This window comes from Natrialba sp. INN-245 (assembly GCF_009807105.1).
GTDB classification, from domain to species: domain Archaea; phylum Halobacteriota; class Halobacteria; order Halobacteriales; family Natrialbaceae; genus Natrarchaeobius; species Natrarchaeobius swarupiae.
Genome location: NZ_WUBV01000063.1, coordinates 466,882 through 575,157 on the forward strand (window position 1 = coordinate 466,882; position 108,276 = coordinate 575,157).

A 108,276-nucleotide genomic window follows, 5' to 3' on the forward strand; every position below is an offset into this window, starting at 1 on the left:
CGTTTCGTTGCAGCACCGTTTCCGACTCGGCGAAGGTATTCGACGACGGTTTTCCACGAACAGCGCTTCTCCGTCGCGTTTTGCATCGCTTTGGCGAGTTCGCCGATTCCACCGCAGAACTCGGGATGGTCGGCGCAGTCGACGAGCGTCTTTTCGATGCTGGCGATGTTCACCTGCGTCGATCCGACCACTGTCGGTTGATAGCCGAAGAATTTCTGCTCAGTGACCGATACCGGCCGATATTCAACACCATGAATCTCGCGTGGTTGCACTCGTTTTGTCGTCACGAAGTACACTGTCCGCGATAGTTGCTCCGTCAGACCGTGATGATTCATCGCACTCCAGTAGCCGATGTACATCGGATCCACGAGTGCTGAAGCGATCACAAACTCGTGTTCTGTGTACACTGGATTCTCTCCAGCAGAGAGCGGCAGGATCATGTACTTCCCTCGAGCGAGACGCTCCAGCCAGCCTTTCTCTTTGAGAGAGTACGCCATATCCTTCGCTGATTTTCGAGGAATGTCCAGCGTATCCTCGATGTCATCGATAGTGATGACCTGTCGACCCTCACTTGCAAGTCGCGAGAGAGCTCGGGATTCGCGCGTCGACAGACTTTTTCTTTGAGTCTCCGACTCATTTGTTGGCTCCATAGCCGCTCAGTATACATAGAGTCTAAATCCATTCAGATATAAAGGTGCTTGTTATGTCCTTGTCGTTAAAATCGACTCCAGAGTCGCTACAAGCATATAAACTCTAAAAGCAGTCAGAAAAATTCTATTCACTAAGGATTTACCGTGTAACCGCGACCCGTCCTGCGATCGCACCGAAACTGACTGACAGCAGACCGTCCGCGTCATCACCGATCCCCGTCGATCACCTCCACCTCGAGCGGGTCGGTATCGATCACGACGCGGTAGCCGGCGTACACGAAGCGAACGGTGACGTCCGCGTTGGATTCGAGGACGGCGGCCAGCGCGCCGGGGTCGACGGCCTCGTACAGCGGCGGCAACGCCGTGCGGTCGCACTCGTCACGGGCCGCGACACGTTCGAGTACCGTGGAAATAGCTGGATGCATCGTGTTCGTCGGGGATCTGGATGATTCTCGCGGCGAACGTCGACTCGCAGTCGGGGCAGGTGACCGGCTCGTCGGTCGTCGTCGCGCGGAGGTCGGTTCCACAATCGCAGTGGATGGTTACTCTCGAGGCCATGTTTCGTTGCTCTCTGGGCCCCGACGCGACGGAACGCAACCCAACGAACGAACCGGACGCAACGCTCCTGGTCCGACGGGACGTCGGCAGGTCTTTATTTCGCCAACGTCAATGGTGGATTGCTCCCGCGACGCGGGGGCAGGTGTTTGAGCCGGAGTGTATGCTTGGTGGCTGACTCCGGCTCAGCGCACTTTCGTGCGCATTCATTGGGTACGTAATCATTCGTAAAGAACGTTAGGATACTGACCGGTTGGGCTGGTTGAGTGTCGTGGTGAGAGAACAGTTTGTACACCAGCGAGACGGATTCCAATTCGGTCAGTAGAGGGAACTCACCGCTCGTTCGAAGTGATCAATTCACCGCCGCGGTGGCGCGTGCTGATCCGCGGCGAACGACCAGTGAGACGCGGCTCGAAGTCACGCGAGGGACGAGCAAGCGAAGCGAGCGAGTCGGCTGGGGAGGGTGTGGAAATCCTCGCCGCCAGTGTACGCAGCGTACACCCCGGCGATCTCACGTCGAAATCGATCATCCATCAATCGTCCACCAATACCCGTTGTCACGAGAACACACCGTTCCTCGCAACTGCACTCCCGCTCGAGTGCGAGTGACAAGTGACGAGCGACGAGTCGATCACACCCACGACGCCGCTTTGCCAGCGACCGCTATCCGTCGGTGTCCCAGACGTCCGCCAGCGGGCTCGAGCGCGAGGACCGACGGGATCGACGCCGCGAGCGCCCGCCGCGACCGTCCGACGATCTGGAATCACCCCTTGCTCCGTTTGCGCTGTCTGCACTCGCGCTCGTTCCGGTACTGCGACCCCGTCCGCCTCGAGTCGACGTCGCCTCGAGCGCCGCTCGCGGTTCGAACTCCGGAAGCGACGGCCGTTCCATCCGATCGACCTGGTCGGCGAACCAGTCGGGCATATCCGTCCGCGCGCGCTCGAAGCAATCGAGCAGGCTCGAGTCCGCGAGGTAGGTCGCCCCGTAGTCGTCGGGGGCACGGATCACGCGGCCGCAGGCCTGGATGACCGTCCGCAGCGCCGACCGGAAGTACCAGGCCCACTGCCCCTCCTCGAGTCGGTGGGCGACGCGGGAGTCGCTGGTATTGAGGAACGGGGCCTTGCAGATGACTTGGAACCGACAGAGGTCACCCTTGAGATCGAGCGCTTCCTCCATTTTCACCGAGAGAAAGACGTCGGGGTCGTCGCTGGCTTTCCACTCCTCTAAGTCGGCGTCGCGGCCGTCGCGGTCGTGGGTTCGGATTCGGTCGCCGACGCCGAAATCCCGGAGATGGTCGGCGAGTTGCTCCTGGATGTCGTAGGAGTGGGCGTGGACGAGGCCCTTCTCGTCGGGGTGGGCCTGCATGACCCGGACGATCGTGCGGGCGATCTTCGGCGTCGTCTCCCCGCGGTGCTCGTAGGTCATCTTCCCCTGCGTGACGTCGTACAGCGGCCGGTTCTCGACGGGGAACGTATGCCCAACGTCGACGAGGGCGACGGCCGACGGCTCGAGGCCGACCTGCCGGCAGAACGCCTCCTTGTTCAAAATCGTCGCCGACAGCAGGGCGAACTTGTTTCCGCGGTCCCAGACGGTGTGGGCGAGATACTTTTCGGGGTTCATCGGCTTGATCGTCAGCGGGCCGCCCGTGTCGTCCTCGCCTTCTCGATCGTCGCCTTCGCTTCCGTCGCCGTCCCGCCCTCGAGCGCTCCCCGCAGGCTCGGACTGGTCGACGAGCCACGTCGTCGGACTCTCCGGGTCGCGGTAGTCCGAGACGAACCACTCGAGTTCGCCGATGAGCTCCTGGAGGCGGTCGCGCTCGCGGACCTCCGCGGGCGAAAGCGCCTCCTGGGCGAGCAGGTCGTCCTTCCGGCGGCCGCAGGTCTGGGCGAGGTTCTCGGCGTAGCGCACCGCCCGCTCGACGCGGTCGACCTCGGGGACCCGAAGCTCGTCCCAGAACGGTACGGTCCGAGGGCCCAACTGGATCGTCGCGTACATCTCGGCCCACTCCGCGAGGCCGTGGGCCTCGTCGACGACGACCACATCGCGTGTGCGAAAGACCTCGCTTCCCGCGGTCTGCATGAAGTACGCGAGCGTCATCGCTGCGATTTCCCGGTTCGACGCGATCGCTCGGTCCGAAAAGTACGGACAGCGGTGTTTGACCGAACAGTCGTAGCCACGTTCGCGGACGCAGGGGGCCTGATTGACCGGCGTGTTTCGCTCCTCCGGGAGGATGCAAGTGTAGTTCGACTTCCCGCGGATGACGTTTAGATCCGAGAGCAGGTCGTCCGACGCCACGTCGTCCAGCTGGGAGACCTGCGGCGTCGTGTAGTACGCCCCCGACGCCTCGCTCGGCTCGGCTTCCTCGACGGTCCGGGCACAGCCGGCGACGGCGCGTGCGAGCAGGGACTTCCCGCTTCCCGTCGGCGCGCGAACTAACACGACGTCGTTTCCGGCCGCGAAGGCGTCTCGGATGTCGTGGAGGGCTCGCTTCTGGTTCCCGCGATAGCTCGGCGCGGGAAACGCCTCGAAGATCCGCTCGGGATTCACCGTTCAAGTCACGGCGCGGTCACACCCTAAAGGCTACGGACCGCCGGCTGGAAGGGACCGGCTACCCGGCGGTAGCTGGCCGATTACAAACACCGAATCGAGCCACTGATCTACTGCGGAAGGGTCGCTCAGCGGGAGAGCACCGCGGTGCCCTCCGGGTCCGCGGCGGCATCACTGCCTCGTGGCGTTCGAATCCCACCCCTTCCGCTCCAGTGTCGTCTCTCGACACGCCATCCACCCCTGTCACCCCATCCTCGCCACCACTCCCCGACCTCGTCACGCCGTCCATCCTCGTCACCCAACTCGTTCCTGTCACCCAGCACCTACGCGAGCGTGACCGTATTCGACGTCGCTGGTGTCGTCCTCGGTCGTCCTCGAGCGAAGAGAGCGGTCACTCCGCGAGCCGAGAGGTTTCCTCGTCGACCTGCTCGAGTCGGTCGACGTCCGCGGCGGTCGGATCGTCCGGGAGTGCCCCAATGCAGGGATAACACAGCAAGTGTGAGGTCCCGTCTTCGAACTCCAGTGTCATCGCGGTGCCGTCGCTGCCGTCGTCCTCGCCGAAGGTCCAGATGTTGGCGATACCGCCGGCGAGCGACACCGACCGGCCACAGCCGTCACAGGAGTCCGTTGCCATAGCCGGACGTCGGTTCCGAACGGTGAAAGTCGTTGTCCCACGAACGAGTCGAGTTCCGGGCGACTCGACGCCGGGCCGTGCCGGTCGGTCCTCCCTCGAAAGCGAGCGAGCGTCGCCGGGTCGATCGAACCGGCCGATAGTATAAATCGACCGACGTGATAGCGACGAGTATGGAGGTGAACTGCGAGGGCTGTGCGGGCTGTTGTCTCGACTGGCGAGGGCTGCTCGAGGACCGAACGTACGATCGTGCCCGCGGATCGATTCGCGACGGGGACGGCAATCGAGATCCGATCGACGACGATCCGAATTTCGTCGCGCTCACCCGCGAGACGGTGCGGACGTACCTCGATCAGGGCGTCGCGGACGCCCTGACGCCACGGTTCTGGGACGCCCGAGACGAGCGCGAAGGCGTCGAGATCGACGGCCGACAGGTGGCCGCGGTCGCCGGTCGTCCGGTCTTCTTCGTCGGCCTCCGAAAACCGCCCAAACCCGTCGCACCGTTCGGCCGCGAGGAGCCGTCGTGGCTGCCAACCTGTGTCTTCCTCGATCCGACGACGCTCCAGTGTCGCGTCCACGGCGGCGCGTTGTTTCCCCAGGAGTGTGGTGCCTACCCGGCACACACCCTCACACTTAAGGCGACGGCCGAGTGTGAACGCGTCGAGGAGACCTTCGGCGGCGACCGCCTGCTCGATGCGAGCGTCAGGGAGGATCTCGATGGGTTGTTACTCGGCGACGCGGCGATCGGCGAGAAACTCTTCTGTCACCCGCGGCCGGCGGCCCTCGAGGGCACCATCGAGCGACTGGCGTCGGGAACGACGACCGCCGAGGACCGCGCGGAGACGATCGCTGTCGCGGCCGCCTCGAGTCCCGGGACGATCGCGATTTCGGATCACCACTACGAACGGGCCAGGGAGCGAGCGCTCGAGACGGTGAACGGTGGATCACCGGGAGAAGACGACCGCGACAGTCGACGCGAGTCGTGGATCGGTCCCGCGATCGACGAGTGGCAGCAGCGTCGGGCGAACGCGGACGAACCCGTACCGTCGCCGAGGGTCGCAGCCGACGTCGAGGTCGGTCGCGGTGCACCGGAGACGCCGGGATGGGATGCACTCGATGACGAGTGAGGTAGTGTCCGACACCTCGAGGAAGACGGCCGTCGATTCGGGAGGAGAAGCCACCGGCTCACGACGAGAGGGAACCGACAGAAATCGGGGCTGCAACCACTACTCCGATTTGATCTCCTCGAACTTGTTCAGCAGCGCTTCCGCGGAGTCGCCGGAGTCGTACTCGACCTGGCCGTGATAGATGGTCCGCTCGTCGTCGAAATCCGCATCTACTCTCGAGGCCTGCTGTTCGCGGCGCTCGTGTTCATCTTCGTCATAGGCACCCATTGACATGGTAGCTACACACACTGTAGGGCGGTAACGCATATCAATGTAACGGTCCATCAGGTTTCAGCGACGGAAGCAGGTAGAAACGGTGGCGCCTCGCTCGTAACACGTATCCCGACCTACGGCGTAGGTCCGATGTGGCTCAGCCGCTTCGCTTTCGCTATTCGCCCACGGACTGGAGCGAGCAACGCGTTCGACGGAAGATTCTACAGCCGTTGCGGTCGAACATCGGCGCGCAGTCGGTGACCCCTGAGTTCGATATCGGGGGTAGATGGGAGACGCACCGATTCGAGATGCAAAACGGGGACCTCGCGTTGTTCGCACGAACGGACGGCGAGGCCTACTGGATGGGCAACACGGAGACCCCGTCTGCGCTGTGGAAGACTGACAAGTTCGGCTGGCGGGAGATTCCGTATCGCGTCTCCCGGTGGACCCAGCGGGAGCTGCTCGCGACGCTCCACGAGGAGGACCCCTGGCTCGCCGACTATCCGTACATCTCGTGGTTTTTCCTGCCGGTGTTTATGTCCAAGGACGGCCGCGAGTCGACCCGGTCGTTCTTTCGCGAACACGCCGCTGGCTTCCCCGACGCGGGTCGTCGGGAAACGACGCGCTTTTTCGAGGACTTCCTCTCGACGGGCGTCCTCGACGAGTACAGACACGTCATGGCCGGAAAGCTGGGTACGAGCGATCACGTCGATCGGGTGCGGATGAGCGCCGCGATGGGCGAGTTCGTCGCCGCGAAGATCCTGACCGATGCCGGCTACGACGTCGTTCCCGAGATCGAGGTCACGACCGGCCACTCACTCGACTTCCGCGCCCGGAACGGTGACACGAACGTCCTCGTCGAAGTGACCCGCCCGCAACCGCCGAAAAACCGTGCGGCGTCGGGCCCCGTCGCCGCAGTCCGCGACACCGCCGAGACGAAAGTCAACGGCCAACTCGCCGAACACGGCGGCGGCGCGGTCCTGTTCGTCGACTGCTCGTCGTTTCGCGACGACACCTGGAACGCCGTCCGCGCCGAACAACCGGACGTCCGTCACCGCCCCGCAGTTGTCTACCGCGCCCGCCCGAACGGTCACGTCGAAGGGTACCGAAAAGGTGCGGTCCCGCTCGAACTCGCCGACGCGCTCGAGTTTCTGAACTGACGATCCGCTCGAGCGGTCGGTCTTCGGCCGACTCGAGAAAGAACAGTTCCGTCCCTAGAACGACACGGCGTCGGGCGTGTACGGACTGCCGACCGGAGTCGGATCACGATCGCTGTAGCCGACGCGGCCAATAGCCTTGTCGCTGACCGCGGAGTAGACGGCGAATCGTGCGTCTTCGGGGGAGTGGAAGGTTTCTGACTCGAGGCGAGCGAGTACGTCTTCGACCGTCTCGGTTCCGTTCGGGAGTTCGAGGACGCGGTCCCCGTGTTCCGCCATCAGTTCCTCGGTCGTTGCGGGATACTCGTAGTCGTCGATGACCTCGCCGGTGCCGTTGAGCAGCATTACATCTCTGTCTTGGGTGAACAATGATTATAAACATTGTGCATGTAGGATTACTAGCGCTGGGGTAGGGATTAGTTTCCTAGTATCTCTCTAGAGACCGGAGCCGGTCGGGAGAGAAACCGCTATACCGCCCCCAGCATACAGGTGAGCTATGGCCTACGCCGATCTGCACGTCCACACGACCCGGTCGGACGGCAGTCTGGAACTCGAGGAGGTCCCCGCGGCGGCCGGACGCGCCGGAGTGGACGTCGTCGCCGTAACCGACCACGATCGGGTACAGCCCTTCGACGAGCCACTGATAGAGCGCAAGGGAGTGACGATCGTCCACGGGATCGAACTCCGCGTCGAGGCCGACGACGGGCAGCGCCTCGACTTGCTCGGATACGGGATCGAGCCGAACGAGGAGGTCACGGCGATAACCGATCGGATTCAAACGAACCGTATCGAGCGCGGACGGGCGATCGTCGACTGCGTCGAGGACCGCCTCGGCGTCGATCTGGGTCTGACCGCGAACGAGGGGTTCGGTCGTCCTCACGTCGCGAGAGCGATCGACGACCATCCCGACACCAACTACGACTATCAGGAAGCGTTCGACCACCTCATCGGCTCGGACTGTCCGTGTTTCGTCGCCCGCGAAATCCCCTCGTTCGAGCGCGGACGCGAGGTGCTCTCGGAGGCGGCCGAACTCGTCTCACTGGCGCATCCGCTTCGGTACGACGACCTCGAGGGAGCACTCGCTCGAGCGACGACGTTAGACGCCGTCGAAGTACACTACCCCTACGACCGTGCGGTAGATCTCGCGCGAGTCGAGCAAACTGTCGACCGACACGATCTGGTCGTAACCGGTGGCTCGGACGCTCACGAAGGTACGCTGGGTCTGGCCGGACTCTCGCGGGACGAGTACGACCGACTCGAACTGTCGCAAAGATACCGTCCATCGTAACCGAGAGCGGAGGGTTCAATGTACCCGAGTTCATACGGGGTGGTATGAACTGCCACTACTGCGACCGCACGGCCGCCTTCGCCGCCGAATCCGACGGCGTCAAGGTCGGTCTCTGCGAGGAACATTTCCGCGAGCGGTTGCAGGAACTCGCCGAGGGCGATGGGCTCGAGACGCTCAAGGAGAAAGTCGACGTCGACCGTGCGGAGTGATACGGCCAGTTATCGTTCGTATAATGCCGTCTTTTCGCGGATTCCGCTGATTAGGCCGTTCGGCCAGCGTCGACGTCGATCGCGTCGACCGGACAGACGTCGACACAGAGCATGCAGTCGATACACTGGGCCTCGTGGGTGGGTTCGGCCTTGCGATCGCTCTCGGGGTGGCCGGGCGTGTCGACCCACTCGAAGACGTCGACCGGACAGTCCTCGAGACAGGCACCGTCAGCGATACAGAGGTCGTAGTCGACCGCGACGTGGGTCCCGCGGATGCCGAGCTCCTCGGGTTCGTCGACGGGACCCCAGACGGCGACACCGTTTTCTTCACCGACCTGCTCGCGGCTCTCGTGGAACTGTGGATCTATGGCCATTGCTAACAGGAACGGACGGGTGGCGCACACTTAAAAGTACGGACGCTTTTTAAACTCGAGCGAACGGCGTCTCGAGCTAGGTCCTCCTAAATTCGTGTGAAACAGGCGTCTCCGTCCGATCCCGAAATCGCACCGAGATCGACAGTTTATATACGAGAACGCTCGGCTCGAGATCCGCGGGCAGAGACTCACCGAGGTGGGCGCGCGACTCGACGTCGGATGGGACGACACGGATCGAGAGCGACGGAGCACCGAGACCGCGGTTACTTACGGCCTCGCAGAGACCTATCCGAGCACGATGGCACGGGTCCGCATCCTCACGACGGGCGGCACGATCGCGAGCACCGCCGACAACGCCGACGAGACCGGGAAAACGCCCACGGTCACGGGCGAGGACCTCGTCGACGCCGTCCCCGAACTCGCCGACCACGCCGCCCTCTCGGTAGAACCGATCTGCCAGCGCTCGGGCTTTCAGATGGACGCCGAGAACGCGACGGGGATCGTCGATGGCGTCGAGGCGGCCGGAGACGTCGACGGGGTCGTCGTCACCCACGGAACCGATACGATGGCCGAGTCGGCCTACTACGTCGACGTCGTCTCCGAGCGCGACCTCCCAGTCGTCTTCACCGGCGCGCAGCGACCGTTCGATCAACTCGGAACCGACGGCCCGTCGAACCTCGAGCTGGCGGTTCGAACCGCCGTCGACGAGCGATTTTGCGACGCTGGCGGCTCGTATCTCGCGTTCAACGACGCGGTCCACGCCGCCCGCTGGGTCGTCAAATCCCACACGAGCAAACTCGAGACGTTCAGTTCGCCCGGTGCGGGACCGGTCGCGCAGCGAACCCCGGCAGGACTACGACTCCTGCGCGAACCGGGCCGGTACTCGAGTCCGATCCCCGGCGCGCGTCTCGACCCCGACGTGCGCGTCGAGATCGTGACGAACGCGCTGGGCGTCGACGGACGACAGGTCGAACGCGCGCTCTCCGCCGACGCAGTCGACGGGTTCGTCGTCGCCGGGACCGGTCTCGGAAATACGACCGGTGAACTCGGGTCCGCCCTCGAGGCGGCGCTCTCCGCCGACGTTCCCGTAGTGCTCACGTCCCGCTGTTACGAGGGTGAGACCGCCGGATTGTACGGCGGCCCCGGCGGCGGGGAAACGCTCCGTGCCGCGGGCGCGATCGGCGGCGGCGACCTCCCGCCCTGGAAAGCACGCGTTCGCACCGTTCTCGCGATTGCCGACGGGGAGTCGGCGTCGGCGATCGAACGCGTCAGAGCGGCCTTCGACGACGTGGATTCGCTCGGCCGATCGACCTAACGGATCGGTTCGGCCGTTACCGGCGACGGCCAGCGGAAGTGGCGATAGTAGTCGACGTCCCAACGCAGACGACCGGAACCTACACGACGGCTCCAGTCGTTCGTCCAATATGACACGAACCGTCGACGAGCTCCGAAACGAGATCCGACTCGCCGTGGGGAGGTACGAGCGCATCGAGTCGACCGCGTTTACGAAAGAATCGCTCGCCGCGATCTGCGAGGCCGTTGACGACGAGATCGAGACGAACCCGCTACCGCCGAAGTCACAGATGCGTGCGGGGATCCGCTCGACGGTCGGCGAACTGAACGACGATCCGGACGACGCCGATCGTCCGTTCCGGAAGGCCGAACTCGAGGTAATCGAATCGGTACTTCGCGAGGATCCGCAGTAGTCGTCCGTCGGTGACGGACCGCTCACTTCTCCTCGAGCGAGCCGGACGCCTCGAAGACGTCGCCGTCGTAGGCGATCGTCCGGCGTTCGTCTTGCTCGTAGTCGAATCGTCGAAGTGCGGTTCCGCGATCGGTCTCGACGACGACCCGATCGATACCGTCCTCGAACAGCGGGAGCGAGTTTCGAAGCGCACGGAAGGGGCGTCGTGGAAGCTGTTCGGCGATGAGCCGCTCGTCGACGGCGGTCTCGTCCGAATCGGCTGGGTCGGGTTCGGACTCGAGGCGGGAGACGATGACCGTCGCCGGCCGTCGGGCGTCCTCGTAGTCCGGCAGTCGGACGACGATTCGATCGCCCTCGTCGTCGATCGCGACGTCGTCTTCGGGTTCGACGACGAGTTTTGGTGCCTCGAGGTCGAAGCGCGCCGCGTACGTCTCCGAGTCCACGCTGTAGCCGACGGCGTACGCGTACTGGCCGCCGCCGAGGTGTCCGACCGTTCGACTGCCCTGCCGGTCGACCGGGACGCCGTCGTAGACGAAGAGTTCCGACTCGTCGACGTCGCCGGGCTGGACTGAACTCAGGGGGAGCGGAAACTCCCAGGGATCGACCGGGAACCACCGGTCGTCGACGAGTTTGTACAGCCGCCAGTAGTAGGGGTTGCCCGACAGCGACTCGCGGCCGTGGTTGACGAGGTCGAACTCGATCTTTGCTGGTGCGGTGACCGATTCTGCACTCGGCTCGAGGAACACCGGCGTCTCCGGGGTCGCATCGTGGAACCACCGGATCTCGTCGTCGGGCTCCGGAAACCCCGGTGGCTCCTCCCCGACGAATCGCGAGTCGCCGGCGGGACCGGGTTCGTCGGTCGGCCAGCAGACGATCTCGAAGGAACCCTCGCGCCAGGTGAACTCGTACCGATTAGCTTCGATCGGTGGCCTGTCGTGATGGTGGTGTCCCAGCAGGTAGTACTCGCCGACGACCTCTTGCTCGGCGTCGAGCGTGAGCCGGTCGGGAAACCAGTCGTCGCTGACGCGCTCGAGTCGCCACCGGCCGTCGTCATCGCGGAAGTAGCTCGGTGCCGTCTCGGCGAGTGGATGGTCCGCCGCGGGCGCGAGATAGACGGAGTCGTTGTCGGCGGTTCGCCCCGTCGTCGGATCGTCGAGAATCAGCAACCGGCGGGGCTGGAACGTCTGTTCGTACGGTCGGTCGTTGCGGACGGTCGAGATGAGCGTCGCCGGGGAGTCCGCGGTCGCCTGCTCGGCAAACTCGAGGCGAGCCGAGAGGCCGTCGTCGGTCGAGACGCGACCGCCGACGACGGTGGCGGTGAGCGGGGCCGTCTCGAAGTCGACGATCGACGGCTCGTCGAACGGAAACGCGCTCTTGCCTGCGTCGGCGTCCGCGTCATCCGACGGCTCGTCGTCCACGTCGTCGACCTGAAACGGGGGGCGTTCGGCTCCGTCGTCGGGATCCTCGAGGGCGGAACAGCCGGCGAGGAGGGCGCTTCCGGCGGCGGTCACGAGGAAGTGACGGCGGTTCATATCGGAAAACACGTCGAGGGATCGGCATAAGCTTGCGGTTAGGTGAACTGTTCATGTTACCAGGAAAACGGCCGCGAACACACCGCTTTTGGACGGGCCGCGAGTAGTGGTCGTATGGATCTCACACACCGCCCCCGACGACTTCGACGGGACGGCGTCCGCGGACTCGTCAGCGAGACGAGCCTCGAGCCGAGCGATCTCATCGCGCCCATCTTCGTCGACGCGACGACCAGCGAGCGGATTCCGATCGAGTCGATGCCCGGCCACGAGCGCGTCCCGATCGACGAGAGCGTCACCCGCGTCGAGGAAGTCCTCGAGACGGGCGTCGAGGCGGTGATGCTGTTCGGGATTCCGAAATCGAAGGACGCCGAAGGTACCAGGGCCTGGGTCGAGGACGGCGTCGTCCAGGAGGCAACCCGGCGGATCACCGACGAGACCGACGCCTACGTCGTCACGGACGTCTGTCTCTGTGAGTACACCGATCACGGCCACTGCGGGCCACTCGAGGAGGAGTTGCGAGGTGAAGGGGACCACGACAATGGTCCCGCCTGTGAGCACGATCCGACGCTGACCGTCGACAACGACGCCACGCTGGAGTCCTTAGAGCGGATCGCGGTTTCCCACGCCGAGGCGGGTGCACACATGGTCGCCCCCAGCGGGATGATGGACGGGATGGTCGCCGCGATCAGGAACGGTCTCGACGACGCGGGCTACCAGGAGGTGCCGATCATGAGCTACGCCGCGAAGTACGAGAGCGCCTTCTACGGCCCGTTCCGGGATGCCGCCGACGGTGCGCCGAGTTTCGGCAACCGACGTCACTACCAGATGGATCCCGCGAACGCCCGCGAGGCGGTGCGGGAGGTCCGCCTCGACGCCGAGCAGGGTGCCGACGTGATGATGGTCAAACCCGCCCTCCCTTACCTCGACATCGTGAGCGCCGTCCGCCGGGAGTTCGACCATCCCGTTGCCGCCTACAACGTCTCCGGCGAGTACGCCATGCTCCACGCCGCCGCCGAGAAGGGCTGGCTCGACCTCGAGGCGGTCGCACACGAGTCACTGCTGTCGATCAAGCGGGCCGGCGCGGATCTCATTCTCACCTACTTCGCCGAGGGCGTCGCCGAACGACTCGGTTGAGCCGGGTCGAGCTCGGTCGTTTTTGACGAGCGTCCATTGGTCGTTCGCTCCGTCGGTTAGGTGGCAACATCTGCCGCGCGCGAGCAGTCACCGCTCGAATGCGCGCAGAGTGAGGGATCGAACGGCAATATTCACCGACCATCGACCGGTTCGTCCGTCTACGAACGTCCAATATATAGCCACAGTATAGAAAGACCGAAAGATGCTCTATCCTTATACACATTATATCAACTCTAGATTTTCACGTTTTCACCTATTACATCCACTTTTTCGACGTTATCCAACGCTAAGCCTTATATATAACAGGTCCATGCCAGTCAAACGTGATTCAGAACACGAACTGCCCCATTATTGGGGAAAGCATGGACGTTTGTCAACCAATACGCGATGATTCGAACGTATCGATGGAGGTGCACCGGTAATGGATCTGTTCGTACTCCAGGCGACCGAAGCTGACCTCGAGTCGCTGGCGACCGGGATGAACCTGATGTGGGCGCTCACTGTGACGTTCCTCATCTTCTTCATGCACGCCGGCTTCGCGATGCTCGAGGCCGGGCAGGTGCGTTCGAAGAACGTGGCGAACCAGTTGACGAAGAACATGCTGACCTGGGCGGTCGGCATCTTCGTCTTCTTCGTGATCGGGATGGGCATCTCGAACAACGTCGGCGCGGCACTCGGCGGCGGCGAGTCGAGCCCCCTGACGATGTTCGGCGAGGGCTCGTTCGACTGGGCGATGTGGCTCTTTAGCGCGGTGTTCGCGATGACCGCCGCCACGATCGTCTCGGGTGCGGTCGCCGGACGCGCGAAACTTCGCGCGTACGTGACGTACACGTTCGTTCTCGCGGCAGTGATCTACCCGGTCGTCGCGGCAATGGTCTGGTACGCCCCCGGCGGGACGCCGATCCTCGCACAGCTCGGCTTCGCCGACTTCGCGGGCGGGATGGTCGTCCACGGCGTCGGCGGGGTTGCCGGCCTCACGGCCGCCTGGATTCTCGGCGCTCGCATGGACAAGTACAACGAGGATGGGAGCGTCAACATCATTCCTGGTCACTCGATGACCTTCGCCGTTCTCGGGACGCTCATCCTCTGTTTCGGCTGGTTCGGCTTCAACGTCGGCACGGCCGCGACGGTGATCGACACGGCGACGTTCGAACTCGCCGACTTCGACTACGTCGGAAGCGTCGCGATGGTCACCGCCCTCGGCATGGGCCTCGGTGCACTCGGTGCCTCGGCGGTCTCGCTTGCGATGAACGGGAAAGTCGACACGCTGTACGTCGCAAACGGCATGCTCGCCGGCCTCGTCGGGGTCACCGGTCCGACCGACCTCATCACTCCGATGGGTGCGATCGCGATCGGATTTATCGCCGGCGCACAGCTCCCGATCGTCTTCAAGCTCGTCGACGAGAAGCTCAAGATCGACGACGTCTGTGCGGTGTTCCCGGTCCACGGGACCGCAGGGATGCTCGGCCTGATCCTCTTCCCGCTGTGGTCGATCGAAGGGACGGCCATCGGCAGCGGTCTGGTCGCCGGCGGTATCCTCTCGATCGAAGCCAGCGCGTTCGCACCGCAGATCATCGGCGTCGTCGTCATCACCATCTGGACGGTGCTCGCGACCGCAGCCGTCTGGGGCGCGTTCAAACTGGTCGGCGAGGCTCGAGTCACGCCCGACCACGAACGTGACGGCCTCGACCTCGCCGAACACGGCGTCGACACCTACCCCGAGTTCGGCGGTCCCGACGTGGCGACCGACGGCGGCCACTCTTCGGACGACGTCATCCGTACGGACGGCGGTGAGCGACTCGATGAGTCGCGGTCCTCGTCGGAGCTTCGATCCGACGGCGGCGAGCCGAACGACGGTGAGATCAAGATGATCACCGCGATCGTTCGTCCCGACCGTCTCGGCGCGATCAAAAAGTCACTCGCGAAAGTCGGTGCGCCGTCGCTGACGGTCACCAACGTCTCCGGACGTGGCTCCCAGCCCGCCAAGAAAGGACAGTGGCGCGGCGAGGAGTACACGGTCGACCTCCACCAGAAGGTCAAAATCGAGTGCGTCGTCGCCGACGTGCCAGCCGAGGAGGTCGTCGACGCGATCGCCGACGCCGCCAACACCGGTGAACCCGGCGACGGCAAGGTCTTCGTCCTCCCGATCGAGGACGCCTACCAGGTCCGAACCGGAAAGACCGGCCAGGACGCAGTTTAAGACGGCACGGTCGGTAACGACTCGAGCGAGGTCTCGAACTCGGCGGGCTGTCCGACGCCGTCCATCGTCCCCCATCCGGTCGACCGAGCTGGTTCGTCGATCGGACCTCGGTACTACTTTGGCTCCCGAAGCCGAACGCCCTCCACATGAACGACGACAACTCGCGTGCCCTGTACGATCGGGCGCTGTCGGTGATGCCAGGGGGAGTCAACTCCGCCGTTCGCGCAGCCATCGAACCCTACCCGTTTTTCGTCCAGAAAGGCGACGGTGGCCACGTCATCGACGTCGACGGGAACCGCTACGTCGACTGGGTGATGGGGCTTGGACCGCTCTTGCTCGGCCACGACCTCCCCGACCCCGTTCAGGCGAGCATTCAGCAGAAAGCGAGCGAGGGACCGATGTACGGAACCCCGACGGAAATCGAGGTCGACCTCGCGGAGTTCGTCGTTCGCCACGTCCCCAGCGTCGAGAAAATTCGGTTCGTCAACTCGGGAACCGAAGCCACGGTGTCGGCTATCCGACTCGCCCGTGGGTACACGGGTCGAAACAAGATCGTCATCAACCAGGGTGGCTACCACGGTGCCCAGGAGTCGACGCTGGTCGAAGGCGACGCCGAGAACCCCCGACCATCCTCTGCGGGGATCCCACAGTCGTTCTCCGAGCACACGATTCCAGTGGCGTTCAACGACGAGGACGCCGTCCGCGAAGCGTTCGAGGAACACGGCGACGACATCGCGGCCGTCCTCACGGAGCCGATCCTGGCGAACTACGGCATCGTCCACCCCGAGGATGGCTACCACGAGTTCCTCCGCGAAATCACGGACGAACACGGCTCACTGTTGATCTTCGACGAAGTAATTACGGGCTTTCGCGTCGGCGGTCTCGGCTGTGCCCAGACCGAGTTCGGCGTCACACCCGATCTGACGACGTTCGGCAAGATCATCGGCGGAGGCTTCCCCGTCGGCGCGATCGGCGGCCGGGCTGAGATCCTCGAGCAGTTCGCACCCTCCGGTCCCGTCTTCCAGGCCGGCACCTTCTCCGGCCACCCCGTCACGATGGCCGCCGGCCTCGAGACCCTGCAGTTTGCGGCGGAACACAACGTCTACGATCACGTCGACGAACTCGGCGATCGTCTGCGCGACGGCCTCTCCGAAATCGTCGCCGACCAGGCGCCGGAGTACACGGTCGCCGGCACCGCCAGCATGTACAAAGTGATCTTCACCCGCGATGGCGAGGCACCGAAAAACGGCGCGGACGTGAAAAACGCCGAGACAGATCGCTGGCGACGAGTCTTCTGGGGGCAGATGAAAGAACAGGGGATCTTCCTCTCACAGAACCAGTTCGAGTGTCAGTTCGTCAGCTACGGCCACACCGACGAGGACGTCGACCGCACGCTCGAGGCGTACAAAGAGGCGCTGTGAGGGGATCGGCTCGAACGACGGCGCGAGCGGCGGAACGGTCGGTATCGCCGGCCGAGATTGACCGGACCGCTACCCCGACCGAGACGGGAAAGACCGCGACACCGGCCGACTGATGACTCGAGTCGCGACGATCCTCGGGGAACTCGCGTGGGCACGCCTCGTCGAGCGCCAGTTGTACCTCGTCCCGCCGGTGATCGGCGTCGGTATCGTCGGCGTGCTTCAGGAAGCGGATCCGGGAGTTCCGCTGCTCGAGTCGGGGCTGGTGCTGGTCGGAACGTTTGGCTACAGCCTTCTGAGCGCCGGGATCGCGCTCTCGTTGTTTGCCGACGCGCGTCGAGTCCGCCGGCAAGGCGGGGCGAGCGAGCACTGGCGGCCGAGCCCGTGGGGAAACGCCCTATTCGCGTTGCTGTGGGCGCCGGTCGCCGGCGTTTTCTACCTCTATCGCCGTCACAAACGGTTCGGAACGCGACCCGGCTGGTCCGGCTGGTGGCTCGTCGTCGCGGCGTCGCTCGCGACGACCGTGATCGGCTTCGCCGGCGTGGTGATCGCCATCGTACTCTCGCTTCCGGGACTGTTCCTGACCGCCGTCGGGTTAGCCGGTACGATCGCGTTCGGAACCTTCCCGATCGCGATCCACCGGGACGCCGCCTACGTCAGCACCTACGGCGATTCGTGGCGGCCGAACCCCGGTCTCTATCTGGGGCTGGCGTTCCTGAGTCTCTTCGTCGCACCGCTACAGCCGCTGCTCGCGGGATACTATCTCCTCCGACGGCAGCGTTCGGGGGTCTCGAGGGAGTGAAACCGTACGGTTTACTGTACGTCGTTACCGCCGAAACCGCGACCCGTCTGCGGTTTCGCCGGTAAATTGGTACAGCAATCCGTATCAGTCGGCCGCCGACACGATGGCATCCTCGTAGCTCGCGACCGCCTCGAGGACCGCCTCCCGGTCGTCTTCCGGAACGCCGAACGACTCGAGCGTTGCCGCCAGGTGCGTCGCGATTGCGTCGAACTCCGCCGGGTCGGTCTCGAGGTGGTCGTGGGCCGCCCGCATGTCGCGGCCGTCGTACTCGACCGGGCCGCCGGCGACGGCACTCAGAAACTGGGTCTGGTGGGCACGTTGCTTTCGCATGTCGACGCTATCGAAAAAGTGAGCGACTTGCTCGTCGTCCAGTATCCGATCGTAGAAGTCGTCGACGACGGCCGCAATCGCGTCTTCACCGCCGAGTCGGTCGTACAGTGTCGTCATTCGTCAAATAGATTCGCCAGCTGTATGGATAAATCATGCGACAACCGTGGTGGAGAGATCCCCAATCCGCACTCGAGACCGGTCGGGTTCGTCGGCCAGCAGCGACGCGGGACAAGCGTGCGCTTTTCATACCTCAGGCGACGACTGACGCCTATGAGAACGCGCGGGACGTTACGACTGGCGACGCGGGGATCGACACTGGCCCGGCGACAGGCCGCCCTCGTCAAGGAAGCCCTCGAGGAGCACCGGTACGAGGTCGAACTCGTGACCGTCGAGACGACGGGCGACGACATTCAGGACGAGCTCATCCACCGACTCGGGAAGACGGGCGCGTTCGTCCGCGAACTCGACGAGCGCGTACTCGAGGGGGATCTCGACGGCGCGATCCACTCGATGAAGGATATGCCGACCGAACAGCCCGACGAGCTCGTCACGGCCGCGGTTCCCGAACGCGGATCGCCAGGCGACGTCCTCGTCACGCCCGACGGATCGACGCTCGAGGAGCTTCCCGACGGTGCAACCGTCGGCACCTCGAGTCTGCGCCGGCGCGCTCAACTGCTCGCCGAGCGACCCGACCTGACGGTCGAACCCGTCCGAGGGAACGTCGATACCCGCCTCGAGAAGCTGCTCGCGCCCGCGCTACAGGAAGAACACGAGACGCGAAGCGAGGCTGATAAAGAGCGGAAGGCGAACGTCGGCGACGAGGAGTTCGAACCGGCGTACGATCGGACCGTCGACGAGTGGTTCGACGATCTCTCGGAACTCGAGAAACAGGCGCTCGGTCGCGAGATTGAGACGAACTACGACGCACTCGTGCTCGCCGAGGCCGGCCTCGAGCGAAGTGGGCTTCGCTACGCCGTCGACTATCAGTCGCTTCCCACCCAGTCGTTCGTTCCCGCACCGGGACAGGGCGCACTCGCCGTGACGGCGGTCGACGGCGAGACGGCAGGCGAGATCCAGAACGCGATCGACCACCCGCGCAGTCGCGTCGAGACGACCGTCGAACGGACGCTGCTCGCGGAACTCGGCGGCGGCTGTATCGCGCCGATCGGTATCTACGCGATCCTGCAAGGCGAGTACGTCCACACGCGGGTGAGCGTCTTCGACCGCGACGGCGAGGAGTCGGTGACTGCCACCCGTGATCTGCCCGTCGACCACCACGCCGAGGCGGCCCGCGAGTTCGCCACGGACCTCGCCGACCGCGGTGCGGCGGAACTGATCGAAGAGGCACGCGACGACGCTGGAGCGGGCACGTCCGTCTCCGAAGACGATCAGCCGGAGGGGAAGTAAGCGATGTCGGCGAACGAGACGGGACCAGACGGCAATCCGACCCCCGAAACGAATGCAGTCGTCGAGCCGGGTACCGTCTACCTCGTCGGGAGCGGTCCCGGCGATCCGGAGTTACTGACCGTCAGGGCGACGCAACTGCTCGAGCACGCCGACGTCGTCCTCCACGACAGGCTACCGGGGCGAAAGATCATCGACGCGCTCCCGGAGGGTCGACGCGAGGACGTCGGCAAGCGCGCCGTCGGCGATCGCACGCCCCAGTCGGAGATCAACGAGCGACTGGTGGAACTCGCCCGCGAGGGGAACTCCGTGGTCCGGCTCAAGGGTGGTGACTCGTTCGTCTTCGGTCGTGGCGGCGAAGAGGCGGAGTATCTCGCGGCCCACGGGGTGCCGTTCGAGGTCGTTCCCGCGGTCACCTCGGCGATCGCGGCCCCGGCCGTCGCCGGAATCCCCGTCACACACCGGGACCACGCCTCCTCGGTTTCGTTCGTCACTGGCCACGAAGACCCCACGAAAGAGGAGTCGGCCGTCGACTGGGAGGTTCTGGCGGCGACCGGTGGGACGATCGTCGTCCTCATGGGCGTCAGCCGACTCCCCGACTACACCACCGCCCTGCGGGAAGCCGGACTGAACCCCGAGACGCCGGTCGCGTTGATCGAACGCGGCACGTGGCCCGGACAGCAAGTGGCGACTGGCACCCTCGAGACGATCGTCGACGTCCGCGACGACGTCGGGATCGAACCGCCGGCAGTGACGGTGATCGGCGACGTCGCCGGCACCCGCGAGTCGGTCGTCGACTTTCTGCAAAACGACTACGAGCAGCCAGAAGAGGGTGAGATCCGATGAGCGAATCGACGCCCCCCGCCGTCGCCGTCTTCCGTCCCGACGACGAGCGAATCGACGACGCGGTCGCCGTCCTCTCCGACCTCGGCGCCGACCCCGTCCCGGACCCGATGCTCGCGGTCGAGCCGACGGGTGCGAGCCCGCGTACCGACGCCGACTACGTCGTGCTCACCAGTAAGACCGGTGCGGAACTCGTCTCGGCGGCCGACTGGCGTCCGGGCGAGGCGACCGTCTGCGCGATCGGCCCGGCGACGGCCGACGCCCTCCGCGCGGAAGGTTACCCAGTCGACGTCGTCCCGGAGGAGTACACCTCGAGCGGACTGGTCGAACGGCTCGAATCCGACGTAGACGGGGCGCGCATCGAGGTCGCGAGGAGCGATCACGGCAGCGACGTCCTGCTCGAGGGGTTCGAAGCAGCCGGCGCGTACGTCCACGAGACCGTTCTCTACCGCCTGGTTCGGCCCGAGGTAAGCGGCGACTCCGCGGAACGCGCCGCTGCAGGGGACCTCGACGCCGTCTGCTTCACGTCGTCGCTGACCGTCGACCACTTCCTCGAGGCCGCCGCCGACCGCGGCGTCCGCGAGGAGTCGCTCGACGGGCTGTCCGACGCCGTCGTTGGAGTCATCGGCGAGCCGACCCGGGAGACGGCCGCCGAACACGGCATCGAAGCCGACGTCGTCCCGGAAGAAGCGACGTTCGACGCGCTGGCGACTGCCGTCCTCGATCAGGTCGACGGGCGGTCGTAGCTCGACGCGCTCGGAACGGGAGCCGCTGTCGACTCACTCGAGCGCTCGGAACGCCACCAGCGCCGGCAGGGCGAAGCCGAACGCGTTGACCGCGCCGTGCCACCGGACCATCTCGGGAATCGTGACGAGAACGGTAGTGCCCGGAAGCGAGGAGTACGCGAACGCGAGCGCGAACGCCATCCCGACACACACCGAGAGCGAGGCGGCCACCAAGAGCGCACCCGGAAGGCGGGGAGCGACCGGGACGACGCCGCCGGTTACGACGAACGCGAAACCGGCCACACCTGCGACGAACGGGACGACGGCGACGAACTCGAGGATCGGCGAGACGGTGATGCCGACCGCGACGGCGAGGATGCCGACGACGACGGCGACCGTCGATGCGGCCGCGATGTGCCCCGTGAGCGTCGAGTCGAACGCTCCTCCGTCCGCGATCACGCGGCCAGCCAGGCCGACGACGAGCGGCAAAACGAACCCTGCGTAGTGGAAGTGGACGGCGGTCAGGAGGACGATGATCGGCGCAAAACCGAGGTCGATCCCGGCGACGGAGAAGAGGAGTGCGATCGAGGCGACGGGGACGTACAACAACGCCGCGTCCACGGCGAGCGCCGGTAACGGTCCGATACCGCGAGAGCGGATATTTTGAAACGCGAGAGCGGCCAGAACCGCGGTGACGCCGAGCCACGGGAGTACGAGTGCGACCGCCGCGAGCGATTCTCTCGGTAGCCCGAGCGCGACGACGGCGGCCGCCGCGGCCGGGAACTGGCCGTAGACGGCGACCGCGTAGAGACGCGAAGGGGTCCCAGCCGTGGTACCGGCCGATCCCCGATGCTCGAGCGGAACGAGGCCGGTTCCGAGCGGGACGAGCACGAACGTCGCGAGCGCGACGTACAGTTCGACGGGCGACAGCGGAATCGGGACGAGGCCGAACGTCGTGGCGATGGAGAGCGCAGACCAGACGACCGCGCCGAACGCGGCGGTCAGGTCGGTTACCCGCCATCCGGCGAGACGCGGCGGCGAGGAACTCACCCCAGGGCCGGAAAGGCGTACGCGAGACACGAACTCGAGGTCGGTCACGGGCGTTCACCCGGCAGTCTCACGTCGGCCAGCGGCGGTCGGTCCGCGGGGTCGCCGTCGGCGGATCGAAACTCGCTCTCGAACCCGCCCTCGTAGCCGAAGACGGAGCCGACGAGCGGGTTCTCAATGTCGGCCTCGACCCGGAAACACTCGTCGTCCTCGTCGTACCAGTCGGTGAGGCGGCCTCGAGCCGAGAGCAGAGCCGGGAGCGCGAGCGAGCGCCCACCGACGCGGAGATACTGCGTCCCGATCGAGAGCGCGAGCGCGCCGTCGTCGGCTGCGGCGTGGAGGTCGGCACCGACGAGGCCGCGCGTGCCGAAGAGATCGACGATGCAGCCACGGGCCGGATTCCACCGGAGCGTGTCGACGAACGTCCGCGGCGGCGAGGTGTCGAACCGCCGCTCGAGGCGAAGCGCCTCGTTACCGTTCCCGTCGACGAACGGCTCCGTGACGATCGAGAAGCGAACGTCGGTTCCGCTCTCGGGAAAGAGGAAGTCGTCGAACGTTCCGAGCCACAGCGCCGGCACCGCGAGCGGGCTTCGGGTGAGTTCGTCCATCTGGCCGACGCCGACCGCCTCGCGGCCGTCGGAGGACTCGACTCCGTAGCGCTCCCGAACCTGTGGGTGAAGCGTCGACCACTCCTCGCCAATCGCACGCTCAAATAATCCCGTCACGGATGTACCCCCGACTCTCGGTCGGGCCGTTTGCCGTCCGTATGCGGTTCGTCGCCCCTCTGCGGTTCGGCGCTCGTATACCGTTCGCCGTCCGTACGCCGTTCCCGTCTCACGGGCTCGCTCGAGGCGGCGGAAATCTTCCCTTCGCTCGGCACGTCGGCCGAAAACGGCCGAAGCGAATCGGGATCGACGTCGAACGCCGCCAGCGCGTCGTCGGTCGTCGTGTTCTCGAGTGTCAGAGCGCGATACTGGTCTCTGCCGACCGGAATCCAGGGAAGCGGATCGACGAGCGCCGCGAGGACGGCGGTCAGCGCCATCGGAATCGGGACGACGACGCCGTCGCGGACGCGCGTCACGATCTCCGCCAGGGTGAGCCACTCGGGACCACCAATCTCGTAGGCGTTTCCGACGTGACGGTCCTCGGTGAGACCGTCCGCGATCAGCGGCGTCAAGTCCTCGACCCAGATGGGCTGGAGCGGCGTCTGTCCGCCACCCGGAAGCGGGATTACGAGCGGCGGCGCCAGTCGCTCGAGAAACGGGACGAACGCACAGCCGTCGCCGAAAATTACCGATGGACGGAAGATCACCCACTCGAGAGACGACTCGCGGACGATCCGCTCGGCCCGTCGTTTCGCCTTGAAGTACGCCGTCTCGACGTCCGAGTCGACGCCCAGCCCGCTCAGCTGGACGAACCGATCGACACCCGTTCGTTCGCTCGCGGCCACGAGGTGACGCGTCCCGTCCGCGTGGACCGACTCGTGACTGCGCCCGCGCGCCTGGACGTGCGAGGGGAGTGCAACGAGATTGACGACGGCGTCGTGGCCCGCGACGGCGTCGTCCAGGTCGGGGTCGGTGACGTCCACCGACACCGCCTCGACGTCGGCGGGTAGTTCCGACGGGTCGGGCGTTCTCGAGGCCGCGGTCACGCCGTGGCCACGGTCGACCAGGACTCGGCACAACGATCGGCCGACGAACCCTGAACCGCCCGCGACGAAGACGTTCATACCGGATTGTTCCGGCACAACGACATAACGGTACTGCCAACCCGTGGATCCGGACAGTCAGTAGACCGGAGGTTTATCCCCCATGACGACCCACCATCGACCGATGCACCGATGACCGGGCCGGTTCCCGAACTCGCGGATCGAGCGACCGCGTGCGCCGAACGTCTTCACGAAGCCGAACGGGTCCTCCTCGCCTCGCACATCGACGCCGACGGGCTGACGAGTGCTGCGATCGCCACACAGGCACTCGAGCGCGCGGGGATTCCGTTCGAAGTCGTCTTCGAGAAGCAACTAGACGAGGACGCCGTCGCCGATATCGCGGCGACGGAGTACGAGACCGTCCTCTTTACGGACTTCGGCAGCGGTCAACTGGACGTCGTCGGCGAGTACGAGGACGATGGAGCGTTCACGCCGGTGATCGCAGACCACCACCAGCCGGCTGATCGGGACACCGAGTACCACCTCAACCCCCTGCTGTTCGGGATCAACGGGGCCTCGGAGCTTTCGGGTGCTGGCGCGAGCTACGTCCTCGCGCGAGCGCTGGCGGCGGTTACCGACGGCGAGCCGGCAGATGAACAGACCCGCGATCCTGACCGCGCGGTGACGACCGACGGCGGCTCCGCCACGGAGGGTGGGTCGACCGCCCCCGCGGCTCGAGCCGACAACCGTGATCTCGCCGCGCTCGCCGTCGTCGGCGCCGTCGGCGACATGCAGGCCTCGGGCGGTGAACTCCACGGCGCGAACGGGAAGATCGTCGAGGAGGGCGTCGACGCCGGCGTCCTCGAGACCGGGACGGACCTCGCGCTGTACGGCAAACAGACCCGACCGCTCCCGAAGTTACTCGAGTACGCCACGGACGTCCACATTCCGGGCATCTCGAACGACGAGGGGGGCGCGCTCCGGTTTCTCGACGGTCTCGACCTCGAGTTGAAACGGGACGGGGAGTGGCGACGGTGGGCGGGACTTACGAACGACGAGAAACAGACCGTCGCGAGCGCGCTCGTCAGGCGAGCAGTCGAGTCCGGCGTGCCGGCCGGGAAGATCGATCAACTCGTCGGGACGGCGTACGTCCTGTCGAACGAGCCCGTGGGATCGGAGCTGCGAGACGCAAGCGAGTTCTCGACACTGCTGAACGCGACCGCCCGCTACGAGCGGGCAGACGTCGGCCTCGGCGTCTGCCTCGGTGATCGCGACGACGCACTCGAGCGCGCCCGAACACTCCTTCGTGACCACCGGCGGAACCTCTCGTCGGGGATCGATCTCGTGACCCGCGAGGGCGTCACCCACGAGGACAACATTCAGTGGTTCCACGCCGGTGACCGAATCCGCGAGACCATCGTTGGCATCGTCGCCGGGATGGCGATGGGCAACGACGGCATCAGTCGATCGAAACCGATCATCGCATTCGCCGAGAAGACCGACGGCAGCGACACTGACGAGGTCGAAGTCAAGGTCTCCGCGCGCGGTACGCACAATCTAGTCCGCCGCGGTCTCGACCTGTCGGTCGTCGTGGGCGAGGCGTCTCGAGCCGTCGACGGCGACGGCGGTGGTCACGACGTCGCGGCCGGGGCGACGGTTCCCCGCGGGCGGGAGGAAAAGTTCGTCGAACTCGCCGACGAGATCGTCGGCGAGCAGCTATCCTGAGGAAGTCTGTCGTCCGTCAGTCCCCGTTCGACCGCGACGTTCCGAGATTCACACCGGTACAACACGTCCGTACGAGCGGTCCATCGAGCCAGGGACCGCCGAACGAGCGGCGCAGGAGGTGGGGAGGCACCGATGTTCTGACCGCCGCCGTCGCGTGCTGGACGGAACTCCTGTGGACAGAGGACGCTTGCTGCGGGTCCGGATGAGGTTCTCGAGAAGTGTCTCTCCGAGTCGTGATCATCGATTTCGATTCTCGTCCCTCGATTCCTGGTATCGCGCCCGCCCGTCACAGATGAGACTCTCGATGGCGCGCGAACGCCGCGAACCGCAATTGTGTATAGCAGTATAGAATTTATTTTGCCCCGTCCGGACGACGACGATTCGCCGAGAGGGCGTCGAACACTCTCGACACCGACGGACGAAAACCGAACGGACGTCCCACGCGTGGTTTCCGAAAGTTGACGACACCCGGTCTCACGGAGTCGTCGGAAGAGCCTCCGATACCTCTCCCGCGTCGACCGTGCAGAATCGACGACGATGTTGGAAGAAGCCAGGTCGGTGTCGGTACAGTTCCTCCGAGTGGGGCAGAAGGGCCCCATCAGGATGCTATAAATTCCATTCCGATACACCAAACGGCAACACTCGCTGATTCCCGTGATCGTCTGACCCGTGAGTGCGGCCGATGGCAGTCTCACGAATCGGTTTCTGGGATCGTCGTTTCCGTCGATTCGGGAACGAAACACGAGAGTGAAACACGATCGAGAACACGGTCGACCGCGACCGGATCCTCCACGTCGCTGACGACGTCGTGAACGCATCGCATACACTCGAGGACTCCATCGACCGCCGCCTGGCGGGTCGATACGCGACCGATCGTTTCGGAGACGATTCGGTCCCCGAGTGAGTACTGATAGCAGAGTTCCCAGCACCGACAGATACCGAGTCTAGGATGCGATCCGTCGGCAGCAGTAACGTCGGCAACGAGGACGATCGGCGGGCGGCTGTGACGGTAGGCGAATCGATCGTCACCGAGTTCCGTTAGCCCCCACCCCGGCGGCAGTTCCGTCCTCGGGATGGGATGGCGATCCGTCGGCATGGTTGGGCTACCGCCACTGACCCGGGTGGCAGTTCCGCTTGCGTATGCGCCGTCCGTATGTAGGAGGGGCCTACCGGTTCGGTGGGGTGAACTGTCCGGCGTGGCGACTCGAGGGTGAAACGAGCCGTATCGCGGGCGATCGTCCGACTTTTGTCGGTGCTCAACCACTGCTCGGATATGACCGACTTCGATCCAGAGCAGTTCGAGGACAAGTACGCAAACTACTTTCCGGAACTCCAACAGGCGTACAAGAACGCGTTCAACCGGATGAACGACCGGTACGACTCGGAACTCGTTCACGCGATCGACCAGCAGGTGCTAAACGAGAGCGAACCCTTCTACGAGGGTGACGGCGAGTTCCGAGTCGAACTCCCCGAAAAGCCGTACGAACGGCTCTCGGGGGTACTCGTCGAGGAGGAGCGCTTCGAGGAAGTCCTCGAGCGCCACGTCGACGAGATCGAAACCGAGCTCCAGCGCGTCTTCGGCTTCGCCTGATCACGGCCGAACACCAGGGACGGAAGGTTTAGGGGCTCCGACGCCCAAGGATCGTTCATGAGTACTGAAACCCAAAACGACGGAGACGACCTCGAGGAGCGCGTCACGAACTTCCTCCGTCGGAACTTCCCGCAGATCCAGATGCACGGCGGCAGCGCGGCGATTCAGGACCTCGACCGCGAGACCGGCGAAGTGACCATCGCCCTCGGCGGCGCCTGCAGCGGCTGTGGTATCTCGCCGATGACCATTCAGGCGATCAAGAGCCGAATGGTCAAGGAGATCCCCGAAATCGAACAGGTCAACGCCCACACCGGGATGGACGGCGGTGGCGACATGGGTGATGGCGGCATGAGCCCCTCGTTCCCCGGCGAAACCGTCGACGACGGCGACGCCGACGAAGGGCCGGAAGCACCGTTCTGACGCCGTTGCTCGAGTTCGTTCGACCCCGTTTTGTGGTATTTTACTCGAGGCGAGCCAGCCGTACAGAGCCACTGCGAGAGCACGCTCCCGCGGGTGAACTCGATTTCACCCGTCGGTGCCCGTATCGGACTCCGCCGACGGAACCCGCTCGAGCACTCACGCTCGGTGTCGCGGGCGCTCAACGCCTGGACGGTACCCCACCAGGTCGGGATACCGAACTCCCACGCGGCGTTCGAGGACGGTGAAATCGTCGAGGACGACGTCACAGAGCGTGTCGACACCCTCGGGGAGACCGTCCTCGAGTACGCGGGCGTCGAAGAGTACCCCGAACTCAGATCGGCGGCACCCGCAACGTCGGCCTGCGATTGATCGACGTCTCGTCGGATACTACCGGAGGTTGCCACCCCGTTCCCACGTCCGGATCAGCGACGTGAGCGTCCGGTTCGTCGGTACCTCGAGCCCCAGTTCGTCCGCCCGGTCGACCACGTAGCCGTTGATCGCGTCGATCTCGGTCCGTCGTCCGGCGTGAACGTCCTGGCGCATCGAAGAGGTGTTCGCCGCGGTGTCCGCGGCGACGCGCTCCATCACCGCGAGTGCCTCCCGGTTCGAGAGTGAGACGTCACACGCTCGAGCGACACGCACCGTCTCACGGGTCGCCCTGCGGGCGAGATCGCTTGCGGGCGACTCGAGGACGGCCCCGTTGTCGACGTCCGAAAGCGCCGTCACCGGGTTGATCCCGGCGTTGACGGCCAGTTTCTCCCACAGTCGACGGGGCATATCGTCGGCGACGGTCGTCTCGAGGCCGGCCGCGGCGAACGCCTCGCCGACTCGATCGGCGAGTTCGGACGAACCGCCGTCTCGCGGGCCGAGAACGACGTCTCCGAGCCCGGTACACGCCACGACGCCCGGTTCCCGGAGGATCGCACCGTACGTCGCCGTACCGGCGAGCACCGGTGTCTCGAGCCGATCCGCGAGCGTTTCCTCGTTTCCCATCCCGTTTTGAAGCGAGAGGACGGCGTCGAACGCCCCGGTCGCGAGTGTTTCGGCGGCCGACGTAGTGCCGGCGGCTTTGACGGTGACGACCGCGAGTTTCGCCTCGAGGTCCCGTCCGTCGGTCGTTGCGCTCGGCCACACCGTCGTCTGGAGTTCGCCCGTTACCCGAAGTCCCGATTCACGAACGGTGCGGACGTGATCTTCGCGAGCGACGAGCGTTACGTCGTGGCTGCGAGCGAGTATCCCGCCGATGAGGCTGCCAAGACTGCCAGCGCCGAACACGACAGTCTCCATGGCTCGAGGTGGCACGAGCGCGATAAAAACGGTTCGCCTCCCGGGCGTGAGGCGTCATCCCGGCCGGATTCCGAAACCAGGTCATCGACAGCGGTCGAGGTGAAACAGCCCCCGATAAATTATATAGCGCTATATTGAATGTAGGGTTCCCGAGCACGGAGATCGATATCGAAGTGGCGAACCGTTTCGGGACCGCGTCCGAGTAAATTCGGTTTCGAGTATCGTTCAGATGGTACGCTTCGGGTGAAAGTCAGCAACGAGTATAGCTATGGTATAGGTTAACATACCATGGCGCGTAGAGGGAGACTAATGAGCTTCAACGACCGGTCATCCGGCGAACTTACGAACAAGGAGGAGACCGAGATCCCGATCGGCGAGCCCAGTGAACCCGCACAGCAGGAGTATCGCATGTGGCGGTGTGGCAACTGCGGCGAGATGGGGCGCCTTCAAGAAAGGGACACGCTTCCAGCGGAGTGTCCCGCGTGTGCGAGTCCGAAAGAAGATCTGTACTACTGGGAGGAAGACTGAACGTGTACAACGATTTACCAGCGTGACCCGTCCTGCGATTACGGTCGCGCCGGAACTGACTGACAGTAACCCGTCTCAGTCTTCGGTCCAGTACATCAGATCTTCGCGTCCAGTATCGCAGTTCGGACACTCGTCGGGGAACCCGTCGGTAATCGCGCCCATCTCGCCACACTCCATACACCGCCACATCAGGTGGGCCTCGCCGAACTCGTGGCCCGATCGGGCGTGCTCGATGCTCATCGCTTCGGCACCCTCGCGCGTCGTGACGAAAAATCCGCTTCGCTCGAAGCTCCGAACGCGGCCGAGTTCGTTGCCGTCCTCGTCATACACCGTCTGTCCGGAGTTGAGCGATTCGACCGTCTCGATGGCCTCCTCCTCGCCTTGCTCCGCCGGCGTCTCGCCAGTTTGTACCATACTCGAACTCGGACGCCGCCGCCGATAAAGACACAGCGCGCATTGTCCGAGCGGTCGCTGCCGGTGCTGAAACGGGTACTTTCGGGATCACGAGACCGAACGCGATCCTACATGAAGTCCTCGATCCCGCTTTGCTTGTTCTTGTCGTTCTCGAAGATACTCTCGAGGGATTTCTCCAGCACCTCGAGACGCTGTTTCGTGTAGTCGCGACAGTCGTACTCCTCGGCGACATTGATCGCCGTCTGCATGTACTTGTTCACCGAGCCCTTGTGGACGGTGAGATTGACCCGCCCGCCACACTCGCGGCAGTCGCCGGTCAGTGGCATCCGCCTGAACTTCTCCCCGCAGTCGAGACACCGCGTTTCCTGCCGGGAAAACGCTCGCAGGTTCCCGATCAGGTCCGGCAGGAAGTGGTATTCGATGACCCGCTCTGCGACGTCGGTCTCGTCGACTGCCTCGAGTTTTCGCGCGAGTTCGAGTTGGGCGTCCATCTTGTCCATCATCGAACCGAGCGTCTTGTACGCCGAGAGGTCGGGCCCCATGGCGATGTCGGTGGTGTCGTGGGTGTGCTCGAAGCCGGTGTACTCGCCGTCGGTACCGAGGGTGTCCTCGGCGATCTGGACATCCACCTCGCCGGGGTCGGCCTGCTCGAGCGTGGCGAGGTAGAACTCTCGGGGGTACTCCGAAACGATGTCCATGTTGTGGGCCTCGTCGTCGATCTCGGAGGGGTCGATCCTCGAGGACATGACGAGAGGTGCGTCCATACGCCCGCCACGTTGATCTGGCAAGAAACTTATACTAAAGTTCAGAAGGCCGTCCATGAGCAACATTACGCAGTCCTCGTCTCCGTCACAATTTCGACGCTTAGCGGCGTGAAAGTACGGATGCGCGTACCCGACCGCCGCGCTTGTGAAACCAATCACCCTCCCGACAGTTGCCGCGCTCGTGTGGGGTGCCATCCCGAACACCAACTCGCCGACGAGGTCCTGGCGATCCTCGAGTTCGTAGAACGGCTCGAGCCCGTAGTACTGCGCTAAGAGGTCGTCGATGAAGTCGGCCGTCTGCATCATGTGCTCGGCCGCGCCATCGGAGAGGACGACGTCCTGAACGTTGAGTTCGACCAGTTGATCCTCGTGGACGAGCGCTTCGCCGTGGATGTCTTCCTCGTAACCGAGCGCCTGCAGCTGGCCGACGTCGACGTCGAGTTCGCTCGCGCGAACCGACGTGACCGGGAGGTCGGTCATGTCGTAGCGGACGGTCCCGTCTTTGAACGCCGAGACGTCGTGTTTCGCCCTGAGAATTCCCTTCTCCATCGGCTCGGGGATCTTGTTCGCCGAGGTGAGTCCCTTGACGCCTTTGAGGATCTCGAAGGCGTTCTCGCGTTCGCCGACGGACTCGAGGGCATCGCGGTACTCACCGTGGACGTCGACCTCACGGGTCTCGACACAGGTGGCCTCGACCCCGCAGTGGCCACACTCGACGCGACCGGCCTCGTCGGGTTCGATGACCTGCTCACAGTCGGGACAGCGGTAGTCCGGGACCGTCCGGTCGCCACAGTCCGGACAACGGTTCTCGAACGTCTCCGTGCCACAGCTCTCACAGCGCTGGCGGCCGATCTGTAGTTCGACGACGCCGGGCGTGTCGGACATCGTCTCCGTATGCGAGGCAGCGTCGGCGACGTTTCGCTGTGCGCCGCCGGCTTCGCCGATCGGAAACAGCGTGTGAACGGGCGGACTCAGGTCGCGGCGCTCCGATTTCTCCGGCCTACCCATCCGGTTTCCGACTCGCGTCGGCGACCGTTCGCGAACCGCGAAGGGTGCGACCTCGTTGACCGCCTCGATGGCGTTGTCCCCGTCGGTCTCGTGACCCCAGGTTCGGGCGCGCTCGGAGAGGCCATCGACGGTCCACGTGCGCTCGAGTTCGATACTGGGTTGGCGTTCGCGGCTGTCGTGATCGACCGCGGCGCCGTCGGCGACCGTTCGGCGGGGCTCGCAGCCGACAGTCCGGACGAACGGCCGCCACTCGTCGAGTTCGATCCGCCCCTCGTCGGGACGCTGGCGATGCTCGACGATGATCGTCTCGAGGGCCTCCCGGGTCGCCTCGGCGTACTCGAGGACGAGCGTCCCCTCGTCGGGGTCGCCCTCGACCCAGCCGTCGGAAACCGCATCCGAGAGTGCACAAAACGCGTCGACCGAGAGGTCGTGCCAGAGGTAGGTGTACTGGGGATGCAACGGCGCGTCGTACTCGAAGGCCCACTCGAGCGCTTCCGCCGGGTCGGGGAACTCGAGGTCGATCCGGGGGTCGTCTTTCAGGGCCTGGACGTCCGCGCCGGCGGCCTCGAGATCCTTGATCCACCACTCGTAGACGTACGACGCCGGCGAGAGCGAGTGGTTGTTCTCGACGAACTCACCGTAGTTGACCAGATACTCCCCGGTGTCCAGAATCTTCTCGACGCCGTTTCTGATCTCGAGGGCCTCCTCGGGGTCGTCGATGCGGCGTACGTCGCCGTTCGCGAGTTTGACGGTGGGGCCGTCGATGCTGTCGACCGGAATGATTCCGTGGGCTTTCCCCGGACGCTCGGTCTTGATCTGGGTTCCCGTCGCGAGAAAGTCGTCGACGAGATGCATCGTCGCGGGGTGGATTCCGCCCGTCGCAAAGCCGTGGTTTCGGGCGCGGCCGTACCGAAGGCGAAAGCCGCCCTCGGCACTTGGATGCGAGAACACCGGCCGGCCGGCGATCAGATCCCGGAGGAACTTCTTCGAGGGCTCCGCCCGCGGCGGGCCGGTCGACGCCTCGGCGTCGTCACCGTCGGCCGGTTCGTCCGGTTCGTCCCCGCCGTCGTCCGCCGTATGGTGGTCCCCGTCTCCGTCCTCGTTCTCATCCTCGTTCGCTGTCTCGTCGTCGTAGTTGCCGTCGATCAGATCCTGAAGCCACGGCCAGTCGATCTCGTCGAGTTGAGAGGTGTAGCGTTGGATCTTTGGAGCCTTGAGCGCGATCCCTTCGGCCGCGACGAGACACATCCCCCCGCGGGCGCTGTTCGTGTCGACCCGTTCTAAGTCCCGAAAGCCCGAGACCTCCTCGTCACCGGTCGCCTCCCCGTCTAACATGATCGGGAGGTGTTTGGCGATGAACTTCGTCTCCTTGTCCTTCGGTGTGTACTGGAGGCCGGTTTCCTTGTCGTAGAGGGCGATCTCCTCGGCGTAGCGTTCGACCTCCTCCTCGCGGGCGTCGTATTGTTCCATTCCTACGAGCGCGCGCGTGTAGTCGGCGACGAGTACCGACAGCGCCTGTGCGGTCCCGCCCGCAGAACGGATCGGACCGGCGTAGTAGACGTTGACGAACTCCGTCCCGTCGCCGTTTTCTAAGATCTCGACCTTGTCGATCCCCTCGATCGGCGCGGCGACGACACCTTCGGTGAGCAAGGCGACCGCCGTCCGGACCGCGCCCTCGACTTTCCCCGCTTTCGTCTCGTAGTCGCCGACGCGACCCTCCGCGAAGTCCTTCGCGAGTTCGAGCGCCGCCTCTTCGCGGCTCATTTCACCCTCGAGTTCGCGGACGCGCTCGGCGACGCCGTCGATGCCGAGGATGTTCTCGACCCGGTCAGCCATGTCCTGTGCGACCGGGATCTCGACCTCGGGTTCGGGGTCGGCACCGCGTTCTTTGGCCCGCTCGGCGACGTCGAACGCCTCGTCGAGTTGCGATTCGATCCGCTCGAAGTAGCGTTCGTCTTCCGTGCGCATCTCAGAGCCAGAGGTCGAGTTCGGTCGTCTCGTCGTACTCGCGCTCGAGGGGCTCTTCGAAGACGCGCATGTGGACCTCGCCGGCCCAGACGGTCGCCGCGTTCAGGTGGCCGGCGACGGCGTTCCCGTCGGGATCCGAGAGGACGGCGTGGGTGTGAGCGAACCGATCCCCGTCGAGAAGCGCGACGTTGCCAACGCAACTGGCGACCTCGAGCGGTTCGTCGAACTCGATCGGGTAGTACTCGCAGTCGTCCTGGTCGTAGAACCAACACTCGGCGTCCTGGACTGCACCGAGCGCGCTGAACCACGCGGCGTCGGCGTCGACCTCCTCGGCCAGTGACTCGATCTCGGCGCGCCAGTCCGCCCCCGTCTCGAGGCGGGCAACGTACTCGCCCGTGGTTTCGACGGCTCGATAGTTCATACGGCGATACTGTGTTCGCGGGGAAGAAAAAGATGTTCGGTCACCCCCAGCGCGACGGAGTCAGGAGCGATGACCGGTTCGGCGAGCGATCCCCGAATCGATAACCCACTGACACGGATTGCTGTACCGGTGTCCCGGCGAACCCGCAGACAGGTCGCAGGTCCGGCGGTACCGACGGACAGTAAACCGTAGGAGAGGGCTGTACATCGATGCATGTAGAGGGTTACTAGCAAACACATTCATACAGTAGTCGACAGGGACGTATTCGATCGTATTTATTTCTCAAGTATTGTTGGGAGAATGTATGGCTGAACGGATAAAGACCAAAACTAATAAGAGTTACCCCCACGGCAATATGCGGTATCATGGGAACTAATGACCATGACCTCACCCGGCGAGGGCTGCTCGCCTCGGGTGCGACGGTCTCCGCAATCGCAATCGCAGGGTGCATCGGTGGAAACGGCAACGGCAACGGTACCGACGGAAACGGTGCCGGGAACGGCGACGGAAACGGCAACGGGCAGGCCTCCGGCGATCCGGGTACGATGGAGTTCACCCAGGAGTTAGAACGGGACGAGGACTTCGACCCGATCCACTCCAACGACGCCTACAGTATGCAGGTCGCCAAGCTGGTCTTCGACAGGCTCTACACCTGGGACGAGGGACTCGGCCTCGAGCCACAGCTCGCCGTCGACTTCCCGGACGTCGAACGCGACGGCACGCGGTATCTCTACGAGATCCAGGACGGGATCGAGTTCCACAACGGGGAGGAGGTCACCGCCAGCGACGTCGCTCACTCCTTCATGGCCTACCAGGAAGAAGACAGCGTCAACGAGGCCCAGTACGACATGATCGAGTCGGCCGAAGTCGTCGACGACTATCAGGTGCAGGTCGACCTCGAGCATCCGTACGGGCCGTGGGAGCTGGACACGATGGGTATCTACGTGGTGCCGGAGGGCGAACGCGAATCCGACGACGAGCGCGAGGCGTTCAACACGAGCCCCGTCGGCTCCGGACCGTTCGTCTGGAGTGACTTCCAGCACAACGAGTACGTTACGCTCGAACGCAACGACGACTACTGGGGCGAATTGCCAGAGCTCGAGGAGGTTACGTTCGTCGACAACGTCGACGCCGCGAGCCGCGTCGCCGAGATCCGTGCGGGGGACACGGACGCAATCGCCGACGTGCCAAACGACGACTGGGACGAGCTGGAAGGCGAGGACGGCGTCGACGTCCACCTCACCGAGAGCCCGTCGTACATGCACCTGACGTTCAACTGTCGGGACGACGCACCGACGGGCGACGCCGACGTTCGCAGAGGGATCTGTCACGCGTTCTCGATGACGGACTTCGTCGAGTCGCGTCTCGAGAACGTCGCGGAGCCGCTGTCGGCGCCGATTCCGCCGATCACGAACGAACAGTGGGGCTTCCCGCTCGACGAGTGGCACGAGGAGTACTATCCGAGCTACGACCCCGACCAGGCCCAGGAACTGCTCGACGGCGCCGTCGACGACGACTGGAGTCCACGAATCCTCGCACCCGGAGACCACCGCGGCGACCTCGCAGAGCGGATCGTCACCCGGCTCCACGAACTCGGCTACGACGGCGCAGAGGCCGTCACGCTCGAGTTCGGCCCGCTGCTCGAGCAGACGGTCTACAACGAGGACCCGAGCCCGGACGACTTCCAGGCATACCTGCTGGGCTGGACCGGCGGCCCCGACCCGGACGCCTACCTCTACAACCTCTACCACGAGAGTCAGGTGGGCATCAACCAGGCACACTTCTACGAGGGAAGCGCGGACTTCCACGACAACATCGTCGCGGCCCGCCAGTCGGCCGACCAGGACGAGCGCTACGACCTCTACGAGGACGTCATGATCGAGATGCTCGAGGAGCTGCCGTCGCTCCCGGCCTACTCGTTCCACAACACGATGGCCTCTCGTGACTACGTCCAGGACCTCGTGCCACACCCGCAGGTCCAGTACAACCCGCGTCTCGTCTCGAGTTACTCGAACGTCTCCATCGAGTAATCGGAACTCGACGGAGTTATCTTTATAGTACGCAACCGACGAACGAACACACGTTTCGAACACCAGAGACGGACGATAGCTAATGGGACTACTTCGATATACAGTCGCCCGCCTGATTCAGGCGATCCCGGTTCTGATCGGGATCACGGTGATTACGTTTATCCTCGCGAACCTGGCCCCCGGCGATCCGGTGCGGCTCATGTTGCAGGGCCAGCAGGTCGACCAGGAGGTCATCGAGCGGGTCGAACAGCAGTACGGCCTCGACAGGCCGATACACGAACGATACGTTACGTACATGGCGAATCTCCTCCAGGGGGATCTGGGCCACAGCATTCAGCGCGACCGACCGGTGACGGATCTGGTCGTCCAGCGCGCCGGACCGACGCTGATGCTCGTCGTCTCGGCGTACGCGTTCGCGCTCCTCACCGCGATTCCACTCGGCATCCTGGCCGCGACGCGACGCAACGAGCCCGCCGACCACATCTCCCGGATCGTCGCCCTTCTCGGCGTCAGCACGCCCTCGTTCTGGATCGGGATCATGCTGATCCTCGTCTTCGCGATACAGCTGGGATGGCTCCCCTCGAGCGGGTTGGTCTACCCCTGGTGGGGGCCCGACCACTACGGCTACAGCGGCTATCCCGAGTTGCTCTACCAGACGATCAGACACCTACTGTTGCCGATGGTCGCACTCGGGACGTTACAGATGGCGACGCTGATGCGCGTCGAGCGCACGCAGATGATCGAATCGCTCCAGGGGGAGTACGTGAAACTCGCCCGCGCCTACGGCGTCCCGGAGCGGACGATCCTCCGGAAACACGCCTTCCAGGTCGCCCAGCTTCCGATCATCACGATCGTCGGCCTCAACCTCTCGACGGCGCTCGGCGGGGCCGTCCTCATCGAGTACGTCTTCAACATCAACGGGCTCGGACGGCTGTTGCTCGAGGCGATCATCGGACTCGACTATCAACTGATCATGGGGATCACCGTCGTGATCGGCACGATGTTCGTTATCGGCGTGATCATCACCGACATCTCGTACGCGTACATCGATCCCCGCGTCACCTACGGAGATCGTGAGTAACGATGGCAATTGGAGAATCACAACTCGACGGCGACGGAGGACCGAGCGAGGACGTCGAGGCGCAGTTCGGCTGGCGGTACACGTTCGGCAAGGTCATGCAGGACACGACCGCCCGGTGGGGGCTGTACGTCGTTGCGTTCGTCCTGTTCGTCTCGGCGTACACGATGGTCGACAGCAACCTCTCGCGGCTCACCTTCGGTGCGGTCTCTGACTTCGCGATGGCGGAGGCGTTACCGATATTCGATCACCCCGAACGCATCCCGCCGCCGGGAGAGATCGAAGGGAACGTTCCGCCGGCGTTTCACGTAGACGGAACGCTCTCGCACCCGCTCGGGACCGATCCCGACGGACGAGATTACTTCACCAGAATCGTCTACGGCGCGCAGGTGTCGGTGAGCGTCGGGATCGTCTCGACGCTGATCGGCTTCGTCGGCGGGACGATCGTCGGCGCGGTTTCCGGCTTCTACGGCGGCCGCGTCGACGACGTCCTGATGCGGCTGGTCGAAACCGTCTACGCGATCCCACCGCTGATCCTCATCATCGTCTTTACGGTCTTCATCAGCGGGGGAACGCCGGACATCACCTACGCCATCGTCGGCGTCGGCATCACGTTCATCCCCGTGTTTGCCCGGATTATCCGGAGCGAGGTGCTGTCGGTCCGGGAGATGGACTACATCGAAGCGGCGAAAGCCTCCGGGGTGAAGAACAGAAACATCATCCGCAGACACGTCATCCCGAACAGCTTCGCGCCCGTACTCGTCTACGCGACCCTCCAGATCGGCGTGACGATCCTCATCGTCGCAGGACTGTCGTTTCTCGGCTTCGGTGCACAGCCGCCGACGCCCGACTGGGGGCAGATGCTCAACGTCTCGCACGGATACATGCACTCGAACGTCTGGCTGTCGATCTGGCCGGGAATGGCCATCCTCGTGACGATTATGGGCTTTAACCTCTTCGGCGACGGGCTCCAGGATGCGCTCGATCCACGAACTAACGATTAACCATGGCTGAACCACTACTTCGCGTCGAGAATCTGAAGACGCAGTTCTTTACGGACGCCGGTACAGTGCGCGCGGTCGACGGCATCTCCTTCGAGGTCCACGAAGGCGAAATCGTCGGCCTCGTCGGAGAAAGCGGCGCGGGCAAAAGCATCGCGTCGATGAGCCTCCTCCGGCTGATCGAGAGCCCCGGCGAGATCGTCGGCGGCGAGATCACCTACAAGGGTGAGACGATCTTCGGGCTCGAGGAGGGACCGGACGGCGACCTCCAGAGACGCGACGACATGCTCTCGAACGAGGAGATGCGCACCCGGATTCGGGGCAACGAGATCGCCGTCATCTTCCAGGATCCGATGGAGTCGTTGAACCCCGTCTTCACGGTCGGCGGCCAGCTGCGCGAGTTCATCGAGCTGAATCGCGACCTGGCGAAAGGCGAAGCGAAACGGGAGGCGATTCGCATGCTTCGGGAGGTCGGCATCCCCGACCCCAAACAGCGCTACGAGGAGTATCCACACCAGTTCTCCGGCGGGATGCGCCAGCGCGTGCTCATCGCGATGGCACTCGCCTGTGAACCCAGCCTCATCATCGCCGACGAGCCGACGACAGCCTTAGACGTCACCGTCGAGGGACAGATCATCGAACTCGTCGACGACCTCCAGGAGAAGTACGGGACGAGTTTCATCTGGGTAACCCACGACATGGGCGTCGTCGCCGAGATCTGTGATCGCGTGAACGTGATGTATCTCGGAGAGATCGTCGAGCAAGCGCCCGCCGACGACCTCTTTCACGCCACCAAACACCCCTACACCAACGCGCTGTTGAACTCCATGCCCCGACCCGACCGAACCGTCGAGGAACTCGAGCCGATCGAGGGCGTGATGCCCGAAGCGATCTCCCCGCCGTCGGGCTGTCGATTCCACCCACGCTGTCCCGACGCGAAGGAAGTCTGTCAGCGTGTCCATCCCGAGGCGACGGTGGTCGACCAGGCGGACGGCCACCCCCATCGAGCGGCCTGCGTCAAACACGACGTCTTCGACGCCGGCTACGACGAGAGCGTCCCGCTCGAGGCAGAGCCACAGGTCACTGCCGGCACGCCCGGCGGAGGTGAGGACCGATGAGCCGAGCGAGCGAACTGGGCTCGGAGATGGCCGGTGAGGACGTCGACTTCGGTGATCCCCTCGTCGAAGTCGAGGGACTCAAGAAGTACTTCACCCAGGAGTCGGGACTGCTCTCCGGACTCTCGGTCGACACCGACGAGTTTCCGCCGGTCAGCGTCGACCGGAGCAAGGTCAAAGCCGTCGACGACGTCAGCTTCGAGATTCGACGCGGCGAGACGCTCGGTCTCGTCGGCGAGTCGGGTTGTGGAAAGAGTACGCTCGGCCGGACGATCCTTCGCCTGCTCGAGCCGACGGAGGGGCGGATCTCCTTCAAGGACGACGATCTGGCGGAACTCGACGGCGAGGCACTCCGGCAGAAACGCTCGGAGATCCAGATGATCTTTCAGGACCCCCAGTCCTCGCTCGATCCGCGAATGAAGATCGGCCAGATCGTCGAGGAGCCGATGCGCGCCCACGACATGTTAGACGACGACGGCCGCGAACAGCGGGCGAAGATGCTCCTCGAGAAGGTCGGACTCGACCCACACCACTACAACCGCCATCCACACGCGTTCTCGGGAGGCCAACGCCAGCGGGTCAACCTCGCCCGTGCGCTGTCGGTCAACCCTGACTTTATCGTCTGTGACGAGCCGGTAAGCGCACTCGACGTCTCCATCCAGGCACAGGTGCTGAACACGATGGAGGAACTCCAAGAGGAGTTCGGCTTGACCTACCTCTTTATCGCCCACGACCTCTCCGTCATTCGACATTTCTCAGATCGCGTCGCGGTGATGTACCTGGGAAACGTCGTCGAACTCGCCGAGAAAGAGGAGCTGTTCGAGAACCCCCAACACCCCTACACGAAGGCGTTGCTCGACTCGATTCCGGTGCCGGACCCGCGCGAACGGGGTGCCCGCGGCGTTCTCGAGGGCGAGGTGCCGAGCCCGCTCGATCCGCCGTCGGGCTGTCGGTTCCGGACGCGTTGTCCTCGGCTAATCGCGCCCGATAGCTACGAGTGGACCGACGAGGAGTGGGAGCACGCGCGAACGTTCATGCGGGCGGTCAAACGACAGACGTTCGAACCGATGACTGCCGCCGAGACCCGGGCCGAGTTCTTCGACGACGATCTCCCTCGCAGCGAGGCCGGCGAAATCGTCGCCGAGGCGATCGACCTCGTCGCGACCGACCGGGACAACGGCGACGACGCCGAACTGGAGGACGGCGTGAACTGGGACAGTGCGACGGAGCTGTTGCTTGAGTCGTTCGCCGAGGAGAGCATCTGTGCCCAGGAACGACCCGACTACGAGATCGAACCACAATACGGCACCGAGACACACCAGGCCGCCTGTCACCTGCACCGGTAGCGAAACTCGGTTCTGCCTCGAGACGGTTCGGCCGAGAAGCGCCTCGGGTATCTGAGGGCAGGAGGTCGTGTCGAATGGGTGCTTCCTGGAGCGAGTTTGTATTAAATCGGTAACAGATACACGAAAAGCACCGCAACCGCGACGACCAGCGCGAGTCCAATCGCACCACGGGCGATCCACGTTCCCCACCGCTCCCGCCAGCCGACGACGCGGATCGTCGGCACTCTCTCGACCTGCCTGATGCCCGACTCGGACCGGTACGTACAGACCACCGGAATCGCATAGCGTCCCGGTGGCGCGTTCGTTCGCGTGTTGATCTCGAGGAGGTACACCGGTTCGTCGCGTCCGTTACCGCCGAGCGGTTTCCACTCGAGAGAAGCCGCGTGATCTCGACGTGCGTCCGTGACCGATCGGGGCCAGCTACCGCCATCACCCCCATCGGTGGTGGCGTCGTTCGAACCCGACGAACTGGCGGCCAGACTCCGCCGGACGACGCCCGGGTCGTCGAGGTCGATCAGGTCGGTTCCGTCGTAGAAGACGCTGAGTTCGTTCTCCCTGACCGTCCCGGTCCCCGAGACGAAGATGCCGAGATCGATCGCCTCACCGGGTGCGAGACGGTCGTCTCGAAGGAGGACGTCGAGTTCGTTCTCCTCGACTGCGGCAGTTCCCGAGACCGAGACGCCGATCTCGAGGTGCCCACCCGACTCGATCCGGGATCGCTCGAGCAGCGGGGCGATCGGAAAACCGGTTTCGGAGGCGGAGTTGGACGACGACGAATCGGCCATTGTCAACCCATTCCGGCGAACCAAATTCAGCGCTTCGGCCGTCTCGAGCGTAAATCACGTGCTCGTCGCCCTCGAGCGCTCGGTGTGTTCGCAGTGGAGCCGGGGCTACGTTCCGTGGTCCCAGCTACCCATGTACTCGCGCTGGGTGTCGGAGAGTGAGTCGAACTCGACGCCCTCGGCTGCGAGTTTGATCTCCGCGATCTCCTTGTCGAGGTCGTCGGGAACGTCGTGGACGCCGGCGTCGTACTCGTCGCCGCTCTCGACCAGTTCACGCACACAGACGGCCTGGATGCCGAAGCTCTGGTCCATCACTTCGACCGGATGGCCGAGCGAGACGGGCGCGGCGAGGTTGACGAGTCGCCCCTCGGCGATGACGTTCAGTCGGCGGCCGTCCGCCATTTCGTAGGCCTCGACGCCGTCGCGGGCCTCGTAGCGATCGACTGCGAGATCCGAAAGCGCCTCGAGGTCGATCTCGATGTCGAAGTGACCCGCGTTGGCGAGTAAGACGCCGTCTTGCATCCGCTCGAAGTGCTCCTCGACGATGACGTCGCGGTTGCCCGTCGTGGTGAGAAAGACGTCTCCGACCTCGGCGGCTTCCGACATGGGCATCACGTCGTAGCCTTCCATGTGTGCTTCCAGCGCGCGGCGGGGCTCGACCTCAGTGACGATGACGTTCGCGTTCTGGCCGGTGGCCTTGCGGGCGACGCCCTTGCCGCAGTAGCCGAAGCCGGCGACGACGACGTTCTTGCCGGCCCACGAGAGGTTCGTCGTCATCGCGATCGAGGCCAGCGAGGACTCGCCGGTGCCGTGGACGTTGTCGAAGAGGCGCTTCATGGGCGTGTCGTTGACCGCGAAGACAGGGTACTCGAGCGCCCCATCTTCGTCCATCGCGCGCAGGCGGTGGACGCCCGTGGTGGTCTCCTCGGCCCCGCCGACGATGCCGTCGATCAGTTCGGGGTAGTCCTCGTGGATCGCGGCGACGAGGTCCATCCCGTCGTCGACCGTGATCGTCGGCTCGTGGGCGATGACGGCCTCGATGGCGGCGTAGTACTCCTCGTCGTCGACGCCGCGTTTCGCGTAGCAGGTGATGTTCTCGTGGGTGTCGAGTGCCGCGCTCACGTCGTCGTGGGTCGACAGCGGGTTACAGCCGGTGACGGCCACCTCCGCGCCGCCGTCGGCGAGCGTCTCGACGAGGATGGCAGTCTTCGCCTCGACGTGCATCGCCATCGCGATGCGTTCGCCCTCGAAGGGCTGGTCGTCGACGAACTCCTCGCGGACGACCTCGAGGATCGGCATGTGTTGGGCGGCCCACTCCATCTTGCGCCGGCCCTCCTCCTGTGCGGACTCGAGGTCGTCCAGCTGATCGCTGATCGGCGGGTACGTGTCGGTCATGCCTCGACAGACGGAGACCGGAGCCAAAACGGTACCGAAGCGGATGCGGCGACGACTCGAAGACGTTTCTGTGACGCGTTAGGAAGACTGGCAAAACCCATCGACGGGGAATCGGTCGACAAACCCATCGATTGGTACGCCAGCGAAACGCCAAAATACCAGATGAGAGAGGTTGTCGAAGCATTCCACCGAAAGCGGTGTTTGCACAGAGTCGATAGGAAGAGCGAACTCGGAAATACGCCCGAAAGCGGAACGAGCGGCTACTGTTCCCACTTCTCTCTGAGCCAGCCGCCGATCCCTTCGGGAAGGTACATCAACAACAGGATGAGCAACACCCCGTAGATAATTAGTCTGATTTCGGCTATAAAGCGGAGGAACTCCGGAACGAGCACGACGATCAACCCACCGAAGATGCTACCGATCGGCGTGGTCAACCCGCCGGCGACCCCGGCAAGAATGATGTCGATCGTGCGGTGTAAGTCGAACATCGGCGGGGAGAGGTAGCCGTTGAACGGTGCAAAGAGACCTCCGGCAAGCCCACAGATGAGTCCAGCCGACGTAAACGAGAGCAAGCGGTACCGCTGTGCGTCGATCCCGATCGACTCGGCCAGGACGGGATCTTCCTTGATCGTCAGTAGCGCCCAGCCGAACTCGGAGTGAAGTAACCGGTAGAAGAAAACGACCGTCCCGATGTAGACGAGCAACAGGAGGTAGTAGTACAGGACGTCACCCGGGATCATAGCGGTCATAACCGAGGGGAACAGCGAGGGCGCGGAGAGTCCCGTACTACCACCCGTGAAGTCGGGGAACAGCTCGAGGAAGTTGACGAACAGCTCGTTGAACGCCAGGGTGATGATGCCGAGGTAGATGCCACTCGCCCGCGTGGCGGGCTTCCCCAGTAGATACGCCACCGCCCCAGTGAACGCCGTCGCGATGAGTATCGCTACGACGGGCGGAAGACCGGCCTCGGTCAGCTTGACGAACGAGTACGCACCGACGCCGAAGAACGCGCCCTGTGCGAGGATCAACTGACCCGCATACCCGATCGGGAGGATCGCAGAGAAAGCGAGCATCCCGTAGATGAAAACCAGCGTCAGGTCGAATAGGAGCGCCGAGGGGACCAAAAACGGGATCAACACTGCGATCGCAACGACGACGGCACCGACCGTCGTCCGGTGTGCCTTGATCGTGTCGAACAACCGATTGTCAACCATTCGCTCGAGCATTTCGAAGCGGCTCATGTGCTACCACCTCGCAGTCCCTCGGGTCGGAGAACCAGTACGATGAACAGAACGGCAAAGATCGCGAAGAACCGCCACCTGCTGCCGACCATCGTCGCGGTGAAGCTATCCACGAGACCGATCAACAGACTCGCGAGAATCGTTCCGAAGAAACTACCGACGCCACCGACAACGACGATCGTAAACGCGAACGCCGTCAAGGCGACGCCCGACGTCGGCGAGAGGGTGAACAACATTCCGTAGAGAACGCCCGATATACCGGTGAGGACGGCTCCGATACCGAACGTAAGCATGTAGATGCGCTCGTAGTTTACGCCGATCATCTCGGCACCGCGGCGGTCGTCAGCGACCGCGCGCATCGCCAACCCCATGTACGTGTAACGGGTGAAGATGTAGAGTCCGATGAGCATCCCCACTGCGATTGCGCCGGCAGCGGGACGAAGCAAGTTCACCGACGTGCCCGCGACGACAATGCTTCCAATGTCCGGGCCCGGTATCTGTCGAAAGCCGCCGAATATCTGACGTAAGACGTTCTCCGAGATTATCGTGATACCGAACGTCGCGAAGAACGTCAACAGGAGGAACTCATCACGGCCGTAGAACTTCGAGATCACCAATCTCTCGACTGCGACGCCCGCGACGAAGGCAAAGACGATTCCCGCGATGATACTCGGAACCAGCCCGATACCCAACCCGACCAGTCCGACGATCACGAACCCGGTTACGCTGGCAAACTCCCCCTGGGCGAAGTTCGGAACGTCGAGAACGCCGAAGATCAGCGAGAGGCCGACTGCAACCAGAGCGAGGATACTTCCGAAAATCAGCCCGTTTCCGACGATGAACACGAGCTGTTCGATCGAGAGGACCATCTCACGCACCTCCGAGATACTTTTCTATCACGTCCTCGTCGTCAAGCATCTCCGCCGCCGCACCACGGTGAACGATCGCCCCGTTCTCGAGGAGACAGCCCGAATCCGCGAGCTGTAACGCCTCCTGTGCGCGTTGTTCGACGAGAACGATCGATATTCCGTCGTCGTTGATCTCCCGTATCTTATCGAACAGTTCCGGCACTAGCTTCGGTGCGAGTCCGAGCGACGGTTCGTCGAGCATGAGAATTCGGATGTCGGTCATCAGACTTCGCCCGATGGCGAGCATCTGTGCCTCGCCACCACTGAGGGTACCCGCATGCTGGTCCTGGCGTTCCTCGAGGCGCGGAAACAGTTCGAAGACGCGCTCGATTCGTTCGTCTCGATCCTTCCCGCGTTCGGCGTACGACCCCATAACTAAATTCTCCTTTACAGACATCTCTCGGAACAAGTTTCGTTCCTCGGAAACGAGTGCTAACCCGTGACCGAGACGTTCGTGAGCCGGTATACCGGTGATCTGATCGCCGTAAAGCCGAACGGATCCGTCCGTCGGTGTGATCAGTCCCATGAGAACGCGCATCAGCGTCGTTTTGCCAGCGCCGTTCGGACCGACGATCGACAGTATTTCCCCCTCTTGTAACTCGAAAGAGAGATCTCGAAGCACCTGTGCTTCACCGTATCCGGCCGAGATCCCGTTCGCCTCGAGGACGTTACGTTCCGATGTATGCTTCTCGGAGCCCATCGTTTGCTAACACCTCCGTTGGAGTGCCGGTAAGCAGGTGCGTTCCATCGTTCATCGCGATGATCGTGTCCGAAATCGACCGGATCCGTTTCAGATCGTGTTCGATGAGCAGTACTGAAATGTCGAACTCGCTGTTGATCCGTTCGATCGTCTCACACATGTTGACTTTCTCCGTCGGCGTGAGGCCTGCCATTATCTCGTCGAGCAACAACAACGCGGGGTCGGACATCAACGCTCGGCCCACGTCAACGTGTTTCTGTTCGATCAGCTGCAGATTCTCGGCGCGGACGTCCTCGTTCTCCCGGAGGTCGAAGAGATCGAGCGTCTGCTGGTACCGTTCCTCTTCGCTGACAGCTGGATCGGGTTCGCCAAACCGGTACGCTGCCCGCAGGTTCTTTTCAACTGTCAGAGATCCAATGGGTTTCGGCGTCTGAAACGTTCGTGCAATTCCTTTCCGACAGATCCGATGTGGACTGTCCTGTGTCACGTCCTCGCCTCGAAAGCGGACCGTGCCCGAATCGGGACTGAGAACGCCGGTAATCACGTTGAACAGTGTCGTCTTCCCCGCCCCGTTTGGCCCGATAAGTCCCGTGATCTCGCCCTCCTCGACGGATCCCTCGAACTCATTGAGCGCGACGATGCCACCGAACGTCTTCGTTACATTTTCCAACGTTAGTACCTGCTTCATGGAACTCTCGTAGTTACGGCTCGACGACGTCGCTCGTATACTGGACGACGTTCCTCATCTCGTCACCATCTTGCTCCCATCTGCTAACGATCATCTGGAAGGCCTCGTTGTCCCCGTTCTCGTCGAAGCTGACGTCCCAGCCCGACGCCGATTCGTACTCGATCTCCGCGAGACCGTCCCGGACGCTCTGTGGGTCGAGCGAATCCTGCTCGTCGATCACCTGAGCCAACATGTGAACCGCGTCGTAGTTGGGGAGGCTAAGCGCGTCCATGCGAACGCCGAACTCCTCTTGCATTCGTTCGGATGCCTGTCTGGCACGCTCGTTTTCGAGGTCAACCCCCCAGTTGTACATATCGACGAGATTATCGCCGAGCGCGTCCCGGTAGGCTTCCATTCCGTACGAGTCGTGTCCGATCACGATATCGACCTCCTCGAAGATATCCTGCTCGCGCATCTGTCGGACGAGCGTCGGGCCGTTCCCGCCGGGGAACGGACAAAAGAGTGCGTCTATCTCGTCGGTGTCGATTCCCTGTAGCTCCGGGGTGAAATCGTCGGTCGCCATCGGAACGACGGCGTCGGACACCAGATCCATCCCGTAGTCGCCAGCCTCTTGTTCCATGAATTCGACTGCGGATCGCCCCATCGCGTAGTCAGCCGCGATGACACCGATCCCCGATACGTCCTCTTGCTCGAGAAACTCCGACATTCCTCGTAGCTTCTGTGTCGTGTTTCCGGTCATCCGGAACGTGTAGTCGTCGCCCGGTTCGACGATTTCCGGATCGACGGAGATGGCCGTCATGAACGGTATCTCTTCGTTCTCGGCGAAGTCGCTGAGCGCCATCGAGACGTCACTCGAGAACGTTCCCGTAATGGCTGGCACCCCCTCGTCGTTCAGATCACGTGCGACGCCGAGTGCGATCTCCGGGTTCGCTTCACCGTCCTGTTGCTCGAGTGTTATTTCCTCGTCCAGTTCTTCGTTGATCTCCGCGATTGCGACGTCCGATGCCCGGAGTCCGGCCTCGCCGTCGGTGGCGAGTGGTCCCGACTGTGGGGTCGGCATTCCGATCGTCCGCTGGTATTCGTCGTCGTCGAACCCGCCCATACAGCCGGCGATGGTACCGACGCCGGCGAGTGCTGTCGCCTGGATTACATGCCTCCTGTTAACCATTGTATTGGTACAGTCTCACCATCATCAATAAAGCTTCACCGAATCCATGAACTCATTGACCGACACAAATGTACGCCTGTGAAAACTCCTGGCACACAGGACTTGATTTCGTCACCCGTGGTCACGTCGTCAGCCACGGGTATCGAATACGTCACCTACATTGATAGTCTGCTGATCCACCGAGCGGATCTGTCACGCCGTGATCCTCGTCTAAACCGGAGATTTTATCGGTATATCGTCATTACCGATCGTTCCCGCGACACTGTCCCAGCTATTCGTCGGACCGCTCCCAGTAGGGTGGGACCCAGATGTCTTTCTCGACCATATCCTCGATTCGCTTTTCGGTCACTTCTTCCTCGTATTCGTCGTGTTTGACCGGCGTTCGATCGAGCCAGAGGTTCTTGGGGTACAGTTCGCGATCGTACACGACCTCACAGAGTTCGGTCCGGAGATCTTTCATCCAGTTCATCAGCGGCGATCGGTACCGGAACTCGCGAAGTCCCTCGATGTCGATGACGCCGGCACAGTACGACGAGCCGCCGCCGTAATCGTGTTCGGAGATCGTCTTTCCTTTGTGGTTGAGGATCATCGATCCGCCGCCGAACGTGTCGACCGGCGTCTCCGTGTCGGGGGTGAGATAGTAGGTCCCGAGATTCGGAGCGACGACGTACATGCTGTTGTCGAGAGCCCGGGCCTTGTTCTGGATCTCCCAGGCTTCGTTCGCGACGAGCGGTTCGGGACACGCGATTCGACAGACGACCTCGGCACCGTTCATAGCGAGGCCGCGGGCGTATTCGGGGTACGCTCCCTCGATAGCGAGCGAGATGCCGATCCGCCCGATGTCGGTATCGACGACCGGGAAAAACGAATCGAGGTCCTTCCCGTTTTCTTCGACCCAGTCGTCCCAGACGTCGTGGGGCGCTACCGATCGTTCGACCGGGAGCAGTGGCGTGTTCTTCCGGTGTTTGAGGATGACGTCCCCGTTCGGGTCGATGACGAACGCAGTGTTGACGAACTTGTCCTCGTACTCCGGCGATTTCTCCTTGGCCGAGGCGACGATGTAGATATCGAACTCCTTTGCGTACTCACCGAGGGTATCCGTCTCTTCGCCGGGGATGTCGATCGCGATATTCTCGCGATACTCGGTGTGATCCATATCCATTATTTCGTCGGTAAACCCCTGGAGCCCCCCCTCGGGGATTACCGCGAGTTTGACCGGGAGATCGACACCGCTCAACCACGTCGCCGCCGAGAGAGTTTCATGGATATGATCTAGATTCTTTTGGATGTCGCTTCGTTCTTCAGCGCCCCAGACAGTCGGCGAAAGGCCGACAGCCATGTATTTTTCGATCCGTGACATGCGTCCCGCTATAACTTAGCATTCGTAATATATCCCAGGGTAATATGGAATCTTTCCTATATTTCTCAGAACGATGAAATACTACCCTCGAGTAGGCACCCACTACTCAGTACCAACTCAATCGTCGTCTGGTGAGCGAACCCACACAGTAGGCGTCGATTTCGTACACCAGTGCAGGCGTGGGACGTGAAGACCGCAACGACTCCGCCTTGAGTACGTCCCAGAGCGCAGTGTTCGACGAGATCGTTGCTGATCCGCCAGCGTGGGCTTCCCGCGAGCGCCCGATCGTTCAAGCGGCCCCCATCGACGAGTTCGACGTGGCAACGTCCCACCTGACGAAGCGACGCTGCACTATGTAGGGTCGTTGTCAACTTTTACCGGACTCCGGTAAACAACGAACAGTTCTGGCCGCTGTTGAAAGTAAAGATCCACCAATGTTGACGCAGATTTATATATGATATGCACATGGAGTCATATTATGGCCCTTGATAACTCCCAGCAGACGTTCGGGCAATTCGGTGGACGATACGTTCCAGAACCGCTAGAGGATGTACTCGAGGATCTCGCCGACGAGTACGACCGTGTCAAAGACGATGACGAATTTCAAGCGGAGCTAGACGAACTACTTCGCGATTTCGCCGGACGGCCAACGCCGCTTTACCACGCATCAAGCCTGTCCGAGAAGTACGGGGCGAAAATCTACCTCAAACGAGAGGATCTGATGCATGGCGGTGCACACAAACTCAACAACGCGATCGGCCAGGCGTTGATGGCGAAACACGCGGGGAAAGAGCGGCTGATCGCCGAGACCGGTGCCGGCCAGCACGGAACGGCGACCGCGATCGTCGGCGCGCTCACAGGGATCGAAACCGAGATCTACCAGGGGAAAAAGGACGTCGAGCGTCAGCAGATGAACGCCTTCCGGATGGAGCAGATGGGGGCAACCCTCAACGAAGTGACGCGCGGCGGAGCCGGGCTCGCGGACGCGGTCGACGCAGCCCTGGAAGACCTGATCGAGAACTTCGACGACACTCACTATCTGGTCGGATCGGTCGTCGGTCCGGACCCGTGGCCACGGATGGTCCGTGACTTCCAGTCGGTACTCGGTGAGGAAGCGCGGGAACAGATCCTCGAGCAAGAGGGGACGCTACCGGACGCTGCCGTCGCCTGTGTCGGCGGCGGGTCGAACGCCATGGGGCTGTTCCACCCGTTCTACGACGACGAAGAGGTCGATTTCTACGGCGCAGAGGCGGCCGGGAAAGGTCTCGACAGCGGCCAGCACGCCGCACCGCTTTCGAGCGGAAAAGAGGAGGTGTACCAGGGAATGCGGACCCGGGTAATCGACGACGACGTCGAAGTCCACTCCGTCGCTGCCGGACTCGACTACCCCGGCGTTGGACCGGAACACGCGAACTACAGCGAAACCGGCCGATGTTCGTACCACGGTGTCGTCGACGAAGACGCACTCGAGGCCTTCCAGGATCTCTGTGAGCACGAGGGTATCGTTCCCGCCCTCGAGACGAGTCACGCCGTCGCTCTCGCAAAGCAGGTGGCCGAGGATATGGACGAGGACGACGTCCTCCTCGTGAACCTGAGCGGACGAGGCGACAAAGACGTCGAGAAGATCGCCAACGAGTATCTGGCATAGTTCAGTTATGCAATCCGATCAACCGGCAGGGGGAGAAAACCCCACAGTCACCGATCAGTTCGCGGGATCACAGGAGCAACCGCAGGTTCTGATCTGCGATCCGATCGCAGAAGCAGGGCTCGAACAACTCAGAGAGTCGTGTGCTGTCACCGTTCGGACCGACGCATCGTCGGACGAACTACACCAGGTAATCGACCAGTACGATGCGATGGTCGTTCGAAGCGGAACCGACGTCTCGGCATCGCTTATCGATGCGGCGAGGAACCTCAAGATCGTCGGACGAGCAGGTGTCGGCGTCGACAACATCGATATCGAGGCGGCAACCGACGCAGGCGTCATCGTCGCGAACGCACCCGAAGCGAACACGGTCGCAGCGGCAGAGCACGCGCTTACGCTCTTGCTGGCGAGTGCACGAAACGTTTCGCAAGCGGATAGCGACCTCTCAGAGGGAGACTGGAACAAATCGGAGTACGTCGGAACGGAGATCCGAGGAAAGACGCTCGGTGTCGTCGGGTTCGGTCGAATCGGCAGCGAAGTCGCGAGACGCGCGAACGCACTCGGCATGGACATCGTCGCGTACGATCCGTTCGTCGGCCCGGAACCCGTCGAAAGCGTCGGTGGTGAGCTCTGTTCGTTCGACGACGTCGTCGAACGAGCGGACTTCATAACGGTTCACACGCCACACACCGACGAAACCCACCATCTGCTCGGTGCGTCGGAGTTCGAAGCGATGAAAGAGACGACACACGTCGTAAACGCCTCTCGCGGTGGCGTCATCGACGAAGACGCACTGGCGGCAGCCGTCGAATCGGGCGAAATCGGCGGGGCAGCGATCGACGTATTCGAACGGGAGCCCCCCGATCCGGATAATCCCCTCGTGCAGTCAGACGACGTACTCACGACACCCCATCTCGGTGCGTCGACGACGGAAGCCCAGCGGGGGGTCGCGACGACGATCGCAGATCAGGTGCTCGCCGTGTTGAACGGCGAGATGGCGTCGACCGCACTGAACGCCCCGTCACTCGAATCCGAGCACATCCGGCCGTACGTCGATCTCTCGGAGAAACTGGGGCAGGTGCTCACCCAGATCGTCGACGAACGCGTCGAGGAACTCGAGATCGCGTACAGCGGGGAGGTCGCCGATGCAGACACTGAGCCGATCACTAGGGCCGTTCAGACCGGCTATCTGTCGCCAATCCTCGGCAGACAGGTAAACATCGTCAACGCCTCGCGGCTCATGGAGAAACGGAACGTCCAGGTCGTCGAACAGTCGACGAACGTCGACTACGATTTCACTTCCCTGATAAAAATCACGGGCCGGACCGGAAACGGCGACGAGCAGGTCGTCGCCGGGACCGTCTTCGGAGAGTCGACGCCGACGCTCGTTCGGATCGGACAGCATCGCGTCGACGTTCCCCTCGAGTCACACATGCTCCTGTTTAAAGGGAGCGACGAGCCAGGCGTTATCGGCCACGTCGGATCGATCCTCAGCCAGCACAGTATCAACATCGCCGGCATGTACAACAGCCGGGAGACGATCGGTGGTCAAGCGATCATGGTGATCGTAATCGACACGGAGCCCACACCGGAAACGTACGAGGATCTGCTAGATATCGACGAGATTCACGCCGTCGACGAAGTACAGCTGTAGCCGATCGGATCGGACGATCAAGGCTCTCACTCGAGGCGGTTTACCCTCGTGTGGTTTCCTGTCCGTCAGCGCCGACACAACCACGAGCCGTAGGGCGGGTGTGCCGGAAGATCGAGACAGCAATCCGTCTCAGCCGTCGGCCCGACCCACCAGCGCCACCGCCGCCTCCTGTGCTCGCTCGAGTACCGCCGACTCCTCGAGTGTGAGAACGTCACGGTCGCGCATGAGCACCTGCCCGTCGCAGACGGTGTGTCTGACGTCCGACGCCGCGGCCGCGTAGACGAGGTGGCTCACGAGATCGTGACGTGGCGTCAGGTGTGGCGACTCGAGGTCGATCACGGCGAGGTCGGCGGGTGCGCCCTCCTCGAGTTGGCCGGAGTCGAGTCCGAGCGCGTCGGCGCTTCCCTGCGTCATCATCCGAACGACGGTCTCGGCGGTGACCGCGGTCGCATCGTCGGCGGCGAGTTTGCCGAGCATCGCCGCGTCACGAGCCTCGTCTAACATCGAGAGGTCGTTGTTCGACGCCGCACCGTCGGTTCCCAGCCCGACGGTCACGCCCGCATCCAGGAGCTTCTGGACGGGGGCCATTCCGCTCGCTAGCTTCATGTTCGAGGCCGGGCAGTGGATCACGCTCGCGTCGGTCTCGGCTAACAACTCGATCTCGCGCTCGTCGACGTGGACGCCGTGGGCGATGAAGTCCTCGGGCTCGAGCAGCCCCTTCTCTGTGGCATACTCGAGCGGGCGGACGCCGTGTTCGTCGACGATCGGCTCGACCTCGTTTACCGTCTCGTTCGCGTGGAAGTGGATCGGGACGCCGGCCTCGCGAGCTTTGGGAACGAACTCGTCGAGGTACGCCTCGCTCACGGTCGTCAGCGAGTGGGGCTGGAACGTCGTGTTGATCCGGCCGTCCGCCCTCCCGTCGAGTTTCCGAGCGATCTCGAGGCTCTCTTCCATGTCGGCGCGTGCCCCCTCGTCGTCTTTCCCGACGGTGATCGCGGTAAAGCCGAGCAGCGCTCGAACGCCCGCTTGGTCGACGACGTCGGCGATCTCCTCGACCTCGAAGTACATGTCCGAAAACGCCGTCGTCCCTGACTTGATCATCTCGAGGACGCCGAGTTCGGCACCGATACGGATGTCCTCAGCGGTGAGTTCGGCCTCGACGGGCCAGATGTCCTCGCGGAGCCAGGAATCGAGGGGTTTGTCGTCGGCGTGTCCTCGCAAGAGCGTCATCGCGACGTGAGAGTGGCCGTTGACGAATCCGGGCGTCACGAGCGCGTTCGACGCGTCGAGGGTCTCCTCGCCGGAGAGGTCGTCCCCGATCGCGACGATCTCGCCGGTATCCTGGTCGACAAGCACGTCGGCACGCGTTACTGTCGCGTCCGGGCCCAACACCCGTCCGCCGGTGATCGAGAGCGTCGTCATCGCGTAGCCGTTCTCGAGCGGGAAGCCTTATACTGTCGGTCGACTGTCGACGGATCGTCAGAGCGGGCGGTGACGGCCGAAGTAGAGCGACCAGTCTTCAAATAGTTCTGTCCGACGGTATAATAGGTCTCCCCACGGAACACGGCTGTATGCCGAACGAGGAAGAAGCCGCCGACGCCTTCGGCGTCCTCGCGGACCCGACGCGCATCGCGATCCTCCGGGCGTTCGCGGAGGCGCTCGATCGGGTCGAACTCGGCACCGACGAACCGATGCCGGTGCTCTCCTTTTCCGACGTCTACGAGCGAGTCGACATCGACTCGACGTCACAGCTGTCCTACCACCTAGAGAAACTCGACGGGACGTACCTCCGCCACACCGAGGAGGGGTGGCAGTTCACGTTCGCGGGCGAATCCATCGTCCGACTCTTCCTGTCGGGGGCGTACGCCGGGGACGTAGCGTTCGAGCCGGTCGACGTCGACGGGCAGTGTCCGTTCTGTGACGCCGATGCGCTCAGGGTGACCGTCGACGACCTCGCCTTGCTTCGCGAGTGTGGCGACTGTGGCCGGCGGATGGACGGGATGCAGGTGACGCCGGCACAGATCCGAGACCGCGATCCGGAGTCGTTGTTGGCGAGTGCGAACGCGAGCAGAATGGCGCTGTTCTGGCAGTTTCGCGAGAACGTCTGTGACGAGTGTGGCGGGGCCGTCGACCTGGAGTTTCAGGACAGATCTGACGACAGCGTCCTCGAGTGGTCCGTCCGCGGGCGCTGTCGCCAGTGCTGGCGGGTCGTCCACGGACCGCCGTCGATCTGGCTCGCGACTCACCCCGCGTCGATGGGATTTCACTGGGACAACGGGGTCGACGTCCGAACGCTCGAATTCCGCGACCTGATGGGACGACTCGAGTCCGGCGACTGGCAGAGCGAGCGCGTTGGGGAAGGCGAGTACGAGATAACGTACCGCGTCGACGAGGCGGAGCTCCGACTCACGGCCGACGACGACCTGTCGGTGCTCCGGGCCGAACGCGTCCGACGCGATTCGGTGCCCGACGCCTGATCGTATCACGTTCCCGACTCAACGATCGTTGAGCGATCACCGGTGGATCGGTCGGTGGATCGGACGTCGCCGTCGAACTCCGCCGAAACTACTCAACGATCGTTTTGAACGCGACCGAACACGTGTCTATTCTTTGATAACACTTACGTGCTCGTCCGGCGGAGGTCGCCACGATTGCACATGCCGGTGACGACCGAACGTCGACCAAATGTATCGAGACGGGGACAACTGGCGGCTGCTGGTGGCGTCCCGGGCCTGCACTACAGGGTCGGACCCAGTGGCATAGGTCGGTTCGACCCGACAGTCGACGCCTGGGAGGGTACTTGGATCTGTAACCAGGACCGGCGGCGATCACGGGAGGTGGTGGACGGTGAGTGAATACTCGGACGAAACGGCGGGAAGCGGCGGGGAGTTCGCCACCTCGAGACTCCTCGGTCGGTGGCTCGTCCTGCTCGTGACGCCGGTGGCCCTCGGCGCTGTGTTGTGGATCCACCCCCACGGCGGCGAAAACATGTACGAGTCGCTCGCGCCAGTGGCCGACACCTGGTATTACATCCACGTCGTGTTGTTGCCCCTGTTCGGACTGCTCGGTATCAGCCTCTACGTCCTGCTGAACGGATACAGCGGGCCAGTTGCGACGATCGGCCGGATCGGTGCCGCGATCTATCTCGTATTCTACCTCGGGTTCGAAGCGATCGCCGGAATCGCGACCGGGATTCTGATCAGGGAGACACAGACGCTCCCGGCCGAACAACAGGACGGCGTCGCGACGGCCGTCGACGCGATGGTCACCGATCCGATCGTCGGCGGCGCGGCCCTGATCGGCACCGCCGGGTCGCTCGTCGCGGTCGTCGCGATCGGCATCTGTTACCGGCGTTCCGGCGCACCGCTCGTTCCCCTGTTCGGTCTCGTCGGCGTCCCCATCACGGCCGTCGCACACGGGGGCGGGATCGCCGACGTCTTCGGGATGGCGCTGTTTCTGGCGAGCGTCGTCTGGCTCGAGTTCGGCTGGCGACGGATCGACGAACGGCCGACGCCGCAGGCGGCGTGAGTTTCGGAGCGAATCAGGTAATTCCGTCTGCTCGAGTCGGATACCGTCGAGAGCGCGGAGCTACCGGAACATCCAGGAAACGAACTCGCCCGTACAGATCGTCGAACTGCTGGGGCCGGAATCTTCCGAAAAGCTGATCGTGTGATCCTGTCCGCGGCTGGTACAGGACTTCGTCAGCGTCCAGGCGTGGGTCCTGTCTTCGCCCTCCTCGATGATGTAGATCGTCTGGTCGCCGTGTTCCCAGCCGTCGACGGTCGTCGTAACGTTCTCGCCGGGCTCGACGGTGACCTCGTGGCTGTTGACGCCGTCGTCGACGAGCGTTACGTTCCGGTCGTAGTTCGGCCAGACGAGATCCGCGAAACTCACCAGCCGTTGGTCGCCGTCTTCGGTCGTCACCTCGAAGTTGAGATAGCCCGCCTCGTCCATGTCCTCGACGGTGTAGGCGGTGACGTGGTACTCGACGTCGTCTTCGTTCTCGATCGTCAGGATCGGTTCGGGCGTCCCCGTCGCGGCACCGATTCCGATCACCACTGCGAAGAGGGCGACGACGCTCAGGAGGGCGATGAGGCGGCGGCTGACCATACGACCGATTGGTCGGTCACCGATAAAAGCGCATTCGTTCCGGCTGGGAGACACGAACCGGGTTTGGGCCGGCCTCGAGACCGATCGTCCAACTCGGCTCCCACGCATCAGAGTGGTTCCCCCGACGCGGCGGAACCGATCGGTAGACTAACGTGTGCGTGAGCGACACGTTCAACCGAGAGCCGATGCCCTCCACCAGACGACAGCTTCTCGCTGGCGCGGGAGTCGCCCTCGTCGGCGGCGTTGGAGCCGCGAGCGCCACTCTGGAGAGCACCGACGGCGAGCACTCCGCCGCGGAGACGGAATCTGCCACGGCCGCCCTCGAGTGGCCGATGTACCAGTACGACCCCGCGGGAACCGGCTACAATCCCGACGCGTCGGGGCCGACCGACGGCGTCAGCGTCGCCTGGAGCCACGAGTCGACGGAGTGGTTCCGCGGGGCCGCACCGCCGATCCGGCTCGGAGACACCCTCTACGCCGTCGGCGAGGGCCTGCTCGCCCTCGAGGCCGATACCGGCGAGCGTCGGTTCGCCCATCGCGGTCCCTACACCTCGAGTCCGGCGCGCGTCGACCCGTCGGTCTACCGGACGCCCACGCTCGCCGTGACGTCGACGGCCGGCATCTTCGGCCTCGGTACCGGCGGGATCCAGCTTCCAGGACTCGGACGCTGGCTCGACGGCAGGCGGTGGGACGGACCCGGCCACGGCACCCGGCCGGCGTCGATCGAGCACAGACCCTCGGTCGACCCCGTCGCAGTCGACGGAACGATCTACGCGCCGGTAGCCGGCACGAACGATCTGGTCGCGCTGAACGCCAACGACGGGACGGAGCGCTGGCGCGTCACCCACAGGGAAGACACCGTCTACAGCGTCTCCTACAGCCGCCCCGCGATCCGCGGTGATACTCTCTACGTCGCCAACTGGCCCCACCAGGTGACCGCGTACGACCGCGAGGACGGGACGGTGCGCTGGCAACGCGAACGCGACGACCAGATGCAACTGTGCTCGGTCCCGACCGACGAGGGCGTCGTCGTCACCTCCCGCAACGGCGTTGCGCTCCTCGACCTCGAGGACGGAGAGACGATCTGGTACCGCGACCTCGAGGGGAACGCGGTCGGGGGGACGGCGGCCGTCGCCGACGGAACGATCTACGCGAGCGACGGCCGCGAGACGTTCTACGCGCTGTCTCTCGAGACGGGCGAGGAACTGTGGTCGGCGCCGTTCGAGCGAGAAACCGAACCCGTCGTCGCCGACGGAATGGTGTACGCCGTCGAGATGGATCGCACGCTGGTCGGCTTCGACGCGACGACGGGCGACGAGCGCATTCGCTTCGAACCCTCACAGGTACCACTGTCGCCTCCGATCGTCGGCGACGGGACCCTCTACGCGGTCAACAGACGTCGGATTATCGCGCTCGAAGACGAGTAACCCTTATTCCATCCAGTCGGAGCCCTCATACGGTCTGCTGTCCGTCAGTACCGCCGAACCGGGACCCGTCTTCCGGGTGCGTCGGTAGACAGGTACAGCAATCCGTATCACACAGACTCGACGTCGTTCTCGAGGACCGATACTGGAACGGAGCGTCCAAAGCGCGCTCACGACGTCTTATTCTGATTCGTTAGCAGTAGATATAAGTCGATATAGGACAGAATTTAGGGCGAAAGCCACTCACTACGCGTCGCGAGGGGCACGCGCCGAAATGCCCCGGTGAAAGCGAACCCGAGACGCGGCGCCCAAATCCCCATCGCGGGATTTGCAAGCATGATTTCGTGTATTCTACCGGGAGACAAACGTCCCGCACGACCGGCGCATCGTACCCCTCGAGCGTCGACGCCGCCGGAACTCGACGTAGCGACAGCTGGACACGCAACCGACGGCGGCCGGCGTCACGATCACGTCCGTCCGCGGGGGAACAGATGAGCGACGGCGTCAGGAGATCGGTGGTCGAAGATCGACCCGACCCCGAGGAGAGGTCGCTCTCTCCGTGTCCCGTCTGTGGAACACCCATCGTCCGGCGAACGATCGTCGGCCCGACCGAGGCCGTCGCGGATCCCTGTGGCTGTCGCGTCGCCCCCAAACTCCCCGACTCGAGGTCGGAGTCGTCGGATCCGGAATAAGCGCCGACTCGGGTGGTGTGCCAGGATCGCCGGCCCAACTTCCGTTCGGACGCCTATCGGCCGGTTCCGACGAGTGGTTCGTCCGACGTCGGTCGCACCCAGGGGCCAGCACGCAGGCGGATACGGTCGGATTTCTGTTCATTATCACCGTCTCGGCTCGCATCGCCAGTAGCCGGATCGCTCGACGGCGGCGTACCCGTTCGCCTCGAGTACCCCCTTCGTTTCCCCTGGAACGTCGCCATCGATCGCCGCGTCGTGGGTCTCGACGAACAGGACTGGACGGAAGCGCTCGAGGACGCCTCGAGCGCCGCGGAGGACTGCAGGGGCCGTTCCCTCGACGTCGATTTTGATCGCGTCCGGCACGGGACAGTCCGGCGTCTCGAGGTCGACGTGTTCCTCCGGGGCCGTCCCGGAGCCGAGGACCAGCGTGTCGAGCGTCCGGGTCGGGACTCGTCGCACGTCGATCACCGATCCGCCCCAGCGGGTCGCACTCGCCCGGTCGAACGCCGAGAGTTCGGGGTTCGATGAGCGATAGAACGGGCGGTCGCCGTCCTCGTTGCCGATCCCGATCGGGTAGACGTCGATCCGGTCCTCGAGAGAGTTTAGGCGAACGTTTGCCCGGAGGCGAGCGACGACGGGCGGGGACGGTTCGAACGCGACCACCCGTCGGTCCGGCGTTCCACTCGCGAGCGCGAGCGCGTAGATTCCGACGTGTGCACCGACGTCGAAGACGACCGCGTCGGGGCCGCAGACATCGTCTAGCTCGGCGAGCATCTCGTCCGTTCCGTGGCGGTTGATCGGCTCGAGACAGCGAACGCTCCCGGCTGGCGTCCGGTTTCGTCTCGAGATCAGCCGGCGTTCGTAGTTCACGGCCGCGATTCGGTGGTATACCCGCCTCCCGAGGCACTCGGCGGCGGTACGCGTCCGTCGAATCGTCTCGATCACGCCGTCGGTCACGGTCGTTCCGTGCCACGACGTGGCTGCAGTTGTACGTTCGGCCGCGCCGCGACGCCCGAGAACGGGACCAACGACTACGGCGTCGGGCGACGTCACCTCGAGTGATGACTGCCCGAGCCGTCGAATGGATCGTCGACGCCGCGATCGCGGACGACGAACGCGGCCGTCGCAGCTGCCCCGGCAGTGTCGAAACGCCCTTGGCCGGTGGCGATCACGAGCGCTCGAGGCGTCGTCGAGTACCGCATCCGACCGAGGCGAGGAACAGTCGGCGGATTTATCCTCCGGATCGTCGAACGGACGTACATGAACGGCGCCGGAGACGATACTGACGGCGACGAGAGGGAAGCGGGCGGCCGTGGCGGCTTCGACGACGACCGCTCCGAGGCGGAAACCGAATGGGACACGGAACACGCCACTCGAGACGGCGAACGGGACGAGAGACGACGGATCACGGTCGATCTCGCCGATTCGAACGCCGACACAGATGCCGAGCCCACCTCGAGTCCGCCGCCATCGACGCCGGATCCGGACGACCGCGATCCGGACAGCGGGCCGGACCCAGGGCCGAACGCGGTGAGAAACTGGGCCGTGCTCCTGCTTGGACTGGCTGTCGTCTCGTTCGTCACGGCCGCGGTGACCGTCTCGACGGGCGATGACGTTCTCCCGGTGATCGGTGCGATCGTCGTCGGCGTCACGTTCGCCGCGATCGCGGTCGTCTCCGTCCAGCGCGCCCCCTGGCTGCTCGAGTGGCTCGACGCGGCCTGGATCGAACACCGCCGATACGTCTGGTTCTCGACGGGGCTGTTCGCGTTCGGAATCGTCCTCGGTTTCCTGCTCTTGCTCGCGGGGGTCAATCTGTTCGAACTCGTCCTCGAACTGCTCGAAGAGGAACTGTTTCCGGAACTCGAGGACGAGGAGTTCGAGTTGACGGCGAGCTTTTTCATCGTGAACAACAGCCAGCCGTTCTTGCTGTCGATCGTCGGCGCGCTCTCGGTGGGCGTGCTCACTGCAGCCATCATGCTGTTCAACGGAATCATCGTCGGGAACGTCGTCGGCGCGCTCGTCGGCGAGACCGGTATTGATTACGTCATCGTGGGGCTCGTCCCACACGGCGTCTTCGAACTCGCTGCGCTGTTTATCGCGGCCGGCGTCGGGTTCCGTCTGCTCTATCGGTTCGCCGAACGGATCATCGGCTATCGCGACGCCTTCCTGACGAAGCCGTACCTGCTTCGGACGACCGCGTTGGTCGTCTTCGCCTGGCTCATGCTCGTCCTCGCGGCGTTCGTCGAAGCCTACATCACCCCCGAACTGCTCGAGATGCTGTTCGCCGAACGGCTCGAGGGTCTCGAGGACGACGCACAGACTCCGTGAGCGGCGTCCCACTCCGTCCCTCGTACGGACCGCTGTACCGATCTGCCGATGCGACCGCAGAGCGGGTCGCGGTCCCAGCAAAACTGACGGACGAGAGACCGTATCGATAGGCAATGGCGTCGACCGCCGCGTTGAATACCGTTCGCGTTCGAGCACCCGTATGCGACTGTTCGTCAGCGTCGACCTCCCGGACGACCTCGCGGAACCGGTCGCCGACCTCCAGGCCGAGTTCGCGGACGCGTCGGGGCTGAATTTCGTCGACCCCGAACAGGCCCACGTCACGCTGAAATTCCTCGGCGAGGTCGACGAGGATCGGCTTCCGGCACTCACCGACGAACTCGAGAAAGCCGTCGACGACAGCGGCGTCGACCCCTTTACCGTCCGCTACGGCGGGCTGGGCGTCTTTCCGAGTCTCGAGTACATCAGCGTCGTCTGGCTCGGCGTCGACTCCGGCGGCGAGGGGCTCACGAGGCTCCACGAGTCGATCGAGGATCGGACGACGGCGATGGGGTTCGATCCGGAGGACCACGAGTTTACCCCCCACGTCACGCTCGCGCGGATGGAACACGCCGGCGGGAAAGAGCTGGTCCAGGACGTCGTCCGAGCGTCGGAGGACGCGGACGGCGAGGAGTTCGCGGTCGGCAAGACGCGGGTAGAGGAGGTTCGACTGACCGAGAGCACCCTCACGAACGACGGCCCGGTGTACTCGACGGTGGAGTCGATCCCGCTCGAGTAACGGTGGCTACTCGGAAGCCGCCGGGCGTGGCGTTCAATGGACAAGATTTTAAGCCAGCGTGGGCTACCTGTGGCTACTATGGGTAAGAAATCGAAGGGCAAGAAAAAGCGTCTTGCCAAACTCGAGAATCAGAACAGCCGCGTTCCGGTCTGGGTCATGATGAAAACGGACATGAACGTCACCCGAAACCCGAAGCGACGCAACTGGCGGCGCAACGACACTGACGAGTAACGATGAGTGCAAGTGATTTCGAGGAACGAGTCGTTACCGTTCCACTGCGCGACGTCAAGAAGGGACCGAACCACGAGGCCGCCGACTACGCGATGCGTCTGATCCGCGAACACCTCGCAAAGCAGTTCGCGGTCGACGAGGACGCGATCCGTCTCGACCCCTCGATCAACGAGGAAGTCTGGTCGCAGGGCCGGTCGAACCCGCCACGGAAGCTCCGCGTTCGCGCGGCTCGCTTCGACGAGGCGGGTGAGGCCGTCGTCGAGGCCGAGGTCGCCGAGTAAACTTGCAGCGTCTCGCCTTCGCCGGGTCGGCGTACGTCGGCGTCTTCGCCCGCGCGACCGACTCGTGCGTACTCGTTCGACACGACGTCGACGACGACATCGCCGAAACCCTCTCCGAGGAACTCGAGGTGCCCACGATCCGCACGACGATCGGCGGCTCCTCGACCGTCGGTGCCCTTGCGACGGGTAACGAGAACGGCCTGCTCGTCAGTTCGCGCGTTCTCGAGTACGAGCGCGAACGGTTAGCGGATGAACTCGACGTGCCCGTCGCCGAACTGCCGGGAAAAATCAACGCCGCCGGTAACGTCGTCCTCGCGAACGACTACGGCGCGTACGTCCACCCCGACCTCCCTCGAGAGACGCTCAAAATCGTCGAGGACACCCTCGGCGTACCCGTCGAGCGTGGCGACCTCGCCGGCGTGCGGACGGTCGGCACCGCCGCCGTCGCGACGAACTCGGGCGTGCTCTGTCACCCGAAGGCGACCGACGAGGAACTCGATTACCTCGAGGAGGCACTCGACGTCCGGGCGGACGTCGGCACCGTCAACTACGGCGCGCCCCTCGTCGGATCGGGGCTGGTCGCCAACGAATCCGGCTACGTCGTCGGCGAGGATACCACCGGACCGGAGCTGGGCCGGATCGAAGACGCGCTTGGCTATCTCGAGTAACTACTCGAGCATCGATTCTCCGTTTTCACTGCCGTACGGGCTGATTCACCGGCTCACTCGTCCGACAGCTCCCGACGATACTTCTATTCGGCCGTCGTAACTCAAAACTGAGTTTGATTCTTCTGAACATATTTACATTATGGCCCCGAATCAGTTCTGATGGCAGTACTCTCCGCGTTCCGCGACGGTGTATCGGTCCTCCAGCGAAATCCAGTGATCCTCGCCGTCGGGTTGGCGATGATGGCGATCAGTCAGGCGTCGTCGCTCGGTGATTTCACTGACTCGTTCGCGCTGATCGCCCTCTTCAGTCTGGTCGGGTTCGGAATCTGGCTTTTCGTCTGGCCGTTTTTCCTCGCCGGCATCCTCGGGATGGCCCTCGAGGGACTCGAGGGGGCAACGACGCTCGATCGGTTCCTCGAGGTCGGAAAGCAACGGTACGTCTCGATGCTCGGAGCACAGCTTCTGTTCATCGGGCTGATGATCGCCCTGTTTATCGCCGCGTTCTTCGTGTCCGCTATCGCGACGATCGCGTTCGGGATCGGGTTCGCCGCCATGGAGTTCGACGCCGGGGCGGGGCTCCCGGTCGGAATCGGGATCTTCGCGCTCGTCGGGCTCGCGGTCTTTCTGGTGTTTTTCGTCGTCTTCATGTTCCTGCAGTTTTTCGACGCGGCGATCGTCGTCGAGGGTGAGCGCGCGTTCGACTCGTTCGGCCGGAGCATCGGCGTCGTCCGGTCGAACCTGCTGAGCGTCGTCGGCTACACCCTCCTCTGGGGAACGGTGAACGTCGCGATGTTCACGCCGGTGTACGTAACCGAGTTCGCGGTGGCCCAACCGGGACTCCAACTCGAGGTGAGCGAGACGGTCCTTCGGGCGGGGGCGATCGGCCTCACCGTCGTCGTCGGCGGACTGGTACAGGCGTATCTCTACAGCGTCCACGCCGCCTACTACACGCGATTGCTTCCCGAGCCCGCTCCACAGGAGCGGGCAGACGACGGAGCTCGGTTGTAGCCTCGAGTCACGCTGGCCAGTCGCTGAGGTCGTCGAGAACCAACCCTCGACGGCGACCGCCCTACACCCCGAGAAACCGGAGGAAGAGGCCGACGAGGACGAGGACCACCCCGATCGTCGACCCGACCAGCGGCGGCAGGACCGGAATCGGAATGACGATCAGGAGGATGCCGACGGCGATGACTTTCGTGGACGTTCTCACGCTCGATCTCTCCACGTCCACGGATAAAACGCCGCGGGGTGGGCGAGCGACCGTCGGGACAGACGACGACTCGAGTCGCCATCGAACACTCGATTCCGGCCGACTCGAGGGAATCGAAATTCTGGCGGACACCAGAACACAGTGGCGACGGCCGCGGCGAGGCACAGTCCTTAAGCAGTTCTCACCGCTATTGGGAGTCGATGCACGTCATCGGAACGGTGGGTCTGCCCGGAAGCGGGAAGGGCGAGGCCGCCACCGTCGCACGCGAGGAGGGAATCCCGGTGGTGACGATGGGCGACGTCGTCCGCCAGGAGACCGCGGATCGCGGGCTCGATCCCGCGAAAGACCACGGCACCGTCGCACAGGCGCTTCGCGAGGAGAACGGCCCGGCGGCGATCGCCGAGCGGTCGCTTCCGATGATCGAAGATCGCCTCGAGCGCCACGAGGCGGTGCTGGTCGACGGCATTCGCTCGGACGTCGAGGTCGACGCCTTCGAAGAGCGCTTCGAGGAGGCCTTCACACTCGTCAGCATCGAGGCCCCCTTCGACGTTCGCCGAGAGCGTATCGATACACGGGGGCGGGACGCCGGTGAAGCCGACGGTGGCGAGGGACTGGCCGCCCGCGACGAGCGCGAGCGTGGCTTCGGGATGGACGACGCGATGGATCGCGCGGATGTCGTCGTCGAGAACACCGACACGCTCGAGGCGTTTCACGAGCGGATTCGGTCGATCATTCGCGAAGGGGCAATGAACGACGCCGACGACGAACCCACGGAGGTGCGCCGGCCGTGACGGACGTCTACCGCGTCGACGTCGAGATCACCGCGCCCGTCTACGACACGGAGGTCACAAGCCGCGTCGCCGACGCGATCACGAATATCTTCCCGAACGCCGAACTCGAGGAGAGCTTCGGCGAGATCAGGGCAGAAACCCACTCGATGGATCACTTCTCCGATCTGCTCCACCGCCAGGAGATCCTCGACACCGCCCGCGGTGAGTTCTTCTCGAATCGCGATGGGAACGTCTTCTCGTTCGCGTTGAAAAAACAGGCGGCCTTCGAGGATCGCGTCAACTTCTCGGTCGGCGAACCCGACGAACTCGGCGAGATCAGCGTTCGCGTCCGCGTCGAGGAGCCGACGCTCGAGGAGTACGTCGACCACGTCGCGCCGCCGACCGAGGACGGACGCCCGCTCGAGGGATGAGGGCGGCGGTATCGTCGATTACGCCGTTTCGTACGGTCTACTGTGATGGGGGACCAGTAACCACTCACCCAGTAACGAGGGTGGGGGCCGACAGCGTTTGTTCGCCGGGGGGAGAATCAAACACATGAGCGGCGACGAACGGGATCCTGGTCGTGACCGAGCCCACGGCGAGTACCAGGACCTGATCGACGCGATGAACGACACGGCGTGGGTTCTCGCTCCCGATGGACGAATCGAAGCCGTAAACGAGTCGGCCGTCCAGACGCTCGGATACTCACGAGAGACGTTGCTCTCGATGCAGATTCACGAGATCGACGACGGACTGGAGCCAGACGAGATCACGGAACTCATCGAGAACATGCCCACTGACGGGCACCAGGTGTTCGAGACCGTCCACGAAGCCAACGACGGGACGACCATCCCCGTCGAAATCAGTTCGAGTCTCGTCTCCTACCACGGTGAGACGCGTATCTTGAGTATCGCTCGAGACATCACCGAACGCAAGCGGTACGAGGAGGAGTTGGAACGACAACGGGACGATCTCGAACTGCTCAACGAAGTCCTCCGTCACGACATTCGAAACGATCTCGCGGTTATCGGCGGTGCCGCGGAGTCGCTTCGAGAACAGCTCGGCGACGAGTCGAATCCGGATCTGACGACGATACAGGAAAAGGCCGGACACGCGATCGGCCTCACGACGACTGCGCGTGATCTGGCGAGGGTGATGCTCCAAACCGAGGTCGACGATCAACGCGTTCCCCTCGCACGAACGATCGTCCAGCAAGTAGCGGAGACTCGTTCGGGATATCCGGACGCAGACGTGACGATCGAAGGAGAGCTTCCGGCGGTACAGGTCAATGCCGACGAGTTGCTGGAGGCCGTGTTTCGAAATCTCTTACAGAATGCGATCCAGCACAACGACACGGACACGCCGAACGTGACCGTGCGCGCGGAAACGCTCGAGGATCGAGTGGCGGTCCGGATCGCGGACAACGGACCAGGGGTACCGGACTCCCAGAAGTCGGCGATTTTCGGGAGGGGCGAGAAAGGGCTTGCAAGCGCCGGGAGCGGAATCGGATTGTACCTCGTGCAGACGCTGGTGGACCGCTACGGTGGCACGGTTCGGATCGAAGACAACGATCCCGACGGGTCGGTTTTCGTCGTCGAGTTACCAATCACCGGATAACGCAGGCTCGAGGAGGCGTCGTCCGGAGCCACCTGAGACGGTTCACTGCCCGCTAGGTCCGACACACGCACGACCCTGGGGCGGGTGCGCCGGCAGGTCGGGACAACGAGACGTGACCGTCGAAAGAAAACTGGCCCGACGGTCAGAACGGGCCCATTCCGCCCATACCGCCGCCACCGCCGCCTTGCTGTTGCATCTGTTGCATCATCCGCTGCATCTCCTGGTCCGAGCCCATTCCCTGGAACTGCTTGATGGTCCGTTCCATCATCTTGTACTGCTGGAGGAGTTCCCGGACCTCGTCCTCGCTGGTGCCCGATCCGCGGGCGATGCGTTCGATCTGGCTCGCACCGATGGCCTTGGGGTACTCCTTTTCGGCGTCGGTCATCGAGTCCATGATGACGCTGAACGTGTGCATCCGCTCCTGGGTGACGTCCATCGCGTCGTCGGGAAGCTGGTCTTTGATCCCGCCGCCGAAACCGGGGATCATGTCCATCACCTGATCCAGCGGCCCCATGTTGTTCATCGCCTCCATCTGTTTTTGCATGTCGTTTAAGGTGAACTGGCCCTGGAGCATGTCCTCGGGGTCCCAGTCTTCCTCTTCGATGTCGGTCTCGGCCATCGCACGCTCGACGCGTTCGGCGAGTTGACCGAGGTCGCCCATACCGAGCAGCCGGGAGATGAAGCCGTCGGGTTCGAAGCGCTCGACGTCCTGGACCTCCTCGCCGGTCCCGAGGAACGCGATCGAGGAGTCGGTCTGGTCGACGGCCGTCAGCGCACCACCACCTTTCGCCGTCCCGTCTAACTTCGTGATGACGACGCCGTCGATGCCGATCGACTCGTCGAACTGCTGGGCCTGCTCCTTTGCACCCTGTCCGATCGCGGCGTCGAGTACGAGCAGGGAGGTGTCGGGGTCGGCGACGCCTTCGATCTGTTCGATCTCGTCGATCAAGTCGTCTTCCAGCGCGTGACGGCCGGCCGTGTCCACGATGTGGACGTCGGCCTCGCTGGTCTCCTCGAGTCCCTTCCGAGCGATTTCGACGGGATCTTCGCTGTCCGGGTTGCCGTAGTAGTCGACCTCAGCGCGGCCAGCCATCTCTTGGGCCTGCTCGTAGGCACCGGGACGGAACGTGTCGGTCTGGATGACCGCCGGGCGCAGGCCCTTCGTCGAGAACCACCAAGCCATCTTCGCGGCGGAGGTGGTCTTCCCGGATCCCTGGAGGCCTGCAAGGAGGATCGTCTGCTCTTCGAGTGGTAACTCCGTCGACTCACCGATGAGGTCGACCAGTTCCTCGTAGACGATCCGGAGGACGAAATCGCGCGCCGGCGTTCCGGCGGGCGGTTCCTCCTCGAGCGACCGCGCTTCGATGTTGTCCGAGAGCTCCATCACGAGCGAGACGTCGACGTCGGCCGACAGCAAGGAGCGCTGGATCTCCTTGACGATCTCCTCGATGTCCTCCTCGCTCAGTCGTGACTTCCCGCGGAGTTTGTCGAGGGTGCCCCGCAGAGAGCTTCCGAGATCGTCGAGTACCATTTGCTACCCGTAGGAGGCGACATCGTTAAAGGCTTTTTCTCGGGCGGGACGCTGACAGATGGTGGTCGCGTTCGTTCGGCTCCCACGCCGGCAGGGCCGCTGTCGGTGGATATTCATCCCGGCGACGAGAAAGAAGTCGTATGACCGCAGACTCCAACGCGGACGTCGATCCCGACGCGTACGACGCGCTCGCCGACGCCGAGGTTACGATGCGCCGGAACGATCACGGACTCCACATCGCCGACGACGAGGTGACAGGCGTCTCGAGCCAGGGCCAGACGCCCGAGGAGGCGCTTTCGAATCTCGCCGCGGCAGTCGAATCCTACCTGGAAGCGACCGACGACGATCCGGGCGACGACTGGCTCTAAGAGCCGTTCTGGCAACGAACCGGTTCGATCGATCTGCCGTCCGTTCGGACGGTTTGCTGTCCCGATGTCCCGGCGAAACCGCAACCCGGATAGCAGTTGCGCCGGAAAAAACGTACAGCAGACCGTATCAATCAGCCACCAGAGTGGTTATACCGCCTTGAGACACACAGCAACCATGACCGTCCAGCGTGATCGCGTCGAAACCGTGTTGCGGGCGATCGTCCACGAACTCAGAGTCGAGCGAGTCACCTTCATGGCCGGGAGCATCGCCTACAACGCCTTTCTCTCGCTGTTACCGCTCCTCCTATTGTTGCTCGCGGTCATCGGCTCCGTGGGGAACCAGAGTCTCGAGGATGGACTGGTCTCGATCACTCGAGCGGCGTTGACTCCCGGTGCGGCGGACGTACTCGTCGCGGAACTCCAGACGACGCCGCCCGCCGCCTCGACGCTGGGTATCGTCGCTCTCGTCTGGGGAGCGTTGCGGATATTCAGAAGTCTCGACATGGCCTTCTCGGACATCTACGAGTCCCAGGCACGGAACACGTTGCTCAACCAGGTACACGACGCGGTCGTCGTGTTGATCTCGGTGACGGCGGTCGTCGCCGCCGTCGTCGCCATCGAATCCGTCGCACCCGGTGGGTTCGGCCGCTCCGGTGGCCCCGTGGGCTGGCTCGGACAGCGGCTCTTCCTCGTCGTCGCCGTCGGCGTCGCGCTGGTCCCGATGTACTACCTGTTTCCCGACGAGGAGGATATGGCACTCATCGAGGCGCTTCCGGGCGTCGCCATCACCGCCGTCGGACTCGTCGCCGCGGAGTCGCTGTTTCAACTGTACGTCCAGTACAGTTCGGCGAGCGCCCAGAACAGCCTGCTCGCCGGGATCATCGTCCTGATGACGTGGCTGTACGTCAGCGGACTTCTCATCCTCGTCGGCGCAGCCGTCAACGCCGTGCTCTCGAACCGAAGCGAGGACGTCTCGATCCGCCCCGTCCTGGGCGGCATCCCGCTCGAGGAAGACGTTGCGGAACCGACGACCAGCGGCGAACCCGCCGATCCAATCCGGGCGATCGACGACCTTCGCGAGCGCCTCCCAACGGCAACCGACGTCGAAGTCGTCGTCGATGGGGAGTCCGTGCGGATCTCCCCGCCGGATCGGATCGATACCGACCGACGGAAGACGGTGATTCCGTTCGTCGACGACACCGTCAGTATCGGTCTGCACTGGAACGTGCGGGACAGTGAATCCGATCCAGAGGCCGCCGATCGACGGAAGTGAAATAAAGGAAATAGACACGTTAGTAGTACAAAGTGTTTATTTGGTACGCATTAAACGCCTAGACGTCCCCTCCATGAATTTCGACCTTGACGGCGGCAAGCTGTTGTACGCGCTGGGCGTCGTCTTCGCGCTCGTCGCGCTCCTGTATTTCGTCCAGGACGTGGTGTTCGGGCTCTCGATTACGGTACGAGCCGTCCTGCTGTTTGCCCTGTTCGCCGGCTTCTTCGTCGGCGGCGTTGCCATCGACCGAGGTGCCCTCGACGTGGTGTCGTTCGCGCTCGCGGCGATCAGCTACGCGGTGTTCATCGGGTACGTCGTCAGCCGGTACGACCCCGGCGAGACGGGAATCTTCCTGGCGCTTACCGCCTCGGCGGCGCTGTTCGTCGGACTGGGCTACGCCGTCCGCGAACGCGGGATTTCGGTCAGCGTTCGTACCGCCGGCATCGTCGTCGTCGCGTTGCTCTGTCTCAGTCTCGTCCTCGTCGGCGCTGACGTCCTCGGCGGCGGCGTCACCTACGAAACCAGCCTCGAGGAGTCCGTCACCGTAACTGCCCCCGAGGACGTCTCGACGGACCGGGACGGAACCCCTGTGGAGGTCTCCGTCGGGACGGCTACCGCCACCAACGGATTCGTCTTCGCGCGCCCGCTCGAGCACCCCGCGATCTACGGCTGTATGGCCGGAACGGATGACATCCTCGAGGACGAAGTCCCCATCAGATACGAGCCCTCGAGCTATCGACATCCGGACGCGATCGGCGGCAACGCCGAACACAGCGCCGAACTCACGGCACGCGTTCTCCTCGACGACGACGTCGACGAGACGACGCTTTCGGTCGAACGCGACGACGACGTCGACGACTGCGACGTGACCCGGTCGGAGCCGACGCTCGTCGTCGTGGTGGACGAAGGCGAGTGAGACGCGGACATCTTGAACGCGTGAAACGGACAGAAACGCGGTGTCGTCGGATCGCTACCGGTTCCACGGACCGTAGTCGGGATCGATCAGCCGGCGGCGGCGATCGATCGAGTCGAGTAGCTCGAGATCGTCGTCGTCGAGGTCGATCTCGCGGGCCGCGAGGTTCTGTTCCATGTGTTCGCGGCTGCTGGCCTTCGGGACGACGGCGACGGGATCGTGCGAGAGCAGCCACGCGAGCGAGATCTGTGCCGGCGAGGCGTCGTGTTTCTCGGCGACCTCCCGGATTTCGGGGATATCGAACACCTCTCCCCGGGCCAGCGGCGAGTAGGCGACGAGCCAGTGATCGTGCTCGCGGGCGTAGGCGACCAGCTCCTCCTGGGGGAGCAGCGGATGCATCTCGACCTGGTGGGCAAAGATCGGAGCCTCGAGGATCTCGCGGGCCTCCTCGAGCAGTTCCGGCGTGAAATTCGAGAGGCCGACGTTGCGGATCTTGCCGGCCTCGTAGGCATCGTCGAACGCCGACAGAATCGTCTCGTGATCGTAGATCCCCGTCGGCCAGTGAACGTAACAGAGGTCGACGGCGTCGACGCCCAGTCGCTCGAGGCAGCCGTCGATCGCTTCGGGAACCTGCTCCGGGTCGGGCGGAACGTCGTGGTGGACGGTCTTCGTCGAGAGGAAGACGTCCTCGCGGTCGACGTCGCTCGAACGGAGCCCCTGACCGACGTACTCCTCGTTTTCGTACACCTGCGCCGTGTCGATATGTCGGTAGCCGACCTCGAGGGCCGTCCTGACGTTGTCGGTCCACTGCTCGCGGTCGTCGTCGGAGTACGTCCCGAGGCCGATTCGGGGGAACGAGTCTCGAGGCATGAATCCGACCTTGTCGATACTCTGGAATGGTTCTTCCGGTCGCGACACAGACGGGTTTTCGGACCGACTCGAGAGTAACTCGCCTACCGGAGATTGCAGGTTTCACCGGGTTACTCGACTGTTGGAAAGAGATTCGCTCGTCATACGAATTACTGTCGCGATGGACCGGTGAGACCGCCATCCGGGTCGCGGTCTCACCGGAACTGATCTACAGTAAACCGTATCAGGAGTCGACAGCACCCGTCGCTACCTCGCCGTCGTTCGCCAGCCACTCCGTCAGACTCCCCTCGTAGAAGGCGACGTTCTCGTAGCCAAGCGCCCGGAGCACGACGTAGGTGTGGCTGATCCGGCGCGCGGTGTTACAGTAGAGAACGATCTCGCGGTCGGGCGTGATCCCGTACTCCGCGAGCAGGTCTTCGAGGTCGTCTTCGGGTTGCAGCCGTCGCGTCTCGTCGTCGACGACCTCGCGCCAGTCGAAGCGGACCGCACCGGGCAGGCGGGCCTCCTCGAACTCGTGAGCCTCGCGCGTGTCGACGAACAGCGCGTCGCGATCGAGTGCGTCTTCGACGGCCTCGAGGTCGACGAGTGGACTGTCGTCGGGCTCGAGTGGGGCGGGTTCGTACTCCGTCGGCTCGAACTCCGGTTCGGCGGTCGTCGTCTCGTACTCGCGGTTCCAGGCGCTGTAGTCGCCGTCGAGGAGACGAACGTCGTCGTGGCCGTACTCCAGGGCGGTGAGGACGAACCGGGCGGCGAAGACGCCGTGGGTGTCGTCGTAGGCAACGATCGTGTCCGTCGGTTCGATCCCGGCGTCCGAGAGCAGACCGGCGAACGCATCGGAGCCGGGAAGCGCTCCGCGGTCGACGTCCGACTCGTCGCGGTAGCTATCGAACGGGACGTTGATCGCGCCCGGAACGTGGCCGATCCCCTCGTACTCCCACGGGTCGCGAACGTCGACGGGGCGGACGGTCGGCTCCTCGAGTCGCGATGCCAGCCAGTCGGGCGAGACGACAACGGATTCGTCCATCGGTCGTATCGACGCCTCGGAGCACCGATAACCCACTGCTCCCGGCACGTCTCCCCTGGGTACCGAGGTCGTGGCAATCGTTTCCGGATTCAGCCGATACTCCGTGGTCGTTTCACGGGTCATACGACGGGGGTGCTCGCGCCCAGGGGGCAACGGCCACCTGCGGGACGTCCGTAGTCGGTCGTCGTTCGAGGTAGCGGCAACCATCACCGAGACGGTCGACCTGTGACCGAATTGTCCGGTTCGAGTGCCACTATGACCCTGGCGGGCGTGGACTCGAGTATGGCAACAGAATACGCCAACGACGTACTCGTCACCGCCGACTGGGTCGACCAGCGCCTCGAGGAGTTCCAGAGCGACGATTCCGACCTCCGGCTGGTCGAGGTCGACGTCGACACGGAAGCCTACGACGAAGAACACGCCCCCGGTGCGGTCGGGTTCAACTGGGAGACCCAGCTCCAGGACCAGACCACCCGTGACGTCCTCTCGAAAGAGGACTTCGAGGAGCTGCTCGGCAGCCACGGCATCAGCGAGGACGACACCGTCGTCCTCTACGGCGACAACTCGAACTGGTTCGCCGCCTACACCTACTGGCAGCTGAAATACTACGGCCACGAGGACGTCTACCTCCTCGACGGCGGCCGCGAGTACTGGCTCGAGAACGACTACCCGACGACCGACGAGGAGCCCGACTTCTCGGCCGTCGAGTACGACGCCGCGGGCCCGCGCGAGAGCATCCGCGCCTATCGCGAAGACGTCGAAAACGCCATCGAACGCGGCGTTCCCCTCGTCGACGTCCGCTCGCCCGAGGAGTTCAGTGGCGAGATCCTCGCGCCACCGGGACTGCAGGAGACCGCCCAGCGCGGCGGCCACATCCCCGGCGCGACGAACATCTCGTGGGCCGCCGTCACGAACGACGACGGCTCCTTCAAGAGCCGTGAGGAACTCGAGGAGCTGTACGCCGAGGAGGACATCGACGGCGACGAGACCACCGTCGCCTACTGCCGCATCGGCGAGCGCTCCTCGGTCGCGTGGTTCGCCCTGCACGAACTGCTCGGCTACGAGGACGCCGTCAACTACGACGGCTCCTGGACCGAGTGGGGTAACCTCGTGAACGCACCGATCGAAAAAGGCGAGTAAGCGAAACGTAGTCGAACTAATCGTTTGATTTTTCGGCGAGAAACCGTCCGTATCCGCTGCTACCTGTAGGCCAACCAAATCGACGCCTGCGAGGGTGCCAACGTGAGGCGTGCACGCTACTGGAACACAGATATCTGTACTCGAAGAAAGATATATGCACTTCTCGTGCATAGGTCGAGTATGACCGACGCCGCCGAGCCGCCCAGGAGCGCGGCGACGGACTGGTCGAACGATCGGACAACCTTCCAGCGGGTGTACGACATGCTCGTCGGGACCACCGATTCCGCCGCCGCACAACAATTCGCCGAGTGGGCAGACTGTTCTGAAAACGGTGCGCGGCAAGCCCTCGAGCAACTCGTGGAGATGGGAATCGCGACACGAACTGACACCCGTCCTGCGACCTACCGGCGCAACCCCTCCTATTTCAGGTGGAAACGCATCGAACGTCTCGCAGACGACCACGACGTGAGCGAGCTTCGAGCCCGCCTCGAGGAGTTACTCGAGGACGATCAGGAGTTGCAGGAGAAGTACGGTGTCCCGGAGCCGGACGCTGTGGCCGTCGACGACGACGCCGACGCGACGGATCACGAAACGCTTCACGAGCGGTGGGGCGACCTGTCCGAGTGGCGAACGATTCGGCGCGATATTACGCTGCTCCAGCGAGCCGTACAGCGAGCAGAGTCACGAAACGGCGAGCAAGCCCGCGCCTGATCGATGCCGGACCGACCGGAGGAACCCAGCGGACCGCTCGACGTACCGACGCTCGAGGTGCTCGCACGGCGTGGTACGTCCCATCCGCTCGTGTCCGGATGGACGTTCCAGCCGGATACGATCTCGCCGCGCGTGCTCGAACTCGAGATCGATCACGCGCAGTATCCGGAGATCGTTACTGAGGTCCGCGTCGATATTCGGTGGTATATCGGCGGCGACTATACCGTCCACTACCTCGAAATCCACGACGATCGATCCGAACCGTGGCAGTGTCGCTGGGATCGCCACCCGAAGCCGAACGCGCCACAGGAACACTTCCACCCACCGCCCGACGCAGGGTCACCGATCGAGCCATCGTCGCTGGACGCAACCCACCATCTCGAGGCCCTGTTCGGCGTGCTCGAGTGGGTGAACGGCCGGCTCGAGAAGTTGCACGATGACGAGTAGCTACTGTGAGTCAATACGTATAGTAACAACTGCAACGGTTTACACACTGATCGCCGATCGTCTGGCGATCAGGTGTGCAATGACGTGCAGTGGCTACTATACCGAATCGCACGTATCTCGGTCCAGCGAAGCGACGGGTGTTCGGAAAGATATCAGTAAAAAAACATCTATGTCGATGTTTCGTGTGCCGAGCCAATGAGCGGAATTCCTCCATCCACGTCCTCCGGTTCGCCGCCGTCGCACACCACAGGATCGTCCTCGTCGGCCTCCTACGACTCGAGTCCTGGGCGCTTACCGGCGCGCTCGTCCTCTACGGGCTCAACGTCCTGATCAATCTGGCCACGATGAGCATCCTGGGCGTCGTCATCAGCGGGATCATCATCGCGTACCTGCTGTCGACCACGGACAAGTTCGACTGACGAGAGCGGCGACGACGAGCGATCCAGCACACGACGACAGGCCTAACTCGAGTCCCCGCGAACGAATTCGCATGACCGATTCCGACGCCTTCGTCGAGGCCGTCCAGGAGGAAAACCAGACCCCCCTCTCGCGACTCGGCTCCTCGAAGTCGCTGTACGCCGACACCGGTGGCGACATCGACACCGAACCCGTGCTCGAGGCGACCGCGGACGCCGAACACGCCGCCTGGCAGACCTTCGAGGAGTGGGCAGACGACGAGGACGATTCGGCCGCGAGCAAGGCGTTCGCGACCACCGCCGAGGAGGAGCGAGCCCACTTCGAGACCGTCCTCGAGCACCTCGGTGACGAGGGCTACGACCCCCAGGAGGTGCCGGCGCTCCACGAGTACCTCCGCGGACTCGAGTCGACGGTCGACCGCGTCGGCGCGTTCGTCGGACGCACCCTCGCGAGCACGCGCTCGAAAGATCAGGTCGTCGGCTACTTCGTCGGCGACGCCGACCCCCAGACCGCCGGCGTCTTCCGCGAGTTCGGCGACGACTTAGACGACCAACTCGAGCGCGCCGAGACGCTGCTCGAGGCGGTCTGTGCCGACGCGGACGACCGCGAGCGCGCCCAGGAAGCCGCGACGGGTGCGATCGAGGCCGCCTACGAGGAGTACGTCGAGAACCTCGAGGCGATGGGTGCGAACCCGAAACCAGTCTGTTGAGCGCGCTCGTGTCGATCAGACGCCCTCGAGCGTCTCTCGGAACGCGTGGATCGACTCGAGTGCGTCGTCGACGTGGTCGGCGACCTCCCCGCCCGCGTCGTCGGCGATCTCGTTCAAAACGTGTTCGTGACGGGCGAGTTTACCGTGATCGGGGCCTCGATCGGCGTCCGCGAGAGTCTCGAACTGTTCGGACTGGTCGGACAGTCGGTCGCGGGCGTCGCCGTCCGCCGCGCTCGCCGCACGTTCGAGTGAGTCGGCCGCGTCCGCGAGTCGGTCACGCGTCATGGACGAGCGTTCGAGGGGGGCCGATAAAACTGTTTCAGGAGCTACACGACTCTGGAAATTCGGTCGGCGAGCTCGAGATCGGTGACGTGTTCGGCGTCGGGACCGAGGCCAGCGACGGTGTCGTGGAAGTTCGTCCGGTAGCTCGCCGGGCCGTTGTGGTCCATCTCGGCGGCGTGCTCGCCAGCGACGCCGAACGCGAGCGTTCCGTGGACGGCAGCCGCGTGGCCGTCCTCGAGTGCGCCCGCAAAGACAGCGAGGGTGGCACCGAGCATACAGCCGGTGCCGACGACGTCGCCGAGCCGGTCGTGACCGGCCGAGAGTCGGTAGGCGCTGTCGGCGTCGGCGACGACGTCCTCGACGCCGGAGGCGACGACGGTCGCGCCGGTCGAGTCGGCAAGCGAGCGAGCCGTGCGTTCGATCTCCTCGTAGTCGCCGACGGACTCGACGCCTTTCACTTCGGATTCGACGCCAGCGAGGGCACTCACTTCGCCGTAGTTGCCCTTGATGATCGAGAACTCGAGCTCCGAGAGCAGCGACTCGGCGACCGCTTCCCGGGAGGGCGTCGAGCCCACGCCGACGGGGTCGAGGACGACCGGAACGCCGCGTTCGTTCGCCCGACGACCGGCCTCGCGGGCAGCCTCGACTTTCGGTGCCGGAATCTGCCCGGTGTTGATCAGGACCGCGTTCGCGAGGTCGGCCATCTCGCCGGCGTCACCGGGCGAGTCGGCCATCACCGGCAGTGCCCCCCAGTGGAGGATCAGGTTCGCGACGTCGTTCATCGTCACCTCGTTGGTCAGTGACTGAACCAGCGGTTCACCCTCGCGGATCGTCCGAAGCGACGATGCGAGTTCCGCCGTCGTAACGTCGATCGAGTCACTCATTCGTCGGTTCTCCGCTCTCGGTGCTCTTGGCGCTTTCGACGGCTGCTGCCAGTCTCGCGGTCGCCCGGCTCGGATCCGTCGCCGTCGTTATCTCCGAGATGACGGCGACGCCGGCGGCACCCGCCTCGGCGACCAGCTCGGCGTTGTCGGCCGTCACGCCGCCGATGCCGACGATCGGGATCGAGACGGCGTCGGCGATCTCGGCGACGCGTTCGGGCCCGACGCCGTCTTTCTCCACTGCGACGTCCTTCGAGGTGGTGCCGTAGATCGTCCCGACACCGAGGTAGTCCGCACCGTCGGCCTCGGCGCGCTCGGCTTGCTCGACGGTCGAGGTCGAACAGCCGACGATCGCGTCGGGACCGAGCAGGTCGCGGGCGACCGCGACCGGGAGATCGGACTGACCGACGTGGACGCCGTCGGCGTCGATCGCCGTCGCGACGTCGACCCGGTCGTTGACGATCAGATCGACGCCCGCCGCGGCGGTGAGTTCGCGCAACTCGAGGCCGAGTTCGTACCGCCAGCGCGTATCGGTGTCTTTCTCGCGAAGTTGGACGGCGTCGATCCCGCCGTCGATCGCCTCGCGGACGATCTCGACGGTCGACCGACCGCTCGAGAGCGACTCCTGGGTGACGAGGTAGGTCCGCCAGTTCGAGGGTTCCATGGCGGATACGGCGGCAGTGAGACACTAAGCGGCTTCGGTCGGCGAGGCGGGTCGGGGCCAAAGACGAATCGCCGAGCGATCGACCGCGGGATCGAGTGTCGGCTAGAAAATCGGTTCGTGATACGGACTCGAATACCGTTCTCTACGTGATGAACTGGAGTGTACCTTTATCTGGATAGAGAATCACACGGGGACAGAGACGATCACTTCGGAATGACTTTCTCGTCGCGATCACGACAGCGTACGGTTCTCTACCTCGCCGAAACCACTGGTTCGGCCCGCGAGGGCGCGGCCGCGCTGGAAGCGGTTCGCTCGGGGCCCGACAGATACGTCCACCCGATGTCGACCGAGGACGTCGGACAGTTACGGGCGTGGGAGTCGGACGTCGACTGCATCGTCTTCGCCGAGACCCCGACTGTCGCGGGGTCGGCGCTCCTCGAGGCGATCGAAACCTGCGAGTCGACGCCGATCGTGCTCTTCTCGGAGGCGTCGTACGCCCCGACGGCGGCACGGGCGACGGACGGACTCGCGGGATACGTTCGGCGAGACGCCGACGACGCGATCGTCCACCTCGCCGACGAGATCGAGTGGGTGTGTGCCGGCGAAGCCGAATCCGACGCCGAGTCCGAGACGATCGCCATGCCCGGCAAACGGTCGGCGACGAGCGACGACCTCGCCGACCGACTCCTCGAGTCGCTCGTCGACGTGATCACCCGACGGGATCGCGAGCGACTGTTCGAACTGCTGGTCGTCCACGCGGCGACCGCACTCGAGGTCGACTACTGCTGGCTCTCGACGGTCCAGTTTGGCGAGTTCACGCTGCGGGCGGCGACGACGGCCGTTCCCGAATCGGACCTCGACGGGGTGGCCCGCGACGGAGTCCTCGACGAGGTTCTCCGGAGCGGCGACCCCGTGATACTTGACGAGCGCGACGAGGATCAGCCGGATTACCCGTTCGACGCCGTCGACGAACTGCGATCGATCTGTTGTGTCCCCGTCGGCGACGTCGGCGTCTTACACGCCGCAACGGCGGAGCGAACCGCGTTCGACGAACGCGACTGCGAGGCGCTCGCGTCGTACTGTCGGGTCGCCCGCGCCGTCCTCGAGCGTCTCGAGACCGAGTCGAGACTCGCCGACGAGAACGACCGTCTCCGGGAAGAGCGGGATCGCGTTCGGACGGAGCAAAAGAAACTCCTCGTCGAACGGGATCGACTCACCGACGACCACGACGAACTCCTCGCCGAACGGGATCACGCCGCCACGGAACGCGACCGTCTCCGATCGCTGTTCGAGCGGTTCCCGGAGCCGGCGGCCCGCTACGAGATCGACGACGGAGAGGTCATCGTCCGAGCCGTCACCGAAGCCTACGCGGACGTCTTCGGCGTCGACCCAGAGACGGTCGTCGACGTCCCCATCGAGGTCGAGGCCGTCCTGCCGGGCGTCGGACGTCGAGAGTCGACGCTGCGCGAGGCGATTCGAGCGGGCGAACGACGACGGTTCGTCAGTCGGATCGAGATCGGTGACGAGATCCGCGAATACCGCCTCGCGGTGGTTCCACTCGAGACAGGCGACGACGGCGACGCGCGGGAAGGCAAACGAACTCCCCGTGGACTGGTCGTCTACGACGACGTCACGGAGACGAGGCGACGCGAACGCGATCTGGCCGCGGCCGAGCGGCGTCTTTCGACCGTCGCCGAACTGGTCGACGACGACGTGCGGACGCTGCTGAACGTCGCCCGCGGGTTCCTCGATATCGCCGAAGAAACCGGGGACAGAGAACACTTCGTGGAAATCGCCGACGCCCAACGACAGCAACGGGAACTGCTCGATCGTCTGGTCGCGATCGCTCGAGCGACCGAACCCGTCGCCGGCGACGGTCTCGCACTTGAGGACGGCGAACGTGATCGGCGCGAATCAGCGACGAGGTAACCGATCGCCCAGTGTGCGGAGCCGAACCTGTGCGATCGCTTCCGTCAGAGCTCGAGAGAGGGTTCACCGGTCGCGACCAGCGACTCCCAGTCGGGGGATTCGCGGACCTCGGGAAACGGTGCGATGGGATCGGGGTCGGCCGTCTTCGGGCCGATCGGGCGACGCCACCAGGCGACGTCCCGCCAGTCGTCGTGGCTGTAACCGATCGCGGGGAACTCGCCCAGCCGTTCGAATCCCATCCGTTCGTGAAACCGGACCGTCTCGGGGTTCGGAACGGTCGTCACCGCGTAGGCGTCGCGAACACCCTGGCGCTCGAGAATCGCGAACACCGACTCGTAGAGCCCGCGCCCGACTCCCGACCGGCGGGCGTCGGCGGCGACGTAGACCGAAAGTTCGACGACCCACTGGTAGGCGCGTCGTTTCCGCAGCCGACTCGCGTAGGCGTAGCCGACCACCGCGCCGTCGCGTTCACAGACCAGCCACGGGTACGTCTCGAGGGTCGTCGCGATTCGTTCGGCCAACTCGGGCACACCTGGCGTTCGCTCCTCGAAGGTGACCGGCGTCGACGCACAGAAGTGCGCGTAAATGTCGCGAACGGCAGCCGCGTCCCCGCCAGTTACGGTCCCCTCGGTGATCGTTCCGGGCTCGGCGACTCGAATGCGGACGTCGCCCGCCATCGTCGACTACTCGTCGTCGAGTGCGAGCGAGGCCAGCATCGCCTCGAGTTGGAGTCGTTCGCTCGCACCCTCGGTGATGCGGTAGTCGACTTCGCCGAGGCGCTCGAGCAGTCGCACGGTGGCCCCCTCCGGAATGTCGAACTCCCAGGCCGAGCGGTGGAGCTGGTCGATGACGTCGCCGCCGGCGAGACCGCGGTCGGTCAGGAGATTCTCCAGGGCGGCGCGGGCGGCAGTGAAGTCGCCGTCGATGGCGTAGTCGACCATTGCCTCGACCTCCTCGGGCCGGGCGGTGGCGGTGATCGCGAAGACCGTCTCCTCGTCGACGGTCTCGCCCATGACTGCCGCGGCCTGCAGGCCGTTGATCGCCTTTCGCATGTCGCCGTCACCGGCGTAGACGAGCGCGTCGATGCCGTCGTCGGTCACCTCGATCCCCTCCGTCTCGGCGATTTCGCGGATCTGGGCCTCGAGTGCCTCCTCGCCGAGTTCGGTGAATCGGAAGACGGCACACCGCGATTGAATGGGATCGATGATCTGACTCGAGTAGTTACACGAGAGGATGAATCGCGTGTTGTTGGAGAACTGCTCCATCGTCCGGCGCAGGGCGGACTGGGCGTCGGAGGTGAGTGCGTCGGCTTCGTCCAGGAAGATGATGCGGTGGTCGTAGCCGCCGAAGGACGAACGCGCGAAGTCCTTGATCCGGTCGCGGACGACGTCGATCCCGCGCTGATCCGAGGCGTTGAGTTCGAGGAAGTTCTCGCGCCAGTCGTCGTCGTACACTTCGCGGGCGATGGCCTGTGCGGCCGTTGTGTTGTGCATAACAGTTGGCACGTCACCTGCGACGTAGTTTCGCGTTCCGGGCACCGTAAGATCGTAGACACGGCGCTCGTCTTCGACGTATTCGATGTCCGTTATGCGGTCGAAATAGAGTGTTCCGCGGGAGAGACGATCGAGCGCGACTAGTCGTTCGACGACGCCCATCGAGCACATCTCGTCGGCCACGTCGAGAATCCGTTCGGCAACAGTTTCGAACCGCGGCAGTGATCCGAGATCGTGATCGTCGTTCTCGATAAGTCGACGGACGTCTCCGCCAGACAACGCCGTTCCCTCTGCGATTCGATTGTCCGAGACACCGAGAGCGTCGATCGCGTTTCCGAGTGAATTCTGGATTGATGCAGTATCTGGCACGTCAGTACGCGACCCGAACGTAACGAGGAGTTCGCTCGTGCGGCTTGCGACCGGTGACCGCCGTCCATCGGAGTACTCGAGCAGTCGATCGGATCGAACCCCAGTCGTTGCTTCGATTTCCTTTCTGATCGAGAGTGGTTCCAACGTGGATCGCTCTCCGGCCCACACCGAGGGGATCGCACTTATCGATCGAATGTCCGACTGGACTCGATCGATATCGTGCTTAACCTGTTGTGCCGCCTCGAGGCGATCGGATGCTGCTTGAATGAGACGGTCGATGTCCTCGAGATAGGACTCACGGCCGGGGTTTTCTGGGTTCAGCGTCTCGGTGTTCAGTGGCTCTTTTTTCAACGAGAGCGTGTGACACAGGTGGTCGACGGCCGCTTGTGCAGGGATCGTATCGTGGTTCGGATTTCCAGAGCCGGCCGTCGCATCACCGAGTCGGTCAGACTTGTGATCGATGGTGAATCCGACGGCATCCTCGAAGCGCGAAAGAGCAGGGATGCCAGAGATATACAGCGAATGATACTCCTGAGGTGATCCTGATCCATTCGTTGCCGTCTTTTCGACCCGCTTGCGCCGGGTTGGAATCCCGAACGACGCGAGCAGATAAGAACAGAGCGTGATCAGCGATTCGTCCTTTTGAGTCAGCTCGATCGTCCCCTGGGTGGCAACGTACGCCTCCGAATCGAAAACGGCCTGAAGGAACGCTGCTCGAGCGTCTTCTGACGCGTGGACCAGCGTCGAACCGATAGCGGGCGTGTGCGAATCACCGAAAACGTCAAAACAGGATTCGAGGAAGTGATGGAGGGACTTGGTTCGGAGGTTGACGTACGGAACGCCCTTCTGGACACCACGAGTCGTTTCGGCATCGAACAGTTGCTGTGCAATCCGTTCGAACGTCTCACAGAGCGTCCTATCGGTATTGTAGAATTTGATCCGCCCATTCTCGATCCGTGCTTCGCTCACGGCGAGACCGACGAAGCGTGCCAGGTCCGGAGTAAGTTCCCAGGGCGGCGTGATCGGGCTGGATCGCTTGTTGTATCGCGTCACGTACTGGATACGTTCGACGTGGGATCGGAGTTCCGACTTCTCGACATCGAGCGACCGAAGATACGACAGTGAACACGTCGTCGACGGCTTATGAAGATCGATCGATACCGTCCGAGCGTAATCGGTGGCGGTTTTTCGACGGGTATCGTATTCGGAAACGATCTCGTCGATCGAATAGCCGCGTCGGAGACAGCCGATCACCGTTTTTTTCTGTCCGACGTAGTTCTCTTCGGCCGGGATTTCGTGTCGGCGAGCGAAAGATTCCGAGACGGTCACGAACGTTCGCTCGCCGTCCACCGACGAGAGCCAGTCGAGTGAAGAAACCGGGCCGTCGGCCACGGGCGTCTTCAGCGGTCGAACGATACGTTCCTCCCCGGAAAGCCTTCCAGCCTCCCGCCACTCGAGTCCCGACTCGTCCGCGATGAGTAGCTTGTGTTCCGGTGTGACCGTGAACTCGTTGCCGTCACGGGTCTCGATCGAGACAAGATCGGTTGCATTCTTCGAGAAAACGTGAGAGGGAGAAACGTATTCGAACGTACCGTCGTTGTCGTACGTGAGTATCTCGAGATCGTCATCCGGGTCGCCGAATCCGTCGACGCCACCGACGACAGTCGAAATGGGCGAAATACCCTCGTTGGTTAGTACTGGAGTCTCCCCTGTCACGCATTTTCCCGTCCCGGCCGGCCCCGCGAACATGAGGTGGGGCAGGTCGTCCTGTTCGACGTACCGCCGTAGTCGGGGGACGATATTCTCGTGGCCCTTGATCTCGTCGAGGCGCTCCGGCCGGTACTTCTCGATCCAGACTTCGGTCTTGCCGGGGGTCGGCTCCACCGCCTCGGCGTCGGCCTCGCTCATACCCGACCAAGGAATCGCCAGGAAATAAATCGCCCGAAGAAATCCATCGCGTCGACCGTACGGGAGACGAGACGTCCCCTGTGATTCTCCATACATCTGACGCATGTGTGACACTTTTTTGATCGTGCTCGAGGGAGTTCGTGTATGGGTATGAATAACACACCATTGCGAACGGTCGTCCGCCTCCTCGCGCTCGCGGTCGTCCTCTGTGGGGCGCTCCCGGGGACGGTCGCCGCCCAGTCGGAGTCCCAGACCGGCGGGACGGTCGTCGTCGAGGACGGGGAGACGGTCGACGAACTCGAGACCTTCGCAGGAGCGGTTATCGTCGAGGGAACCGTCACCGGGGACGTGAGCGCCGTCGCGGGCGACGTCCGAATCGAGGGCGACGTCGGTGGCGACCTCGAGGCCGCGGGCGGAAGCGTCACGATCGACGGCAGCGTCGACGGTGACGTCGACGCCGCCGCAGGCGGGCTCAGGGTGAGCGAGGGTGGAACCGTCGGCGGCGACGTCTCGGCGGGCGCGGGAACCGTCGTAATCGACGGGAGCGTCGACGGGAACGTGGCAGCCGGTGCGGAGACGATCCGGCTCGGCGGCGACGCGGCGATCGCGGGCGATCTCCGCTACGGCGGCGAACTCGTCGGCAACACCGACGCGGTCGCAGGCGAGATCATCCAAGAGTCGACCGGCTGGGAGTTCGAGCCCATCCTCGAGCCGATCGCCACCTGGCTGTTCGCACTCTATACGCTGGGACTGAACCTGCTGCTCGGCACGGCGTTGTTGCTCGTGTTTCCCCGGTTTTCCAGCGGCGTTGCCGGACGGATCGGGACCGATCCCCTCCGAACCGGACTCGTCGGGCTCGGTGTGCTCGTGGGGGTTCCCATCCTGCTCGTCGCGCTCGCGATCACGATCGTCGGGATCCCGGTGTCCGTCTTCGGCGGGTTCGCGTTCGCCCTCGCGATCTGGATTGCCGTCGTCTACGGACGCTACGCCGTCGCCGCCTGGCTCCTCTCGCTCGTCGACGTCCACAACCGGTGGGTCGCGCTCCTCGTCGGAGTAGTCGCCGGAGCGCTCGTCAGCCCGATACCGTATCTCGGCGGCCTGGTCGACCTGCTCGTCCTCCTGCTCGGTCTCGGCGCACTCGCTCGGGGGATCGTCGCCCACCGGCGTACGGTTCGCCAGCGAGAGTCGCGATCTCAGGAAGGGGTCGGCACGGACGGCCCGGCGGCGGATTGATATCTCTCGAGCGACGCGCTCAAGTTCGGCCTCGCCCAACTGCGCGTATGCACGTCACCGTCGACGTGAAGGGCGAAGACACCCACGAGGTCGAACTCGAGGCCGCCGACGGGAGGCCGACGTACGCCGACCTCCTCGGCGAGGTCGATCTCAGCCCCCACGAGGTGAGCGTCCTCGTCGACGGTCGCCCGGTCCCCGAGGATCAACCGATCGAGAGCGAGCACGTCACCGTCTTGCGGCTGATCAAAGGCGGATGACGCTGGAATCGGCCCCATCCGCCGGGACGGGTCGGGGAACCCCCCGGCAGGGACGGGGGCACAACCGCGCTGGCGAAAGGTCGGTCGTTTTATCATCGCGTCGCGTAGCCGTCTCCGGGATGTCACCACACGTCCGGATCGCGAGCGACGACGACACACTCGAGGTGAGACGCATCCTCGACGCCGCGATGCTCGAGCCGGGCGACGTCGAAGCGCGGATCGCGGTCGGCGACGTCCTGGTGGCCGGGGATCGCCGGGGACCGAAAACGAACGGTGGAACGGCCGACACGAGCACGGAGCAGCGAGCGACCGGAGACGGTGCGGAGCGAATTCTCGGCACCACCGTCCTCGAAGCCGACGACGGCGGCGGCGCACACGTCTCGGCGATCGGCGTCCGTCGTCGCCACCGGGGACGAGGGATCGGCACCACACTGATCGAACGGGCACTCGAGCGCGAGGGACGGCTTACGGTGCGCTTCGACGACGACGTCCGCCCGTTCTACGAGGCGCTCGGCTTCTCGATCGAGCCGATCGACGAACAGCGATATCGTGGCGTCGTGACCGCACAATCACGGAGATAGCGATTCCGACAGGACCGACGTTCGCCGAACGTATTCGTCACGATTCTTCCCGGCTGGGAAGGGTGAACCTAACTCAAGAACGATATTCGTGAACACTCGAACGACGAGTCGACCGACTCGAGACGGCCAATGAACGAATACACACTCGTCATCGCAGTCGCGAACGCGGCGACGCTTCTGACTGGGGGTGCCGTCGCGACGCTCGCGTTCAAGGCGTTCCGTCGAACCGGTTCACGGGCGCTTCGCGCGGTCGCAACCGGGTTCGCCTTCATCGTCGTCGGATCCGTTTTCGGCGGCGTCGCCCACCTCCTCGGCGGGAATGTGGCTCTCGGCGTCGCGATCCAAAGTTCGTTCGTTGCGGGCGGGTTCGCCATCCTGCTGTACTCGCTGTACGTCGAGACGACCACAGCGCAAACGTTCACCGCGAGTTCCTCGAGGTGACTCGCGCATGAGACGAAGACGAGAACCGTCTCGGTCCGGTAACTAGACGGAAGAGTCCGACTCGAGTTTCGATCGAAATCGCTCGAGGCCGAGTTCGAGCATGTCGGGGCTAACGGGCTGGAACTCGCCGTCGTCGGGCAGGTACGGGCGGACGGAGTCCCAGCTCTCGCGGGCGTAGCGTTCGTCGAGGAGGACCCGGACGCCGACGTCCTCGGGCGAGCGGATCACCCGGCCGATCGCCTGGCGGCCCTTGCGGACGGCGGGGATGGTGAGCGCGTACGTGAAGCCGTCCTCGAACTCGTCGTCGTAGGCCCGCCGAACCGCCTTCGTTCGGGGGCTCGAGGTGTTGACGATCGGAACGCCACAGACCACGGCGGCCGAGAGCCGATCGCCGCTGTAGTCGACGCCCTCGGTGAGCGTTCCCCGGAGACTCGTCACGAGCACCTTCCCCTCGCCAGCGAAGAACTCAGTTTTGAGCGACTCGGTCGTCTCGTCGTCGCTCGCGGCGTCGAGCAAGACGGGTTTCGAGAGTCGGTCCTCGAGGACGCCCGCGGTCCAGTCGGCCTCGGCGTAGCTGGGCATCCCCACGAGGACGTTGCCGGGGAGGCGGCCGATCCGTTCGATCGCATCGGCGTAGTGCTCCCGTGTCGGGTTCTCCTCGCCCGGACGACCCCGGTTGTCGTAGGTGAACTTCGGCGCGGCGACCGCGAAGCTCTCGCGGTTCTCCTCGGGGAAGTGGAGGCCGTACCGGCGTTCGACGACCGGGCGATCCTCCTCGCGCTCGAGATACTCGAGACCCGTCACCTCGGTAAAGGCCTCGATCGGCTCGAGGGTCGCACTCATCAGAACCCCCCCACCGAAAGCCGCGAGTCGCGAGCCGATGGCGTCGCTGGGCACGCAGTTGTGCAACGCGAGGCGGGCGGTGTAGGCCCGACGCCAGGAGTCTACGGGTTCGACCTCGTTCCAGGTTCGCTCGAGTTCGATCTCGCGGAAGTAGTCGGTGTGGCCACGACGGTACCACTCACCGAGGACGCGACCGACTGCGGGGGCCGCGCGGGTTCGCTCTTCGTCTTCGGCCTCGTTCAGAATGCGTGCGACGACGGCCCCGACGGCCTCCGCGCGGACCCAGTCGGCGTCGCCGTAGCCCGCCTCGCGCGCCCACTCGGTGAGTTCGTCCTCGGCGGGTTCGGCCGGGTCGCGAAGCGGGATTTCGGCGTCTGCGAGGTCGGTCAGGTTGGATTTCCAGCCCCGGTGGGTGCGGTCGAGGTAGGCGGTCACCCGCCGGTCGAGTTCGCCACGCAGATCCCGGAGGAACTCGAGGGTGCGATTGAGTTCCTCGTAGGAGACGTCGCTGTCGTTGAGTTCGGCGCGGACGAGGTCGGCGTCGGCGGTCTGCGAGCCGCCTTCCGCCTGGCGGCCCTCGCGTTCGAACTTTACCGGCTGGATGACTCGCGAGAGTTCGGTCTCTGCGTCCCGCAGGGTGGCGTCGGCGACCCCGTCGCTGACCAGATCGCGCACGCGTGGCTCTAACATATGCGCTTCGTCGCAGACGACGAACGTCGACTCGTCGACTAACGCCCCGGTGAAAGAGCCGACGGTCCGGGGGTCGAACGCGTGGTAGTAGTTGCCGACGACGACCTCGACGTGGCCGAGAGCCGCCCCCATCACCGAGTGCGGGCAGGTGCCGTGACGGGCCGACCGGGCGACGAGGTCCTCGGGCGTGACCATCCCCGCTCCGGTGAAGTCGTAGGGGACGACCTCGGCCGCGTCGCCGTCGCTTCCCTCGTCGGGAAGATCCTCGAGATAGCGCGCGTAGAACGGGCAGTACTCGGTTTCGGCGCCGACGGGGCCGCCCTCGCCGTAGCTGGGGAGATCGGGCGGATACGGCGTCGCCTCTCCGGCGGTCTCGAGGAACGTCGCGCCACCCCCGCGGCTCCCGCTGTCCGCGAGGCCGATCTGCTGGCTTCGAGCCTGGGCGGCCAGGCTGGCGGCAGTCGTCTCACCGCCCTCGCCGGTCAGATCACGGGTTCGATCGCGCAGGGTCTCACACCGGTCGTAGACGTTGCCGTCGTCGATGCCGGCCGCTCGCTCGCGGTTGTACGGACAGACGTCGGCCTTCCCGACGAGCGTGAGCCCCGAGACGGGTTCGGCGTCGTCGGGCAGGTTCTCGTTGATCGTCTCGAGATCCGTCTCGAACTGGCGCAGTTGCTGTTTGACGCTCGTGAGGACGAGGACGCGCTCGTAGTCGGTGTCTGGATCGCGGACGAGCGAGATTCCGGCGGTGAGCGCGATCATCGTCTTTCCGGTGCCACAGGCGCCCTCGACGACCGAAAAGCCGCCCTCTCGAGCGGTGTCGACGGCCGTCTCGATGCCGTCGACCTGCGCGTCGTAGGGCTCGTCGTGGCCGAAGATCGGACGCCAGTCCATGACTCTCCCCGTACTCATCGTCGGTCGGCCATAGCGTTGACGGAGTCGTGCCTCGGCATCGGGTATAAACTGTCGGCTCGAGCGCGAGCGCCGTTCGAACGACGGCGAGCCCGGGCGTCGAGCGAGTCAGGGCCGCCATGGCGATCCCACAGCTTCAGTTGACTCCCGAAGGGTGTCGTAGAACAGTTCGCATACCCTCTCCGTGATTATCCAACGGACGGCCAGTACGGCCAGAGACAGTACTGGTCCCAGTGCATCCCCAACCTGCGGTGGCGCGCGCTGTCGAGCGGTCGAGTGACGACGAGACCGCTCGACGAAGCTGCGCGAGGGATGAGTGACCGGAGGGAGCGAATCGGCTGGGGAGGACATGGCTACTCCCCGTTGCCACGATGGCAGAACGGTTCTTCGTCACGTCAACTCCGGTGAGCGAGCCATCAATACACAGAGCTATGTGTCAGGATATTCGCCGAAGAAGTCAGTGTGGTCACTACTCGAGGAAGACTTCTACGACGCCCTTTTCCGCGTGATCTGAACAGCACCAAAGCGAGAGGGCGTGATGGCGACCGACGATTCGTCACCCGCCGCCGTCGATTACCGCCACCTCGAGCGGCCCCGGTCCGATCACAACCTCGTACCCCTCGTACTCGAACCGAACCGTCACGTCGGCGGGAGACTCGAGCACCGCCGTCAGCGCCTCGGTGTCCACGTGCTCGTACAGCGGCGGGAGCGTTGTCCCGCGACAGCCCTCACGGGCCGCGATTCGAGCGAGTGCCGTGGCGAGTGCTGGGTGCATCGTGATCGGTCTCGAGTTCGACGATCCTCGCGGCGAACACCGATTCGCAGTCGGGACAGACGATCGCGCTCTCAGCGGCGATCGCGCCGCCGGTCGGCTCCGTCCGTACGTCGGTACCACAGTCGCAGTGGATGGTGAGTTGTGTCATGTGTAGCTCTATCTCGAGACCCGACGTAGCGGACACAACCCGGCCGGGGAACCAAAATCGCGCGAGATGATCCAGTGAGGCGAACACGTGAGGCCGGAACACGTGAGGCCGCTCCAGTGGGACGCGTGGGATTGGTTCGGCGACACGTCGGCAGGTCTTTATTTCACCGACGTCAATCGTGAGTTGCTCCCGCTACGCGGGAGTGGTGTACGAGCCGGAGTGCAGCCTGGAAGCACACACTCCGGCTCGACGCACTTTCATGCGCTCCTATTCGTTGTTCAACCAACGTAAAGAACGTTAGGGTACTGACTGGTATCGTCGCATTGGAGTAGTTGGTAACGCGATTTCTGTATTAAGAATACGGTTGGAACTGGATTGGATGATTCGGTAACGACGTGTGTGGATTTATCACGGTGCTCGTCGGGGAGGTCGCTGAAACGAAGCATCCTGCTATCGTGGCCACGATGAGTAGCCACGTCCTCCCCAGCCGATTCGCTCCGTTTCACTCCGCTCATCCCTCGCACGATTTCGATCGAGCGCCCTCCCGTTCGGTCGGCCGCTCGACAGCGCGCGCCTCCGCATGTGGTTGGCCAGACGCGGAACGGCAACTACACAGCCTATACCGACCGCTCAATTCTACAATATCGAGGTGAAAATTTGCCGTGCACAGATGTTGCCCTTCACAACTACTGTTCAGGGCGGTGAGAGTGTCAAATTTGGGATGGTGATACTCAGCTGATGATACGAGTCAACAATGTGCTGTACAAGAGCGATAGGGCCCTTCAAGGTGCGGCTGCACCGAAATTCCCGTTCGACCTTGCAAACGGGATGTCGATTTCGAGACCATCGTAGGCTAACTTCGGCTGCTTCGCCTGGCCCGATCCACCGCCTTCGAACTCGAGGACACCGATGTCCTCGAGTTCGGAAAGGTTCCGATGGACCTGCTTGTAGTCTCGCTCCACCAAGGCAGCGGCTTCGCGGATACTCTCGGGGTCGTGTTTGGATATTGCCTCCAACAATTCCAGATTCTTCGGGCTGAGCAGGCGACTGAGTTCTGTATACGATCCGAAGTTCAATACCGGCTGGGCGTCGTCGAGTTCTTCACCCTCCTGGGCGGCCTTGATACGGCTGCGCGTGTGCTGGTCGAGGCGGTCGCGTTTGCCGACTGTGACTTTGAGCGTGGGCATTGTTTGTACCTCCTAGAGGCGTCCTACTCCGGCCAATCCCACGAAACAGACGATATTGCTTCAGTCTCTCGTTTGAACTGGTCGTAGAGCGTCAGCATCCCAGGGAATTCGATGATTTCGACACCGTCATGGGTGTGGTGCTCGTGACCCTTCGTCCGTTCGTGGGCATTGTCGTAGCGAAGGATGGTATCCCCGCCGACTTCTCCAAGGTGAAGACCGTAGTCCCACCCGCTCGGATACTTCTCATCCTCCGTCTGTCGGATGGTGACATCAACGACGTATCCGTCTTCGACATCCTTCCAGTCTACGATAGTGATGTAGGACGCCATCCGCTATCCTATGTTATTAGCTCCATCGCCATAATCCTATGGACTTTGGTACATAGCCCAGGAATTGCTGGAAGTTCACCAATAGCAGTTCGAATTCTTCATTCCACTGTATTTCTGTAATTGAATAGAGTGCGATAACTACGTGTGCCAACCTTTTGCTCTGCGTGCGGTCGCAGAGCGACCGCACTCGGCAAAACGTTGATAAAAAGCACTCCTCCCTCCCCTTCGGGTCGGTCGTCGGCTCGCTCGCTCACGTCGTTCGCTCGCGGTGAGTGCACACTTCTTCGCCTGTATCGAACAGTCGTTTCAGCCACTCTGCTGAATAAAATAACTGTGTTCTCAACCACTGGTAGCCCCAAGACCGTCGATCCCGGGGCTACGCGTCTGCGGATTCGGCGTCGGAATCCGCTCGAGGCCCGTCCGCGACATCACCCTCGAGCGCCCAGTCGCGGTCGAGCGTGGGTGGCCCGGAGACGGCGACCAGGAGGGCGGCGACGGCGAAGACGAGGATGCCGACCCCGCCGACGGGGTTGACGAGGAGTTCGGAACCGCCCTGTGCGAAGACGAACATCGTCGCGGCGAAGGCGTTGAAGACGCCGTGGAAGACCGACGGCGCGAGTACCGACCGCGCCGTGACGGTGAGATACGTATACACCGGCGACATCGCGAGACAGGCCAGGGTCATCACGCCGACGCCGAGAACGGGGTTGGACGGGAAGTTGTAGCCCGCGAGGACGACCGGAGCGTGCCAGAGCCCCCAGACGACCCCGATCACGGCCGACGCGCCCCAGAAGCCAAGCGGTGCGAGTTCGGTGAGGAGGACACCCCGCCAGCCGAACTCCTCGCCGAACGCGAAGACCGCGTTGATCGTCGCGCCGACCGCGATGGCGAAGACGACCGCGAACAGGAGGTTGAGCGGCCAGCCCGGCAGCGACGGCCCGGCCGGTTCCTCCGCCGGCGCGAACTCGGTCCCCTCACCGGTGAGCGGATCGGCGTCTGGGACGAACTCAACGCCAGGAAGGAGTAACGAAACGCCGGTACCGACCAGGAGCAACGCGATCGGCACGACGGCGGCGACGCCGAGCCAGACGAGTCGGTTCGACGGGAACCGAAGCCCCGCACGTTCGAACGACGGGCGCCCGACGATACAGGTGACGATCCCCGCGAACATCGGGGTGAACATGTACGCCGGGGCGAGGACGATCATGCTCACGCCTGTGAGTCTCGAGACGGCAACGAAGCCACTCGAGAGCGCCACGAGCGAGCCGAAGAAGATCGACAGCGAACGACGATCGATCACGGGTTCGTCCCGGTGGTACACCGAGTAGGAGCATGTAGCTGTCGCTTTCTCGAGTACGACGTGGCGATCGAGGACAGTTCCCCGCCGGCCACACCCTCGAAGTCGTTCCACCTCTCGTCCGGGCCTACTCGAGGTCGATCCCGCGCTCCCCGAGCAACTCCCGGAACGCCTCCTCGTCGACGATCGGGACGTCGTTTTCGGCGGCGTCGTCGCGTTTGGTCTGTCCGGGGTTGTCGCCGACGACGAGGTAGTCCGTGTTGCCCGAGACGCTCGAGGTGGCGTTGGCGCCGTGGGCCTTGACGAGTTCCTGTGCGTCGCCTCGGGTCATCCCCTCGAGCGAGCCGGTGAAGACGAAGGTGAGGCCCTCGAGTTCGTCGCCGCCGGTCTCGAGATCGACTTCCTGGGGCGAGACGTGCTCGAGGATGGTGTCGACCGCGGCGGCGTTGGCCTCGCTCGCGAAGAAGTCGTGGATCTGTTCGGCGACCGTCTCGCCCACGTCGTCGACACCCTCGAGTCGGTCGGGTTCGGTCTCGGCCGTTTCGCGGATCGCCTCGAACGTTCCGAACTCGCAGGCGAGTTCCCGGGCCGTCGCCGGCCCGACGTGTGGGACGCCGAGCGCCGAGAGGAAGTCAGGAAGCGGCGGCTCGCGGCTCGCGTCGATCTCCGAGAGCAGGTTCTCGGCGCTCGTCTCCCCCCAGCCCTCGAGGTCGGGGAGGTCCTCGCCCTCGAGTTCGTAGAGATCCGCGATCGATTCGAGCAGTCCTTCGCCGACGAGCTGGCGCACGGTCTTCTCGCCTACCCCCTCGAGGTCGAGGCCGTCGTCGCTGGCGTAGTACTCGATTGAGCGTCGAAGCTGTGCGTTACATGCTAGCCCGCCCGTACAGTAGGCCATCGGCCCGTCGCGCTCGATGGCGCTGTCACAGACTGGACAGCGATCGGGGAGTTCGTAGTGGCTCTCTGGTTCGTTCTCGTCGCTCTTCTCGACCACTTCCTCCACGTAGGGGATGACGTCGCCCGCCCGCTGGACACGGACCGTATCACCGACAGCGACGTTCTTCGCCTCGATCTCCTCGGGGTTGTGCAGGCTCGCCCGGGAGACGGTAACGCCGCCGACGTCGACCGGCTCGAGCAAGGCGACTGGCGTTACCCGTCCTGTGCGGCCGATCTGGACCGCGACGTCGACGATCGGCGTCACCTCCGCGCGGGCGGGGAACTTGTAGGCGAACGCGTAGCGATCGTGGCGAGCGGTTTGCCCGAGTTGCTCGCGGGCGTCGCGATCGTCGACTTTGATGACGACGCCGTCGATCTCGTAGGGAAGGTCGTCTCGAGCCTCGAGCATCCGATCGCGGTAGTCGATCGCCGCCTCGATCGCTGACCGTTCGCCGGAGCCGCCGGCGACCTCGACGCGGTAGTTGACCCGCAGCCCCCACTCGGGGAAGCGCTCGAGTTCCTCGCGGTGGCTGTCCTCCAGATCGCTGGCCTCGAGGACGTCGAAGTAAAAGACCTCGAGCGGGCGGTCGGCGACGACGGAGGGGTCGAGCTGACGGATCGTCCCCGCGGTCGCGTTTCGAGGGTTGGCGAAGGACTCTTCGCCGCGTTCGATCCGTTCGCGGTTGTGTTCCTGGAAGGCGTCTTTCGGCATGTAGACCTCGCCGCGGACGGCGAGGAAGTCGGGATAGTCGCCGTGAAGTGTCTGGGGAACGGAGCCGATCGTCCGGGCGTTTCGGGTCACGTCGTCGCCCTCGCGGCCGTCGCCGCGGGTCACGGCGCGCTCGAGCGAGCCGTCCTCGTAGACGAACTCCATCGAGACACCGTCGAACTTCGGTTCGCAGACGTACTCGACGTCCCCCACCTCCCGTCGCACGCGCTCGTCGAACTCCCGGACGTCGTCAGCCTCGCCGCTCTGGTCGATCGAGAGCATCGGCGCGACGTGCTCGACGGTCTCGAACTCCTCTACGGGTTCGCCGCCGACGCTCCGCGTGGGGCTGTCGGGATGGGCGAGGTCGAACGCCTCCTCGAGTTTCCGGAGGCGCGCGAACAGCGCGTCGTAGGTGCGGTCGGCGACGATCGGATCGTTCTCGACGTAGTACCGGCGATCGTGTTCGCGGATCGCCTCGCGGAGCAACTCGACGTGCTCGCGGGCCTCGGCCTCCGAGAGGTCCTCGAGCGGGTCGAACTCGGTCGGCGGATCCCGAAGGTACGGATTGACTTCCTCGGATTCGTCGGCGGCGGACATGGCTCTCGCTCGAGGGTTCGAACCATCACCTCCTAAAGACGGTGACTCGACTCGGGGGATGCTATTCTCGAGCGAACGGCCACGGGTCACCGTTCTCGAGCACGTGTCGACGACTCGGATCGACCGGTCGCCAATCGTGTCACACGAATTTCGTGTACTCGTCTTCTACTTCGTCGGATTCTCGCGGTCAGATGCGACGAGAGCGCCGCTCCCACGCCGATTCGGATAAATCGGCTCATACTAAAGCCGACCGGAGCCGTCGGAGCGGACGAGCGTATCCGTCCATGGTATCACCAGGCAAGCTCCGGGCCGTGAGCGAACTGCACCGTGACGACCGCGACGCGTTCGAGCCGTCGATCGACGAAACCGGGGACGTCGCCTACCCCACAGTCGAGCGACACCTCGACGAGCGGGACGGGACGGCCAGCGACGTTCTCGAGGCGATGGCCGACAGCGACGTCCTCTCGTCGTCGTTCGAGCACAAAGTGTACGTCTGTCCGAACTGCGCCGCCGAAGGGATGCAATACAGCACCGGCTGTCCGAGCTGTAGCTCGGTTCACGGGACGTGGGAGACGACGGTCGTCCACCCAGAGTGTGGCGAACCGCTCGAGGAGCCGGACGACGACGCGGAGGACACGGACGCGTCGTACTGCCCGGATTGCGACGCGGAGGTTCCCCCAGACGGCCTCGAGCGCGAGCGGCGCTATCGGTGTCACGATTGTGATTCCTGGACCAACTCGCCGGTCCACCGACTGTGGTGTCGGGAGTGTCCGCGCACGTACCCACCGGCTGAGGCTCGCGAACAGCCGCTCAACAGGTACTACCTGACGTCCGCCGGAGAGCGGTGGCTCGCCGACCAACAGGACGCGCGGCGATCGCTCGCGCAAGCCCTCGAGAGTCGCGGATACGAGACGAGCGTCGACGTGTCTCCGCCCGCGGCGGAGACGGAGTTGCCCGTGCACGTGTACGCGGAAGACGACCTTCTCGACGATCGGATCGTCGCGGGCGTCCACAACTCTCCCGACTCCGACGACGTCCGCCGACTCGTCGAGATTTCGCGGGAGGTGGACGCTCGACCGATCGTGCTCTCGACGAACGGCTCGGTCGACGAACGCGTCGCGGAGTTACTCGACGCAGAAGACGTCACGATGGTGAGCGCGACGGGAGGGGACCTCTCGAGTGAGTACCGCGTGGAGGCGACCGGCGGCGACGACCGACTGTTCGATCGGGTCAGGTCGTTCGTCTCGTCGTCGACCGCCAACCGCTGATCTCCCCGTGGCAAGACCCAGCACTTTACCCTGCTGGGAGAGTATACCACGGTAGATGGAAACGGGAACGGAGTACGGACTGGTCGACCTCGAGGAGACGGAGGTTCCAGGCGACGAGTGGGAGGAGATCGACGTCTCGGATACTGAGGCCGATCGCATCGCCCGCAAGCGCGACCGAAAGTTCGAGCAGTTCGAAGAGCGGATCAAAGACGCCGACCAGTTCAAGGTCGAACAGTCAGTGTTCGACGACGCGACCCTGGCGGCGCTCTACAAGCTCGTCCAGGACGGCTACGTCGAGGCCTTCGGCGGCCCGCTCTCGACGGGCAAGGAGGCCAACGTCTACCACGCACAGGGCGATGGCCGCGAGGTCGCCGTGAAGGTCTACCGGATCAACGCCTCGAACTTCCGCCAGATGCGTGACTATCTCGAGGGCGACCCTCGATTCGAGGGGCTGGGTGGCAAGAAGAAAGACGTCGTCCTCGCCTGGACCAAAAAGGAACTGGCGAACCTCCGGCGCGCCCGGAAGGCGGGCGTCCGCGTTCCGGAACCGATCGCCGCCGAACGCAACGTCCTCGTCATGGAGTACATCGGCAACGAGGAGGGGCGCGCAAAACGGCTCGGCGAGGTCCACATCGAGAACCCCGAGACCGCCTACGAGGTCATGCGCGAGTACATGCGCCGGCTCTACTCGGCTGGGATCATCCACGGCGACCTGAGCGAGTACAACGTCGTCTTCGACGAGGGACAACTGGTGATCATCGACGTCGGGCAGGCCGTCACCGTCCACCACCCCAACAGCCGCGACTTCCTCGAGCGAGACTGTGAGAACGTCGCGAGTTTCTTCTCCCGGCAGGGACTCGAGACCGATCCCGACGAACTGCTCGAGTTCGTCACGACGCCGGAGCCGGATCCGTCTCGAGACTGACCCCGTATCAGTCGGCCCGTGGAAGGTCGATACACACTCGCGTGCCGCCGAGTTCGGAGTCGTCGTCGATCCGGAGCGAGCCACCGGACTTGCGGACGACGAGGTCGACCATCCAGAGTCCGATCCCGGAGCCGTGCTGGAGGTCGGTTTCCTCCCCGGCCTGTAGCGTCTCGATCTCGTGAGAATCGATACCGGGGCCGTCGTCCGCGACGACGAGACGGACAGTGCCATCCGTCGGTCGGGCACGAACGGCGATTCGGATCGAATCGGTGTCGTCGTGGTGAGCGACGGCGTTCTGGACGAGTTCCTCGAGCGCCCGCTCGATGCTCGGGTGTGCCGAAACGACCACTTCCGAAGGGACGTCGATATCGATCTCGACGCCCGGGTGGTCGTCGGCGTACGCTCGAGCACACCGCCGAACGACGGGCTCGAGCGGGATCCGTTCGTCGGCCGTCTCGGCGTCGATGATCGTCTCGAGGTCTTTGGCGTTCTCGCTGTGGCTCAGGATGCGATCGGTGTTGGCGACGATTTCGTCGATGTGATCGTCGAACCGGCCGTCGTCGGCCCGCTCCTGAATGATCTCTGCGTGTCCACGCAGGATCGTCAACTCGTTTCTGATGTTGTGTCTGAACACGCGAGAGAGCACCTGCTTGAGCAAGTCGAGTTCCTGTTCGCGCTCTTTGAGTTCCGTAATATCGCGCAAGAGCAGCAACGTGCCGGTCGCCGTCGCCCCCTGCTCGATCGGTCGGACGTCCATCGAGAAGTGACGAACCTCCCCCTCGGATTCGAGGCTGACTTCGGTCCCGGCCGTGACACCGCGGTCGTACTGCTCGATGATTTGGGGATAGCCACCACAGACCGCCTCGAGATCGTCCCCGGTACAGTTCCCGTCGACGTCGAACAGCGCTCGTGCGGCCGGATTGCTGTCGACGATGACGCCCTCGGTATCGACGGAGAGCAGCGCATCGGACATCGTCTCGACGGCTTTCCGACGGCTGACAGGCGCGAGGGCAAAGAGCTGGTATCGAAAGAGCGCGAGCCCCCACAGCACGGTCGTAACGAGGAACAGAAGTGGCGTCAGATCGACGTAGGGCGGAACGGCGTCGACGTTTCTGAACACGTACGTGTTGAGCGCGCCGGGAAAGCCGATGGCCCAGCCGGCGATGAGCAACAGGAGCTGTCTGCGGTGATCCCCGACTGCCGACCGGAGGTCCTGTGCGAGGAGACCGGCGGGAAGCATCACCATCGCTACCGCGAACCCGATGTGGACGATGTACCACGGTCCGAGGACGAACTCGGCGATTCCGGAGGGATCCGCCGGGGTCTCCGGCGCGAGGACGAGATGGTGCCACGGGTTCGTCGCGGTGAGGACGACCGTCACGACCGGGACCACCAGGAGCGCGACCAGCCACGGCCGTTTGACCGTTACCTGTCCCCGTCTCGTGTACTCGAGGACGAGAAGCGGCCAGCCGAAGATGACGAGGATCTGGAAGACGTGCCGAATCGTCGTGTTGAGAAACACCGGCATGACCGCGGTCGGCCAGGTGATCAACGCGAGCTGAATCGACCAGCCGACCATTCCGAGTTCACAGAGGAAGAGGCCACGAGCACCCGGCTCGTCGCGTTTGCGGAACGCGTAGGCCGCCACTCCGGCGATGGGGACGGCACAGATCAGCATAAAGAAGGTCAGCGACTGTTCTGCGCTCGTCATCCCGATCTCACACTGACCAGCGTGTTGAAAACAATTATAGATGTGGGACGTTTTGCCCAGTGAGCGCTCGAGACGGGCTGAACTCGGCAGTTCGCCCCCGGAATTCGTCGGGTGCTGGACGACGAAATCCGACGAACTCAGCGCGTGGTAATCTCGTCAAGATCCAACGTGATGCATTCGTCGTAACCGACGTGATACGTTCGTCGTAACTGACGTGGCAAAAACGAGCGCAACACTCAACTCGAGTCGGTCGATCCCGGACGCGACTCCGTCGGCTCCCGAACGCCTTTGTGGTTCGCCCGCACGGATACCCGTATGAACATCGGGATCATCTCAGATACCCACGACAACGTTGACGCCGCCGAGCGAGCCGCCGAGATATTTGCGGAGGAAGGCGTCGAGATCGTCGTCCACTGTGGCGATTTCATAGCCCCGCCGCTGCTGTCCGCCCTCGAGGGGTTCGAGGTCCACGGCGTCCTCGGGAACAACGACGGCGAGATATCGGGCCTCGAGGCGGCCTTCGATGACCTCGGGTCGGAGAGCGAACTCCACGGCCGGTTCGCGAGCCTCGAGTTCGACGGGCTCTCCGTTGCCGTTCTCCACGGCGAGTCGAAGGCGGAGGTCGAGGCACTCGCCGATGCCGAGACGTACGACGTCGTCTGTTACGGCCACCACCACGAGCGAGAGCGGACGGAACGGGGTCGAACGACAGTGCTCAATCCTGGCGGACAGTTCCCGACGATCCCAGACGACCACCGGACCGTCGCGATCCTCGATACGCTCTCCGAGTCTGTCCGGTTCCGATCGGTCCTCGAGTGATCAGTGCCAAAGCGCAACTCACTCCCGTCCTCGGACGGTAGTCCCGCTATGAGCGACTCCGGTGACGGCACGGGTGACGACGTGGACGTAGATCGGTGGCGGACCGAACTCGAGGAGAAACGGGCCGAGAAAGACGAGTTCTTCGGCACCCATCCCCAGTCGCCGATCCCGTCGGACGACCGCGACGCGTTCGACGGGCTCTCGTACTTCGAACCGGACCCGACCTACCGAGTGACGGCGACGGTCGAGACCCACGACGATCCTGAGGTCGTCCTGATGGAAACGACCGCCGGCGGAGAGATGCGGTACCTGCGGGTTACGACCCTCGAGTTCACGCTCGATCGTGAGGAGCCCGACCTCGCGGACGGTACGTTCGAACTCGCGGCCTACCGTCTCGAGAGCCCGGGCGATCAGCCGCTTTTCGTCCCCTTCCGTGACAAGACGACCGGCCAGCAAAGCTACGGCGGCGGCCGGTACATGGAGCTGTCGCCCGACCGAGAGCTCACGGTCGGCGACGAGATCCTCCTCGATTTCAACCTGGCGTACACGCCGTTTTGTGCGTACAGTGACAGCTACGACTGTCCGCTCCCACCGGAGGAAAACTGGCTCGAGGTAACGATTCCGGCCGGCGAACGGTTCGAATCGTAATCGCTACGGGGCGACACCAACCGTGAGCAACGTGCCGAACTCGCGGTAGCGCTCGAGCATCGCCTGGCGGGTGTCCCAGTTATCGGTTGGAAACTCGGATTCGGGCGGGATCTCGATCTCGTGGTTGGGAAGGTTGTCCTGCTCGGCGACGTGGAGTCCCGCTTCGCGAAACGCCTCGCGGTACTGCGCCCGGTCCCAGCGGGTCATCTCCACCGAAATGGATTCCTGCCACTCGTGGGAGTGGACGTTCTCCTCGTAGTAGTCGACCGCACAGTAGACGGTCCCGCCCGGCCGCAGTACTCTGGCGATCTCCTCGAGAGTGTGGTGGGGATCGGCAGCGTAGTAGAAGGCCTCCATCGACCAGACGTGGTCGATCGAGTCGGTCGCGAACGGAAGCGAACCGAAGTCGCCGACGACATAACCGACGCTGGAATAGTCGGTGTACCCCGCCGCGTTTCGCGTCATCTCGGGCGAGCCATCGAGCCCGTAGATCCGTCCCGCGTTCTTTGTCTCCCGGAGTGCACGACCGGCGTAGCCGCTGCCACAGCCGAGATCGAGAACCACGTCGCCGGCTTCGACCGGCATCCGCGCCAGCGCGTATTTCGCGGTGTGCCAGTGTCGGTCCTCCATTCCCCTGTCTCGGCCGCTTGCGGCCCACTCATCGAACTCCTCGCGAACGCTCATACACAGCGGTCGACTCCCCACACCAAAATCCGTTCGCCTTCGACTCGAGTCATCGACATCCGCGACGGGGATGTCGTCGGCGACCGGCGGTATCGACGCCTGGCGCGCCCGCCGCCTCGACGGTGTGTCGGTCGCTCCGTGACGACCGACAGACTCTTTAGGACCGCCTAAAAAGTATGGGTGGAGAGGTTTAGGTCGACCGAAACACCGTGGGCATCGGTCTCGGTCGAACGAGACAGCCAATGCTGTCCCCTCCTCTCGACCCTTCTCTCGACGATAATCGGAAGCTATATGTGTTTTAGGTCGGCCTAAAACAAGATATGCAACAGCGCGACAGCAATCGCACGGACAGGACGACTGGACGACGACCATTCCTCGCCTCCGCGGGCCTGTCCGTGGTCGGACTCGCAGCACTCGCAGGCTGTACGAGCGACGAGGGTGGCAACGGTGGAAACGGCGGTAACGGTGGGAACGGCGGTAATGGAAACGGTGATGACGACGGAAACGGCGTCAGCGACGGGGCCGCATCGGTCGCCGACGCCGAACCACTCGCCACTCCGGTCGACTCAAGCGGCGTGAGCTGGGACGATCTCGGCGATCTCGAGGGCGAGATCACGGTGTACTCCGGCCGGACGCGCGACCAGATCGATCTGGTGTTCGAAGAACTCGAGGCAGAGTACGACGGGTTCGAGATCCACCGTGATTACGACGACAACGACGTCCAGGTTAACCAGTTGGTCCAGGAAGGCGACGCAACGCCGGCGGACGTCTTCTACTCCCAGGACCCTGGGGCGCTCGGTGCAGTCCACGACGAGGGACTCGTTCAGGAGCTTCCGGCAGACGTCGTCGACACCGTCCCCGAGAGCTACCGCGAGCCCGGCGGGCACTGGACCGGGGTCAGCGGCCGCGTTCGGTCGATCATGTACAACGAGGATCGATTGGACGAGACGCCGTTCGATAGCTGGGACGAGCTTCCGACGGATATCTTCGAGTACGCGACCGACGACCGGTTCGAGGGAATCATCTCGACGCGTCCGAACTCCGGAACGTTCCGCGGGTTCATCCAGGCGATGGTCGAACTCGAGGGCGAAGACGCGACGCGACAGTGGGTCCGCGACTTCATGGACCAGGACCCACAACTGTTCTCCGGTGGCAGCAGTCAGGCTGCAGCCATCGAACAGGGCGGTGACGACGATCCGATCATCGGGCTGGGCAACAGCTACTACGCCGCACGACTCGTCAACGAGGATCCCGATTCGCCGATCCGCGTGACGTTCACGGAAGACGATCCTGGCTGTCTATTCAGCGTCGCGGGGATCGCCGTCACGAACGATGTCGAGGATCCCGAACTTGTCGCCGAGTTTACCCGTCACCTCGTCGCCGTGGACGGACAGGAGTTCATGATAGATGCAAACGGCGAGTTCCCCGTCATCGACGGCGTCGATTACGTCGGCCCGCTGCCGAACCCGGACGAACTCAACTCGCCGACGTTCGACCTCAGTGAGTTCGACATGGAACTACAGGGAGCAAGCGAGCTCCTAGAAGAGGAAGATATGATGCCGCTATAACGCCGATCTGCTGGTTCGATTATCGGTCGGAGACACCGTTTTTGAGCCCGAGCAGCCAGAGCCAGCCAACGAGCCAATCAAGAGTTTCAAGAGCGTCGAGCGCCGACCAATCGACGACGCGAACTGATCCGATTGGTGCGCGGAACACACGATGAAATCGACAACGAACGACGCAGATCCCGCACACCGATCCGATTCGATCGGTGACCGGATCAAACGTATCGACCCATGGATGGTCGCGTTGGGAGCGGTGAGTGCGATCATCGCGTTTCTCGTCGTCACCCCGATGTTCTGGGTGGTCTGGCAAGCCTCCACGGTCGATTTCTCCCGTGCCACCGACCTCGTCGTCTCCTCACAGACCGCGTTGGTTACGGCAAACAGTATCGCGTTGATGCTGTCCGTCACGCTGTTTTCGATCCTGCTCGGCGTTCCACTCGCGGTTCTGACGACTCGAACGGATCTTCCGTACCCGCGTTTTTGGACCGTCGTGGCTGCGCTCCCACTGGTCATTCCGAGCTACATCGGTGCGATCGCGTTCGTCTCGATGTTCGGCTCGGGCGGCGAGGTTGATTCGCTCCTCGGCGTTACTCTCCCCCGCGTCCACGGTCTCCGGGGATCGATTTTCATCATCACGCTGTACACGTACCCGTACGTGTTCTTGACCACCAGGGCGGCGCTGCTCTCGATGGACAGTTCGCTCGTCGATGCCGCGCGGACGCTCAACGCTGGCCCGCTCGAGGCGTTCCGACGGGTTACGTTCCCCCGGATCAGGCCAGGAATCGCCGCCGGGGCGTTGCTCGCCGGACTCTACGCGATATCGGACTTCGGGACGCCGGCGTTTATGCAGGCGAGCGTGTTTACGAGCACGATATACTGGGAGTTCAGCGGGTTCGCTCCCGAGTACGCCGCGTTGCTCGCGTTACAGTTAGTCGCGATCGTGGCCGTCGTCCTCGTCATCGAAGCCGGGATCGGACGCGACGAAGACGCAAGCGGCGGCGCGGACGGAAGCGGGAGTGTGATACGCCTCGGAACCTGGAAGTGGCCCGCGATGGGATTCGTCTCGCTGCTGGGCGTTCTCACGCTCGTCGTCCCGGTCGCGATCTTTACGAGCTGGCTGTTCCGCAGTGAGGGCGACCGGATCCCCTCCCTCGAGTTCCAGTGGGAGTTTGCGTTCAACTCGGTTCGACTCGCCGTGCTCGCCGCAGTGGTCGCGTGTGCGTTCGCCTTACCGGTCGCGTACTACTCCGGGCGAACGAACTCCGTCGTCTCTCGGATACTCGAGCGGGCAACCTACATCGGCTTCGCCGTACCTGGCGTCGTGATCGGGCTCGCGCTGGTGTTTCTCGGAACCCGGACCCTGCCGTCGTTGTACAGACAGGGAGTCTGGCTGCTCGTGTTCGCGTACGTGATTCGATTTCTCCCGCAGGCGGTCGGTACCGTCCGGTCGTCCGTGCTACAGGTCGACAGCAAGACGATCGAGGCCGCCCGGACGCTCAACGCCGGTCGACTCGAGACGTTTCGGCGCGTGACCCTCCCGTTGATCATGCCTGGCGTGATCGCCGGCGGCGTCCTCGTGTTCCTGACCACGATGAAGGAACTGCCGGTGACACTGATGGTCGGGCCCGTCGGACTGGACACGCTCGTCATCATCATCTGGGACGCCCAGGACGCGCTGGCCTACCGGTACGCGGCCGTCCCGGCGCTGTTTCTCGTCCTCATCTCGGGGCTCTCGATGCTGGTCCTGTTGCGACAGGAAGGGGGCGACCTGAGCTAACGGTGCCGGGTTCGGATACCGGTTCGCAGTAGTCCAATCCCGGGCAGCGATCCGCAGCAGTCCAATGTCCCACTCGAGACCGGGAATCCGCACTATTAAGTCGATTCCGGAAGTTGTTCAGTTCAACATGGATTATCGGCTCGAAATCGACGGAACACCGGCAACGATTCCCGGTGGCACCGGCGTTCTCTTACTTCATCCGAGCACCGGGGAAACGGACCGAATCGACACCGACTTTCTGAAAACCGACACCGACCACTTCCTCGTCGTCTCCACCCGAACCACTGCCCGCGAAGTCAGACAGAAACTCGAGTACTACGACGTCGACGAAGAACGCGCCGAGATCCTCGACACGCTCAGCATCGAACGCGGTTACTCCCGACGCAAGACGGACACGGTACACTACGTCGCCGCACCCGACGACGTCGACGGCATCGTCGAGCACATCGACGGCTTCCTCGAGAACCACGACGGCAAACTTCGGCTCAGTTTCGACTCCGTCACCGAACTCGCCTACTACGCCGGCGACGATGACGCCCTCGAGGCGGTCGACCGCATCCTCGAGCTACTCGCGAACCACGACGCGGTCGGCCTCTTTCACCTCTCGGAAGAACCCCACGACCGCTCGGTCGTCGACGACTTTCGTAGCCGCTTCGACGGCGTGATCGACCTCAACGAGGACGGGAACGTCGAAGCTGACTTCTGAGCAAGGTTCGAACCGACTTTCGAACAAGACTCTAATCGCCTTTCGAGCGAGACCCTGATCGATCTACGAACGAGACGCGGATCCACACCGAACGAGCCACATGCCAGAGTACGACAAACTCGTCCGCGACCGGATTCCCGAGATCGTGGAGAAAAACGACCAACGACCGGAGATCCACGTCGCCGACGCCGAGGAGTACACCGATCGCCTCGCCGCGAAACTCCGCGAAGAGAGCCGAGAGTTTGCAGACTCCGGTGAGTTCGAGGAGTTGGCCGACGTCCTCGAGGTCGTCTACGCGATCCTCGACCACCGAGAGCGAACGCTCGAGGACCTCGAGGCGGTTCGTCGCGAGAAACAGTCGGAGCGAGGTGGGTTCGCGGACGGAATCGTCCTCGAGTGCGTCGAGGAATAACTCCAGGTCGAATTTACTCAGAGAGGGCGTCGAACGTCTTTTCGGCCCACGTAATCGCGTACTCGGGACCGTGGTCGCGGTATGCTCCGGTCTCGAGTGCGGCAAAGGGTGGTGGAAGCTCGAGCGCGTGTTTGATCGTCGCACACGCAAGTTCCGTCGCATCCGCGAACTCCGTCTCGCCCCGGGCGACCGCCCGCGAAAGCCCGGAAACGCGTCCCTCGAGGCGAGTTCCGGCGTCCTGCCAGGCGTCCGCGAGGTCGGGCTGGTCGTCCCGCCAGTCGGCGAACACGTCCCGCGCCTGGAGGCCGACCCAGCCGTCGTACAACGCCGTTGCCACCTGGTAAGTATCGTTCGGACCGAGCGGAACCACCCGATCGAACTCGCGGTAGGCTTCCTCGAAGAAGCCGAGAAAGTGTTCGGGAACGTCGAGGCCGAGTTCGACGAACGCCTCGGCAATCAGAAACTCGAGAAACGGCTCGGGTGAGCCTTCGACTCGCGGTTTGACGAGAACGACCGCCGGATCGGTCTGTTTGGTCCAGGCGATGCTCCCGTCGCCGGGCATCCCGATCGTGAGGTCCGAACCGGCGTACCGCCGGAGCAACGTCGGCGCGTCCTCCGGAAGCCACTCCGACGGATAGCTGGTCGGCTCGAAGCCGTCGACGATCACTCCGAGGTCCTCCGCGACCGCCGGTCGCAGTGTCTCGAAATCGCGCTCGCAGTCGAAGACGAGCGTGTTCGGCGCGTGCTCGTCTCGAACGTCCGCGAGACGTCCCGAGAGTTCGCGGCTCTCGAACATCAGACGAAGACGGTCTGGAAAACGAGCAAAAGCGAGAGGATAGCCGAGACGGCAACGGTGCCGACGACGATCTTGGTGGGTGTACTCATACTCGATCCCAGTCGTTGCCGCCGCTTAAATCCATCTTTCCGTTACCGTCGCTTAAATCCATCATTCTCCGTCTCGAGGCGCGATCGGACGGGTGTGGCGAAGATCACGTCGTGATACCCTTCATCGTCGACCGTGGGTCACTGCGGATTTCGTTCGGTCTACAGAGGCTTCGGAGAAACCCCCACCAGTTCACGTGGAATTGTTACATGCTCTAGCTCTCGAAAGGTTGAACAAATCGGATCGTCTCGAGAAGAAACGAAGGTGGTCGGGAAACACGGGTCGATCTCTCGGAGAGACACCGATTCCGCGGATCGATCAGTCTTCCGCGTCGCGCCACGAGTCCGGAACGTCGATGACGTACCGACCGTCTTCCTGGAGGGAGATGATGTACTCCTCTCGGTTGTACAGTTCCATCAGGTTGAGTTCGTACTGTCCCGGGTTGAGGATCTTGATGCTCTCGAATTGCTCGTTGAGTTCTGCTCGAAGTTCCTCGATCGATGGCTGATCACCGGATGGTTCGCTCACGACACGCCCGTGGTCGGGGTCCTCGTCGGATCCAGACGCCGTCTCCTTGTTCGCAGCGTCGTCGACGGCTCCCTCGGAGTTTGCGGTGGGGCGGTCGCCCCCACCAGTCGATGTCGAATCCGCCGGGGTGTCAGACACGTGATGGTTTTGTGCTGTGTCCCATCGATCAGCAGACGAACGTTCGGAAACAGGCGGTAGATCGTTCCTCGAAACGATTTCGCTCCGTGCATCCGCCTGCGCAGATTCCTCGGACTCCGCGAGCGTCGCTCTCTGATCCTCGGATCGGTTCGAATCGCTTGGCGGAGTCGAACCGTCGTCGGTCCAGGACGTGTTCGAGGACGAAGGTTGATCCGGTTGTGCGGACGAGGGATCTGACTCGCGGCCGGATCGGTCCTCCGGACGACGAGCCGTATCCGGCCAGGCCTGATCGGAGACATCCGACTTCTCGAGATGGTTCGAGGGTGACGGCTCTCGAGACGAAGACGAGGTTGGGTCGGGCTCTCGAGACGAAGACGAGGTCGATTCAGTCGCCTCCGTTGCCGGAACCCAGTCGGAGTCGGGAGGGTGCGACGAAGATTCGTCCGTGTCGACAGCGGACGAACCAGTTCTGTCCGGGTCGGTCGGTGATCGAGCTCCGTCTACGGCGTCGGTCGACCGGGAGTCGGCTTCGGAATCGGGTTCAGCCGAGGCCGAGGAGTCGGCTCCAGCTGACGTCGACGGCGTGAACTGGAACTTGTTTCCGCCGCAGTTTGGACAGCCCGACAGCATCTCTTTCGATCCGTCGGGGAACGTCCGGCCGCAGTTCGTGCATTCGTGGGGCATTAGTTCGGAGTAGTGTAAGTGTTAGCTTCGAGAGACGAGGGCGCTGATGAGCGTCTCGTCTTTATGAAGCGTCTCGATCCGGTTCGCCGGTCCGATCACGGTCAGTTTCGCCTCCGATCCGTCGCCACCCATAATCCGACCGAGAAGCGACGAGTCCTTGCTATCCGACTTCGGATACGTCTCGATCTCGATCCCGTTGAAGTCCTCGGGATTGATTTCGGCCATCGTCGTCTCGATGAGCCTACTCTCTTCGTCCGGCGTCAGACCTTCTTCTAGGATGACGATGTTTCCGTCGTGGACGCCGTCTAAGATCATCCGGATCTTCTCCATCGTCGCCATGTTCTCCATGCGCTCACCGCTGATCAGGTCGATCTGGATTCCGTCTGCGGGATCGGAGTCGTCGGCGTTAGTTGCTGTTGGCATCCAGGTTCACCCGAAGTACTCCGCGATGTTCTCGTACACTTCGTCCATGTTCTCGCCTTCCTTCGCCGAGAGCGGAACGGTCTTGTGCTGTGGGAAGGCGTCCTCGATGCGTTTGACGCTCGAGTCGTCTAAGTCGATCTTGTTTGCGAAGATGAGAACCGGGAGATCACGAGATTCGATGATACCGATCAACATCGTGTTGACCTGCGTGATCGGATCCTCCGCGCTGTCGAGGACGTAGATGACGCCGTCGACGTCCTCGCGAAGCCAGTGCATGGCTTCGGCGACCCCTTCGGTCGCCTCACGAGAGCGACGAATCGCGTCGTCTTCTTCCATCTCGTCGGTGAACTCCTCGTAATCCACTTTCGTCGTCACGCCAGGCGTGTCGACGATGTCGATCGTTACCGACTTTCCGTTCCGTTCGATCTCGACGTTTTCTTTCCTACGCGCGCGACGAGTCTCGTGGGGGATGTGACTCTCCGTCCCGATCGCATCGCCCGTCCAGTCTCGGGCGATGCGATTTGCGAGTGTCGTCTTTCCGGCGTTCGGTGGACCATAGATACCGATTCGTTTGGGTTCCTGTTCGGAGAACAGGCGGTCCGTAGCCCGAGAGATACTATCTTTGAGTTCTGTGAACAGTCCCATCGTTAGGGCCTCCAGCACACGGGGTGTGTCTGCGCGTACTACTGAACCGAACTCACTTAAGCCTACGTCAAACGAGTTGACTCTCGGATAGAAGAGAGTGTAAGACCTTCGAGATATTTGAGTGTGGGTTTTGCGGGAAGTACCGAGCTTGGTATCGATCACTCGAGCGATACTCGGTCGGTTGTCGCTGGTCCGAACATAATAACGTGTTACTACAGGTGAACTAAGACGAGGAGTCCGGATGGGATGTCGGACGTGCTGAGTAAACTGTGAGAGGAGATAGCACGGAACTAAGAGAGGACAACACGAGAATGTGAGGTGTTGCCACGGCCCATAAGAGGAGAGAGTACGAGTGGAGTCGAGGCTGGGGAACACACCCCCACCCCTTCGTTTCGAGTGGAGACCACCGAACCCGTCACTCTCGAGACGGTGTTCGAGGACGGTGAGGTGGACGAAGCGGCGTCGATCGGAAGTGATTGGACGTCTCTGGAGTGATTTTGACGGTTTCAGGATTTCTAGTAATTCATCGGCTGAAACCGAGCAAATCTAGTTCTCTCTAGTAATAAAACCAATGCACTCTAGTAATAACTCTATTTTGCTAGTTCTGCGGATGCTGTTTCTACCCTACCTAAATAAAACTTCCCAGACTAGATCCTGTCGTTCCCACCGACCTCTTCGACGGTTTCCACTCGAAACGAAGGGGTGGGGGGGGGGGGG

109 protein-coding genes, 1 tRNA gene and 1 pseudogene (1 of these 111 only partly in view) are annotated in these 108,276 nt (G+C 63.7%); 60 read left to right on the plus strand and 51 right to left on the minus strand.

What is annotated here, in order from left to right:
- The 3 genes from GRS80_RS18790 to GRS80_RS18800 all read right to left on the minus strand — a co-directional run.
- Nucleotides 1-650, minus strand: the 5' portion of a protein-coding gene (locus tag GRS80_RS18790) for a type IV toxin-antitoxin system AbiEi family antitoxin domain-containing protein (protein WP_160048869.1). 184 nt of this gene lie to the left of the window's left edge; only the first 650 of its 834 coding nucleotides appear in the window; the start codon lies at nucleotides 648-650; its stop codon lies beyond the left edge, outside the window.
- A gap of 206 nt (nucleotides 651-856) precedes the next feature.
- Nucleotides 857-1,075, minus strand: coding sequence for a HalOD1 output domain-containing protein (locus GRS80_RS18795; protein WP_160048870.1), 219 nt, complete (start codon nucleotides 1,073-1,075; stop codon nucleotides 857-859).
- A 793-nt stretch (nucleotides 1,076-1,868) separates the two neighbouring features.
- Entirely contained in the window at nucleotides 1,869-3,752 is a 1,884-nt protein-coding gene (locus tag GRS80_RS18800; protein WP_343161654.1) for an ATP-dependent DNA helicase, read from the minus strand.
- A 117-nt stretch (nucleotides 3,753-3,869) separates the two neighbouring features.
- Between GRS80_RS18800 and GRS80_RS18805 the strand changes: the two genes are divergently transcribed.
- Nucleotides 3,870-3,959 (plus strand) — tRNA-OTHER (locus GRS80_RS18805).
- A gap of 184 nt (nucleotides 3,960-4,143) precedes the next feature.
- On the opposite strand, the gene GRS80_RS18810 is transcribed toward GRS80_RS18805, so the two are convergent.
- Nucleotides 4,144-4,386, minus strand: a complete 243-nt coding sequence (locus GRS80_RS18810) for a hypothetical protein (protein WP_149079618.1) — start codon at nucleotides 4,384-4,386, stop codon at nucleotides 4,144-4,146.
- Nucleotides 4,387-4,556: 170 nt separating this feature from the next.
- Between GRS80_RS18810 and GRS80_RS18815 the strand changes: the two genes are divergently transcribed.
- Entirely contained in the window at nucleotides 4,557-5,510 is a 954-nt protein-coding gene (locus GRS80_RS18815) for a YkgJ family cysteine cluster protein (protein WP_160048871.1), read from the plus strand.
- A gap of 99 nt (nucleotides 5,511-5,609) precedes the next feature.
- Here GRS80_RS18815 and GRS80_RS20540 read toward each other — a convergent pair whose 3' ends face one another.
- Nucleotides 5,610-5,783, minus strand: coding sequence for a DUF5786 family protein (locus GRS80_RS20540; RefSeq protein WP_200840425.1), 174 nt, complete (start codon nucleotides 5,781-5,783; stop codon nucleotides 5,610-5,612).
- 131 nt (nucleotides 5,784-5,914) lie between these two features.
- Here GRS80_RS20540 and GRS80_RS18820 point away from each other — a divergent pair, with 131 nt between their 5' ends.
- Nucleotides 5,915-6,922, plus strand: coding sequence for a DUF5784 family protein (locus tag GRS80_RS18820; RefSeq protein WP_343161655.1), 1,008 nt, complete (start codon nucleotides 5,915-5,917; stop codon nucleotides 6,920-6,922).
- A gap of 54 nt (nucleotides 6,923-6,976) precedes the next feature.
- Here the strand turns inward: GRS80_RS18820 and GRS80_RS18825 are convergent, their stop codons facing one another.
- Entirely contained in the window at nucleotides 6,977-7,264 is a 288-nt protein-coding gene (locus GRS80_RS18825) for a DUF2795 domain-containing protein (RefSeq protein ID WP_149079614.1), read from the minus strand.
- A 151-nt stretch (nucleotides 7,265-7,415) separates the two neighbouring features.
- On the opposite strand from GRS80_RS18825, the gene GRS80_RS18830 reads away from it, so the two are divergent.
- Nucleotides 7,416-8,207, plus strand: a complete 792-nt coding sequence (locus GRS80_RS18830) for a PHP domain-containing protein (protein WP_160048872.1) — start codon at nucleotides 7,416-7,418, stop codon at nucleotides 8,205-8,207.
- Nucleotides 8,208-8,251: 44 nt separating this feature from the next.
- Nucleotides 8,252-8,416 carry a DUF6757 family protein gene (locus tag GRS80_RS20545; RefSeq protein WP_200840426.1) on the plus strand — a complete coding sequence of 55 codons (165 nt, stop codon included), beginning with the start codon at nucleotides 8,252-8,254 and terminating at the stop codon, nucleotides 8,414-8,416.
- Nucleotides 8,417-8,466: 50 nt separating this feature from the next.
- On the opposite strand, the gene GRS80_RS18835 is transcribed toward GRS80_RS20545, so the two are convergent.
- Complete coding sequence (locus GRS80_RS18835; RefSeq protein ID WP_160048873.1) at nucleotides 8,467-8,790, minus strand: ferredoxin family protein; 324 nt, start codon at nucleotides 8,788-8,790, stop codon at nucleotides 8,467-8,469.
- Nucleotides 8,791-9,088: 298 nt separating this feature from the next.
- Between GRS80_RS18835 and GRS80_RS18840 the strand changes: the two genes are divergently transcribed.
- Complete coding sequence (locus tag GRS80_RS18840) at nucleotides 9,089-10,105, plus strand: asparaginase (protein WP_160049092.1); 1,017 nt, start codon at nucleotides 9,089-9,091, stop codon at nucleotides 10,103-10,105.
- Between the two features lie 109 nt (nucleotides 10,106-10,214).
- Nucleotides 10,215-10,496 (plus strand): hypothetical protein, encoded by a 282-nt coding sequence (locus GRS80_RS18845; protein WP_160048874.1) that lies wholly within the window; start codon nucleotides 10,215-10,217, stop codon nucleotides 10,494-10,496.
- A gap of 22 nt (nucleotides 10,497-10,518) precedes the next feature.
- On the opposite strand, the gene GRS80_RS18850 is transcribed toward GRS80_RS18845, so the two are convergent.
- Nucleotides 10,519-12,027 carry a hypothetical protein gene (locus tag GRS80_RS18850; RefSeq protein WP_160048875.1) on the minus strand — a complete coding sequence of 503 codons (1,509 nt, stop codon included), beginning with the start codon at nucleotides 12,025-12,027 and terminating at the stop codon, nucleotides 10,519-10,521.
- Between the two features lie 114 nt (nucleotides 12,028-12,141).
- Between GRS80_RS18850 and hemB the strand changes: the two genes are divergently transcribed.
- From hemB to GRS80_RS18870, 4 genes are all read left to right on the plus strand, one after another.
- Nucleotides 12,142-13,161, plus strand: a complete 1,020-nt coding sequence (gene hemB / locus GRS80_RS18855; RefSeq protein WP_160048876.1) for a porphobilinogen synthase — start codon at nucleotides 12,142-12,144, stop codon at nucleotides 13,159-13,161.
- A 421-nt stretch (nucleotides 13,162-13,582) separates the two neighbouring features.
- Entirely contained in the window at nucleotides 13,583-15,361 is a 1,779-nt protein-coding gene (locus tag GRS80_RS18860; protein WP_160048877.1) for an ammonium transporter, read from the plus strand.
- Between the two features lie 146 nt (nucleotides 15,362-15,507).
- The gene (locus tag GRS80_RS18865; protein WP_160048878.1) at nucleotides 15,508-16,782 is read left to right on the plus strand and encodes a glutamate-1-semialdehyde 2,1-aminomutase; all 1,275 of its coding nucleotides are present in this window, start codon (nucleotides 15,508-15,510) and stop codon (nucleotides 16,780-16,782) included.
- Nucleotides 16,783-16,894: 112 nt separating this feature from the next.
- A complete protein-coding gene (locus tag GRS80_RS18870; protein WP_160048879.1) occupies nucleotides 16,895-17,581 on the plus strand; it encodes a hypothetical protein in 687 nt (228 codons plus the stop codon).
- Nucleotides 17,582-17,665: 84 nt separating this feature from the next.
- On the opposite strand, the gene GRS80_RS18875 is transcribed toward GRS80_RS18870, so the two are convergent.
- Nucleotides 17,666-18,028: a group 1 truncated hemoglobin gene (locus GRS80_RS18875; protein WP_160048880.1), complete on the minus strand. Its 363-nt coding sequence runs from the start codon at nucleotides 18,026-18,028 to the stop codon at nucleotides 17,666-17,668.
- A gap of 153 nt (nucleotides 18,029-18,181) precedes the next feature.
- On the opposite strand from GRS80_RS18875, the gene hemC reads away from it, so the two are divergent.
- From hemC to GRS80_RS18890, 3 genes are read left to right on the plus strand one after another with little or no spacing between them, the layout of a single operon-like run.
- A complete protein-coding gene (gene hemC / locus GRS80_RS18880; RefSeq protein WP_160048881.1) occupies nucleotides 18,182-19,318 on the plus strand; it encodes a hydroxymethylbilane synthase in 1,137 nt (378 codons plus the stop codon).
- A gap of 3 nt (nucleotides 19,319-19,321) precedes the next feature.
- Nucleotides 19,322-20,161, plus strand: a complete 840-nt coding sequence (gene cobA, locus GRS80_RS18885) for a uroporphyrinogen-III C-methyltransferase (RefSeq protein WP_160048882.1) — start codon at nucleotides 19,322-19,324, stop codon at nucleotides 20,159-20,161.
- Entirely contained in the window at nucleotides 20,158-20,904 is a 747-nt protein-coding gene (locus GRS80_RS18890; RefSeq protein WP_160048883.1) for a uroporphyrinogen-III synthase, read from the plus strand. Before cobA ends, GRS80_RS18890 begins: the two co-directional genes overlap by 4 nt.
- A gap of 33 nt (nucleotides 20,905-20,937) precedes the next feature.
- On the opposite strand, the gene GRS80_RS18895 is transcribed toward GRS80_RS18890, so the two are convergent.
- From GRS80_RS18895 to GRS80_RS18905, 3 genes are read right to left on the minus strand one after another with little or no spacing between them, the layout of a single operon-like run.
- Nucleotides 20,938-21,981 carry a YndJ family transporter gene (locus GRS80_RS18895; protein ID WP_343161656.1) on the minus strand — a complete coding sequence of 348 codons (1,044 nt, stop codon included), beginning with the start codon at nucleotides 21,979-21,981 and terminating at the stop codon, nucleotides 20,938-20,940.
- A complete protein-coding gene (locus tag GRS80_RS18900; RefSeq protein WP_343161657.1) occupies nucleotides 21,978-22,655 on the minus strand; it encodes a DUF4166 domain-containing protein in 678 nt (225 codons plus the stop codon). The genes GRS80_RS18895 and GRS80_RS18900 overlap by 4 nt, the downstream gene beginning before the upstream one ends.
- On the minus strand, nucleotides 22,652-23,659 hold the full coding sequence (locus GRS80_RS18905) for a complex I NDUFA9 subunit family protein (RefSeq protein ID WP_160048884.1): 1,008 nt from the start codon (nucleotides 23,657-23,659) through the stop codon (nucleotides 22,652-22,654). Before GRS80_RS18905 ends, GRS80_RS18900 begins: the two co-directional genes overlap by 4 nt.
- Before the next feature lie 111 nt (nucleotides 23,660-23,770).
- Between GRS80_RS18905 and GRS80_RS18910 the strand changes: the two genes are divergently transcribed.
- Nucleotides 23,771-25,303 (plus strand): DHH family phosphoesterase, encoded by a 1,533-nt coding sequence (locus GRS80_RS18910; RefSeq protein ID WP_160048885.1) that lies wholly within the window; start codon nucleotides 23,771-23,773, stop codon nucleotides 25,301-25,303.
- Between the two features lie 691 nt (nucleotides 25,304-25,994).
- Here the strand turns inward: GRS80_RS18910 and GRS80_RS18915 are convergent.
- The gene (locus GRS80_RS18915) at nucleotides 25,995-26,399 is read right to left on the minus strand and encodes a hypothetical protein (protein WP_160048886.1); all 405 of its coding nucleotides are present in this window, start codon (nucleotides 26,397-26,399) and stop codon (nucleotides 25,995-25,997) included.
- A gap of 177 nt (nucleotides 26,400-26,576) precedes the next feature.
- Between GRS80_RS18915 and GRS80_RS18920 the strand changes: the two genes are divergently transcribed.
- The 3 genes from GRS80_RS18920 (at nucleotide 26,577) to GRS80_RS18930 (ending at nucleotide 27,683) form a co-directional block, all read left to right on the plus strand.
- On the plus strand, nucleotides 26,577-26,894 hold the full coding sequence (locus tag GRS80_RS18920) for a DUF5783 family protein (RefSeq protein WP_160048887.1): 318 nt from the start codon (nucleotides 26,577-26,579) through the stop codon (nucleotides 26,892-26,894).
- 57 nt (nucleotides 26,895-26,951) lie between these two features.
- Entirely contained in the window at nucleotides 26,952-27,314 is a 363-nt protein-coding gene (locus GRS80_RS18925) for a NifU family protein (protein WP_160048888.1), read from the plus strand.
- 93 nt (nucleotides 27,315-27,407) lie between these two features.
- Entirely contained in the window at nucleotides 27,408-27,683 is a 276-nt protein-coding gene (locus GRS80_RS18930; protein WP_160048889.1) for a hypothetical protein, read from the plus strand.
- Between the two features lie 18 nt (nucleotides 27,684-27,701).
- Here the strand turns inward: GRS80_RS18930 and GRS80_RS18935 are convergent, their stop codons facing one another.
- Complete coding sequence (locus GRS80_RS18935) at nucleotides 27,702-28,601, minus strand: ketopantoate reductase family protein (RefSeq protein WP_160048890.1); 900 nt, start codon at nucleotides 28,599-28,601, stop codon at nucleotides 27,702-27,704.
- A gap of 309 nt (nucleotides 28,602-28,910) precedes the next feature.
- Here GRS80_RS18935 and GRS80_RS18940 point away from each other — a divergent pair, with 309 nt between their 5' ends.
- Entirely contained in the window at nucleotides 28,911-29,129 is a 219-nt protein-coding gene (locus GRS80_RS18940) for a hypothetical protein (RefSeq protein WP_160048891.1), read from the plus strand.
- 75 nt (nucleotides 29,130-29,204) lie between these two features.
- On the opposite strand, the gene GRS80_RS18945 is transcribed toward GRS80_RS18940, so the two are convergent.
- From GRS80_RS18945 to GRS80_RS18955, 3 genes are all read right to left on the minus strand, one after another.
- On the minus strand, nucleotides 29,205-29,543 hold the full coding sequence (locus GRS80_RS18945) for a hypothetical protein (RefSeq protein ID WP_160048892.1): 339 nt from the start codon (nucleotides 29,541-29,543) through the stop codon (nucleotides 29,205-29,207).
- 107 nt (nucleotides 29,544-29,650) lie between these two features.
- Entirely contained in the window at nucleotides 29,651-33,283 is a 3,633-nt protein-coding gene (locus GRS80_RS18950) for a DNA polymerase II large subunit (protein ID WP_160048893.1), read from the minus strand.
- Between the two features lies 1 nt (nucleotide 33,284).
- Nucleotides 33,285-33,704, minus strand: coding sequence for a PPC domain-containing DNA-binding protein (locus GRS80_RS18955; protein WP_160048894.1), 420 nt, complete (start codon nucleotides 33,702-33,704; stop codon nucleotides 33,285-33,287).
- A 365-nt stretch (nucleotides 33,705-34,069) separates the two neighbouring features.
- On the opposite strand from GRS80_RS18955, the gene GRS80_RS18960 reads away from it, so the two are divergent.
- From GRS80_RS18960 to GRS80_RS18980, 5 genes are all read left to right on the plus strand, one after another.
- Nucleotides 34,070-35,734, plus strand: coding sequence for an ABC transporter substrate-binding protein (locus GRS80_RS18960; RefSeq protein WP_160048895.1), 1,665 nt, complete (start codon nucleotides 34,070-34,072; stop codon nucleotides 35,732-35,734).
- Nucleotides 35,735-35,816: 82 nt separating this feature from the next.
- Complete coding sequence (locus GRS80_RS18965) at nucleotides 35,817-36,815, plus strand: ABC transporter permease (RefSeq protein WP_160048896.1); 999 nt, start codon at nucleotides 35,817-35,819, stop codon at nucleotides 36,813-36,815.
- Between the two features lie 2 nt (nucleotides 36,816-36,817).
- Nucleotides 36,818-37,816, plus strand: coding sequence for an ABC transporter permease (locus tag GRS80_RS18970; protein ID WP_160048897.1), 999 nt, complete (start codon nucleotides 36,818-36,820; stop codon nucleotides 37,814-37,816).
- A gap of 2 nt (nucleotides 37,817-37,818) precedes the next feature.
- Entirely contained in the window at nucleotides 37,819-38,931 is a 1,113-nt protein-coding gene (locus tag GRS80_RS18975) for an ABC transporter ATP-binding protein (protein WP_160048898.1), read from the plus strand.
- Nucleotides 38,928-40,274, plus strand: a complete 1,347-nt coding sequence (locus GRS80_RS18980) for an oligopeptide/dipeptide ABC transporter ATP-binding protein (protein ID WP_160048899.1) — start codon at nucleotides 38,928-38,930, stop codon at nucleotides 40,272-40,274. Before GRS80_RS18975 ends, GRS80_RS18980 begins: the two co-directional genes overlap by 4 nt.
- 101 nt (nucleotides 40,275-40,375) lie before the next feature.
- Here GRS80_RS18980 and GRS80_RS18985 read toward each other — a convergent pair whose 3' ends face one another.
- From GRS80_RS18985 to GRS80_RS19020, 8 genes are all read right to left on the minus strand, one after another.
- Nucleotides 40,376-41,059 carry a hypothetical protein gene (locus GRS80_RS18985; RefSeq protein WP_160048900.1) on the minus strand — a complete coding sequence of 228 codons (684 nt, stop codon included), beginning with the start codon at nucleotides 41,057-41,059 and terminating at the stop codon, nucleotides 40,376-40,378.
- Nucleotides 41,060-41,164: 105 nt separating this feature from the next.
- Nucleotides 41,165-42,451, minus strand: coding sequence for an adenosylhomocysteinase (locus GRS80_RS18990; RefSeq protein ID WP_160048901.1), 1,287 nt, complete (start codon nucleotides 42,449-42,451; stop codon nucleotides 41,165-41,167).
- Nucleotides 42,452-42,711: 260 nt separating this feature from the next.
- A complete protein-coding gene (locus GRS80_RS18995; RefSeq protein WP_160048902.1) occupies nucleotides 42,712-43,692 on the minus strand; it encodes a branched-chain amino acid ABC transporter permease in 981 nt (326 codons plus the stop codon).
- Complete coding sequence (locus GRS80_RS19000) at nucleotides 43,689-44,561, minus strand: branched-chain amino acid ABC transporter permease (protein ID WP_160048903.1); 873 nt, start codon at nucleotides 44,559-44,561, stop codon at nucleotides 43,689-43,691. Before GRS80_RS19000 ends, GRS80_RS18995 begins: the two co-directional genes overlap by 4 nt.
- Before the next feature lies 1 nt (nucleotide 44,562).
- Entirely contained in the window at nucleotides 44,563-45,300 is a 738-nt protein-coding gene (locus tag GRS80_RS19005) for an ABC transporter ATP-binding protein (RefSeq protein WP_160048904.1), read from the minus strand.
- Nucleotides 45,269-45,988, minus strand: a complete 720-nt coding sequence (locus tag GRS80_RS19010; protein WP_160048905.1) for an ABC transporter ATP-binding protein — start codon at nucleotides 45,986-45,988, stop codon at nucleotides 45,269-45,271. The genes GRS80_RS19005 and GRS80_RS19010 overlap by 32 nt, the downstream gene beginning before the upstream one ends.
- A gap of 13 nt (nucleotides 45,989-46,001) precedes the next feature.
- Nucleotides 46,002-47,156, minus strand: a complete 1,155-nt coding sequence (locus GRS80_RS19015; protein WP_160048906.1) for an ABC transporter substrate-binding protein — start codon at nucleotides 47,154-47,156, stop codon at nucleotides 46,002-46,004.
- A gap of 271 nt (nucleotides 47,157-47,427) precedes the next feature.
- Entirely contained in the window at nucleotides 47,428-48,516 is a 1,089-nt protein-coding gene (locus GRS80_RS19020; RefSeq protein ID WP_149079577.1) for a nitrilase-related carbon-nitrogen hydrolase, read from the minus strand.
- Between the two features lie 478 nt (nucleotides 48,517-48,994).
- Here GRS80_RS19020 and trpB point away from each other — a divergent pair, with 478 nt between their 5' ends.
- Nucleotides 48,995-50,164: a tryptophan synthase subunit beta gene (gene trpB / locus GRS80_RS19025; RefSeq protein WP_160048907.1), complete on the plus strand. Its 1,170-nt coding sequence runs from the start codon at nucleotides 48,995-48,997 to the stop codon at nucleotides 50,162-50,164.
- A gap of 7 nt (nucleotides 50,165-50,171) precedes the next feature.
- Nucleotides 50,172-51,815 (plus strand): phosphoglycerate dehydrogenase, encoded by a 1,644-nt coding sequence (serA, locus tag GRS80_RS19030; RefSeq protein WP_160048908.1) that lies wholly within the window; start codon nucleotides 50,172-50,174, stop codon nucleotides 51,813-51,815.
- A gap of 129 nt (nucleotides 51,816-51,944) precedes the next feature.
- Here the strand turns inward: serA and GRS80_RS19035 are convergent, their stop codons facing one another.
- On the minus strand, nucleotides 51,945-53,237 hold the full coding sequence (locus GRS80_RS19035; RefSeq protein ID WP_160048909.1) for an amidohydrolase: 1,293 nt from the start codon (nucleotides 53,235-53,237) through the stop codon (nucleotides 51,945-51,947).
- Nucleotides 53,238-53,386: 149 nt separating this feature from the next.
- On the opposite strand from GRS80_RS19035, the gene GRS80_RS19040 reads away from it, so the two are divergent.
- Together GRS80_RS19040 and GRS80_RS19045 are read left to right on the plus strand one after the other, a co-directional pair.
- Nucleotides 53,387-54,292 carry a helix-turn-helix domain-containing protein gene (locus tag GRS80_RS19040; RefSeq protein ID WP_160048910.1) on the plus strand — a complete coding sequence of 302 codons (906 nt, stop codon included), beginning with the start codon at nucleotides 53,387-53,389 and terminating at the stop codon, nucleotides 54,290-54,292.
- 370 nt (nucleotides 54,293-54,662) lie between these two features.
- Nucleotides 54,663-55,343, plus strand: a complete 681-nt coding sequence (locus GRS80_RS19045; RefSeq protein WP_343161658.1) for a hypothetical protein — start codon at nucleotides 54,663-54,665, stop codon at nucleotides 55,341-55,343.
- Nucleotides 55,344-55,403: 60 nt separating this feature from the next.
- On the opposite strand, the gene GRS80_RS19050 is transcribed toward GRS80_RS19045, so the two are convergent.
- Nucleotides 55,404-55,925, minus strand: a complete 522-nt coding sequence (locus tag GRS80_RS19050; RefSeq protein WP_160048911.1) for a hypothetical protein — start codon at nucleotides 55,923-55,925, stop codon at nucleotides 55,404-55,406.
- 185 nt (nucleotides 55,926-56,110) lie between these two features.
- On the opposite strand from GRS80_RS19050, the gene GRS80_RS19055 reads away from it, so the two are divergent.
- Together GRS80_RS19055 and GRS80_RS19060 are read left to right on the plus strand one after the other, a co-directional pair.
- Nucleotides 56,111-57,352, plus strand: a complete 1,242-nt coding sequence (locus GRS80_RS19055; protein ID WP_200840427.1) for a PQQ-binding-like beta-propeller repeat protein — start codon at nucleotides 56,111-56,113, stop codon at nucleotides 57,350-57,352.
- Between the two features lie 488 nt (nucleotides 57,353-57,840).
- A complete protein-coding gene (locus tag GRS80_RS19060) occupies nucleotides 57,841-58,041 on the plus strand; it encodes a hypothetical protein (RefSeq protein WP_160048912.1) in 201 nt (66 codons plus the stop codon).
- Nucleotides 58,042-58,185: 144 nt separating this feature from the next.
- Here the strand turns inward: GRS80_RS19060 and GRS80_RS19065 are convergent, their stop codons facing one another.
- Entirely contained in the window at nucleotides 58,186-59,094 is a 909-nt protein-coding gene (locus GRS80_RS19065; RefSeq protein WP_343161659.1) for an FkbM family methyltransferase, read from the minus strand.
- Between the two features lie 87 nt (nucleotides 59,095-59,181).
- Between GRS80_RS19065 and GRS80_RS19070 the strand changes: the two genes are divergently transcribed.
- From GRS80_RS19070 to GRS80_RS19095, 6 genes are all read left to right on the plus strand, one after another.
- A complete protein-coding gene (locus GRS80_RS19070; protein ID WP_343161660.1) occupies nucleotides 59,182-60,369 on the plus strand; it encodes a stage II sporulation protein M in 1,188 nt (395 codons plus the stop codon).
- Between the two features lie 160 nt (nucleotides 60,370-60,529).
- A complete protein-coding gene (gene thpR, locus GRS80_RS19075) occupies nucleotides 60,530-61,105 on the plus strand; it encodes an RNA 2',3'-cyclic phosphodiesterase (protein ID WP_160048913.1) in 576 nt (191 codons plus the stop codon).
- A 78-nt stretch (nucleotides 61,106-61,183) separates the two neighbouring features.
- Nucleotides 61,184-61,336: a 50S ribosomal protein L39e gene (locus GRS80_RS19080; RefSeq protein ID WP_149079569.1), complete on the plus strand. Its 153-nt coding sequence runs from the start codon at nucleotides 61,184-61,186 to the stop codon at nucleotides 61,334-61,336.
- Nucleotides 61,337-61,338: 2 nt separating this feature from the next.
- Entirely contained in the window at nucleotides 61,339-61,617 is a 279-nt protein-coding gene (locus GRS80_RS19085; RefSeq protein WP_160048914.1) for a 50S ribosomal protein L31e, read from the plus strand.
- A 2-nt stretch (nucleotides 61,618-61,619) separates the two neighbouring features.
- Nucleotides 61,620-62,285 (plus strand): translation initiation factor IF-6, encoded by a 666-nt coding sequence (locus GRS80_RS19090; protein WP_160048915.1) that lies wholly within the window; start codon nucleotides 61,620-61,622, stop codon nucleotides 62,283-62,285.
- 159 nt (nucleotides 62,286-62,444) lie between these two features.
- Entirely contained in the window at nucleotides 62,445-63,293 is an 849-nt protein-coding gene (locus GRS80_RS19095; RefSeq protein WP_160048916.1) for a hypothetical protein, read from the plus strand.
- A 61-nt stretch (nucleotides 63,294-63,354) separates the two neighbouring features.
- Here the strand turns inward: GRS80_RS19095 and GRS80_RS19100 are convergent, their stop codons facing one another.
- Nucleotides 63,355-63,495, minus strand: coding sequence for a hypothetical protein (locus GRS80_RS19100; protein WP_160048917.1), 141 nt, complete (start codon nucleotides 63,493-63,495; stop codon nucleotides 63,355-63,357).
- Between the two features lie 200 nt (nucleotides 63,496-63,695).
- On the opposite strand from GRS80_RS19100, the gene GRS80_RS19105 reads away from it, so the two are divergent.
- The 3 genes from GRS80_RS19105 to GRS80_RS19115 all read left to right on the plus strand — a co-directional run bounded on the left by GRS80_RS19105 (nucleotide 63,696) and on the right by GRS80_RS19115 (nucleotide 65,882).
- A complete protein-coding gene (locus GRS80_RS19105; protein WP_160048918.1) occupies nucleotides 63,696-64,286 on the plus strand; it encodes an AAA family ATPase in 591 nt (196 codons plus the stop codon).
- A complete protein-coding gene (locus GRS80_RS19110; protein ID WP_149079565.1) occupies nucleotides 64,283-64,696 on the plus strand; it encodes an RNA-binding domain-containing protein in 414 nt (137 codons plus the stop codon). The genes GRS80_RS19105 and GRS80_RS19110 overlap by 4 nt, the downstream gene beginning before the upstream one ends.
- Nucleotides 64,697-64,820: 124 nt before the next feature.
- Nucleotides 64,821-65,882 (plus strand): PAS domain-containing sensor histidine kinase, encoded by a 1,062-nt coding sequence (locus GRS80_RS19115; protein ID WP_160048919.1) that lies wholly within the window; start codon nucleotides 64,821-64,823, stop codon nucleotides 65,880-65,882.
- Nucleotides 65,883-66,024: 142 nt separating this feature from the next.
- On the opposite strand, the gene GRS80_RS19120 is transcribed toward GRS80_RS19115, so the two are convergent.
- Nucleotides 66,025-67,413 carry a signal recognition particle protein Srp54 gene (locus GRS80_RS19120; protein WP_160048920.1) on the minus strand — a complete coding sequence of 463 codons (1,389 nt, stop codon included), beginning with the start codon at nucleotides 67,411-67,413 and terminating at the stop codon, nucleotides 66,025-66,027.
- 140 nt (nucleotides 67,414-67,553) lie between these two features.
- Here GRS80_RS19120 and GRS80_RS19125 point away from each other — a divergent pair, with 140 nt between their 5' ends.
- The 3 genes from GRS80_RS19125 to GRS80_RS19135 all read left to right on the plus strand — a co-directional run bounded on the left by GRS80_RS19125 (nucleotide 67,554) and on the right by GRS80_RS19135 (nucleotide 69,970).
- Complete coding sequence (locus tag GRS80_RS19125) at nucleotides 67,554-67,781, plus strand: hypothetical protein (RefSeq protein WP_160048921.1); 228 nt, start codon at nucleotides 67,554-67,556, stop codon at nucleotides 67,779-67,781.
- A gap of 175 nt (nucleotides 67,782-67,956) precedes the next feature.
- Nucleotides 67,957-69,054: a YihY/virulence factor BrkB family protein gene (locus GRS80_RS19130; protein ID WP_160048922.1), complete on the plus strand. Its 1,098-nt coding sequence runs from the start codon at nucleotides 67,957-67,959 to the stop codon at nucleotides 69,052-69,054.
- Nucleotides 69,055-69,127: 73 nt separating this feature from the next.
- Nucleotides 69,128-69,970, plus strand: coding sequence for a hypothetical protein (locus GRS80_RS19135; protein ID WP_160048923.1), 843 nt, complete (start codon nucleotides 69,128-69,130; stop codon nucleotides 69,968-69,970).
- Nucleotides 69,971-70,024: 54 nt separating this feature from the next.
- Here the strand turns inward: GRS80_RS19135 and GRS80_RS19140 are convergent, their stop codons facing one another.
- Nucleotides 70,025-70,837 carry an aldo/keto reductase gene (locus GRS80_RS19140; RefSeq protein ID WP_160048924.1) on the minus strand — a complete coding sequence of 271 codons (813 nt, stop codon included), beginning with the start codon at nucleotides 70,835-70,837 and terminating at the stop codon, nucleotides 70,025-70,027.
- Between the two features lie 223 nt (nucleotides 70,838-71,060).
- The gene (locus tag GRS80_RS19145; RefSeq protein ID WP_160048925.1) at nucleotides 71,061-71,861 is read right to left on the minus strand and encodes a sulfurtransferase; all 801 of its coding nucleotides are present in this window, start codon (nucleotides 71,859-71,861) and stop codon (nucleotides 71,061-71,063) included.
- Between the two features lie 282 nt (nucleotides 71,862-72,143).
- Between GRS80_RS19145 and GRS80_RS19150 the strand changes: the two genes are divergently transcribed.
- From GRS80_RS19150 to GRS80_RS19170, 5 genes are all read left to right on the plus strand, one after another.
- Nucleotides 72,144-73,001, plus strand: coding sequence for a sulfurtransferase (locus GRS80_RS19150; protein ID WP_160048926.1), 858 nt, complete (start codon nucleotides 72,144-72,146; stop codon nucleotides 72,999-73,001).
- Between the two features lie 180 nt (nucleotides 73,002-73,181).
- Nucleotides 73,182-73,712 (plus strand): hypothetical protein, encoded by a 531-nt coding sequence (locus GRS80_RS19155; RefSeq protein WP_160048927.1) that lies wholly within the window; start codon nucleotides 73,182-73,184, stop codon nucleotides 73,710-73,712.
- 3 nt (nucleotides 73,713-73,715) lie between these two features.
- Nucleotides 73,716-74,159, plus strand: coding sequence for a hypothetical protein (locus tag GRS80_RS19160; protein WP_160048928.1), 444 nt, complete (start codon nucleotides 73,716-73,718; stop codon nucleotides 74,157-74,159).
- A gap of 182 nt (nucleotides 74,160-74,341) precedes the next feature.
- The gene (locus GRS80_RS19165) at nucleotides 74,342-74,578 is read left to right on the plus strand and encodes a hypothetical protein (RefSeq protein ID WP_160048929.1); all 237 of its coding nucleotides are present in this window, start codon (nucleotides 74,342-74,344) and stop codon (nucleotides 74,576-74,578) included.
- A 71-nt stretch (nucleotides 74,579-74,649) separates the two neighbouring features.
- Nucleotides 74,650-75,285, plus strand: a complete 636-nt coding sequence (locus tag GRS80_RS19170) for a rubrerythrin family protein (protein ID WP_160048930.1) — start codon at nucleotides 74,650-74,652, stop codon at nucleotides 75,283-75,285.
- Nucleotides 75,286-75,300: 15 nt separating this feature from the next.
- Here GRS80_RS19170 and GRS80_RS19175 read toward each other — a convergent pair whose 3' ends face one another.
- The 3 genes from GRS80_RS19175 to thiE are packed head-to-tail and all read right to left on the minus strand — an operon-like array spanning nucleotide 75,301 to nucleotide 77,112.
- On the minus strand, nucleotides 75,301-75,570 hold the full coding sequence (locus tag GRS80_RS19175; protein WP_160048931.1) for a hypothetical protein: 270 nt from the start codon (nucleotides 75,568-75,570) through the stop codon (nucleotides 75,301-75,303).
- 41 nt (nucleotides 75,571-75,611) lie between these two features.
- Nucleotides 75,612-76,451 (minus strand): hydroxyethylthiazole kinase, encoded by an 840-nt coding sequence (thiM, locus tag GRS80_RS19180; protein ID WP_160048932.1) that lies wholly within the window; start codon nucleotides 76,449-76,451, stop codon nucleotides 75,612-75,614.
- Complete coding sequence (gene thiE / locus GRS80_RS19185; RefSeq protein ID WP_160048933.1) at nucleotides 76,444-77,112, minus strand: thiamine phosphate synthase; 669 nt, start codon at nucleotides 77,110-77,112, stop codon at nucleotides 76,444-76,446. Before thiE ends, thiM begins: the two co-directional genes overlap by 8 nt.
- A 213-nt stretch (nucleotides 77,113-77,325) precedes the next feature.
- Here thiE and GRS80_RS19190 point away from each other — a divergent pair, with 213 nt between their 5' ends.
- Nucleotides 77,326-79,041 carry a GAF domain-containing protein gene (locus GRS80_RS19190; protein ID WP_160048934.1) on the plus strand — a complete coding sequence of 572 codons (1,716 nt, stop codon included), beginning with the start codon at nucleotides 77,326-77,328 and terminating at the stop codon, nucleotides 79,039-79,041.
- A gap of 44 nt (nucleotides 79,042-79,085) precedes the next feature.
- On the opposite strand, the gene GRS80_RS19195 is transcribed toward GRS80_RS19190, so the two are convergent.
- Nucleotides 79,086-79,718 carry a GNAT family N-acetyltransferase gene (locus GRS80_RS19195; protein ID WP_160048935.1) on the minus strand — a complete coding sequence of 211 codons (633 nt, stop codon included), beginning with the start codon at nucleotides 79,716-79,718 and terminating at the stop codon, nucleotides 79,086-79,088.
- Nucleotides 79,719-79,724: 6 nt separating this feature from the next.
- A complete protein-coding gene (locus tag GRS80_RS19200; RefSeq protein WP_160048936.1) occupies nucleotides 79,725-82,811 on the minus strand; it encodes a replication factor C small subunit in 3,087 nt (1,028 codons plus the stop codon).
- A 144-nt stretch (nucleotides 82,812-82,955) separates the two neighbouring features.
- On the opposite strand from GRS80_RS19200, the gene GRS80_RS19205 reads away from it, so the two are divergent.
- The 4 genes from GRS80_RS19205 (at nucleotide 82,956) to GRS80_RS19220 (ending at nucleotide 85,323) form a co-directional block, all read left to right on the plus strand.
- Nucleotides 82,956-84,044, plus strand: coding sequence for a polymer-forming cytoskeletal protein (locus GRS80_RS19205; protein ID WP_200840428.1), 1,089 nt, complete (start codon nucleotides 82,956-82,958; stop codon nucleotides 84,042-84,044).
- Nucleotides 84,045-84,091: 47 nt separating this feature from the next.
- Nucleotides 84,092-84,301 (plus strand): ubiquitin-like small modifier protein 2, encoded by a 210-nt coding sequence (locus GRS80_RS19210; RefSeq protein WP_160048938.1) that lies wholly within the window; start codon nucleotides 84,092-84,094, stop codon nucleotides 84,299-84,301.
- Between the two features lie 119 nt (nucleotides 84,302-84,420).
- Nucleotides 84,421-84,882, plus strand: coding sequence for a GNAT family N-acetyltransferase (locus GRS80_RS19215; RefSeq protein ID WP_160048939.1), 462 nt, complete (start codon nucleotides 84,421-84,423; stop codon nucleotides 84,880-84,882).
- 129 nt (nucleotides 84,883-85,011) lie between these two features.
- Nucleotides 85,012-85,323, plus strand: coding sequence for a hypothetical protein (locus GRS80_RS19220; protein ID WP_160048940.1), 312 nt, complete (start codon nucleotides 85,012-85,014; stop codon nucleotides 85,321-85,323).
- 42 nt (nucleotides 85,324-85,365) lie between these two features.
- Here the strand turns inward: GRS80_RS19220 and GRS80_RS19225 are convergent, their stop codons facing one another.
- The 7 genes from GRS80_RS19225 to ligA form a co-directional block, all read right to left on the minus strand.
- Nucleotides 85,366-87,768: an ATP-dependent DNA helicase gene (locus GRS80_RS19225; RefSeq protein WP_160048941.1), complete on the minus strand. Its 2,403-nt coding sequence runs from the start codon at nucleotides 87,766-87,768 to the stop codon at nucleotides 85,366-85,368.
- A 556-nt stretch (nucleotides 87,769-88,324) separates the two neighbouring features.
- Nucleotides 88,325-88,543: a HalOD1 output domain-containing protein gene (locus GRS80_RS19230; protein WP_160048942.1), complete on the minus strand. Its 219-nt coding sequence runs from the start codon at nucleotides 88,541-88,543 to the stop codon at nucleotides 88,325-88,327.
- Nucleotides 88,497-88,691, minus strand: coding sequence for a hypothetical protein (locus GRS80_RS19235; RefSeq protein WP_160048943.1), 195 nt, complete (start codon nucleotides 88,689-88,691; stop codon nucleotides 88,497-88,499). Before GRS80_RS19235 ends, GRS80_RS19230 begins: the two co-directional genes overlap by 47 nt.
- Nucleotides 88,692-89,473: 782 nt before the next feature.
- Nucleotides 89,474-89,878, minus strand: coding sequence for a transcriptional regulator (locus GRS80_RS19240; RefSeq protein WP_160048944.1), 405 nt, complete (start codon nucleotides 89,876-89,878; stop codon nucleotides 89,474-89,476).
- 23 nt (nucleotides 89,879-89,901) lie between these two features.
- Nucleotides 89,902-90,207, minus strand: a complete 306-nt coding sequence (locus GRS80_RS19245; protein WP_160048945.1) for a DUF6516 family protein — start codon at nucleotides 90,205-90,207, stop codon at nucleotides 89,902-89,904.
- A gap of 376 nt (nucleotides 90,208-90,583) precedes the next feature.
- On the minus strand, nucleotides 90,584-91,507 hold the full coding sequence (locus GRS80_RS19250) for a CPBP family intramembrane glutamic endopeptidase (protein ID WP_343161675.1): 924 nt from the start codon (nucleotides 91,505-91,507) through the stop codon (nucleotides 90,584-90,586).
- Nucleotides 91,508-91,631: 124 nt separating this feature from the next.
- Nucleotides 91,632-93,743, minus strand: coding sequence for an NAD-dependent DNA ligase LigA (gene ligA / locus GRS80_RS19255; RefSeq protein WP_160048946.1), 2,112 nt, complete (start codon nucleotides 93,741-93,743; stop codon nucleotides 91,632-91,634).
- A 311-nt stretch (nucleotides 93,744-94,054) separates the two neighbouring features.
- Here ligA and GRS80_RS19260 point away from each other — a divergent pair, with 311 nt between their 5' ends.
- A complete protein-coding gene (locus GRS80_RS19260) occupies nucleotides 94,055-95,011 on the plus strand; it encodes a hypothetical protein (RefSeq protein ID WP_160048947.1) in 957 nt (318 codons plus the stop codon).
- Nucleotides 95,012-95,066: 55 nt separating this feature from the next.
- Entirely contained in the window at nucleotides 95,067-95,936 is an 870-nt protein-coding gene (gene rio1, locus GRS80_RS19265) for a serine/threonine-protein kinase Rio1 (RefSeq protein WP_160048948.1), read from the plus strand.
- A 7-nt stretch (nucleotides 95,937-95,943) separates the two neighbouring features.
- Here rio1 and GRS80_RS19270 read toward each other — a convergent pair whose 3' ends face one another.
- On the minus strand, nucleotides 95,944-97,647 hold the full coding sequence (locus tag GRS80_RS19270) for a histidine kinase N-terminal 7TM domain-containing protein (RefSeq protein ID WP_160048949.1): 1,704 nt from the start codon (nucleotides 97,645-97,647) through the stop codon (nucleotides 95,944-95,946).
- A 315-nt stretch (nucleotides 97,648-97,962) separates the two neighbouring features.
- On the opposite strand from GRS80_RS19270, the gene GRS80_RS19275 reads away from it, so the two are divergent.
- Nucleotides 97,963-98,466 carry a metallophosphoesterase gene (locus GRS80_RS19275; RefSeq protein ID WP_160048950.1) on the plus strand — a complete coding sequence of 168 codons (504 nt, stop codon included), beginning with the start codon at nucleotides 97,963-97,965 and terminating at the stop codon, nucleotides 98,464-98,466.
- A gap of 48 nt (nucleotides 98,467-98,514) precedes the next feature.
- Nucleotides 98,515-99,114 carry a DUF1684 domain-containing protein gene (locus GRS80_RS19280; RefSeq protein WP_160048951.1) on the plus strand — a complete coding sequence of 200 codons (600 nt, stop codon included), beginning with the start codon at nucleotides 98,515-98,517 and terminating at the stop codon, nucleotides 99,112-99,114.
- A gap of 3 nt (nucleotides 99,115-99,117) precedes the next feature.
- On the opposite strand, the gene GRS80_RS19285 is transcribed toward GRS80_RS19280, so the two are convergent.
- Complete coding sequence (locus GRS80_RS19285) at nucleotides 99,118-99,798, minus strand: class I SAM-dependent methyltransferase (RefSeq protein ID WP_160048952.1); 681 nt, start codon at nucleotides 99,796-99,798, stop codon at nucleotides 99,118-99,120.
- Between the two features lie 320 nt (nucleotides 99,799-100,118).
- On the opposite strand from GRS80_RS19285, the gene GRS80_RS19290 reads away from it, so the two are divergent.
- The 4 genes from GRS80_RS19290 to GRS80_RS19305 all read left to right on the plus strand — a co-directional run bounded on the left by GRS80_RS19290 (nucleotide 100,119) and on the right by GRS80_RS19305 (nucleotide 104,258).
- Nucleotides 100,119-101,366, plus strand: coding sequence for an extracellular solute-binding protein (locus GRS80_RS19290; RefSeq protein WP_160048953.1), 1,248 nt, complete (start codon nucleotides 100,119-100,121; stop codon nucleotides 101,364-101,366).
- 232 nt (nucleotides 101,367-101,598) lie between these two features.
- The gene (locus GRS80_RS19295) at nucleotides 101,599-103,140 is read left to right on the plus strand and encodes an iron ABC transporter permease (protein WP_235019809.1); all 1,542 of its coding nucleotides are present in this window, start codon (nucleotides 101,599-101,601) and stop codon (nucleotides 103,138-103,140) included.
- Nucleotides 103,141-103,267: 127 nt separating this feature from the next.
- Complete coding sequence (locus GRS80_RS19300; RefSeq protein ID WP_160048955.1) at nucleotides 103,268-103,846, plus strand: hypothetical protein; 579 nt, start codon at nucleotides 103,268-103,270, stop codon at nucleotides 103,844-103,846.
- A 100-nt stretch (nucleotides 103,847-103,946) separates the two neighbouring features.
- Nucleotides 103,947-104,258: a nucleoside triphosphate pyrophosphohydrolase gene (locus GRS80_RS19305; RefSeq protein ID WP_160048956.1), complete on the plus strand. Its 312-nt coding sequence runs from the start codon at nucleotides 103,947-103,949 to the stop codon at nucleotides 104,256-104,258.
- A 13-nt stretch (nucleotides 104,259-104,271) separates the two neighbouring features.
- On the opposite strand, the gene GRS80_RS19310 is transcribed toward GRS80_RS19305, so the two are convergent.
- The 5 genes and pseudogenes from GRS80_RS19310 to GRS80_RS19325 all read right to left on the minus strand — a co-directional run bounded on the left by GRS80_RS19310 (nucleotide 104,272) and on the right by GRS80_RS19325 (nucleotide 107,559).
- A complete protein-coding gene (locus tag GRS80_RS19310) occupies nucleotides 104,272-105,054 on the minus strand; it encodes a hypothetical protein (RefSeq protein ID WP_160048957.1) in 783 nt (260 codons plus the stop codon).
- Between the two features lie 405 nt (nucleotides 105,055-105,459).
- Entirely contained in the window at nucleotides 105,460-105,807 is a 348-nt protein-coding gene (locus tag GRS80_RS21150; protein ID WP_343161676.1) for a Zn-ribbon containing protein, read from the minus strand.
- A 501-nt stretch (nucleotides 105,808-106,308) separates the two neighbouring features.
- Nucleotides 106,309-106,491: pseudogene (locus GRS80_RS21155) on the minus strand (Zn-ribbon containing protein); the annotation flags it as partial.
- Nucleotides 106,492-106,512: 21 nt separating this feature from the next.
- Entirely contained in the window at nucleotides 106,513-106,914 is a 402-nt protein-coding gene (locus GRS80_RS19320) for a DUF2073 domain-containing protein (RefSeq protein WP_149079528.1), read from the minus strand.
- A 6-nt stretch (nucleotides 106,915-106,920) separates the two neighbouring features.
- On the minus strand, nucleotides 106,921-107,559 hold the full coding sequence (locus GRS80_RS19325) for an Era-like GTP-binding protein (protein WP_149079527.1): 639 nt from the start codon (nucleotides 107,557-107,559) through the stop codon (nucleotides 106,921-106,923).
- Nucleotides 107,560-108,276: the final 717 nt, after the last annotated feature.

What these genes read in the sequence shown, in the direction of transcription:
- GRS80_RS18865 (WP_160048878.1), top strand. Translation starts at nt 15,508, where the DNA reads ATGAACGACGACAACTCGCGTGCCCTGTACGATCGGGCGCTGTCGGTG.
- GRS80_RS18955 (WP_160048894.1), bottom strand. Translation starts at nt 33,704, where the DNA reads ATGAACTATCGAGCCGTCGAAACCACGGGCGAGTACGTTGCCCGCCTC.
- GRS80_RS18945 (WP_160048892.1), bottom strand. Translation starts at nt 29,543, where the DNA reads ATGGTACAAACTGGCGAGACGCCGGCGGAGCAAGGCGAGGAGGAGGCC.
- GRS80_RS19145 (WP_160048925.1), bottom strand. Translation starts at nt 71,861, where the DNA reads ATGGACGAATCCGTTGTCGTCTCGCCCGACTGGCTGGCATCGCGACTC.
- GRS80_RS19235 (WP_160048943.1), bottom strand. Translation starts at nt 88,691, where the DNA reads ATGACACAACTCACCATCCACTGCGACTGTGGTACCGACGTACGGACG.
- GRS80_RS19190 (WP_160048934.1), top strand. Translation starts at nt 77,326, where the DNA reads ATGACTTTCTCGTCGCGATCACGACAGCGTACGGTTCTCTACCTCGCC.
- GRS80_RS19105 (WP_160048918.1), top strand. Translation starts at nt 63,696, where the DNA reads ATGCACGTCATCGGAACGGTGGGTCTGCCCGGAAGCGGGAAGGGCGAG.
- GRS80_RS18950 (WP_160048893.1), bottom strand. Translation starts at nt 33,283, where the DNA reads ATGCGCACGGAAGACGAACGCTACTTCGAGCGGATCGAATCGCAACTC.
- rio1 (WP_160048948.1), top strand. Translation starts at nt 95,067, where the DNA reads ATGGAAACGGGAACGGAGTACGGACTGGTCGACCTCGAGGAGACGGAG.
- GRS80_RS19215 (WP_160048939.1), top strand. Translation starts at nt 84,421, where the DNA reads ATGTCACCACACGTCCGGATCGCGAGCGACGACGACACACTCGAGGTG.
- GRS80_RS18890 (WP_160048883.1), top strand. Translation starts at nt 20,158, where the DNA reads ATGAGCGAATCGACGCCCCCCGCCGTCGCCGTCTTCCGTCCCGACGAC.
- GRS80_RS19035 (WP_160048909.1), bottom strand. Translation starts at nt 53,237, where the DNA reads ATGACGACGCTCTCGATCACCGGCGGACGGGTGTTGGGCCCGGACGCG.
- GRS80_RS20540 (WP_200840425.1), bottom strand. Translation starts at nt 5,783, where the DNA reads ATGTCAATGGGTGCCTATGACGAAGATGAACACGAGCGCCGCGAACAG.
- GRS80_RS19135 (WP_160048923.1), top strand. Translation starts at nt 69,128, where the DNA reads ATGAATTTCGACCTTGACGGCGGCAAGCTGTTGTACGCGCTGGGCGTC.
- GRS80_RS19195 (WP_160048935.1), bottom strand. Translation starts at nt 79,718, where the DNA reads ATGGCGGGCGACGTCCGCATTCGAGTCGCCGAGCCCGGAACGATCACC.
- GRS80_RS18810 (WP_149079618.1), bottom strand. Translation starts at nt 4,386, where the DNA reads ATGGCAACGGACTCCTGTGACGGCTGTGGCCGGTCGGTGTCGCTCGCC.
- GRS80_RS18915 (WP_160048886.1), bottom strand. Translation starts at nt 26,399, where the DNA reads ATGCCGACGGATCGCCATCCCATCCCGAGGACGGAACTGCCGCCGGGG.
- GRS80_RS18940 (WP_160048891.1), top strand. Translation starts at nt 28,911, where the DNA reads ATGAGCTTCAACGACCGGTCATCCGGCGAACTTACGAACAAGGAGGAG.
- GRS80_RS18850 (WP_160048875.1), bottom strand. Translation starts at nt 12,027, where the DNA reads ATGAACCGCCGTCACTTCCTCGTGACCGCCGCCGGAAGCGCCCTCCTC.
- GRS80_RS18910 (WP_160048885.1), top strand. Translation starts at nt 23,771, where the DNA reads ATGACCGGGCCGGTTCCCGAACTCGCGGATCGAGCGACCGCGTGCGCC.
- GRS80_RS19120 (WP_160048920.1), bottom strand. Translation starts at nt 67,413, where the DNA reads ATGGTACTCGACGATCTCGGAAGCTCTCTGCGGGGCACCCTCGACAAA.
- GRS80_RS18825 (WP_149079614.1), bottom strand. Translation starts at nt 7,264, where the DNA reads ATGCTGCTCAACGGCACCGGCGAGGTCATCGACGACTACGAGTATCCC.
- thiM (WP_160048932.1), bottom strand. Translation starts at nt 76,451, where the DNA reads ATGAGTGACTCGATCGACGTTACGACGGCGGAACTCGCATCGTCGCTT.
- thpR (WP_160048913.1), top strand. Translation starts at nt 60,530, where the DNA reads ATGCGACTGTTCGTCAGCGTCGACCTCCCGGACGACCTCGCGGAACCG.
- GRS80_RS18835 (WP_160048873.1), bottom strand. Translation starts at nt 8,790, where the DNA reads ATGGCCATAGATCCACAGTTCCACGAGAGCCGCGAGCAGGTCGGTGAA.
- hemC (WP_160048881.1), top strand. Translation starts at nt 18,182, where the DNA reads ATGAGAACGCGCGGGACGTTACGACTGGCGACGCGGGGATCGACACTG.
- GRS80_RS19140 (WP_160048924.1), bottom strand. Translation starts at nt 70,837, where the DNA reads ATGCCTCGAGACTCGTTCCCCCGAATCGGCCTCGGGACGTACTCCGAC.
- GRS80_RS19160 (WP_160048928.1), top strand. Translation starts at nt 73,716, where the DNA reads ATGCCGGACCGACCGGAGGAACCCAGCGGACCGCTCGACGTACCGACG.
- hemB (WP_160048876.1), top strand. Translation starts at nt 12,142, where the DNA reads ATGGATCTCACACACCGCCCCCGACGACTTCGACGGGACGGCGTCCGC.
- GRS80_RS19125 (WP_160048921.1), top strand. Translation starts at nt 67,554, where the DNA reads ATGACCGCAGACTCCAACGCGGACGTCGATCCCGACGCGTACGACGCG.
- GRS80_RS19270 (WP_160048949.1), bottom strand. Translation starts at nt 97,647, where the DNA reads ATGACGAGCGCAGAACAGTCGCTGACCTTCTTTATGCTGATCTGTGCC.
- GRS80_RS19095 (WP_160048916.1), top strand. Translation starts at nt 62,445, where the DNA reads ATGGCAGTACTCTCCGCGTTCCGCGACGGTGTATCGGTCCTCCAGCGA.
- GRS80_RS18875 (WP_160048880.1), bottom strand. Translation starts at nt 18,028, where the DNA reads ATGACGACACTGTACGACCGACTCGGCGGTGAAGACGCGATTGCGGCC.
- GRS80_RS19040 (WP_160048910.1), top strand. Translation starts at nt 53,387, where the DNA reads ATGCCGAACGAGGAAGAAGCCGCCGACGCCTTCGGCGTCCTCGCGGAC.
- GRS80_RS18925 (WP_160048888.1), top strand. Translation starts at nt 26,952, where the DNA reads ATGAGTACTGAAACCCAAAACGACGGAGACGACCTCGAGGAGCGCGTC.
- GRS80_RS18935 (WP_160048890.1), bottom strand. Translation starts at nt 28,601, where the DNA reads ATGGAGACTGTCGTGTTCGGCGCTGGCAGTCTTGGCAGCCTCATCGGC.
- GRS80_RS19150 (WP_160048926.1), top strand. Translation starts at nt 72,144, where the DNA reads ATGGCAACAGAATACGCCAACGACGTACTCGTCACCGCCGACTGGGTC.
- GRS80_RS18985 (WP_160048900.1), bottom strand. Translation starts at nt 41,059, where the DNA reads ATGGCCGATTCGTCGTCGTCCAACTCCGCCTCCGAAACCGGTTTTCCG.
- GRS80_RS19205 (WP_200840428.1), top strand. Translation starts at nt 82,956, where the DNA reads ATGGGTATGAATAACACACCATTGCGAACGGTCGTCCGCCTCCTCGCG.
- GRS80_RS19080 (WP_149079569.1), top strand. Translation starts at nt 61,184, where the DNA reads ATGGGTAAGAAATCGAAGGGCAAGAAAAAGCGTCTTGCCAAACTCGAG.
- GRS80_RS19230 (WP_160048942.1), bottom strand. Translation starts at nt 88,543, where the DNA reads ATGCACCCAGCACTCGCCACGGCACTCGCTCGAATCGCGGCCCGTGAG.
- GRS80_RS19295 (WP_235019809.1), top strand. Translation starts at nt 101,599, where the DNA reads ATGGTCGCGTTGGGAGCGGTGAGTGCGATCATCGCGTTTCTCGTCGTC.
- GRS80_RS18815 (WP_160048871.1), top strand. Translation starts at nt 4,557, where the DNA reads ATGGAGGTGAACTGCGAGGGCTGTGCGGGCTGTTGTCTCGACTGGCGA.
- GRS80_RS19210 (WP_160048938.1), top strand. Translation starts at nt 84,092, where the DNA reads ATGCACGTCACCGTCGACGTGAAGGGCGAAGACACCCACGAGGTCGAA.
- GRS80_RS19115 (WP_160048919.1), top strand. Translation starts at nt 64,821, where the DNA reads ATGAGCGGCGACGAACGGGATCCTGGTCGTGACCGAGCCCACGGCGAG.
- GRS80_RS19000 (WP_160048903.1), bottom strand. Translation starts at nt 44,561, where the DNA reads ATGGTCCTCTCGATCGAACAGCTCGTGTTCATCGTCGGAAACGGGCTG.
- GRS80_RS19240 (WP_160048944.1), bottom strand. Translation starts at nt 89,878, where the DNA reads ATGCCCACGCTCAAAGTCACAGTCGGCAAACGCGACCGCCTCGACCAG.
- ligA (WP_160048946.1), bottom strand. Translation starts at nt 93,743, where the DNA reads ATGTCCGCCGCCGACGAATCCGAGGAAGTCAATCCGTACCTTCGGGAT.
- GRS80_RS19280 (WP_160048951.1), top strand. Translation starts at nt 98,515, where the DNA reads ATGAGCGACTCCGGTGACGGCACGGGTGACGACGTGGACGTAGATCGG.
- GRS80_RS19305 (WP_160048956.1), top strand. Translation starts at nt 103,947, where the DNA reads ATGCCAGAGTACGACAAACTCGTCCGCGACCGGATTCCCGAGATCGTG.
- GRS80_RS19020 (WP_149079577.1), bottom strand. Translation starts at nt 48,516, where the DNA reads ATGTCACGGATCGAAAAATACATGGCTGTCGGCCTTTCGCCGACTGTC.
- GRS80_RS18965 (WP_160048896.1), top strand. Translation starts at nt 35,817, where the DNA reads ATGGGACTACTTCGATATACAGTCGCCCGCCTGATTCAGGCGATCCCG.
- GRS80_RS19225 (WP_160048941.1), bottom strand. Translation starts at nt 87,768, where the DNA reads ATGAGTACGGGGAGAGTCATGGACTGGCGTCCGATCTTCGGCCACGAC.
- thiE (WP_160048933.1), bottom strand. Translation starts at nt 77,112, where the DNA reads ATGGAACCCTCGAACTGGCGGACCTACCTCGTCACCCAGGAGTCGCTC.
- GRS80_RS18975 (WP_160048898.1), top strand. Translation starts at nt 37,819, where the DNA reads ATGGCTGAACCACTACTTCGCGTCGAGAATCTGAAGACGCAGTTCTTT.
- GRS80_RS18995 (WP_160048902.1), bottom strand. Translation starts at nt 43,692, where the DNA reads ATGAGCCGCTTCGAAATGCTCGAGCGAATGGTTGACAATCGGTTGTTC.
- GRS80_RS19010 (WP_160048905.1), bottom strand. Translation starts at nt 45,988, where the DNA reads ATGAAGCAGGTACTAACGTTGGAAAATGTAACGAAGACGTTCGGTGGC.
- GRS80_RS18960 (WP_160048895.1), top strand. Translation starts at nt 34,070, where the DNA reads ATGGGAACTAATGACCATGACCTCACCCGGCGAGGGCTGCTCGCCTCG.
- GRS80_RS18830 (WP_160048872.1), top strand. Translation starts at nt 7,416, where the DNA reads ATGGCCTACGCCGATCTGCACGTCCACACGACCCGGTCGGACGGCAGT.
- serA (WP_160048908.1), top strand. Translation starts at nt 50,172, where the DNA reads ATGCAATCCGATCAACCGGCAGGGGGAGAAAACCCCACAGTCACCGAT.
- GRS80_RS19300 (WP_160048955.1), top strand. Translation starts at nt 103,268, where the DNA reads ATGGATTATCGGCTCGAAATCGACGGAACACCGGCAACGATTCCCGGT.
- GRS80_RS19275 (WP_160048950.1), top strand. Translation starts at nt 97,963, where the DNA reads ATGAACATCGGGATCATCTCAGATACCCACGACAACGTTGACGCCGCC.
- GRS80_RS18860 (WP_160048877.1), top strand. Translation starts at nt 13,583, where the DNA reads ATGGATCTGTTCGTACTCCAGGCGACCGAAGCTGACCTCGAGTCGCTG.
- GRS80_RS18970 (WP_160048897.1), top strand. Translation starts at nt 36,818, where the DNA reads ATGGCAATTGGAGAATCACAACTCGACGGCGACGGAGGACCGAGCGAG.
- trpB (WP_160048907.1), top strand. Translation starts at nt 48,995, where the DNA reads ATGGCCCTTGATAACTCCCAGCAGACGTTCGGGCAATTCGGTGGACGA.
- GRS80_RS19085 (WP_160048914.1), top strand. Translation starts at nt 61,339, where the DNA reads ATGAGTGCAAGTGATTTCGAGGAACGAGTCGTTACCGTTCCACTGCGC.
- GRS80_RS19170 (WP_160048930.1), top strand. Translation starts at nt 74,650, where the DNA reads ATGACCGATTCCGACGCCTTCGTCGAGGCCGTCCAGGAGGAAAACCAG.
- GRS80_RS19005 (WP_160048904.1), bottom strand. Translation starts at nt 45,300, where the DNA reads ATGGGCTCCGAGAAGCATACATCGGAACGTAACGTCCTCGAGGCGAAC.
- GRS80_RS19320 (WP_149079528.1), bottom strand. Translation starts at nt 106,914, where the DNA reads ATGCCAACAGCAACTAACGCCGACGACTCCGATCCCGCAGACGGAATC.
- GRS80_RS18845 (WP_160048874.1), top strand. Translation starts at nt 10,215, where the DNA reads ATGACACGAACCGTCGACGAGCTCCGAAACGAGATCCGACTCGCCGTG.
- cobA (WP_160048882.1), top strand. Translation starts at nt 19,322, where the DNA reads ATGTCGGCGAACGAGACGGGACCAGACGGCAATCCGACCCCCGAAACG.
- GRS80_RS18920 (WP_160048887.1), top strand. Translation starts at nt 26,577, where the DNA reads ATGACCGACTTCGATCCAGAGCAGTTCGAGGACAAGTACGCAAACTAC.
- GRS80_RS19175 (WP_160048931.1), bottom strand. Translation starts at nt 75,570, where the DNA reads ATGACGCGTGACCGACTCGCGGACGCGGCCGACTCACTCGAACGTGCG.
- GRS80_RS19015 (WP_160048906.1), bottom strand. Translation starts at nt 47,156, where the DNA reads ATGGTTAACAGGAGGCATGTAATCCAGGCGACAGCACTCGCCGGCGTC.
- GRS80_RS19285 (WP_160048952.1), bottom strand. Translation starts at nt 99,798, where the DNA reads ATGAGCGTTCGCGAGGAGTTCGATGAGTGGGCCGCAAGCGGCCGAGAC.
- GRS80_RS19130 (WP_160048922.1), top strand. Translation starts at nt 67,957, where the DNA reads ATGACCGTCCAGCGTGATCGCGTCGAAACCGTGTTGCGGGCGATCGTC.
- GRS80_RS20545 (WP_200840426.1), top strand. Translation starts at nt 8,252, where the DNA reads ATGAACTGCCACTACTGCGACCGCACGGCCGCCTTCGCCGCCGAATCC.
- GRS80_RS18905 (WP_160048884.1), bottom strand. Translation starts at nt 23,659, where the DNA reads ATGAACGTCTTCGTCGCGGGCGGTTCAGGGTTCGTCGGCCGATCGTTG.
- GRS80_RS18840 (WP_160049092.1), top strand. Translation starts at nt 9,089, where the DNA reads ATGGCACGGGTCCGCATCCTCACGACGGGCGGCACGATCGCGAGCACC.
- GRS80_RS19050 (WP_160048911.1), bottom strand. Translation starts at nt 55,925, where the DNA reads ATGGTCAGCCGCCGCCTCATCGCCCTCCTGAGCGTCGTCGCCCTCTTC.
- GRS80_RS19155 (WP_160048927.1), top strand. Translation starts at nt 73,182, where the DNA reads ATGACCGACGCCGCCGAGCCGCCCAGGAGCGCGGCGACGGACTGGTCG.
- GRS80_RS18870 (WP_160048879.1), top strand. Translation starts at nt 16,895, where the DNA reads ATGACTCGAGTCGCGACGATCCTCGGGGAACTCGCGTGGGCACGCCTC.
- GRS80_RS19290 (WP_160048953.1), top strand. Translation starts at nt 100,119, where the DNA reads ATGCAACAGCGCGACAGCAATCGCACGGACAGGACGACTGGACGACGA.
- GRS80_RS18990 (WP_160048901.1), bottom strand. Translation starts at nt 42,451, where the DNA reads ATGACCGACACGTACCCGCCGATCAGCGATCAGCTGGACGACCTCGAG.
- GRS80_RS19060 (WP_160048912.1), top strand. Translation starts at nt 57,841, where the DNA reads ATGAGCGACGGCGTCAGGAGATCGGTGGTCGAAGATCGACCCGACCCC.
- GRS80_RS19325 (WP_149079527.1), bottom strand. Translation starts at nt 107,559, where the DNA reads ATGGGACTGTTCACAGAACTCAAAGATAGTATCTCTCGGGCTACGGAC.
- GRS80_RS18795 (WP_160048870.1), bottom strand. Translation starts at nt 1,075, where the DNA reads ATGCATCCAGCTATTTCCACGGTACTCGAACGTGTCGCGGCCCGTGAC.
- GRS80_RS18980 (WP_160048899.1), top strand. Translation starts at nt 38,928, where the DNA reads ATGAGCCGAGCGAGCGAACTGGGCTCGGAGATGGCCGGTGAGGACGTC.
- GRS80_RS19055 (WP_200840427.1), top strand. Translation starts at nt 56,111, where the DNA reads ATGCCCTCCACCAGACGACAGCTTCTCGCTGGCGCGGGAGTCGCCCTC.
- GRS80_RS19220 (WP_160048940.1), top strand. Translation starts at nt 85,012, where the DNA reads ATGAACGAATACACACTCGTCATCGCAGTCGCGAACGCGGCGACGCTT.
- GRS80_RS19200 (WP_160048936.1), bottom strand. Translation starts at nt 82,811, where the DNA reads ATGAGCGAGGCCGACGCCGAGGCGGTGGAGCCGACCCCCGGCAAGACC.
- GRS80_RS19245 (WP_160048945.1), bottom strand. Translation starts at nt 90,207, where the DNA reads ATGGCGTCCTACATCACTATCGTAGACTGGAAGGATGTCGAAGACGGA.
- GRS80_RS19310 (WP_160048957.1), bottom strand. Translation starts at nt 105,054, where the DNA reads ATGTTCGAGAGCCGCGAACTCTCGGGACGTCTCGCGGACGTTCGAGAC.